We start from the raw sequence: 114,648 nt of genomic DNA, 5'->3' as shown, positions 1-114,648 counted from the left end.
TGATAATGGGACTGGTCGTTTGGGTGGAAACCGCTCAGAGGCAGATCCCGGTACAGTACGCCAAGAGAATGGTGGGCAACAAGATGTACGGCGGGAAAACGAGCTATCTTCCTTTGAAGATAGATCAGTCCGGCGTAATCGCGGTAATCTTCGCGATGTCGATACTTTCTATGCCGTTGACAATAGCTCAGTTTATGCCGGAATCGCGCTGGGCCCAAGTGGTAATGGACTGGATGGGCCGCGGCCATATCACATATATGGCTGTATATGTAGCTTTGATTATATTCTTCTGCTATTTCTATAATTCTATGACGTTTAATCCTAAGGATATGGCGGAGAATATGAAGAAATGGGGCGGTTTTATACCGGGCATACGTCCTGGCGAACCGACGCAGAAGTATATAGAATGGGTAATGAACAGGATAACGCTTTCGGGCGCGGTGTTTGTGTCTTTGATAGCGGTATTGCCCGATTTCTTGAGGGCGAAGTTTAATGTTCCCTTCTACTTCGGCGGCACGGCTTTGCTGATCGTAGTGGGCGTAGCATTGGATACGGTTGGGCAGGTACAGGCGCACTTGTTGGCGCATAACTATCAGCCGTTGATGAAAGGGCGCGGTATAAAAGGGCGCTGGTTTAACGTAGGCGAGTAAGCGAACGTTAAAGGATTTTAAATTGCTCGGCCTTTGAACGAAGGCCGAGCAATAAAGCAGTAAAGGAAGCAGGACGAAGGTGTGGCGATGAATATAGTTTTACTTGGTTTCCCGGGAGCGGGCAAAGGCACGCAGGCGGAGAAACTTGTAGGGAAATATAATTTCAGGCATATTTCTACGGGTGACCTTATCCGACACGAAATAGCTTTAGGCACACCTTTAGGCAAGGAAGTGGAAGCCACGATAGACAGCGGCAATTTAGCGTCCGACGAGATGATAATAAGCATACTGGTTAAAGCGATAAAGGACGAAAAACGCGGAGTAATATTTGACGGCTTCCCGAGAACGATAGCTCAGGCCGAGGCCTTGGACGATTATTTGGCGCAGCATGGCACCCAGGTGGACGCGGCGGTGCTGATAAGATTGAGCGAGGCGGAGGTATTAAAACGCATAACTTCTCGCAGAATATGCAAGGAGTGCGGTGCGGTATATAATATCAACGCCGAAGGTTACAGCGGCAAATGCGATAAATGCGGCGGCGCCTTATATATAAGACACGACGATGACGAACAAAGCGCGCGGCACAGGCTTGAGGTATTCCATAAGGAAACGCAGCCTCTTATAGAGTATTACGAAAGAGGCGGCAAATGCAAGGCAGTAGACGGAAGCAAGAGCATAGAAAAAGTCTTTGAAGAGATAGAAAACGTGTTGGGACTGTCAAAAGGCGAATAAAAATGATAGAATTAAAGAGCAGCGAAGAAATAGAAAAAATGCTTGCGTCAGGCAAAATTGTTTCCAAAGTTCTCAAAACGATGCAAGAAGAAGCAGTCGCGGGAGTATCAACGTGGCGGCTGGATCAGATTGCAGAGGAAATAATAAGGTCTGCCGGAGCGGTGCCGTCATTTCTCGGCTACGCTGGCTATCCTGCGAGCATATGCGCTTCGATAAACGAAGAGGTTGTTCACGGGATACCTTCGAAGGAGAGAATACTTAAAGAAGGCGACATAATCGGAATAGATGTAGGCGCCTATTTAAACGGCTTTCACGCTGATGCGGCTCTCACCGTACCCGTAGGGAAAGTTTCAGGCGAGGCTAAGAGGCTTCTTAGTACAACTAAGAAAGCCTTGCACAAAGCAATAGAGCTAATAAAGCCGGGTATACATCTTGGTGATGTATCACACACGGTGGAAACTTATGCTGCGGAAGGTAAGCTGGGTATAGTCAGGGACTACTGCGGCCATGGAGTAGGCCGTAGATTACACGAAGATCCATGCGTTCTCAATTTTGGAAGGAAGGGAACGGGGCCGATATTAAAGGCTGGAATGGTTCTTGCGATAGAGCCCATGCTTAATCTAGGTGGAGATGAAGTAGAAGTTTTAGACAATGACTGGACCGTAGTAACAAAGGACGGCAGCTTATCTGCCCATTTTGAGCATACGGTAGCGGTAACGGAAAACGGGCATCTTATACTGACGGCCTAATGCCGGCAAATAAGGCCCTATGCCAAAGGAAAGTAAAGGGAGGAAGAAGGCCCACGGGCAAGTATGAGCGACAAGATAGAAGTTGAAGGAAAGATATTGGAAGCTTTGCCGAACGCTATGTTTAAGGTAGAGATAGCGGGCGGGAAAGTGATATTGGGGCATATATCGGGAAAGATGAGGATGTTCCATATCAGAATATTGCCCGGGGACAAGGTAAAACTGGAGCTTTCCCCTTACGACTTAACCAAAGGCAGAATAATCTACCGGGAGAAATAAATGAAAGTCAGAGCAAGCGTAAAGAAGATATGTCAGAAGTGCAAAATCGTTAAAAGAAACGGTGTAGTGCGCGTAGTATGCCCAATAGCGAAGCATAAACAGCGCCAAGGTTAATAAACAGGAGTCTTAAAACAATATGGCAAGAATTGCAGGTATAGATTTACCAAAGAACAAGAGGATAGACATTGCTTTGCAATATGTCTACGGAATCGGCCCGAAAATCGCTAAAGAGATTTTAGGGAAAGTAGAAGGGCAGATAGAAGCCTCCACCAGAGTTAAAGACTTAACGGAGCAGCAGGCGGGTTTGCTTAACACCATTTTGCAGAAGGAATACAAAGTGGAAGGCGAACTTAGGCGCGAAGTGGCGCAGAACATTCACAGACTGATTGAGACCGGTTCTTACAGAGGCAACAGACACAGAAGGAACCTCCCCGCGCGCGGGCAGAGAACCAAGACCAACAGCAGAACCAGACGCGGCCGCAGAAAGACGGTGGGCGCAAAAGTAAAGGCAGCATAAAAATTTTTAAAAGTCAGGTAGAAACATGGCAGAAGAAATAAAGAAAGAAACAAACAGCACGACCGTACCGGCAGCGGCCGGTAAGGGCAAGAAAAAAGCAGCTAAAGCGCCTGCGCACGGAGTAGTGCACATAAGCTGCTCATTTAACAACACGATTGTAACCGTAACCGACGACAAAGGCGGGACTATTGTATGGTCCACCTCCGGCTCACACGGTTTTAAAGGCACCAAGAAAGGCACGCCGTTTGCCGCTCAGGTAACCTGCAACAAAGTAGGGGAAAAAGCGGTAGCGTTGGGCATGAGAGAAGTTGCCGTAAAGGTATGCGGGCCCGGCCAGGGCAGAGAAACCGCAGTTAGAGCTTTGCAGCAAGCAGGGCTTATCGTTACTTCCATCAAGGACGTAACGCCGATACCGCACAATGGTTGCAGACCACCGAAAGCCAGGAGAGTATAGTAATATGTCAAGATATACAGGACCGAGCTGCAAAAAATGCAGAAAATTAGGTTGTAAATTATTTTTAAAAGGAACGAAGTGCTACAGCAACTGCGTAATGGATAAGTTAGCCAGCGCCAAGAAAGGCAAAGGTATGCAGAGAAGGGCAAAATTATCGGAATACGCGGTACGTTTGCACGAGAAACAAAAAGCCAGATTTATTTCGGGCATGACGGAAGTTCCGTTTGCCAATTTGTTCGAGAAGGCGACGAAATCGGCCGGGCAGACCGGTGAGCAATTCCTTAAGTATTTGGAAACGAGACTTGACAATGTAGTAAAGAGAGCGGGTTTTGCTTCCTCATTGAGGAGCGCCAGGCAGATAGTATTGCACGGCCACATCAAAGTGAACGATAAAGTAATCAATGTTCCTTCTTATCAGGTAAAAGTGGGCGACAAGATAACCTTAGACGCCAAATTAGCCGCGAACGTAATGGTAAAGCAGGGCTTGGAAGACGCAGAGAAGAGAGCTTTAAGGCCGAGCTTTATCGAATTTGACGCGAGCAAGAATACAGCCACATTGCTGAGATTTCCGGACAGAAGCGAGAGCAGCTATCCGGTAAACGATCAGCTGATAGTAGAACACTATTCCAAATAATTTGGAGGAACAATGGCTTTTGAAAATTTAGTATTACCTAAGGAAATCAAAGTAGAGCAGGAAAGCGCGACGTACGGCAAATTCATAGCGGAACCCTATGAATCTGGCTTGGGACATACCGTAGGTAATTCTTTGAGGAGGATATTACTTTCCGGCTTGGAAGGCGCAGCGGTAACGGCCGTAAAAGTGGAAGGTACTACCCATGAGTACAGCACCATCCCAAATGTAAGGGAAGATGTTATACAAATACTTTTAAACTTAAAGAAGTTAAGAGTAAAGATGGAAAGCTCCCAAAAAGAATACTTGACGTTGGAAGCTGACAAGCCTGGCCTGGTGACTGCGGCTGCCATCAAGGAAACCAGCGGCGTAGAGATAGTAAACAAAGACTTGCCGATAGTTACCTTGGAAGCCGGCGGCGCAATCAAGATGGAGATAGAAATATCCAGAGGCAAAGGTTACGGCGAGGAAGACACTAAAGCAACTAGGCCGGCCGGTTTTATGCCGATAGATTCGATCTTTTCTCCTATTTTGAAAGTACACTATGACGTAGAGCCCGCACGCGTCGGGCAGAAGACGGACTACGACAGGCTTATCTTGGAGATAACGACCGACGGCACTTTGGAACCTAGAAAAGCGTTGCATAAAGCGGCGGTGCGCTTATCGCAGTCTTTGCACATCTTCACGATTGAGGGGGAGGAAATTCCCGCGGTGCAAGAGAGTGTAGAGGCGGAAGCGGCGGCGCCGACTGTTGGAAATGACAAGCTTGACGAAGTGTTGGATCAGCCGGTAGATTTGATAGAGCTTTCTTCCAGATCATTAAATTGCCTTAAATCGGAAGACATCAAAACGGTGCGCGATTTGGTGGCAAAGACGGAAGGCCAGCTAAAAATGGTAAAGAACTTCGGTGCGAGATCGCTTGACGAAGTGAAGGCAAAACTTGCCGATATGAACCTTCATCTTGGGATGAAGTTTTAAGAGATATTAAGGAGTAATTCAGGTATGATAAAGAATACGGGATACCGTAAATTGGGCAAGACGACCTCCCACAGGAAAGCGATGCTCAGCAATATGGCGGTAAGCATAGTATTACACGAAGAAGTTAAGACGACCTTACCCAAAGCCAAAGAAGTAAGACGCGAGGTTGAAGGTCTTATAACCTTAGCCAAGAACGGCGAGAAATTGGCGTTAAAGAATGCGGTAAACGACAAATTGGCATATAAAAAATTGGTGGAAGTTCTTTCCGAAAGATACGCCAAGAGAGACGGTGGTTACACCCGCATATACAGAGCAGGTATCAGAAAGGGTGATAACGCCGAAGTGGCGATAATCAAACTGGTGGACTAATATGCTGATAGACTATTTAGGCGGACTGCTTTCTAACGATATGGGAATGGACCTTGGCACGGCCAACTGTCTGATATACGTAAAAGACAAGGGAATAGTGCTTAGGGAACCTTCCGTAGTAGCGTTGGACAGGGACAGCGGTGAAGTAAAGGCTGTAGGCAGCAAAGCCAAGCAAATGCTTGGCAGAACGCCTGCCAATATAGTCGCAGTGCGCCCGATGAAGAACGGCGTCATCGCCGATTTCGAAGTAACGCAGGAGATGATAAGATACTTCATCAGGAGCGTACATACCAGGAAGAGCCTGCTTAGGCCGAGAATAGTTATAGGGATACCTTCGGATATAACCGGGGTAGAGCGCCGCGCGGTGGAAGACGCCGCGAAACAGGCTGGCGCCAGAGAGGTCTACTTGATAGAAGAGCCTATGGCTTCAGCGATGGGCGCCGATCTGCCTATAACGGAGCCGCACGCCAGCATGATAGTCGATATCGGCGGCGGCACGACGGAAATAGCGGTAATATCTTTGGGCGGTATGGTAGTGGCCAAATCCATTGATATAGCGGGCGATGAAATTACCGACTGCATTATCCAATATTTTAAGAAGAAATATAATCTTATCATCGGCGAAACTACGGCCGAGGATGTAAAGATAAATATCGGTTCGGTCTATCCTCTTGAGGAGGAAAAGACTATGGAAGTAAAGGGAAGGGACCAGACTCAGGGTTTGCCCAGAACGATGACGGTAACTTCCGAAGAGATAAGGCAGGCCTTGCTTGAGCCGGTCCGCGCGATAGTGGAACTGGTAAAAAGCACCTTGGAGGAGACTCCCCCCGAACTGGCTGCGGACTTGGTTGACCGCGGCTTGGTAGTGGCGGGCGGCGGATCTCTTTTGAGGGGAATAACCGAACTTATCCGCAAAGAGACCGATATCCCGGTGCACAGAGCGGCGGATCCGTTAAGCTGCGTAGCTTTGGGTACGGGAAAATATTTGGAATTTCTTGCAGAAGGGAAATTTAAAAAGTTCCTGTAATTGTTTTTAGTACTATAAAGCGGGAGCCGCCTTAGTTTAAGGAGGTTCCCGCTTTCGTTTTATGCGAGGCGAAGGATATATATTTGCCGTGATTTAGAAGGGATTTTATTCGGCCTTTGATTTATGCGCGGAGCGCAAAGCCATTAGTGCCAAACGGATTTTATTACGGTTAAGGTGTATTGGAATATATGGAAAAGAAAAAGAAGAATTTAACCGCTTATGAAAGGGGGTATTCAAAGATATTGCCCTGCGTGTTTGTGATAATATCTTTGCTGATAATACTTTTGCCTTTGCAGACGACGGTAAATTCCGTTAGAATGGTGCTTTCGTATATATTTATACCGCAGTTAAGGGCATCACACGGGGTGACGCAGTATCTGGACGGAGTGAACGAAACGGTAGGCAATTTGCTTAAAGTAGCGGAAGAAAACGCGATACTTAAAGAGGAGATAGCTTTTTTGAAGATACAGACGTCAAAAATGGAAACCTTGGAAAAGGAGAACGAACGTTTAACTTCGGCTTTAGCTCTAAGCAAACGGGAAAATTGGCGCGGAGTATGGGCTAAAGTAGCTTACAGGGAGCCTTCAAGGCGCGGCAGCGTGATAATAGACAAAGGTACGGACGACGGGGTGGAACTTCGTTCGCCGGTCATAGCGATACAGAACGGGGTGGCAGGTTTGGCCGGTAACGTGGTTGAAGTAACCGCTAAGACGGCGAAAGTTATGCTGCTTAACGATGAGGATTTTTCCGCCGCGGCCAGAGTAGAAGCAAAGGGCGTGGAAGGCTTGGCCTCAGGCAACGGGAGCAACGGCGTCAATTTAAAATACTTGCCTTTGGAAAGTGCGGTGGAGAAAGGCGATAAAGTGTATACTTCCTCCTCCGGAGCTTTGTTCCCCGACGGTATATTGATAGGAGAAATCCGCAAAACCGGCTATGAAAGCAAGCGTAGCTACGATACTTCCATTACCTCAAAACTTAGGCCGATTATTGACGGAGGCAGCGTTAAAGAGGTGTTTGTTATGCCGGCATTGAGGCGCGGCGGCGAGGGTAAAGATGCTTAAATTTTTAAACGCTTTTCTTATTTTCATAGCGGCGACTATACTAAACTGGACGGCGATAGAATTATTTGCGCCGCTGGATCTGAATATCGGGATAATGCTGATATTTTCTATTATAATGGCGGGGATATTAAGCGAAGGCGGCGGATATACTTTTGCTTTTATGAGCGGCCTGTTCTTGGATTTTTTCAGCGATACTTTATTTGGCGGATACGCTTTGGTTTTTACGCTGATAATGTTTATTTTTTACCGTATAGACGACAAAATAGACTTTAAGGATATGGGCCCGCAGATAGTTATAACCACGGCATTGAATTTGCTGTGCGTAATACTGTACGGATTAAGCGGGATAGTATTTACGGGCGGCTTTTTATGGCAGGGGCTTAAGAGCTTTATCGCCGGCTCGGTATTGACGGGCCTGTTTATGCCGTTTATATATCTTTTTGTAACGAAGTATTTGGTTTTTAAAGTTTTTAAAGACAATAATGAAAACAAAACCCTTTTTTAGTTTATCCAGGCTTAAGCATTTATTGATTTTAGCGTATTTGGCGGCGGCGGTAATCGCGATAAGACTGATAGACATACAATTTATCTCGCACGGGCGATATACGCAGGCGGCGGAGCAGAACCGCACGCAGATTTTGTATCGTACGGCTCCGCGCGGGCGTATATTGGCAAGCGGCGGGGAACTTTTGGCTGGCAGCCGTCCGGCGTTTAGCTTGTATTATCTGCCCGCGTTTGAACAGAACAGCCAAGACTATTTGGAAAGTTTGAGTTCCGACATCGCCAAATATTTGGGCGAGGATAAAGAAAAACTCCTTAAACTCCTAAAAAAAGCCGACAAGAGCGGTAAAGCGATAGCTTTGGCGCAGAATATATCGCCAAAGACGGCTTTTTCCTTCGCGGAACTTCAAAGTTACTATTCGGGTTTATATCTGCTTGAAGAGAGTAAGCGTTATTATCCATCGGGCGCATTTTTGGCGCATCTTTTGGGGTATATGGGAACGATGGACGATAAATTTTGGTCTTTGCGCGACGACAGTTTGGACTATCGTTTAAATTCTAAGATAGGCAAGAGCGGTATAGAAAAGCGCTATGAAAGCGACCTTAAAGGGCGCGATGGCGGGCTTTTGCTGGAAGTAGATTATATGGGCCGCGTAAAGAAGAAGATAAAGGACAATTACGGCCGCGCCGGAGCAGACGTATATACCACTATAAACTATGAAGTACAAAAGGCGGCGGAAGAAGGGATAAAGAACTCTATAACGGGGCGCGGCGCGGTAGTGGCTTTGGACCCGAGAAACGGGGCGGTGTTGGCGATGGTATCGGCGCCGGATTTCGATCCCAACATATTTGTGCCTTTTTCCGATGAGGAGCGTACGATACTAAAACGGTCGATACCGGAGTATAATTTAGCGATACAAGGTTTGTATCCGCCCGCTTCCACTTTTAAATCTATAACTGCGATAGCGGGTTTGGAAACGGGCCGCCTGAACGTGGAAGAAGAAACAACTTGCGACGGCAAAGTATATATGAACGGGCGGGAATTTAAATGTTGGAAGAAGCACGGCCCGCACATCGATTTTTGGGAAGGAATGGCGCAATCCTGCGACGTGTATTTTTATGAGCTGGGCAGCAAGGTCGGAGCTTCGCATATAGAGCGTATACAGAGATTGTTTAGATTCGGGCGGCAGACGGGTATAGATTTACCGGGCGAGAAATCGGGCAATATTTACGGGCCCAGTAAACGCGCGCGCAACAAGACATATTGGTTTGGCGGAGATACTTTAAACTTATCTATCGGGCAGGGCGAACTGCTTTTGACGCCTATACAAATGGCGGTATTTGCCGCCACTTTGGCCAATAAAGGCAATATATGGCGCCCGTATTATGTAGACAAGGTGGTAAGCGCGGATGGCGAAGTTCTTTTCAAGACGGAGCCGGACTTGTTAAGCCGCGTCGAATTAAAGCCGGGCGTATTTGATATTATCTCCAAGGCTTTAAAAGGCGTGGTTGATAATGCCACGGGGCGCGCGGCGAAGGTGGAAGGCATAGAGGTACACGGCAAGACGGGTACCGCGCAAAATCCGCACGGCGATGACCACGGCTGGTTTATGGCTTTTTCCAATCGCCCCGGCGAGGATCCCGATTTAGCGGTTGCGGTCTTTGTGGAATTCGGCAAAGGGGGCGCGGGCGCGGCGGCGCCGATAGCGCGTGAGATTATAAAAACATATTATGGGGCAGGGCTGAAGAATGTTAAGTAAATTGTACACGTCGGAGCAATCCATAAAGAGGCGTAAGCTTGATTATATAATACTGGCTTGCGTATCCTTGCTTACGGCGGTAGGATTTCTGATAGTGCTTTCCGCCGTAAGCGGCTTATCCTACGGGGCCAGCGTGATAAGGACACATTTGATAGCGCTGCCGGTGGCGGCTGTCGCGTTTTTATTCGGCTGGCTGTTCAATTATCAAATATACAACGAGCAATACAAAACGCTTTACGCTCTTATTATAGCTATGCTTATAGGGGTGCTTATATTCGGGGTGGTGTCGAGGGGCTCTAACTCCTGGTTCAGGCTGGGTTTTATCTCGCTGCAGCCGGCGGAGTTGTGCCGTATAGCGACGATACTTATAGCGGCGGCTTTTCTTACCAGGAACTATCAGAATATAAAAGAGGCTAAAACATTGATATTGCTTGCTTTGCTGATATTGCCTGTTTTCGCGCTTATAATGAAGCAGCCCGATTTTTCTTCTATCGTGGTAACGGCGCCGGCATTGTTGATATTGCTTTACGCGGCGGGCGTGAACACTTTCTATTTTGTTTTGCTTGTAGCTTTTGGCGTATCGGCGGCGCTGTTTCCGATAATATGGACTTTTATAACCTTGCACCCCGAGATAACGCAAGACAGCCTGTTGCTGTATACGATAGGACAAATGTCTTCGGACTGGGGCTACATTGCCGGTTTTTGCGGCGCGGTAATAGCGGCGGGTTTTGCGGTGATGTACATTTTAAGGCAGTTTAGGGTGTATATAGCCCCGATATTTGTATTGATAATGGCGGGCGTGATAATAGCGGGCTTTTTCTCCGGATTGTTTGTAAACAAGCAGATGAAGAACTATCAGCGCAAAAGGGTGGAAGCCTTTTTGGCACCCAATTCCGATCCCAAGGGCGCGGGTTATAACGTATTGCAGGCGCAGATAGCGATGGGCTCGGGCGGAGTATTGGGGAAAGGCTTTTTTTCCGGCACACAATCCAGGCTGGGCTTCGTGCCTGAGCGCCATACCGATTTTATTTTGGCGGTTCTTGGCGAAGAAACGGGGCTTATGGGGACATTGTTTGTTTTAGGGTTGTATATTATACTTTTATGGCGCACCGCGTATATAGCGACGCTTTCAAGCGACAGATACGGCTATTTGGTATGCTGTGGGATATTTGGGATATTTTTCGTGTATATGATATTTAACTTCGGCATGCTGATAGGGTTGGTGCCCGTGGCGGGGATACCTTTGCCGTTTATTTCCTACGGCGGTTCTAACCTGGTGGCGAGCATGTGGGCGTTCGGGATAGTGGAATCGGTATACAGGCGCAGATTATCGATAATTTAAAAATGGTATGATAGAAACAGAGAAGAATTTCAAATATAGAATAAGAATGAGCAAGAGCAGTGAATCTCTGCCCCGTTCGCAAGTCAGGGCTATGCTTGGCGAAGCGATAAAGCAAAGCGGCGTTAACTACGCTTTAGGCAAGAGCGGACCCAAAATAGCTTTGGGGCCGTGCAGCGGGGAAGGCGAGGCGAGCATCAGCGAATATGCCGACATCTGCCTTAAAGAGAGTATAGACGTTGAGGAATTAAAGTTAAAACTGTCGCCACATATAAGCGGCGGTTTTAAAATTGAAGAAATAAACGAAATCCCTTACGGCTTGTGCTCGCTGGAATCTTTATGCGAGTATGCGGGGTACATAATAAGCCCGATAGACGGGGCAAAGTTTAAAGCCATGGACAAATCCAAGGCGGAAATAGAAATTCCGCACGAAAACGGCATAAGGGAATTTAAATCGGTCAGGCGTTTAATTTACGATATGAAAGAGCTTGGCCGCGATGAAGTAGAAATAATAATAAAGCTTGCCACGCTAAGAAGTTTTGGCCTAGAGCGGATTTTAACGGCGTTGCTCGGCCTGGAAGGCGGCGTGAGCGGGCTAAATAAGCTGCGGCGCGAACTGTATTGGTTAAACGCGCAAGGTTCTTTGGAACCGCTGCGGCAGGAGAAAAATTAGAAAATGAAAAAACTTTCGGATAATCCAAAAATAGAAGTGCTGGTGAATACCTCCTTCGAGGAAACCAGAATAGCGATATTAGAAGACGGCGTTCTTTCGGAACTGATGTGGGAGAGGCGCGGCTCTTTAAATATAGTGGGCAATATCTATAAGGCGGTGGTGGAAAATGTATTGCCGGGGATATCAAGCGCGTTTTTAAATATCGGATACGAAAAGAACGCATATTTGTATATTTCCGACGTGATAGAAGGCGACAAGCGCCCGATAGACAAGATCCTCTACAAAGGCCAGGAGATAATGGTCCAGGTAGTCAAAGACGCCATCGGCACCAAAGGCATGAAGGTTACCATGGACGTTACTTTGCCCGGCAGATATTTGGTGCTTACGCCCAATCAGCGTTTTGTAGGCGTATCAAAGAATATCGAGGACGAAGCCCAGCGCGAGAGGCTTAACTCCATGGTGGAGAAACTCGCCGAGAAATATTTGGACGGCATGGGCTGTATAGTGCGTACCGAAGCCGAGGAAGCCAGCGAGGAAGAATTGGAGAAGGAAATAAAATACCTCTACCGCCAGTGGAAGACTATAATAACCAAATTCGAGCGGGCTCCTTCCCCGTCTATTTTACACGAGGATATGGACGGCGTGCTGCAGGTTTCCAGGGATATACTCTCCGAAGATGTGAAAGTGTATATGTTGGACAATAAAAAAGACTATGAGAAGGTAGTCGATTTCGTTTCCAAAATATCGCCCGAACTTAAAGACAGAATAAAACTTTATAAAGGCAAAACCCCGATATTCGAGGCTTTCAACATAGAGCAGGAAATAGAAAAACTGCGCCGCATAAAACTGCCTTTGGAAAACGGCGGCAGTATTATCATACAGGAGGCGGAATCCTTGTGCGCGATAGACGTCAATACAGGCAAATTTACGGGCAGCAAATCACAGGAAGAAACCGTAACCCAAACCAATATAGAAGCGGCCTACGCCATAGCGCATCAGCTTAGGCTTAGGAATATCGGCGGCATCATAGTTATAGACTTTATTGATATGAAGAAAGCCTCCAACCGTCACAAAGTGGTGGACGCTTTAAACGATGCCGTAAAGCGCGACAGGGCAAAGATAAGAATATTGCCGATCACGAGGCTGGGACTGGTGGAAATGACGCGCGAGCGCAAAAAAGAAAGCACCGGCAGCTTGATAACGGAAGAATGCCCCCAGTGTCACGGCAGCGGGCGCGTGCTTTCGGCTGAGAGTATGAGGATAAAAGTCCAGCGCGAGATATACGATCTTACGCAAGGCCGTCCAGGCGGTAACTTGAGGCTTGTTTTGCACCCGCTTTTGGCCGATTACATCAAGCAGAAGCAGAGCGTGATAGAGCAGAACATACACCGCAGTTTAAAGGTACAGTCGGACCCGCAAATAGCGTGGGAAGATTATAAAATAGTTCTTGAGTAGCGAAAACCCCGGCTTAAGCCGGGGTTTTATATTTATAAACATCTTGGCGGTGGCTTAATTCATTAAAGTTGCGTTGTGGCATCTCACATAAATATGGGGGCTGCAACATAGTTAATCTTTAGCTTTGATATCCCAGTAAATATTTTTTGCTGTATTGAATGGTTTTAAGTCTTTTTCACTTCCCGGTTAATTTTTATTATCCCCGCTATACGCGAACGCGTGTAATGATAAATATATTTTTATAGAATGTACTTATGGCTGATTTTGACATAGAAACGACAATAAGCGACGTTAAACTTTTTATAGAGAAACTGAAAAGCGATTTGCCGGAAGTTTTTAAAGACGATCCGCGCACGCCCGAAACGGAAGGCCGCACGGCGGATCCATCCGTCGCGCCCGTCTGCGGGAAGGTATTGTATGAAGGCAAATTGCTTAACTGCCAAGTATCTTTGGAGAGGAGCCTTAAGGAGCCGATTATCATACAGGAAGGGGAAGACCTTAAAATAACGATCAACGACGAAAACATTTCCCTGCCCGATCTGGCGGAGAATTGGATAAGAGAACAAGCCAAAAAGATATTGCCGGTCAAGGTGAAGGCCGCCGCTGAGAAGATGGGCGTAAGCTACAACAATATAGTAATTAAAGACCAAAAGACGATGTGGGCGAGTTGCTCCTCCAAGAACAATTTAAATTTCTCTTATCGTATTTTAAAAACGCCTTTGATAGTGCAGGATTATCTTATCGTGCACGAGTTGGCTCATTTGCTGCATTTTAACCACGGCGCGGAGTTTTGGGCGGAAGTGGAGAAATATATTCCTTCCTACAAAGAGCAGCGCAAATGGCTTAACGCTAACAGATATGCCGTTATGGCGCCCTTGGACATCAAATACGAACCCGCAAAAGAGGAAGGACAAACCAATGCTTAAAAAACTGTTTTTGCCTTTGTTTTTGCTTTTCTGTTTTTCTTTTTGTCAGGCGGCAACGGAAGTTCCCGTTGAGATGGTTGGCAAGAATAAAGGCGAGGTAAAAATAATAAACAAAGACGGTGTGGACTTTGTAGAGGCTTTGCGGCTGTCTAAAATATTGCAGCTTCAAACTTCCTGGTTTGGGCGTTCGGGACAGCTCAACTTAAAGGGAGGGGCGGGCTTTTTCTGCGTACTGAGGGAAGGTGATTCATACGCTTTGATAAAAGGGGAAAAGTATTCTTTGCAGGCCCCCGCCTTTATAGAGGACGGCACATTGTACGTTCCTTTAAGTTTTTTTAATTCCGACAAAATAAGATTTTATTCCACGTATCAGACGGAACTTTCAGGCGGGAAGATAATTATAGAGAAGCTCTACAACATAGAACTGTTGGAAGTTAAAAACAACGACAATAAAGCGGATATAATCTTCAAGACCAAAGGGCCGATGTCTTTTAACAAAGACAACAGGGGCAAATATTTTGCGGAAGTATTTTTCCCGAGGGCGGTGGTTAAGAGGGAAGACACCATCCGTCCGAAAAACGAATTTATAGACAGAATAAAAATCCGCCAAACCGATGAGGGTACCTCCTTGACGGTTCAGCTTAAAGGACGTGGCAACAATTGGGACGTTTTTCAGCAGGGTGATTATATAGCGCTGTCCTGCGGCGAGGGCGAGCCTGTTTCTCCGTTGGGTTTATATGCTTCAAATACGGCGGCGCCTTTAGAGCCTAGCGCCTCCGGCGTTTTAAACAAACCGTCTGTTTTGGACGAGGGTGATATTGCCCTATCCCCGAAAGACGATATTACGGAACTTGGCGATGAGTTTTTTGCGTCCTCCTCTTCCGCGGGATCTTCGTCCAAACCTTCCGCGACGAAAGTAACGGTAGTCAATAAACTTGTTACTGCCAGGGAATATGAGGAACGCAAAAATACCTCGGCCGGCGAGCGGAAGTTCAGGATACTTATTGATCCGGGCCACGGCGGCAAGGACCCGGGCGCGGTAAAGAGGGGCAGCTCCAAAGAGAAGGATATCAACTTGGAGGTGGCCAAAACTTTGTATAACCTTTTGAAGAAGGAACGCGGCTTTGAAGTAAAGATAACAAGGGATAAAGACGTATTTATCACTTTGGGCAACCGCGCGAAGATGGGTAATGATTTTAAGGCGGACGTATTCGTATCGATACATGCCAATGCGGCCAAACTCGTTTCGGCCAACGGGTTTGAAGTTTATTTTAGGTCGGATAAAGCATCCGACGCGGAAGCGGCGGAAACTGCGGCTTTGGAAAACGAGGCTTTGCAATATGAGGGCAAAGAGGGGGGCAAAGTTACGTTTGCCGATTTATTGCTTAAATCTCTTGCCAATAACGAGAATATCAATCAAAGCTCCAAGCTGGCGGGGCATATCCGCAACAGCGTCAGCAAAAAAAGCTCATCTTTGGGTATAAAAGTCCGCCAGGACAATGCCATAAGGCAAGCCAACTTTTACGTACTTAGAGGCGTACACGCGCCCGCCGTTTTGGTGGAGATGGGCTATTTGAGCAACGCAAACGACAGAAAACGCCTTAACACCAAAAGCGTTAGGCAGAAAATGGCGGAGAGCATCCGCGACGGGATAGTATCCTACGCCAAGGCGGAAGGCTGGCGGTAATATTATATAATGGTTTTGACCGAGGTCTATATGGAAAAAGAACTTAAAAAAACGGCTTTATACGACGCCTGCCTTGCGGCGGGCGGCAAGATGGTGGATTTCCACGGGTGGCTTTTGCCCGTGCAGTATGAAGGAATAATAGCGGAACACAAAGCCGTGCGCGAGGCGGCTGGAATGTTTGACGTTTCCCATATGGGGCAGATATATTTTACCGGCAAAGACGCTTATAAATTTTTGCAAAGTGTTGCGACCAACGATTATAAACTTGAGCCCGGCCGCGGCGCTTACGCACATATCCTTAACGAGCAAGGCGGCATTATAGACGATATTATCGCCTTCTGCCTTAACGGGGAAGAATTTTTGGTGGTAGTAAACTCCGCCGCGCGTGATAAAGATTATGCCTGGTTCAAGAAAAAGGCGGAAGGCTTTGACGTAACTGTAAGGGACGCCTCCGACGAATTTTCTATGCTTGCTCTGCAAGGGCCCAAGGCTTTGGACTATTTGGAAAAATTGGATCCTTCAATAAAGCAGTTAAAGCGGTTTTGGATAAAGAAGCTTTCGCTTTTCGGCGCGGATTGCTATATTACGCGCACGGGCTATACGGGCGAGGACGGCGTGGAGGTAATGGGCCCGCACGCAACCGTAAAAGAACTTTTCAGCTGGTGCCTCGCCAACGGCTTTAAGCCTTGCGGTCTTGGTGCGCGCGACGTATTAAGATTGGAGGCAGGCTATTTGCTCTCGGGCAGCGATATGGACGAAAGCAAAAACCCGTACGAGGCTTCCTGCGGGTGGGTAGTCAAGCTGAACAAAGAGCAGGATTTTACCGCCAAAGACATAATGGCGCGCGTGAAGGCCGAAGGCGTAAAACAAAAGCTTATGGGCTTTAAAGTTAAGGGCGCGGGCATAGCGCGCGAAGGCTGTGCAGTGTATAAAGACGGCAAGAAGATCGGCGCCTTGACCAGCGCCACTTATTCCCCGCTTTTCAAGGCGATAGGGGCGGGATACGTCCCAAGCGAGATACAAGACGGAGATGAAGTCGAGATAGAAATACGCGGCAGGCTGGTAGCGGCCCAAGCCGTAAAGATGCCTTTTTACAAAAACATTTAGGAGAGATTAAAATGTACGAACAAGAGAAATGCAAATTTGCCAAGACGCACGAATGGGCCTTCGTAGAAGGCGATACGGCGACGGTCGGGATAAGCGACCACGCCCAGCACGAGATAAGCGACATCGTTTTTGTGGAACTTCCGCAGAAAGGCGCGCAGGTAAAAGCGGGCGAAAGATGCTGCGTAATAGAGTCTGTTAAATCGGCCTCGGATATATTCAGCCCGGTCAGCGGTGAAGTTACTGAAGTTAATGAGGCGGTAACGGCGGATCCCTCTTTGGTTAACCGCGAGCCGCACGGCGCGGGCTGGCTGTTCAAGGTTAAAATGAGCGACGCCAAAGAAGCCGACGCCCTTTTGACTTTCGAAGATTATAAAGCCACTTTGTAATTTGTCTTTTTTTAGTTTACCCTTGCGCCCGTTACAGAGCGCAAGGGATAGCGATTTTGAGGGGAAGAAATGTTTATATCCAATACCGAAAAAGAAAAGCAGGAAATGCTGGAAGCGATAGGCGTCAAATCGATAGAAGATTTGTTTAAGGACATTGATAAAAGCCTTTTGGCGGATAATATAAATTTGCCCGCCGCTCTTACGGAAGGCGAACTTACCGCCGAAATCAAAAAGAAAGCGGCTTTAAATAAAGGGCTGGTTAATTTTGCTGGTGCGGGGATATACGAGCATTTCATACCCGCGGCGGTAAACGCGATAAGTTCGAGGGGCGAATTTCTTACCGCCTATACGCCATATCAGGCGGAAGCCAGCCAAGGTACTTTACAGGCTATTTATGAATATCAAAGCTGTATTTGCGCCTTGTTTGATATGGACGTGTCAAATGCTTCCCATTACGACGGCGCCACCGCCTTGGCCGAGGCATGCGGCGCGGCGGCGAGAATAAAAAATAAAAACAAAATTTTACTTTCTTCCGCCCTTAATCCAGAATACAAACAAGTATTGGATACTTACTTTAAAGCGGGTGAAGCACTTAAGTTTGAAAAAGCTCCTCTAAAAGACGGTACCATTGACCAGGCGGCGTTAAAAGAGCTTTTGGCAAGCGGGGGGTATGCCGCTTTCGTGCTTTCAAATCCGAATTTTTACGGCTGTCTGGAAGAAGCACAAGCCATATCCGATATTGTGCACGGCGCCGGCGCTCTTTTAATAGCGCAAGTTAACCCGATCAGTCTTGGCGTTTTGCAGACGCCCGGCTCTTATGGTGCGGATTTCGCCGTAGCGGAAGGGCAATGTTTGGGCAATGCGATGAACTTCGGCGGGCCGACTTTGGGTATTTTCACTTGCAAAAAAGAATACGTGAGATATGTGCCGGGACGTATTTGCGGTATGGCAAAAGACGCGGCGGGCAAAAGGGCTTTTGTGCTTACTTTGCAGGCCAGGGAGCAGCATATAAGGCGGGAGCGGGCCTCTTCAAATATATGCTCCAATCAGGCTTTATGCGCGCTTAACGCAGCTGTTTATCTTACGCTGATGGGTCCTTTGGGTATGCGCGATGTGGCCGAAGCGAATATAGAAAACGCCCATATCCTTAAAGATACGCTTTGCGCGGAGGGCAAGTACAAACTTAAATTTGACAAGCCGTTCTTTAATGAATTTGTTTTGGAATGCCCGATACCTGCCGCCAAGATAATTAAAGCGGCCGCCAAGAAGGGCTTTTTGGCGGGCTATGATTTGGGGCGCGTTGATAAGAATTTGAACAATTGCCTTTTAATTTGCGCGACGGAAACCAAGACCCGCAAAGAGTTGGAAGATTTCGCTTCCTTTATGAGGGGGATATAAATATGAACAATTATCCGCACAATTTACTTTCGATAGAAAAATCTTCCGCTTTAAGGCGCGGGGTTCAAATCAGGAAAGCGGGCAAACGCGCGGGCGAATATTTGGACGGTAAATTTTTGCGTTCCAAGCCGCCTTTGCTTCCTTCCATGAGCGAGTTTGATACCGTACGCCATTTTACAAATCTCTCCAGATTGAATTTTTGTTTGGATACGCATTTTTACCCGTTGGGCTCCTGCACGATGAAGTATAATCCCAAAGCCTATGACGTTTTAAGCGGCTTGGACGGTTTTTCCTCTTTGCACCCGTACTGCCCAGAAGATTGCGCGCAGGGCACTTTAAGCCTTATATACGGTTTGGAAGAGCAACTAAAGCAAATAACGGGTTTGGCGGCTTTTACGCTCCAGCCGGCGGCGGGCGCGCATGGCGAGTTTACCGGGGCATTGATAGCGCGGGCTTATCATAAGGACCGCAAAGATTTTGACCGCAGCGAGATTATCATACCCGATACCGCCCACGGCACCAACCCCGCTACGGCGGCTATGGCGGGTTGCAAGGTGGTAAACGTCAAGTCCGCCCCCGACGGCAGAGTGGACTTGGAAGAATTAAAGAAGGTTCTAGGCCCCAAAACCGCGCTCGTTATGCTTACCATACCCAATACGGTCGGCTTGTTTGAGAAGGATATAAAGGAAATCTCGCGCCTCACGCACGAGGCGGGCGCGCTTCTTTATATGGACGGCGCGAATTTGAACGCTTTAATAGGCCTGGTAAAGCCCGCGGATATGGGCGTGGACATTATGCATATCAATTTGCATAAGACGATAGCCACTCCGCACGGCGGCGGCGGTCCGGGCGCGGGTGCGGTGGGCGTTTGCGGCAGGCTGGCAGATTTCCTGCCCGTACCAAAGGTGATTTACGACGGTAAGAAATATAAACTTGAAAGCAAATCCAAAAAGAGTATCGGCAAGGTAAAAAGTTTTTACGGCAATATATCGGTGCTTATAAGGGCCTATTGCTATTTAAGGCAGTTTGACGGGGAAACTCTTAAGGAAATCGCGCGCGGCGCGGTGTTAAACGCCAATTACGTAAGGGTTAAATTGGCGAAATATTTCCCCGCCTATTTTGATGAAGTCTGTATGCACGAATGTGTTTTGACGATAGACAAAGGCGTCTTGCCAAATGCCAAAACGCTGGATGTGGCCAAAATGCTGCTTGATATGGGATTCCATGCGCCGACGATATACTTCCCGCTGATAGTGCCGGAAGCAATTATGGTGGAACCTACGGAAACGGAAAACAAGCAGACTTTGGATAAATTTATAAGCGCGATGACGAGTATCTTTTTGGAGGCGGGCACAAATCCCGATGTTTTGCACGAAGCACCCAAAAACTGCCCCGTAAAGAGGATAGACGAAGTCAGCGCCGCCAGAGAGCCTAATTTAAGATGGTAAAGGTTCTTTCTTCCGCTCCTTTGGACGTATACGCCCAAATGGCGCTTGACGATGTTTTGGTGCAGGAAGAAAGTTTAAAGACGGAAGATTTATGCCGTTTCTTTAATTGGCGCGGCGGGCCTTGCGCGACTTTCGGCTACGCCCAATTTTATCAATCGTGCAAGGCTCAGTTTGAGGCTTTGGGCATAACTGAATACACCAGACGTCCTACGGGCGGCGGGATAGTTCTGCATAGGGACGATTTGACTTTCAGCCTGATATTTAATTACGGCGGGGCGTTAAACGTTCGGCAGATATACGATAAGCTGCACGGCCTTATAAAAGAAGGCTTTGAGCGAAGCGGGATAAATTTTGATTCATACGGCGCGCAAAGCGATTATCGCCCTTCGCCTGGCGGGGTGAGTTCCAGCTGCTTTAACAATCCCGTAGGAGGGGATTTGATGGACGGCGGGCGCAAGATTTTGGGCGGTGCGATGCGCCGCTACGGCGGAAGGATACTGTATCAGGGCAGTTTGCAGTATAAAGGCGGGCGGGGCAACGGCGAGTTTGAAAGTATTATAGCGCGTGCTTTTGGGGATTTTTTGGGCCGCTCCGTTTTGTCGGGCGAAGCAATCCCGTCCGCCATTGTTAAAGAGGCCGGGCGTTTGGCTCGGGAAAGGTACGGCTCGCAGAGCTGGATAGGCAAATTTTGATGATATGAATCGTATAGCCAAATTGTTTCTGGGAGTAGTACTTTTGCCGCTGGCCTTTAGCATATTGCTTTCGGTTTTTGAGGTTTTGTGGTACATAGTTAAAGGCTATAAAGTAACGCTTTATTTTATGTTGGGTGCGGCGTTATATGTTTTGACGCATTTGTTCTTTTATAATTTTTCCAGATTTTACGTAATGGCGCACGAGTTCAGCCACGCAGCAGCCGCTTGGCTATGCGGGTATACGGTGAGCGGGCTGAGCGTAAAAAGCGACAGCGGGGAAGTAAAAGTAAGCGGCATAAACACATTTGTTTTGCTGGCGCCTTACTGCGTACCGCTTTACAGTTTGATTGTTACGTTTGTTTATCTGCTCCTTAATTTATTTGTCGATGGCGCGGAGCGTTACGGCGGTTTGTTTTTGGCGCTGTTCGGGTTTTGTACGGCTCTTCATTTAATGCATACATACAAGGCTTTGACGGAGACGGAACAGAGCGATATAAGCAGAGCGGGCGGCGGGGTATTTTCCTTTTCGCTGATAGTTTTAATAAATATGGCGATAATTTTGGGCTTGGCGGAGATATATTTCCCGAGCATTATTCCCATAGGTTCTTTAAGCGGCGGGATAATAAGGCGTACGATACAATTTTGGAAATGGTTTTTTGATAATTTATATTCGTTCAGCGTTAAGTTTTTTGCGGGAACGGGCGAAGCATGAAAAAGAAAATAAAGAATTTATTTGTAAACACGATAAAACTCACCCTAAAAAGTTTGGTGCGGGTAATGTTTTTGATTGTGACGTTGCTGTTGGTCTTGGCGGGCGCGGTATGGTTTACCGCGCTTAAATACGTCAGCGCGGAGCATATCGGGAAGGAGTTCGCCTCGGCCTTGCAGAGCGCGCTCAACCGCCCCGTTATAGTCGGCGATTTTGAACTTACCTCCTTAAACAGCATAACGATAAACAATTTCAGGATAGTGGATACGGAATTGGACGAATATAACGAATTTTTGTCGGTGGAAAAAGTAGTGATAAAATTTGATTTGCTTCCGCTTAGGGATAATATCATAGACATAAAAGAAGTTATGCTTTATAATCCTGTGGTAACGATAATCAAAGACGAATCTGGCAGAACCAATATCCCCAAAGCCAGCGTATCGAACACGCAAAGCGCATTGGGACAGCAGTTTAATATTACTTCGGGCGAGGGCCGCCATTGGCAGGTGGTGGTGGAAGACTGGGTGATAAGGAACGGCGTGTTTGCATATAGGGACATCGCCGCAAGAACAAGCCATTCTCTTAACGGAATATTTATACGCTTTTACAATTTAAAATTCCACGGTTTTACGGATTTCGCGCTAAACTTCGTGCTGAGAAATAAAATCAAAGACAAAATTATGGAAAACGAAATCGTCGCGGAGGGCAGCGTCGATTTGGCAGATTTCAAGTTAAACGAAATGAGCCTTAAAGACACATCTTTAGAAGTCCGCGGCGCACGCCAGCCGCTAAAACTTACGCTTAGCGCGAAAGATTTTCTTAATCCCGCGGTAAAATTCTCCTCCGTCTTGCCGGAGTTAAGCTACGACGACGTATCACTGTACGTATCAGAGCCGTTTGATTTTTCCCTCCCGTCTACTTCCGTAAACGCGGAAATATCTTTTGCGGAGAAATTTTCTAAATTAAAAGTCGTTTCCTTGGATTTGAGGAATAAGGATATTTCCTTGAATATTAAAGGTTCGGCCGATTTATCGGCCAAGCCGATAGCGGCGGAAGCGGAATTTTCCACTGCGCAATTCAATGCGGAAAACGCCGATTATTTGGGCATACTAAAACCGTATAGGGTAAAGGGCGCTTTAAAGGCGCGCGGCCAATTGATCTATAAAGACGGCAAGTTCAGCAGTCCGCAGCTAATTGCAGATTTAAACGGCGTATCGGCCTTTATCAGCAACTTTACCATAGAGGGTGTAAAGGGCACGTATAAGGCGGAAAATAATTTTAACGATATGAGTGCCGACGTCAAAGACGGAATATTCAAAGTCGGGCGCCAAACAATATCCAAAATAAAGGGTACCGCGGCCTATGAGCATAAGAAACAGAATTTCTACGCCAAAATAAAAGACACGATGTTTAACAACAATACCGTTACGATGAGCGTAGCAATCTCCAAAGTACGCCGCGCCGACAGGGTTATAAAAGCCAATATTTATCTTAATTTGCTGAAGCCGGTGGAAATTTTTGAAACGACGGAAGATTTCGTGCAGGCTTTGTCCAAACACAAATCCTCTGGGCGGGTGAAAGACGAAAGCAGCCTCGCGTGGCTTAGGAATTTCCGCACAGCGATACCCAAATTTATGCCTAATTTCAACGGATTTGTGTATGCCGAAAAATTCGAAACGCCTATAATATCGGGCTATGATTTTAATGCCGAATTTAATTTAAAGAATATGCTTCCCGGCATGGATAAGTTAAGCGGCAGCATAGACGCCAAACTCCAACAGGGTGTAATATACAAACTTCAAGAAGCCGCGGACAGGCAAAAGGCTTTGGGCATAGCCTTCCAGCCTTTTGTGATAATGAGCAAAATGGAGCGCGCGGGTTCTTTTAAAATGGGCAAGATATTAAAGGATACCCCTTTTGAGGTGATGACGGCCTCGGTGGACTTTAATAATGGTAAAATGGATATTAACAATTTTTACGTAGACGGCGAGGTAATCGCGGCGACTGTTGGCGGCGACGTCGATTGGGTAAAAGAGAATTTGGATTTGGATATAGTGACGATGTTTAAGAACACTTCCAAACGCGGGGCTCTTTCAGAGAATTTAACGGACGAAAGCGGGGAACCGGCCTTGGCCTTCAGGGTATACGGCGAGATGACAAAACCCGCCGTCCAAATGAAAAGCCCCAAAAAGACAAGCGCCACGATAAAGGCGGCGCGCGACAAAGGCCTGCGTACGGATTTTAGTGCGGGTCAGAAATTTATAAAGGAGAAATAAATGCTCAGAAAACCTAAGATAGACATAATCAGCGTTTTGGAAGAGAACGAGGCTTTTATAGACGGCCATTTCGAATTGCCCGGCGGCCTTCATATACAGAATTACGTAGATACGGCGGCGGTAATGCAGTACCCTAATTTGGCCGCGAAGATAGGTGCCGCGCTGGCCGATTTGTTTGAGGGCCCGGTAGATGCGGTATTTTCTCCCACGCCGGAAAACTCTATCTTGGCACAGGAAGTCGCGCGCGTAAAAAATGCGAGGGCCGTTTTCGCTACGGACGCGGACGGAACAATGCAGCTTAAAGGCGTTATGAAGATAAACCCGGGCGAGAATGTCCTTATAGTGGATAACGTTACTATGACTTGCCGCAAGGTCCGGGAGGCCGCCTCCCTAATAAAAATGCTTAAAGCCAATGTGGTGGGCGCGGCGGTAATCGTTGATAGATCCACTACGGGAGCGGTAGGCAATATGGCGCTTAGATCGCTTCTAAGCTATCCGCTGGACAGCTATAAGCCCGAAGATTGCCCCATGTGCAAAGCGGGCGTAAATTTAACCAAGAAAGGTACCAAGAAATGAAAGAGATAAGGATAAAAGCCAAAGAAGAACACAGAATAAACAAAGGACATTGCTGGATATTTTCAAACGAGCTTGAAAAGGTTGATACTACAATAACGCCGGGCAGCATTGTCAGAGTGCTCGACAGCAAGGGGCAGACGATAGGAACGGCTTTTTTTAATCCGCACAGCTTAATATCGGCCAGAATAATAGAAAGGGGGGAAGAACCCCTTGGCAAGGATTTTATTTTTGAGCGTATGGACAATGCCTATTCTTACAGGAAGCAATTCGGCGTAAGACGTTTTGGCAGAATGGTCTACGGCGAGGCTGACGGCCTGCCCGGTTTGGTGATTGACCGCTACGGTGATTATCTTGTTATAGATATCTTGACGGCCGGAATGGAAACGCTGAAAAACGAGATTAAAGCGGCGGCGAACAAAATCTTTAAACCTAAGGGAATGATATTTAAGAACGATTCTTCTTTCCGCGTTTTGGAGGGATTAAACGGCGGAACCGAAATTGAGGGCGAAGTCCCCCAGGAAACGCAAATAGAGGAAAACGGCGTAAAGTATTTAGTGGCTTTGCAAGGCGGGCAAAAGACGGGTTTTTATTTTGATCAGCGCGACAACCGCGAATTTATGAAACCTTACTTCAAAGACAAAATAGTAATGGATTTATATTCTTATACGGGTTCTTTCGGCATAACGGCGGCTTTAAACGGGGCCGCGGCGGTATGGGGTACGGATTCCTCTGCGCCCGCGGTGGAATACGCCAACAGAAACGCCGAACTTAACGGCGTGGCCGATATCTGCCAATACCGCAAAGACGATGCCGAAAGGCTTTTGTCGGCTATGAAAAAGGGCGAACTGCCGGAAAAACCCGATATAGTCCTTTTGGATCCGCCCGCTTTTGTAAAGAACAGGAAGGCTCTGGCGCAGGCGGTTAACCTGTATGTAAAACTCAACAAGATGGCGCTTGAAGGGTTGGAAAGCGGCGGTATGTTGGCGACGTCTACATGTTCGCACCATATCAGCAGGGAGATATTTGTCAATATATTAAAACAAGCGGCGGCCAAAGCGGGCAAGCGCGTGACGATGATAGCGCTTCGCGGGCAAGCCAAGGACCACCCGGTGCTTTTGGGTATGCCGGAAACGGAATATCTTCATTTCGCTTTATTGCAAGTTCGCTAAAACGGACTTGATTTTGACATAAAGAAATTTGCTAATATTTATGATATATTGGGATAATTTGGAGGGAGTATGAAAGTGTTTTTTAAATTTTTTGCGGTATTCTTCGCAGTTTTGGCGGCAGGTTGCTGCTGTCAGGACGACGGCGGCAATTTCTTGGAAGGAGTTGCCGTTGAAGAAAGGCCTGCCATAAAAGAAGTATGGGACAAGGCTTCATCGGGCGATACGAACGCTCAGACATATTTGGGCGTACTATTTTATACTGGTACCGTCGGCCGCAATAACGGGGCTGCTTTTACGTGGTTTAAGAAAGCATCGGAAAACGGCTCTGGCGAGGCCGATTATTTCCTTTATGAAATGTATGACAAAGGCATACACGTAAAACAAAATGCGGAAACGGCATTTAAGTATTTGCAGAGTTCGGCTTCAAAAGGTTTTACTTCGGCAAGAGTCAAATTGGCCGAGCTTTATTTGAACGGCGAAAGAACTGAAGGGCTGGATAAGGAAGAACTGCTTGAATGGCTGGGTACTTATACCGAGCAAGGCAATGAAAAGGCCAGAGATCTGCTTGCTAAATTCCAGAAGGATCCTTCCGCAGATAAAAGCGAAAAATAATCATAAGTGATTTCATTTAAATCCCTCGTTTAAAAAGCGGGGGATTTTTATTGTCTGCAAAAACGCGGCCGCTGTTATTGTACTAAGCGATGCATGGCATTGATAAGAGTTTGCATTAGTGGACCAAGGGGAAGACATTTATTTTAAATCTAATTGATTGCATAATGCAAAACGCCCCGTATAAAAACGGGGCGTTTGAAATGCAATCTTTGAAAGATTGTTTTATTCCGCCTTAAGTTTCGCGCCCGCTTCCAGTGCTTTTCTGTTGAGGGCGATCATTTCGGGCTTGGCGCGTTTGAAAACCTTTTTCATAGCGTTTTCAATAGCGTCTAGGCTTACCGCCCCAGTATTGCCCGCAAAAGCGCCAAGCGCGACCATAGTTGACGTGCGAAGAGAGCCGACCTCTTTCGCTATCTCATTGCACGGGACATAGATAACTTTAATGTCGGTTCTGGTCGGTTTGCTTTTGATAAGCGAGCTGTTAATAATCAATAGCCCGCCGCTTTTTAGCATAGGCTCAAACTTAGGCAGGGAAGGCTCGTTCATCACGATGGCGGTATCGGGCGCGCATACTACGGGCGTCGCCACTTCGGTATCGGAAATTACCACCGAGCAATTTGCCGTACCGCCCCTCATTTCGGGGCCGTAAGAGGGGAACCAGCTGACGGCTTTGCCCTCTACAAGCCCGGCCTGGGCCAATAATACACCGGCGGAAACAACACCCTGTCCGCCGAATCCGGCTATTCTTACACCTTGATACATATTATTTGCCCTCCTGTTTTTTGCCTTCGTCTTTAAATACGCCTAAAGGATACTGAGGCATCATTTTTTCCCTTAGGAATTCCAGCGCCTTAAGTGGTTCCACGCCCCAGTTTGTCGGGCAGATGGAAAGCACTTCCACAAAGGAGAAACCTACTCCGTCAATTTGGTTCTGGAAAGCCTTTTTGATGGCTTTTTTGGCGTTCATCACGTTTTGGGGAGTGTCGACGGAAACTCTCTCGATGTATTTAGCGCTTTTAAGCTGGCTTAGCATTTCCGATACGTTTATCGGGTTGCCTTGCAGTTTTTCGTTTCTGCCTTTGGGGGCCGTGGTGGCTACTTGCCCGACCAAAGTCGTCGGCGCCATTTGCCCACCCGTCATACCGTAAATGGTATTGTTTATGAAAATCACGGTAATATTTTCGCCTCTTGCGGCGGCGTGTACGATTTCTGCCATACCGATAGAGGCCAAATCGCCGTCGCCTTGATAGGAAAATACGATTGTATCGGGTTTGGAGCGTTTAATGCCGGTGGCTATCGCCGGGCCTCTTCCGTGCGGGCCTTGAATGGCGTCGCAGTTGAAGTATTTATCGGCGAATACCGCGCAGCCCACAGGCGCTATGCAGATAGTGCGTTTGCGGATATCGAGTTCGTCCATAACCTCGGCTACAAGGCGGTGCACGACGCTGTGTCCGCAGCCGGGGCAATAATGGGTGGGAATATCCACCAAAGATTCAGGCCTTTTGGTTACGGGTTTCATAATAAGGTGCCCTCCTTGCAGATTTTATTTTCCGGTTTATGGCAGGTATTATCCGCCTTTTCGGCCAAATCGGCCAGGTTGAAAAGGAAGTCTTTCTTGCCGTTGAGTACCGATTTTACCGCTACGGCGATTTCTTCCGCTACGGGGAAGAACGCGCCCGGCTTGGCGTAAAGATGTACGGGTATTTTGCCCGCTGTGGCCAGTTTTACGTCGATAATCATTTGGCCAAGGCTCATTTCGGCACAAAGCATCGCTTTGCAGCTTTGCGCCAGTTCCGCTATTCTTTTGCTTGGGAACGGCCAAAGCGTTATCGGCCTGAAGAGGCCCGCTTTTACGCCTTCGCTTCTTAAAGCATTCACCGCGGCCATGGCAGCGCGCGAGCTTATGCCGTAGGCGACGATGATAACATCGGCGTCTTCGGTAAAGCGTTCCTCGTAGCGGACTTCATCGCGTTCTATAAGAGCGTAGCGTTCCGCTCTTTTAAGTATCATTTTTTCCAGTTCGCCTTCGGCCAAACCGTAGGAAGAGACCATATTCTTTCCTCTGCTGCCGTCATTTATGCCCAGTGCCCAAGGTTTCGCGGGCAGAGTTTTGGGATCTATGGGGTCGAAATTGTAACTCATGCCCTCCATCATTTGGCCAAGTATGCCGTCGGCGAGTATCATCGCGGGGATTCTGTATTTTTCCGCCAGTTCAAAAGCCATTTTTGGGAAATTGCCCAACTCCTCTACGCTGTTGGGCGCCAATACGATAAGCCTGTAATCGCCGTTGCCGCCGCCGCGCGTGGCTTGAATATAATCGCCCTGCGCTCCGGCTATATTGCCAAGGCCCGGCCCTCCCCTCATTACGTTTACTATCAGGCAAGGCAGATCCGCACCCGCCATATAGGAAATACCTTCCTGTTTTAAGCTTACGCCCGGGCTGGAAGAGGACGTCATCGCCCTGGTGCCCGTAGAAGCCGCACCGTAAATCATATTGATGGCCGCCACTTCACTTTCGGCCTGCACGAACGCGCCGCCGACTTCTTCCTGCCGCCAGGACATATATTCCGGCACTTCGTTTTGCGGGGTTATCGGATAACCCGCGAAAAACCTGCATCCGGCCCTTATCGCGCCTTCGGCAAGAGCTTCATTGCCTTTCATTAAAACTTTTTCTGCCATTTTTTACCTCTTATCTATATACGGTTATAGCTAAATCCGGGCATACCATATAGCACATGCCGCAGCCTATGCAGGATTCGGGTTTAGCAAGTTTGGCGGGGTAATATCCCGTCTTGCTGAAAGTATCAGACATTTCAATGCACTGTTTGGGGCACGCCTTCGTGCACAGCTTGCACCCTTTGCAACGCATTTCGTTGACTTCTATTTTAGGCATAGTACCTCCTTGGGTTCCTCATATATTAGTATAAATTTTTTTAAAGGCTAAGCGCAATGTTTAACGAAACATTTTGAGGGTAAAACTTTGCGTTAATATTCCAAGATATTTGGAGACTGGATATTATGGCGGAAAATTTATTATAAATTTGATATGAACGGAAATAACTCTCAAATCGCCGAACAGGCGCGCGCTTTGCTTGGCGCGACTAAAGACTTTACGGCCAATATGGCTAATCTTTCCGCATTGATTTATCAAAATACGGCGGATATAAACTGGGCGGGTTTTTATATTTTTAAGAACGGCAAATTGGTGTTGGGGCCGTTTCAGGGCAAGCCCGCCTGCGTGGAAATAGAAAACGGCAAAGGCGTTTGCGGGCTGTGCGCCAAAAGCGCAAAGACAGTAATAGTGCCTGACGTACATAAATTCCCCGGGCATATCGCCTGCGATTGCGCCAGCAAAAGCGAAATAGTAATACCTCTGTTTAAAACCGACGGAACAATTTACGGGGTCATGGATATAGATTCGCCTAAAGAGGACCGCTTCTCTCAGCAAGAACGGGAGCTGTTTGAAAGTCTGGCCGATATCTTAACGCGTGCTTGCGGCGGGTTTAATTGATTGCAAAAGGAAAGCGGCCCTAAAGGCCGCTTTCGTATGTCTTTAAAAGAAATATGCCGAGGGACAGGATCGAACTGTCGACACCCGGTTTTTCAGACCGGTGCTCTACCACTGAGCTACCTCGGCATTTGTTTTGGCGGCTTTATCTGCCGTCAAATCAAGAAATCTGTTTATTGCTACCCTATTATAATATCAAATTAGGCGTTATATTTCAATGTTATTAAATAGACTTCTGCCCTTATGCTTTGTTTTGCGCGGTTTTATCGGCTTTGGCCGCGGCCAAACAGAACAGCGCCGCCGGAATTACAAACAGCATTGTGGAAAGCACCGCCGCCCTCAAACTAAACGAATCGGACACCGCCCCTACAAAAGCGGGCGAAATCGCGTCGCCCAGCGCGTGTATAATAAATATGTTCACCGCGAAAGCCATGGACCTTATTTTGATGTCCGTCAGATTTACTATCGCCGCGTTCAGCGGGCCCGTCTGCAAAAAAGCGAACATTATCGCTATGCCTAGAAAACTCAGCGCGATAAAGTAATTGTCAAACGAGAGCGCCGCCACCGCGAAGGGAAGCGCCGCTGTAAAACTTAAAGCGGAAACCAAATAATACGCTTTTTTCGTTTTCTTTAACATTTTGTCGGCCAAAAAGCCGCCCAAAAAAGTACCCGCCGCGCCCGCCAGTATCGTTAAGGCGCCGAAGACCGTCCCCGCCTGCGCTACGGAAAAATCATAATATCTGTGCATAAATGTGGGCATCCACGCCGCCAGGCCGCCCAAAGTAAAAGTGCCCATAGCCTGCGCCAAACAGACGAACAGAAACGGTTTGTTCTTCAGCAGGGCAAAATAATTTTTAAATTTCGGTTTTTCCGCTTTGAGTGTTTTTGTCCTGCCGTCTTTAAGTTTGAGCAATATAAAAGCCGCTATCAAAGCGCCGGGGAGCCCGACTAAAAAGAAGGCGCTCCTCCACCCGATGTGAAACCCCAGAAATCCGCCCAGCAAATACCCCAAGGCGCTGCCGGCGGGCAAGGCCATGCCGAATAAAGCCAAAACGCGGGCACGCTTGGCGGCGGGGAATTTCTCCGCCAGGAAAGAGGGCGATACGCTGGTAAAGCCCGCCTCGCCTATCCCTATAAAACTGCGCGCCGCGAATAAGTGAAAATAATTTTTAGCCGCGCCTGAAAGCATAGTCGCCCCGCTCCACAAAAAAGCGCAAATTGCCATAGCGTATTGGCGGGGCGTTCGGTCGGCGATGTATCCTATTACGGGCGCGGCGAACATATACACGAACATAAAGGCCGAGGCCAATATCCCCAGCTTAGCGTCGGATAAAAGCAGGTCCTCTTTTATCAGCGGAAAGACGGAAAACAGTATCTGCCTGTCGATGTAGTTTAACAGATTAAGTGAGAATAGCAACACAAATACCGTTTTTGAGTTCATTAAAAATCCTTTGTTTGGCGCAGCGCCTCATAGAGGCATATCGCCGCGGAAGTGGATAGATTTAAGGACCTTACCTCACCCGGCATCGGGATTTGGTAGAGAGAGTCTTTATATTCCTTATACAATGCTTTGGGCAGGCCGCAAGATTCGCTGCCGAAGGCCAGATAATCATTCTTTTGGAATTTGATGTCCCAGAGTGATTTTTCGCCTTTCGTGGAGAAAAAGAAAATTCTCGCGCCCTCGGGCAGGGAATTTTTGAAATCGGCGAAAGTATCGTATCTGGTGTATTTCAGTTTGGGCCAATAGTCCAAGCCGCTGCGCCTGATTTCTTTATCCTCTATTTTAAAGCCGAGTTTGCCCACCAAGTGCAAGTGCGCGTTTGTGGCGACGCAAGTCCTGCCGATATTGCCCGTATTGAAGGGGATTTCGGGGTTGATTAAAACTATGTTCATCATAGAATAATTTTATGAAACTTTTATTCTTCGGGCAAACCGCTGAGGGAAATTTCCTTTAAGGGGAAAAATATCCCGTAAAAGAAGATAAACGGGTTCGTTATAACGCGCGCCAAACGCGGCATAAAGTAGAGATTGTGCCTCAAGGCGAATTTGAATAAAGCGAGTTTCACTTTAAAAATAAAATTCCTTTCTTTAAACAGATCGCTCGGCAAGTTAAGATAAAAATTTTTGCTCTTTTCAAAAAACTCTTTTGTTTGCGTTTTGTCCGATTGTTTTAATGCGCCGTTGCCTATACATTCTCCGCCGATTATTTGTTTTAAAAGGATATATTCAAATTCTTCTTTTATTTCCGGGTATATGTTCAACCCGTTTAAATAATTACGTATATAAGAAAAATTCTCAAAGTTAATATTAGCGGAATTGTTTGAACTTCTTTTCCCCAAAGAATTAGTGGTGTCTCTAAAGTCTATTAGAGGTTCGTCAATAAAAATAAATTTATTGGCCAATGCAAATAAAGCGCCCATAAAGGGGACGTCTTCCGTGCCGCGGCCTTCAGGGAAGCGTAAATGGTTTTCTTCTATAATGCTCCTTTTTATAAGGCTGCCCCACGGCCTGCCTATTATGCCGGCGCCGATAAATAAGAAATTCGCGCGCGTAGCCGCCGGCTTTGAAAGTGTAGCGGGGATTCCTTTTAAATTGCACTTCGATAATTTTTTATCCGATTCGTCAATCCTATCACAAGAACAGGTTACTATATCGGATTTTTCCTCTTCCGCTTTTTTGTAAAGAATTTCGCAGGCGTCGCTTCGGAGGATATCGTCGCTGTCAAAGAATAAAACATATTTGCCCTTGGCGTGCTTGAGGCCCTCGTTCCTGGCGCCGCCTGCCATTCCGCCTTCTTTGTAAAGATAATGGAAGTTGGGATATTTGCCAGCAAATTCCTTTATTATTTCGGGCGAGCTGTCTTTTGAGGCATTGTCCACGCACAGGACTTCAATATCCTTGAAAGTTTGCTCCGCGGCCGATTGCAGGGCTTGGCGCAGGAACTTTTCTGAGTTGTATACGGGTATTATTATGCTTATTTGGGGAGACATTGTTTTTCCTCCGAGCAAGGCTGGTATTTATTGGTTGCTTCAATGCTTGTCAAAACAAAAATCCTATATTAAAAATCGACGTGAAACAATAGGATTGTTTCCAGGTTTGTTTCACGTCGATAAAGAGCCCTTTCCGGTTAAAACAGAAACACGGAATTTGCGTTTACATTTCCCACCTTACATATATAGGCGTAAACGGGTGCGGTATCGCGCTGTTAAACGGCAGAATTCGCATGGCGTAATCTTGCCGTCCGCTGGTTTCGGGGTGGATTTCCACCTCGTACAAATAAGCGTCGCCCTCTTTGCCGACCAAGTTCATGGCAAAGTCTTTTACGCTTTCAAAACCTCCGCCCAAACCGCGCAAGCCAAGCTGGGTTTGTACTACGACGTCTTCCGGCTTTAAATCGCCCAAAGTCACTTTGGCTTTAAATTTTAAGGCTTCGCCCACCAGCACAGTGCGCGATATATTGCCCGTAACGTCTACTATCGACACTCTTGGCCAGTTTGCCGCTATTCTGCCGCGCCAAGCCGCCAAAGCCGCTGTTTGGCCTTCGCTCCTTAAAATATTGCCGTAATAGTGGGCTTTGGTGTAGAATCTATCGTAATATTCTTGCACCATTCTGTTGGTGTTGAAGAACGGTACTATCGTTTTGATTGACGTCTTCATCTTGGATACCCACTGTTGGGGGATATTGTCCTGATCCCTATCGTAGAATACGGGCGCGATTTCATTTTCTATTAAATTGTAAAGAGCTTGGGATTCGACTTCGTCACGCTGCTCGTCGCTTTGATAAGACTGTGCCCCGATTATCGACCAGCTGAAGTCGCACGGCCCCACTTCGTCCCACCAACCGTCGAGTATCGATAAGGCCAAAGCGCCGTTGAGCGCGGCTTTCATACCGCTGGTGCCGGAGGCTTCCATAGGCCTTACCGGGTTATTGAGCCACACGTCTACGCCTTGCACCATATAGCGCGCCAAGTTCATATTATAATCTTCCGCGAAGACGATTTTGCCTCTGAATCTCGGGTCCAGCATAATATTGTATATCTGCTTAATAAACTCTTTGCCCGCGGTGTCCGCCGGATGGGCCTTGCCCGCAAAGACGAACTGTACCGGCCTTTGGGCATTGTTTACTATCGCAGAGAGTCTATCCAAATCTTTAAAGAGCAAAGTAGCCCTCTTGTAGGTGGCAAATCTTCTCGCGAAGCCGATGGTAAGGATTTTATCCTTCAAAACTTTTGACGCCTGATTGGCCAGCATTACATTCCCCGATAATCTGTTGGCCTGCAAAGCCATTTTGTTGCGGATATATTTTATGAGTTTGTTTTTTCTAAGTTCGTGCGTCTTCCAAAGCTCTTCGGAGGGGATATCTTCCACTTTGTTCCATACCGATTGGTTGAAGTTGTTTAAGCTGTCGTCGCCGTCAAAGAGATATTTGCGGTACAGTTCGCTGTATTCGTGGCTGACCCAGCTGGCGGGGTGTATACCGTTGGTTATGCTGGTTATTGGCACTTCGGAAGTATTAAGGCCGTTCCAAATATTCTTCCACATTTCCCTGGATACCACGCCGTGCAGTTTGGCCACGCCGTTGAGATAGGCCGAAAGTTTGAGCGCGAATACCGTCATGCAGAACATCGGCGATTGGGGAGTTTCTTTGCCCAAGTCGAGGAAAGCATCCCACCCTATGCCAAGCTGTGATACATAAGGCTCCATAAATTTTTTGACAAGATTAAAATCGAAATATTCATTGCCCGCGATTACCGGGGTATGCGTCGTAAATACCGAGGTCGCCCAGACAAGTTCTTTGGCTTCGTTGAAGGAAATCTTCTTTTCCTGCATAATTTCTATTATGCGTTCGCACAGCAGGAAGGCCGAATGCCCCTCGTTTATGTGGTATACCGTAGGGTTCATTCCCATCGCTTTCAAAGCCTTTACGCCGCCCACGCCCAAGACTATTTCCTGCTTGATTCTGTTTTCCCTGTCGCCGCCGTAGAGCTGCTCGGTTATCGTTCTGTGAGCGGGCGGGTTTTCGGGGAGGTTCGTATCTAAAAGGTAAAGCGAAGTTCTGCCCACCGGCACGCGCCATATCATTGCTTTTACAACTTCCCTGCCAAGCGGGATATCAACCGTAAGGTTGTTGCCTTTATCGTTGCGTACCGCTTCTACCGACATATGCGCCCAGTCGTTTTCCGGGTATTCCTCGCCTTGCCAGCCGTCCTTGTTAAGAACTTGCTTCACATACCCTTTTTGATAGAACAGCCCCACGCCTATTAAAGGCAGGCCCAAGTCGCTCGTGCTTTTGATATGGTCGCCCGCCAGCATACCTAGGCCGCCCGAATATATCGGCAAGCCTTCGCCTATGCCGTACTCCATGGAAAAATAAGCCGTAAGGAAATTTTCTTTCCCTTCGCCTTTTATTTTGTTATACCAAGTGTCTTTATTGGTTTGATAGTTTCTGTAAAGTTTCTCCACGAAGTTAAGGTGCGCTATAAAATCTTCGTCTTTGCTTAGTTCTTCCAGCCTTTTCTGAGATACCGTCGCCATAAGCCATTTGGGCATTCTTTGGGATTTTTCCCAAAGCTGTTCGTCTATTCTTAAAAAGAGCATTATCGCCGGCCAGTTCCAGGCAAACCACATATTGTTGGAAAGTTCCTCAAGAAATTTCATATTGTCCGGCAGGTTGGGTGTTACTTTGAAAGAATGAATTTTCATCTATTATTACTCCCTTTCTTTTGATAATCTTTATATTAGTATATAAATTGAAAAAGGGGCAAGGCAACAAAAATAAGAAATAGCTCCGTCTTCTTTGCCGTGCGGGCAGGGGGGAAAGATTTGCTTGCTCAAGCCCAAAAGGCGGCTATTTTATCGGACTAATTTGCGTTTGCGCAAAGGCTTTGCCCGTCTTGAAAATACTAAAGCGCGAAAAATATTGTAAAATATCAGTATATAAGAGGTTTATGTCTCGTTCGTCTAGCGGTTTAGGACGCCGCCCTCTCAAGGCGGAGATCACGGGTTCGAATCCCGTACGAGACGTACTCCCCCGTACGATTTATACTCCGCCGCAGTGCGGATATTTTTATTTTAAGGAGCTTTTTTATGGATATAGGAATAGTGGGTTTGCCCAATGTCGGCAAATCGTCCCTTTTCAACGCGCTTACCAATGCCGGCGCACAGGCTTCCAATTATCCTTTTACCACAATAGAGCCCAATGTCGGCGTTGTACCCATACCCGATAAGAGGCTTGACGCTTTATTTGATTTGTTCAAACCGCCAAAGAAAACGGCCGCTTTTATCAGATTTGTCGATATAGCGGGTATTGTTGAAGGCGCGAGCAAGGGCGAGGGCTTGGGCAATAAATTCCTGGCCAATATACGCGAAGTCGATGCCATAATACACGTAGTCCGTTTGTTCGAGGACGAGAACATCACGCACGTATCTGGCAGCGTGGACCCTTTAAGAGATATAGAAATTATAGAAACCGAACTTATGCTGGCCGATTTGGAAAGCGTTGAAAAGATGCTTCCCAAGGCACAAAGCAACGCCAAAAGCGGCAATAAGGAAGCCAAAGCCAGATTGGAAACTCTGCTTAAACTCCAGAAGGCTTTAAGCGAGGGCAAACCCGCCTCAAGCGTGGAGTTGGAAGAGGAGGAAAAAAAGGATCTTCAGCTTCTTACGCTTAAGCCGATGTTGTATGTTGGCAATAATTCCGAAAAGCCTAACGAAGAAAACTCCCGTAAATTGCGCGAGCACGCCCAAAAGACGGGCGCGGGCTTTGTGGAACTCTGCATAAAATTCGAGGCCGAAATAGCGGAACTTGATGAGGAGGAGAAACATCTTTTCTTGGCGGAAGTCGGCTCGGAATACACTGGCCTGGAAAAGATAGTAAGGGAAGGAATGAAGCTTTTAAATATGTGTACTTTCTTTACGGCGGGGCCTGAAGTTGAGGTGCGCTCCTGGCTGATACCCGTAGGCTGCCCCGCGCCCAAAGCGGCGGGCAAAATTCATTCCGACATAGAACGCGGCTTTATCTGCGCGGAAGTGTACAGCGTAGATGATATACTTGAACATAAATCGGAAAAGGTCCTAAAGGAAAAGGGCCTTATCCGCCAGGAAGGGCGCGACTATATAATCAAAGACGGCGACGTCTGCGTATTCAGGTTTAACGTATAATGGTTTGCAATAGTTTCGGCATTTGCGGGGGCTGTTCTTTAAAACAGGACGGCTACTCCGCCCAAATTAAACTGAAACAGGGCAAAGTAAAAGCCCTGCTGGAGCCTTTTTACAATGGGGAGATAGAAGTAACGCCTTCCCCAAATACCGAGTATTTCCGGAATAAGATAGAACTTAGTTTTTGCCGCCAGGTCGTTTGGAGCGAGCCTTACGGCAAAAAGAAGAAGGTCGTGCGCGATAAAACCAAACCCCTGGAATTTGAAAATACTTTCGGATTCCGCTTGAAAGGACGCTGGGACCGTTGCGTAAATATAGAAGACTGCCTTTTGTATGAGCCCAATCTCTCCGCTTACGCCAAGGCTTTGCGCCTGTGGGCGGAGGAAAAGAAACTTTCTTTCTACGATCAGCGCACGCACGAGGGGCTGCTGAGGAATTTGATTTTAAGGCGCGGCGTAAACACGGGGGAAGGTATGGCCGTGCTGATAACCGCCGCTCCTTTTGAACACGCCGAGGATTTTGCCAAACTGACGGAAACCTTTTATCCCTCTTATCATATCCTTACGGCGGTAAACGACGGGGTTTCTGACGGCGCCGGTATAAAGGACATAAGGATAGTAAAGGGCAAAGGCTTTATAAGGGAAAAGATTCTTGAAAGCGGACGGGAAATAATCTTTGAAATATCGCCGCAATCGTTTTTCCAAACTAACACGAAAGCCGCCAATTTGATTTATGAGAAAGTGGCCTCAAAAATGGCGGAGTTAAAACCCGCCGTTATGTACGATTTTTACGGCGGGGCGGGCAGTTTCAGCCTGTGCTGTGCGCCTTATGTCGGCAAGAGTCTGTGCGTGGAAAGCGTGCCAAGCGCGGTAAACGACGGCGTAAGAAATGCGAAAATCAATAAAATAGAAAATGTTAATTTTTTCTGCGCGACTACGGAAGATTTTTTGGCCAAGAACAAAATAGGCTCCCATAATTCCGTAATAGTGCTCGACCCGCCCAGAAGCGGCGTACACCCCGCGGCCTGCGCCAAGATATTAAACAGCGGCGCGCCGCAAATATTTTATGTATCCTGCAATCCCGTAACCTTGGCGGAAAATCTAAAAACGCTCAGCGCGAAGTATAAAGTAACCCACGTCGAGTGTTTTGACTTTTTCCCGCACAGCGAACATATAGAAACTTTAGCGGAACTTGAACTGAAATGAACAATATAGACGAAATTTTATCCACTTTAAATCCTCGCCAGCTTGAAGCGGTAAACTATAACGGCGGGCCGTGCCTTATAATAGCGGGCGCGGGTACGGGCAAGACGAAGACTCTTACCTGCAAAGTAGCCAAATTGATACACGACGGCGTTGCGCCCTCCAGAATTTTGGCCGTAACCTTTACCAATAAGGCGGCACAGGAAATGCGGGAGAGGATTGAAAGTCTTGTTCCGGGCAATTCCTCGCGCGTGTGGATACATACTTTCCACTCTTTTGCCGTAAGGGTTCTTAGGCAGAACGCGGCCGCGGCGAAGTTAAATAGAGATTTCGTAATTTACGACGAAAGCGAACAAAAAAAGATGATAACTTTGGTGTTGGAGGAGATGGGCGTAAAAGAAGGTAAAAAAGAAACGGGCTATTATGTTTCGGCCATATCCAGAGCCAAAGACGATATGCTCGACCCGGATTCTTTCCTTATCCACGCGCACGCTTCCAATAATCCCCGGCGCATTCAGACGGCGGAAGTATACAGGAGGTACCAGCGCAAGCTGGAGGCGGCGGGCGCTTTGGATTTCGGCGATTTGCTGATGAAGGTGGTGGCCCTTTTTAAGGAGAGCCCCCAAACGCTTGCTTATTATCAGGATTATTTCCGCTATGTGCTTGTGGACGAGTATCAGGATACAAACCACACCCAATACACTTTGACAAAAGCCTTGGCGGCCAAGCACCGCAATTTATGCGTGGTGGGCGATCCGGACCAATCGATATATTCCTGGCGCGGAGCCAATATCCGCAATATTATGGAATTTGAGCGCGATTTTAAGGACGCCAAAGTAATCACGCTGGAGCAGAATTACCGATCCACGCAGGTTATTTTGGACGCCTCAAATAAACTTATCCGCAAGAATATGAACAGGCGCGAAAAGAATTTATACAGCGAAGTACAAAGCGGGGAGCCTATCTGTGTGCGCGAACTTGCCAGCGAAGGCGAAGAAGCCCGCTGGGTCTGCAACCGCATACAGGCTATGGTGGAAGACGACGGAATAAATTTAAACGATGTGGCGGTATTTTACAGGACAAACGCGCAGTCAAGGAGTTTTGAAGACACTTTCCGCCGCTATCAAATGCCTTATAAACTTATCGGCGCGGTAAAATTTTACGACAGGAAGGAAATTAAGGATGTTCTTTCCTACGCGCGGCTTTTGGTCAATCCGAACGACACCGTAAGCCTGCTGCGCGTGATAAACACGCCAAAGCGCGGATTTGGGCAGAGCGCGCAGGACGCTTTGACGGCTTATGCGGGCGCGAAGAATATCTCCCTTTACGCGGCTTTAAAAGACAGGGAATTTACCGACACCTTAAAACCTACCGCTCGCCGCGCCGCCAAGGAATTTATGGATCTGTTTGAAAGTCTGGCCTTGGAAATGACTTTTAATGCGCCCAGCGCTATATTCGCCAAATTGCTGGAAGGCTCGGGCTATGAGCAGGCGCTTCAGGCTGAGCTGGAAAAAGACCCCGAAGCGGAAGGCCGCCTGCGCAATATCGGCGAGCTTGCCGGTGCCATTAAAGATTATGAGGAGCGCTGCGCAAAAGAGGGCAATGAGCCTTCGCTTTCGGGTTATTTGCAGGAAGTTTCCTTGATAAGCGGGGCGGAAGAAGTCAGCGGGTCTTTAAACGGAGCGGTAACCTTAATGACGGTGCACCTCGCCAAAGGGCTGGAGTTCCCCGTAGTATTCGTTACGGGTTTGGAAGAGGGCTTATTTCCACTGAGCGGCAAAGATGACGACGATATGGAAGAAGAACGCCGCCTGTGTTATGTGGCCATGACGAGGGCTAAGAAATATCTGTATATGACTTATGCCTCCACAAGAAGACTATTCGGCAAGACTTATCAGAATTTGGCCTCCAGATTTCTCTTTGACAGCGAACTGCTGGAGCCCGCCTCTTACAGCGGGCCTATGGAGCGTACGGAAATCAATCCGCGCTCCCGCTACTTAAACGGCGGCTATAACAGGTGGAGTTTAAACAACAGCACCTCTTACGATAATTCCGACAATTACCAAGATACTTTTAAACAGTTCGCGCCGGCTTTCGCCAAGCCCGAACCTGCCGCGCAAAGCGGGGGAGCAGCGCAGGAAGACGGCAAGGGCGGATCTTCGGTGCGGGTCGGCAGTATGGTAAAACACGGCGTTTTCGGCCAAGGGCGGGTAAGTGCGATAAGCGGATCGGGCGACAATACCAAAATAACGGTAATGTTCGCCAACGGCACAAAACGCGTATTCATTTTGCGATTTGCGCCTTTGGAAATACTTTAAACCTATATGTTTGGCGGGCGGTTTTAAACCGCCCGTTTTTTTGGCGGGGGGAAGTTATTGGGTGCGTGTGGGTTCCCCCATTTTAATTTTTTGATAAATACATTTTGGCGTCAGAGAGAAAAAGCCCCGCTTCTGGGCGGGGCTTATTTGAATATTCAATTTTTTAGCCAAAGAGGGCAGTCATCTTTATAAGGCCTAAGCCAGCAGGCAAACTTTCGGCTTATTGTTCCACATTTTTATTGAACTTTTGAAACAAAAACGCGACGGCTATCAAAACTGCGGCCATACCAAATACGCCGAAAATTCTGTATAAGGTGTCAAGCTTCCATAAATCCACCAGGGCGAGCTTTACTACGGCTACGCAGATAATCATTATCCCGCATTTGGCCAGTATTTTGCTCCTGTTAAAGAACAGGGAAAACAGATACGCGCCCGCTCCGTAAGCGGCCCAAGCAAGGGTATAAGTTACCGCTTCGGCTAGGTTGCCAGAGAAATCAAAACGCAAAGCTCCGCCGGAGGAGAAATAATCCGCTATTTCAATATTTAACAAAGCGAACAATAAAAACGCCCCGCCCGCTTTGAGTATGGCCTTAAAATTATCGTATTTTCCCTTACAGAAGAAAGCCCCCGCAAACATCGCTGCCGCGGAAATGCCAAATACCAACATATACCAGTTGAATATTTTTACCTCGCTCGCGCAGTATTGGGCAAGAGCCGGATTCAGTACCAGTCTTACAAATACTAGCGAGAATATTGCCCCCGCCAAAGGCATAATGATTTTGTTGCTTATTTTGCCGTCAAGCCAGCACAGCGCAGCGGCATATACTGCCAAAAATATCGTAAGCCATTTTTCGGTGAATTGTATCGGTAAAATAAGAGTGGTGAACACTATCGCCGCGGCTATAAATAGAGCCTTCGTTTTTTTAAGTTCTTCCTTATTTAGCAGATATAGTGCTGGGAAGAGATAACACAAAGCCAAGAACAGCGGTATAATACCCAAAATATCCTCAAAATAAACTTGACCGATATTTTGATACAACGGCAGAAAAACCGCCGCGCCGGCAGATGCCGCCGCTATCCATTGGGCGGAACAGTCTTTTATTTTTCCCTTAAATACCATTGGGAAAACGTAGTAAAGCGCAAATACTCCCAAAGCGCCTAGGCCTAGTTGCACGCCCTCACTGAATATAATGGCGTAAGCAATATAGAAAATTATCCAAGAACCTAATGCAAAAAAAGAATTTTTGTTGGTTTTGCAAACAAGGTCGAAAAGAAAGGAAAGGAGAGTAATCAATAAGGCGGAAGAGAAAATAATCGCTTTCGTTTCGCCGTTTAGGCATAGAGCCAAGGTAAATATCTGCAAAACGGCAAAGATGCCAAAGGGAGTAAAGAGTTCGCGGGCTATTTTCTCTTTCGGCAGCAGGGCCGTAGCCAAGGAAAGTAAGGCATAACAGCCAAAAATGATATGCAAATAAGGCGCGTTTACGCCGTGTATAAAATAAGAGATTTGACATAATAGCGTCAATGCCGGCGCGGACCAAGCAAGAGCTTTCCACCCTTTCTTAAAAGCAATTGCCGCGGCGGGGATATTGACTATCAGCAGATAAGAAAAGAAAAATACATATTTGTCTTGGCCGGAAGATAACAATATCGGCGTTAAAAACGCCGCGGCTACCGCGAGAAAAGCTATAAACTGTTTGTCTTTGACATAAGATACCGCGAAGGAAATTAAAGCCGTAGCCGCCATAAAAACAAAAGCCGAGGTAATATCCAAAATGTCAAAAAAGGCATAGGCCGAGTAGGCCGATACAAAGCATATGCTTATACCCGCCGCGCATAAAGAAGACGCCGCGATTTGCAGTTTTTCGTCTTTAATTGCCAAGCCTGCCGCGCACATCAAAGCGCCAAAAGCCGCCGCCAAGGATAAAATCATCGATATGGTTATCAAGCCTTTTTGCGCCATATAAGAGAAGGTAAACAAAGCGCCCAGGACTAGCAATACCCCCCCTATCCATGCAAACAGTTTGGCTATATTAAAGCCGTTTTGAGAAGTTTGTTCTTGTTCGTCCGAAGGCGCGGATAGATTTTGTTGAGGGGCTTCTTCCGATACGTGGGCCTCAAGCGGTTGTGCGGGCTGATGCGAAGGCTGTTGTTGTGCAGGTTGAATTTGAGCCTCGCACATTACGGTTTTATTTTCTGTGGGGGCGGATATATTTTCTTGGTGATTTTGTTCCGTAGCGGAGACTTGCGCAGGAGAAGTTTTTTCAGCTTCGGGTTTTTCCGCATGTTTTATTTTATCTTCCAGCATTTGTACACGCAAATCGGCGGAAGAGGCTTTTGCCAGTGCCACTATTGCCAAAATTAAAGCTATTATCGAAAATATGGTATCCATTTGTTATCCCCTCTCTCATACGTCCAAGTATGTGAATATATTTTATATTATAAAATTGGTAAAATGAATATATGAAAATAAGTTTAGAAGAGATAAAAAAGACCGCCAAATTGGCCAAGTTTAACATAACGTCCGAAGAGGCCGAACTCTATACCAAACAAATGTCGGCCGTATTGGATTGGGTCGCGCAGCTGCAAAAAGTGGAAACGAATGTTCCGCTCCGTGACGTGCGTATAGCCGGTAGCGCCCCGCTTAGGGAGGACAATCCGCATTGCGACGAGGCCTGCGCGCGAGAGATAAGGGCCGCTTTTAACGATAAAGACGGCGACAATTTGAAAGTTAAAAAGGTTTTATAATTATGAATGCCAGCCAAACGGCCGCCAAAGTACGCCTCGGCCAACTTAAGGCGGAAGATTTAACAAAAGATTGTATTAACAGAATAAAGGAAGGCAATGCCAAAATAAACGCTTTCCTGGAGATTTTCGAGCAGTCCGCTCTTGCGCAAGCCCGCGCCATAGACGCTAAGGACCCTTCACAAAGGGGAAAACTGGCGGGCGTGTGCGTTGCCATAAAGGACAATATCCTTTACAAAGGCCATACGGCCTCCTGCGCATCCAAAATGCTGGAAAATTACAAGGCGCCATATAACGCTTTTGTGGTGGAAAGGCTCCTTGCCGAAGACGCTATAATAATCGGCCGCACGAATATGGACGAATTTGCTATGGGGTCTTCCAACGAAAATTCAGCTTTCGGCCCCGTTAAAAATCCTTTGGATTTGGAAAGAGTGCCCGGCGGCAGCAGCGGCGGAAGTGCCGCGGCGGTGGCTGCGGGTATGATAACTATGGCGCTTGGCAGCGATACGGGCGGATCTATCCGCCAGCCGGCGGCTTTTTGCGGTATTTACGGCATGAAGCCCACTTACGGTTCCGTTTCCAGATACGGGCTTGTTGCTTTTGCTTCCAGCGCCGACCAAATCGGCCCCTTAACCGCCGATTTGCAGGATAATGCCCTGTTGCTTGAGGTTCTTTCCGGCCATGACCCTAAAGATTCCACAAGCGCGCAAAAAAACTCTTTTAAAATGGCGGAATTGGAAACCAAAGGTCTTACAGTGGGCATACCTTCAGATTTCCTTGAAAATCTTAATCCGGAAATACGCTCTTGCCTTGATAAGGCAAAGGAAGTTTTATCGGACAAAGGCATAAATTTCAAGGAGATTTCCCTGCCTTACGCCAAATATGCCTCGCCCTGCTATTATATCTTGACCAGCAGTGAGGCCAGCAGCAATTTGGCGCGTTTTGACGGGCTGAGATATGGCTATAAAGACGAAAGCGCCGGTGATTTGGAAGACTCTTATCTTAAAGACCGTGCCAAATTCGGCCCGGAAGTCAAACGCCGAATAATGCTCGGGACTTTCTCTTTGGGCAGCGCTCATGCGGAAGATTATTATCTTAAAGCGCAGAAGGTGCGGGCGCTTATCGCCAATGATTTTGCCGAGGCCTTTAAGCAGGTTGACGCGATACTTATGCCAACTACGCCCAATACGGCTTTTAAATTGGGCGAAAAAACGGAAGATTTGATTTCTTTGTATCTTTCGGATTTGTATACGGCGCCTGCCAATATAGCGGGCTTGCCCGCCTTAAGTTTCCCTTACGGCAAAGACGCAAAAGGCCTGCCCGTAGGCCTGCAGCTTTACGGCAATTATTTTGAAGAGGCCAAACTTTACGCTTTGGCCGCGCTCTTGGAGAAATAATTATGGTGGTACCGGAGTTTTCCTGCGGGGGGGTAATGCTTGAGGGCAGCAAGGTTTTGCTTGTTCAGGTAAAGAGCATGAAAGGCCGCAAAATATGGACATTTCCCAAAGGCCATATAGAGCCGGGGGAAACTCCGCGTCAAGCCGCTTTGCGCGAGGTGTTGGAAGAAACGGGTTATAAAGCCAGTATTTTAAAGCCGATGTTAAAAGTGCGTTACGCTTTTACTCTTAAGGGAAAATACGTTAAAAAAGTCGTTCAGTGGTATTTGATGAAAAAGCTTGGCCGCATCGGCAAGCATGACCCTTCGGAAATACTCGCCATTAATTGGGTATCGATAAGCAAAGCCAAAGAGATGGTTGAATACCCAAGCGATTTGCGGCTTTTGGATATTATAGAACGGGAATACGCCCTTGCTTTGCAAAGCCAAAAGCATTTGGGTGCCGTGGCGCAGGCCGCGGGTAATGACTGCGAAGATGAGGAAGTTTAAAATCCCGTATCTGCACGTTTAAACATTTTGCAAAGCCCCGCAATGCGGGGCTTTTTATTGCCGTTTTTTTGTTCATAGGGGAGCTTTGCCAGGCATATTTGCCTTCATTTCACATTGCAAGATTACCGTTTTTTGAAGGGCCCGATTTTTGGCGTTTGCGGTTTTTTGCGCGCCGCGTATTGGGATAAGTCTAGAGTATATAACCCAAGAACCTAAAATAAAAAAAGCCCGCTTCTAAGCGGGCTTTTTAAAGTTTGTTTGGTATTTATTTTACGCCGTGCATCCAATATTTTACCTTCTTTGTCATAATCCACATGATTATACCGAAGAGTATTGAAAGTACCGCAGGTATGGAGAACAGCGTGGTAAGGCTCCAGGACTCGTAAAAGCTCGCAAGCCAACCGGCAAGCAAGTTGCCGAAGAAGCTGGCCATAAGCCAAATGCCCATAAACAGGGACATAAATTTCAGCGGTGCGAGTTTCGTTACCATGGAAAGTCCTACCGGCGAGAGACACAACTCACCCATCGTGCAGAACAGATAGGTAAATACCAGCCACAACGCGCTTACCGGGCCCTGCGCAATAAACATACTTCCGACCGCCACTACGGTAAAGCCCAAGCCCTGCAGGAACAAACCCCAGCCGAACTTGCTCGGTATCGAGGGGTCTTTATCGCCCATTTTAATCCACAGTTTGGCGAACATAGGCGCCAAAAGTACCACGAATATCGGGTTAATGGCCTGGAAGTAAGAGGCTTTCAGCGGAACTTCGCCTATGAAAGGAAGCACAGGGTTAAGATTTGTGGATTCCTTTGCAAAGAAGTTAAGCGAGGTCCCGGCCTGCTCAAAGAAAGCGAAGAAGAAAACCGCAAAGAATACAAAGGTGAAAATCGCTTTGATTTTATCCCATTCTTCCTGGGTAAGAGGCTTTTCGGCCGCGGCGTTTTGCTCCGCGGACTCGTCTTTGTTCTTGCCAACGGGGTAAAGTCCGATATGGCCGAGATATTTATTCTGGGAAACCAGGTACCAAATCAAACCGATTATCATACCTACGCCCGCCGCCATAAAGCCGTATTTCCATTTATAAGCTTCAAGCGCGTTCATCGGGTCGTGGGGTTCGCCCAAGAATCCGCAGATGAACGGAGCGAAGAAAGCGCCCAAGTTAATACCCATATAGAAAATGGTAAAACCGCTGTCTCTTCTGGGGTCGCCGGGCTCGTAAAGTTCGCCGACTATAGTGGAAATATTCGGTTTGAAAAAACCGTTTCCCAAAATAATAAGCACTAAGCCCGTGGCAAGCGCTAAATGCGGATTGATAATTTCATAAGAAGCCAAAGTGAATTGGCCCAAAGCCATTAAAATAGCGCCGATGGTAATGGAATGCCTTTTACCTATGTATCTGTCCGCCAGATAACCGCCGAGTACCGGCGTAAGGTATACCATAGCCGTAAACATCCCGTATATTTTGCTGGACGTTTCCTTGGTGTATCCTATTACGGTGCTGATCATGAACAAAGAAAGCAAGGCCCTCATACCGTAGTAGTTGAATCTTTCCCACATTTCGACCATGAAAAGCATATATAAAGCTTTAGGTTGGCCGTGTTTGGTAAGATTATGCTTAACTTCGCTGTCTGTCATTAACATTCTCCTTAATACTTTAGATAAAGTTTTCCGCGGGAGGAGTAATCCCGTTTTAAATCAACTTAAATTATACAAAAAAACGGGCCTTATATTCTTGGCTTTACAACATTTTGGTAATAATGTTTAATAGTCTTAAGCCTATCACAGGAGAAATAAATGCAGGATAAACATCGTTTTATCGTAAGCAGTCCTACAGACGGCAAGATAGAAAATCTTTCCTCCGTGCCCGACGAGGCTTTTTCCCAAGGTTTTTTGGGGCCGGGCGCAGCTTTAAATTCAAGTTCCAATATAGTCAGGGCACCGTTTGACGGCAAAGTAAAAACTTTGCATAAGGCGCTTCACGCGGTAGTGCTGGAAAGCGACGGCGTGGAAATACTTATACATATAGGGGTGGAAACGGTCTCTTTGAACGGCAAGGGCTTTAAGGCTTTATGCTCGCAGGGCGACGAGGTTAAAAAGGGTGACGCTTTAATAGAGTTCGATAAAGAGTATATCGATAAACACGCGCCCAGCTCGTTGGTGATAGTGCTTGTGGCTTCGCCGCAGGACGTACAGATAAAATTAAGCGAGGAGTGCCGCGTAAAAGCGGGTGATACATTGTTTTCCGTTAATGTCGGCGCAGAGGGGGCGGATTGCGGGCTGGAGCCTTGCTCCCAAAGCGGCGCAAGCGAAGACGACTATATAGTTAGGGAACTTGCCATTACCGCCAAGAACGGGCTTCACGCCAGGCCCGCCGCGGCAATAGCGAAAGCGGCCAATGTCTTTACGGATACACATATTTTTATAAGGAAAGGCGATAAACGGGCCAATGCCAAGAGCATGGTGGAGATTTTGGGGCTTGGCATAAATTTTGGCGATAAGATAGAATTTTTAGCCAAAGGCGGTAAAGCGCAGCTTGCCTTAGAAGCCGTAATGCCGGCTTGCGGCGAAGGTCTGGAAGGCGAAGCGGCCGCACGGAGTTTAAACATAAACGGCGGAACTTTGCCCGACTTTAAAGACGAAGTTAAACTAAATGCGCAGGGTTTATATCCCGGCCTTGTGATAGGTACGGCGCGCCATCTTAAGAGGACTGAGCTTGAAATCCCTCATACCGCGGAGGATCCAAAGTCCGAAAACGAGAAACTTCTTAAAGCCATTGATACCGTAAAAGCTAAAATACGGGAGGAGATTTCCGCTTGTACAGAAAATTCAAACAGGAAAGAAATTCTTCAGGCTCACCTTATGATGATTGAGGACCCTTTCCTTTCTACCGTATCGGAAAATTATATTACGGAAGGCGCGGGCGCGGCTTATGCCTGGCAAAAGGCTATCGGCAAGAGCGTATCGATATTGGAAAGTTCTCAGAACGATTTGCTAAAAGAGCGTAAAGCCGATTATAAAGACATAGAAAAGAGAGTCGTTTTTGAGGTATTGGGGCTTAAGGAAGAATCTTTTTCTTTCCCGCCCGATACCATATTGGTAACCGACGAATTACTTTCCGGCGAGCTGCCGAAATTAAACGAGAACATCAAAGGCCTGATAATGGCCGGCGGCTCTCAGACTTCGCATATAGCGATTATGCTTAAAAACATCAGCTTGCCTTCGGTTATAGCGGCGGGCCCAGCGGCTATGGCGATACCTGAAGGCTGTACGATTATTTTGGATTCCCTTAAAGGTTCGGTTACGGTAAACCCGGTGAACATTGAGGCCGTAAAGCAAAAACAACGGGAGGAGGCCGCCTTTAAAGCCAAAGCGGCGGCGTGTGCGGCACAGCCGGCAATAAGCAAAGACGGCGTTTTGGTTAAGGTTAAGGGGAATATCGGCAATGTGGAGGAAGCGATAAAAGCGGGCGCGGCCGGATCCGACGGGCTGGGCTTGGTCAGAAGCGAGTTTTTGTTTTCCTCTTGGCGTACGGCTCCCACGGAAGAGGAACAGTATCAAATTTATCAGACGGTAGCCGACAGCCAAAAGGGCAAAGATGTAATTATCCGTACCTTTGACATTGGCGGCGATAAGCCTTTGCCTTTCCTCTCTTTGCCTAAAGAGCCAAACCCGATAGTAGGTTTGAGAGGGATAAGAAATTATGATTTGGCGCCGGAACTTTTCAGGAGCCAAGTACGCGCGATACTGAGGGTGAAACCTTACGGCTCGGCCAAGATAATGTTGCCGATGGTAACTTTTGTAGACGAAGTGGAAAAGTATAAGGCGATAATAAGGGAAGAGCAGGCGGCTTTAGGAATAAAAGAAGCAAGCATAGGAATAATGGTAGAAGTGCCTTCGGCGGCGGTAATGGCCAATATATTTGCGGGCTATGTGGATTTTATGTCTTTGGGTACGAACGATTTGACTCAATACGTACTTGCCATAGACAGGGGCAATACCGCTTTAAGCGCGAAGGCCGATCCTTTAAACCCCGCCGTTTTAAAAATGATATACATTACGGCGGAAGCGGGCAAAGCGGCGGGCATACCGGTGGGGGTATGCGGCGCGGTGGCCAGCGACGTGCAGGCCGTAGGGGTATTGCTGGGGCTTGGCGTAAGGGAATTAAGCGTACCCGGCGGTTTGATAGCGGAGATAAAATATCTTATCAGGGATTTGGATATAAATGTTTGCAGGGACATCGCTTTAAGAGCTTTGAATATGCAAAGCGCGCAGCAGGTGCGAGCTATGCTGAAGGAAAAGTTTAACTTCTAAGGAGAGTTTATGTTTAAGCGGGTATGTATGGATATAGGGTCGTTCTTTGTTAAACTCGGCAAGTCCTTAATGCTGCCGATAGCGGTTTTGCCGATAGCCGGCCTTTTGTTAAGGCTTGGTCAGCCGGATTTGCTTGATATAGCTTTTATGTCGGCGGCGGGCCAGGCGGTATTTAACAATTTGTCGGTTATATTCGCTTTGGGCGTGGCGGTAGGTTTCGCCAAAGAGTCGCACGGCGCGGCGGCGATTTCGGCCTTTGTAGGTTATATAGTTCTTACCGCTACCTTAAAAGAATTTGACGAAAATATCGATATGGGCGTGTTCGGCGGTATCATAATCGGCGTATTGGCCGGCGGGCTGTACAATAAGTATAAAGACATAAAACTGCCTTCTTATTTGGCGTTTTTCGGCGGGCGGCGTTTCGTGCCGATAGTTACCGGCTTTTCCGCTTTGCTTTTGGCGGTAGTATTCAGCTTTATATGGCCGCCGATACAAAGCGTGATAAAAGGCTTTGGCAACTGGATAATAGGTTCTGATAATATCGGCCTATTCGCTTACGGCACCGCAAACAGAATGCTTATCCCGCTGGGTTTGCATCACATTCTTAATACATTGGTATGGTTCCAATTCGGCGACTATCAGATAATAGAGGGCGGATTGCAGGTAATCAAACACGGCGATTTGACGAGGTTTTTCGCAGGCGATCCGACGGCGGGCGCTTTTATGGCGGGGTTCTTCCCTATAATGATGTTCGGTCTGCCCGCGGCCGCCGCGGCTATGATAGCGGAATCTTATAAAGCCAACAGGAAGGCGGCAAGCGGTATTTTGCTTTCTTTGGCTTTGACTTCTTTCCTGACGGGCATAACCGAGCCGATAGAATTCGCTTTTATGTTCCTGGCTTTCCCGCTTTACGTTCTTCACGCCCTGCTTACTGGCTTGAGCATGGTAATAATGAACGTGCTTGACGTTAAGTTGGGTTTTACTTTCTCCGCGGGCTTAATAGACTATCTTTTAAATTATGGCATAAGCACCAATCCGCTTATACTAATCCCCGTAGGCTTGGCTTACAGCGTGGTGTACTTCTTCCTGTTCCGTTTCGTTATAAGGAGATGGAATTTGGCCACGCCCGGCAGAGAAGAAAAAAAGGAAAACGAAACAGCTAAAGTGCAAAGCGCGCCTGCCGCCGCTAAAGAAGAAACAAATCCCGCCAAAGAAGAAGTGCAAGCCGAGCCTGCCCAAAACGAGGGAACTGAAAGGGCAAGACTCTATTTGCAAGGGCTTGGCGGCGCGGCAAATATAAAAGTTTTGGGCGCCTGCGCTACTAGGCTTAGGGTGGACATAAACGACAATTCGCTCGTAAAAGAAGATATTCTTAAACAGGCGGGTGCGCGCGGAGTGCTAAATAAGATGAGCGGACACGTGCAGGTTATAATAGGGCCGGAGGCGGATATTATATCCGACGAGATAAAGGCTTTAATCAAATAAGGGTTTTAAGGTGAGGGTATGAGGATTATAGAAAGCGAAAACGATATAGGCTTTATTACCGCCGCTTACGTAAAAAAACGCATTAACGAAGCTGGCGGGCGGATAGTTCTTGGTTTGCCTACGGGCGGAACTATGGAAAGCTTTTACAGACACCTGGTGGAATTTTGCGCCAAGGGCGAGTTGAGTTTTAAAGAAGTCGCTACTTTTAATCTGGACGAATATATAGGTTTGCGGCGCGGCGATAAGGAAAGCTACCGCAGCTATATGAACAGCCGCCTGTTCGATATGGTTGATATAGAGCCAGCCAATATACACTTCCCCGATGTTTACGCCGAGGACTTGGAAAAAGCGGGCCTGGAATACGATAAAAAGATAGAGAGCTACGGCGGCATAGACATTTTTTTGGGCGGCGTCGGGCGCAACGGGCATATAGCCTTTAACGAAGCGGGCACTCCTTTTGACGCACCGACTCATAAAGTGGAACTTAGCGAAAGCACCCGCAAAGCCAATTCCCGCTTTTTCAACAATGATATTAATGCCGTGCCCAAATACGCTTTTACGATGGGTATGGGCACGATATTGAAGTCTAGGGAAATAATAATATTAGCTAGTGGCGAAAAGAAGTCCGAAGCCCTTTACCGCGCTGTTGAAGGCCCCGTTTCCCCGCAATGGCCGATAAGTGCTTTAAGGCTGCATAATAACAGCTATATCGTGGCCGATCCCAAGGCTTTAAGCCAAGTAAGCACGGCCGGCAAGAAACGCTTTGCGGTATGCTCTTTTGGCGGGGAGTGCCAAGGCGGCTGTAAATAATTATGGATAAAATATATTCCAACGCTTTAATTTGCCAGGGCGGGAAGATTATTGAGGGTTCTTTGGCTGTGAAAGGCGGTTTCGTCGCCGATATAATACCCGCGGGCGGCGCTTTGCCCGAAGGGGAAATAAAAGACGTTAAAGGCAATTATATAATGCCCGTCTTTATAGACACGCATATACACGGCTTTGGCGGATACGGTACCGACTGTTTGGACGGGCGTGAACTTTTAAAAATGTCGGAGCTTTTGGCCAAAAACGGCGTGGGGGGATTTGCTCCTACGATATATCCCAATGAGCCCAAAGCCATGATAAAGAATATAGAGGCGATGGCGGAATATATAGGGCTGGAAAAGGGCGCTAAGATTATGGGGCTTCATATAGAGGGGCCTTTTATTTCACCCAAGAAGCTCGGCGTAATGAAGCCCGAGGCTGCTGCCAAACCTAATTTGGATTTGATGAAAGCCGTTTACGAAGCGGCGCGCGGCAAAATCTGCGCGATGACTTTGGCGCCAGAGCTTGACGGTATAGAAAAAATAATAGATTTCTGCCTTGAACGCGACATTATCCCGCAGGTCGGCCATACCGACGCGAGTTATAAGGAAGTTTTAGCCTCTGGCAAATTAAGCCACGCCACGCATCTGTTTAACGCTATGCGCGGGATAGGGCGCCGGGATCCCGGCGCGGCGGGCGCGGCGCTGCTTGAGGGAAACTTCAGCTTTGAGATTATAGCCGACGGCGTACACGTTTGCCCGGAAATAGTCAAAATGGCGCTTAGCCTAAAAGACAAGAGCAAAGTAATATTGGTTACCGACGCTTTAAGGCCTGCAGGTACGCAAGGCGGGCTGGCCAATAATGAGGAAGTTTCACTTGAAGGCGGAGTTTTCCGCCGCGTAAGCGACGGCGTGGTGGCCGGATCTGCATTGACTATGCTCAAGGGCGCGGCTAATTTAAGCAAATGGGGCATGGGCTTTGGCGGCGCGGCGATGGCCGCCGCGGAAAATCCGGCCCGTCTGCACAAACTGGATTTCGGCATATTGCAAAGCGGCAAGCGCGCATATTTTAATATAATAGATAGAGATTTCAACCTTTTGGAAACAGTAATGTAGTATGACGGAACTTTCTATTTGCATACCCACTTGCAACCGTGCGGAATATCTGCCGGTGATGTTGGATAGTATCTTTAAACAAGCCGTATTCGACGGGGTGGAAGTAATCGTAAGCGACAATAACTCCTACGACGATACCGCGCGCGTGGTAAAAGAATATCAGGCTTTGTATAAGAATTTGTTTTATTACAAGAACGACATTAACGTCGGATTTGACAGAAATGTCTTAAACTGCATAAGCCGCGCCAAAGGCAAATACTGCTGGATACTCGGCGACGACGACGCCCTATTGCCGGGCTCTATCGGGTTTGTTAAACATCATATAAAAAGCGGATACGATTTTTATACCTGTGGCCTTAATCTCTACGACAAAAAAATGAGGTTTTTGGATTATTGGGCTTTGACGCGCGGAGTAAAGGACGGTAAAATCGTACATATGGCCAGCGACGCTGAACTTGTACGCTATCTTAAGGCGGTGGTTAGCAATGGCGGGCTGTTCGGGTATATAGGCAGCTGCATTTTTAGCAGGTCTTTGGCTTTGAAGGTTAAGGGCAGTCAGAGAGTGAGCGGGCTTAATTGGATACACGTATATCTTATATGGTCTTTTAAGAATTTCAACGCCAAATTCAAAGTGCTTAAAAGGCCGCTGGTGAATTTAAGAACGCAAAACGATACTCTAATCAGGGAGCGCTCCCTGATTTACAGGCTTACGGCCGAACTTAAGGGACTGTATATCATAGCGGAAGAGCTGTTTAGAAATCAGCCTAAAGTAAAGAACGCTTTTTTGGGCGCGGTTAAGCGGTATATGGCGCCTTCTTCGATACCGCCTTTATTCGCGCTTAACAAGAACGAACGGAAAGACTGGCCCGAATTTTGCGGCTGGCTGTGTAAGTATCCCTACTCCAAGAGTTTTAAGAAACGTCTTAATTCGCGCTGGCGCATAAACCCGATGTATTTCGTCAGGCTGGTGGTAAATATGCCCGCGTTATCTTTTGTAAAAAGGCCGCTTAAAAAACTAAAGAACGCCGTTTTCGACGTTTAGATTTAAGGCCTGCGGAAAAGTTGTCGATTTGGCTAAAAAATAAAAACCCCGTCCGATAAGGACGGGGCTTTTTGTTGTCGCAAAAAACTCAATAGTATGGCGTCAGCAGCTTAAATACATTTCTGATAAGAAGCGGGCCGAAGGGGTATTTTTTCTCGCGCGCCAAAACGGATTTGCTTTTCTTTGATTTAATTATTTCGTTTAATTTCTCTGCGAGTTGTTTATCTATTATTTCCATATTGGCCTCGAAGTTCAGCTTAAAACTTCTCACGTCCCAATTGGAAGAACCTATAAAAGCCCAGGCATTGTCCGCGGTCATAATTTTACTGTGGTCAAAAGGCGGCTCTTGCTGATATATTTTGACGCCTTTTTTGATCAGACGGTTAAAATTAGCCTGCATAGCCCAATCCATACCGAAGATATTGCTCTTTTGCGGGAGTATTATTTCCGTATCTATGCCGCGCATGGCGGCGAGTTCCAGGGCGGTAAGGATATTTTCTTCCGGCAGGAAATAGGGCGTAACTATTTTGATATTCTTTGTCGCGCAGTTAATCGCGCCCAGCACCATAAGTTCCACTTTGCCGTAATCGCCGTCGGGCCCGTCGGGTATGGCGCGGCAGAGGCATTTGCCTGGCAGATAATGTTCGTCTTTTAACAGAACGGGTTTAAAAGGTTTTTTGCGCGAAAAAATCCAATCTTCCATAAATATTCTCACTATTTGCGATATTACGGGGCCCTCTATCTTGAAGGTTGTATCTTGAACGGGTTCTTTGGGGTTTGTTTTGAGCAAATTCTCTTTGGCGATGTTCATTCCGCCGAAGAATGCGGTATGCCCGTCTATCACCATTATTTTTCTGTGGCTTCTTAAATTGACGAAAGGCAAAGCGGCGGGCTTTCTTGAAGGCAGGAACACCGCAAATTCCGCCCCTTTTACTTTCTTTATTTCTTCCGTTATATTGGGGCGGCTGTAATTTAGGCCGACGCCGTCTATTATTATTTTGACGGCCGCGCCGTTTTGCGCGGCTTTTTGGGCGGCTTTCAAAATTGCCTGGCCCGCTTGGTCATTGTTAAATATGTAGCTTTCTATCAGGACCTCTTTTTCCGCTTTTTCTATGGCGGCGCACATTTGCGGATAGGCTTCGTCTCCGTTGATTAAGGGCGTTACCTTGTTGCCCAAAGCTAAAAACTGCGGGTGAATGCTGTGCCCTAGCCTTAACATTTGCAGCATGGCGGGCGGTATTTCTTTTTGTATCTCTTCAATATTTTTACCTGTTATTTTAAGAATGTCCTGGCGCGGATTTTTTAGTTTTATGGCTTTTCGTTTTATTCTGTTTATCCCGAACATAATATAAATTATGCTGCCCAACAGCGGCGTAAGCCAAACAAGGCCTATCCAGCCTATGGAACTTTTTACGTCGTCTTTAAAAAGCAGAATGTGTATGGTTACGCATAGTTGAAGCAGCAGATATAAAATACCCGCCGCGCTTAAAGAAAATATATCCATATTGATACCCCCGTATCTGTCGTTGAGTAAAGTATAGCTTAAAGAGAGCAAAAAAACATCGTTTTTTGCAAAGATGGAACGGTTGGCAAAACGGAACGCTAGCGCGCTCTTGTCAATACGACGTAAATTTACAATAATATATTATATGGTTCTATTGATAATCGTTATAATGTTGGCCTTAAACGCGTTGTTTGCCGCTTATGAAATGGCGCTGGCTTCAGTCTCAAAGACAAAACTTTCCGTACTCGCCGCCGATAAGAAAAAAGGTGCCAAATCCGCCCTTTTTATGAAGGAGCACATAGAAGGTTCCTTGGCGGTTGTTCAAATAGTCATAACGCTTGTAGGCGCCGTAGCCGCGGCTGTGGGCGGAGCGGGCGCGGACGAGAAAATGTCTCCGATTTTGCAAAATATATTGCCTATCTCTAAAAGCGTGGCCGATGCGCTTTCTGTGATATTGGTGGTTTTGCCGCTCAGTTTTATAACAATAGTGTTTGCGGAACTTACGCCTAAAACCTTTGCTATAAAAAATAACGAGTTCGTCGTCTTAACCTTTTCCCCCATAATAAGAGTACTTTATACGATATTATCACCCGTAGTGGCTATTATGGAAGCGATAGTGTGTTTCCTTACCAGAAAATCCGTTAAAAGCAACGATGATCCGAATGCCTCCAGAACGGCTGCATTGGAAGATCTTCGCGCGGCGGCTTCGGTTGCATCATCTTCAAGGTTGTTTGGCAAGACGGAAGAGAAAATAGTCCTTTCCAGTGCGATGTTTTGCAGCCGCAAAATAGGGGAAATACAAATCCCGCTTGACCACGTGTATATGCTTTTTGCCGAGGACAGCATCGGCGAAACTTTCATAAAAGCGCATTTGGATATGCATACGCGTTTCCCGGTATACGAGAAGAAAGAAGACCCGCAAAGCATAATAGGATATCTTAATTTTAAAGATATTTTTATGGCGACTAAAACCGCGCCCGAAAGCAAAGCAACCGCACGTTCAATATTGCGCCCGATAATGCGCCTTGAAGCCGATATGACGATATCGCAAGCTCTGGAAAAGATAATGAAAGGCCGCCAGCATATATGTCTGGTCTGCGCGGGCGGGAAAATTACGGGTATAGTAACCTTGGAAGATATTTTTGAGGAACTCGTAGGCGAGATAGAAGACGAATACGATTTCTTCCCGATGTATATCAGGACATTCGGCAACGGGCTTGTGGTAAGTTCAACCTCAAAGATGGCTGACGTTTTTAAGGCTTTGGCCTTAAGCGCGCCTCAGGATTTGCAGGCTGATATGACGATGGAAAAATGGGCAGAACTTAGAAACGGCGCCCCGATAGTCGGCAACGGCAAGATAAAAGGCGACGGCTTATATGTGGAGCCGCGCAAATTCAGGCGCAAAAAGGTAATGGAGTTTTTGGTTACCAAGGCCTAAGGCCGTGCGGAATAATTTGTTTAAAACATATAAAGCCCCGCTTTCCGATTAACGAAAGCGGGGTTTTAATTTATAGATCCTAATTTAGGAATAGCGTTATTTGTGTGCCGCGGCAGCCCTCTTTTGCAGTATTTCTCTTCTGTGTTTGCGGAAAACATCTATGCGGGAATTGTGTATCATAAGTATTATATCCGTAAGTACCATAAGGAAGTTAAGAACATAAAGCCAAAAGACCAAATCAAAACTATAAAGCACTTTATGTATCATACCGCAGATATAAGCCAGTTCTATGGTAATCATAAAGAGAAAACTCTTCCCTGCGGCCGTTTTCGTTTTTACGGAACGATAAATGTTAAAGGGCCAAGCGATACCGAAACCAAGCATCATTAAAGCTTCAAAAATACTCATATAAGAACTCCTTGTCTATATTTTACATCTTTATTTCGTGCTTGTTAAATGCTGAACAGAGGGTTTTATGGCCGGATTTTGAGAGAAATTTTTACAGGGCGGGGGGTGCCTCTCCGCGGAAATATAAAACAAAAACCCCGTCTTTTGACGGGGTCTTAAATGGTGCCCAGTACAGGGATTGAACCTGTGACCTTTCCCATGTCAAAGGCGCCTTGGCAATTAGAGAAGATCTTTCTCGACGAAGAAATGCCTTAGGGGTTGCCTTTTTGGGGCACTGCCAACATATTGCCAATAGGGGTTATTTGAGTGGTTCTTACGCAACAAGGGAAAGGTTTTTTTCAGAGACCTAAAGTGTCAAAATCCACTATCAGTATAGCAAAACTTAAGGAAGATTTTACACTTTATACTGCTACTTTGCTTTTAGTTGATAATGCGTGGTTCTGCCCGCGCCTATCTGCTCTAAAATACCGCGTTGTTGCAGGTCGGATATGTCGCGGGAGGCCGTATCATGGGAGCATTTGCAAATTTTAGCCCACTTGGTGCTGGTTAAATTGCCCTTAAACCCATCAAACAGCATATTAAGCATTTTGCTTTGGCGGTCATTAAATGCTTCCCCTTGGTGTTGCTTCCAAAAGGTTGCTTTCGCCAAAACATTTTTCAAAAGTTCATCAGAATCTTTAATAGCCTGCTCCAGGGTTTGCAAAAACCACTCTATCCATTCCGTGATGTCCAAATCGCCCTGTTGGGTAATTTCTAATTGTTTGTAATATTCTTTACGATTTTTGGCTATTTGGGATGACATGGAATAGAACCGGTTGGCAGAGGCTTCACTCCGGGCTAATAATAATTCACTTAAGGCACGGGCAATACGGCCGTTTCCGTCATCAAACGGGTGTAAAATAACAAACCACAAATGCGTGATAGCGGCTTTAAGGACGTTATCCATTTCATCCGTATTGATAAAGTGAAATAATTTTTCCATTTCGGTATTTAAAAGAGGCGCATCCGGGGCTTGATAGTGAACCTTTTCTTGCCCCATAGGGCCGGATACCACTTGCATAGGCCCTAAGGCGTCATCCCGGTAATTCCCCGTCTGAATGGTATAAAAACCGCTCTTGCCATCTGGGAACATATGTTTGTGCCACGCGCATAAACGTGCTTTATTAACGGGAGCGTTATAGTGTTGGATGGCATCTAACATCATTTCTACCGTGCCATCTACATTGCGATCCACGGGAATGTCTTCATTAGGCAACCCTAACCGCCGGGCAATAGAGGAGCGCACCTGTGCGATGTCTAATAGTTGGCCTTCAATTTGATTGGATTTTAAAATTTCTTCTGTAAGGGTTTGAAGCAAGGCGCTGTCTTGCATGGCAAATCCAATATTTTGCATTTTACCCAGCAACAGCCCTTGGGCCAGTTTGATCTGTGCAAGCTGGGCTAAAATCTTGGGTTTATCCCATGTGAAGTGTGGCCAATTTTCGTTTTGATAAATATACATAATAGTTCCTCTATGAACCTATTATAACATAAACTACGCATAAAATACGCAAAAAATGCGTAGTTTGTGCGTAGATTACAAATTCCCTCTTACAATATCTAATGGAATCATTCCATCCATTACCATCATTTTGCTGGCAATCTCTCCTGTTTTAAAGCGCAAATAACGTTGTGTAGTGGTTATTTTATTGTGTCCCAATAAGCGTTGTAAATGTTCTAGTGAGCCACCGCGGTTTAGAAAATTAACTGCAAAAGAATGCCTCATATCGTGCGGGCGAATATGCCCTACCCCAGATTTTTCAGCGGCTTGATTCAATTGATATTTTAATTTGTCTTCCGTTACTTGTGCAAAGACCAATCCTTGTTTTTGTGGGTGTAAGCCTTGCAAAATCTGTTCAAGGTCGCCTGTTAAACCTAACGTGCGCGAATTTTTTGTTTTCGTTTTAGGGATATAGATCGTCCGATGAACAAAGTCTATATTTTCCCAGCGGAGCCCTAATAATTCCTGGCGTCTAAGACCTGTATAAAACCCAATCGTTACACAAGGGCGGGTTTCGTTGCTTAGATAGGGCAAAAGCGTTTTAATCTCTTGTTCATTTATGGGATGGGGATTAAAAGGTTCTGGGTCGCTTTGTTTTTTAACCTTACGGCAGGGATTGGGGCCACTGTATTTATCCCAATCATTTAAGCAATTGAAAAATTTGCTAATAATGCCTAAGTAGCGATTCGCATTCGAGCAGGATGTTGCCATGGCTTTTTGGTTGTAGAAACTTTGTACTTCCAAGGGAGTAATTGCCTTTAGGGTATAACTGCCAAAATGGTTTAAAATCTGCTTAAACATAGCCAGATAGGTTTGTTTTGAAGGTAATAGTTCTATATGATGTTGAATAAACAAGGGTGCTAAATCTTTGAATAACTGGCTTTCCTGCATTAATTGAGGATTATTTTTTGCTTTATAGAAAGCATTCGTCCTTTTCGCTAATTCTTCTTTTGCGGCAGATTCGCTTGTGGCGACAATCTTCCGGTGTCTCTTTCCTGTTTCGTCATTATAATCAATTCCATACAATCCTTTTTTATTACGATAAATTTTCATATCAAATATTCTCCAATATTATATTATAATACTATATAATATTATTTTATATTGTCAAGTATTATGTTTTCATATCTAATCAAATGTGCTATTATCTATATATGTCTGAACAAGATAACAAGCAAAAAACAAAAACGGTAAGTTTTACGCTTCCTGCCGAACTTTTAGCCCAGGCGCAAGAGTATGCCCAGCGGGAAGACCGTAATTTGTCTTCGGTTATTCGGTTGGCTCTTAAAAGATTTTTGGAAGCAGAACAAACCAAATAACCAAGACGATTTTAATAGATCCCAAAGGAAGGTTCTATAGAGTCTTCCACCAGTTGTTCTATCTTTTCCCGCTTAAAAAGTAATTTCCCAAACAATTTCACGATACTGCCTTTTGGAAATTCCCCACGCGCTCTTTTAGAATAAACGGTTGAAGGGGAAAGATGTAAATATGCGGCTACTTCTTTTACATCCATTAAAGTTTTTGAATCATATTCCATAATTATTTTCCTTATTCACTATTGCTTTTAACCCTGGAAGGATATGCTAATCATAAGATTAATTCCTTCCCTATATCTCTAAATTGTCTTCTTATATCTTTCTAAACCCTATTTAAAGATTACCTTGTAATCTTGCCAAGTCTACTTTGTACCCTTGGCACTATACACCTATATCTTCTTTACTTATGTCTATTATTTATCTATATCTATTAACCTTACTTATTCTTACATAATATACACACCTCTTTATCCACCCTGCCCTCTGTGCTTACCAATTGCTCAATCTGATAAATTTGCAACTTTTGGGGGCGCGTATGCCCGTTAAGCCATTTGTTGATTGATACATAAGAAACCCCCAATAATTTGGCCAGTTCTGCCTGTGTAAGTCTGTTTTTTAGTCTATAGTCTTCCAACTGTTTAATTAAGTTATCCATTTTATTACTCCTTTGTATTCCCCTGTTAGTAATCAATTATTTCTTTGGTCCCCATATCCACCCGAATAGGCTTAAAATCATTGATCGTCCGTTTGATTTTTCTAATTGTCTGGTCCCGCTTAGTCTTAAAATATTCGGCTAATTTCTCTTGTTTATTCTTTGCGGCGCTGTACTGCATATATTGCTTTTTCCCTCCAGCGTATCTCTCTTCAATAGGATTAAACATTTCTTTAGCGGTATTGGCTCCCAACTTTTTTTCTAGATTTTCCAACCCTTTGTATAAGAGAATATCGCTAGTGGAGAATCCGCCCCGTATGGCTTCTTTTATCTGCCTTAGTTCTGCTTCTTTGGAACACCCAGCAGGGGGTAAATTGTTTAGCACCTCATTAGAGAAGCTTACCAGTAACTCCCTGGCTAATTTACTATCCCATACTTCCCGTAATGTAAATTTCCCTCTACATTGCTTAAACTTGGATAAATTTGCCTTTACGGAAGGGCTATTATAAAAAGTGACTTCATATCTAAGCACTTGCTTTCCTTGCTCTAGCAACTTGCAATAGATTTCTTTGTTTTCCTTGTTATATAGGCTCTTTCCCACTATTTCCTTGGTTGTTTTGTCATAAAAAGCGATGTCTCTGTTGTCCAGGCTTATACCCACTTTATACCCGTCTCTTCTATCTTTTCTATAGTGATGAAATTCGAGCGCATTATATCCTTTAGTTAAACCCTTCCCAAGCCGCTTGAACAAGGCGGTCATAGAAGTAGTTATAGGCAAAATAATGTTTTTCCCATACTCCAAATAATAAATCTGTGCGTTATATATTGCTTCTTTGGGCACATCTACGCCGTTTCTGGTAAATTCGCATTGAATAGCTGTCACTAACTCATCCAAGTCCGAATCCGTGGCTTCCGCCAGGTTATTGCCAAATAAACATCTTGGTGCGGCTACATCAAATACAACCTGTTGTTTTTTGCTGTGATAAGACACCACCGGTTTATTGTGGGGATTCTTAATTCGCTGGGCTTTCAAGGACTCTATCGCCCCAGGCCACATTTCTTTTACATTTTCTGGTTCAATACCACCTTTTATTCGATCTATCATATTTGTCGAATCTCCTCAGTTTAAATCCAAGATTTTTCAATCTGGGAACTCTTTCGGGTTCAACAAATGTATAAGTGTATACCTTCTTTAATCTCTCTTAATAAAAGTTATGGGCTTTCTGGGTGGCCTTATAAACTGCCATTAGAAGCTATAAATCCTGTTATAATTCTTTATCCTCCCTTACTACTTAATGTATAAGTGTATACCAAGTACAATTCCTATTTACATCAGGGCACTTCCAACCTATATATCTGGGGCATTTTAGGCAAAAATCTTCCTCCCTTCTATATAATGGGTAAGTGTATACCATGCTCAACTTTTGCTTAGAAATATAGCATCAGGTAAACATCCTAGGAGTGCTACGTGTGCTTGGCACAGAATTGCACAAGCCTTCTTATTTTCAGCATCTTATTATGAGAAATATGATTTTTATAGATGAGAGGGCCCAAAGACCTATTGGGCAGGGAGTAATGGACTTCTTTTGGGCAATCTAAGAAGAAACTCACAGCTTGTGGCATCAATATAGCGAGTGCCTGGGATTAGATACATCAAGCGCCCGAAATGTTCATAAATAACTATAAATCCTAAAAGTTGTAGCGGGCGGACCTCAAATGTCATTCTTATAGCGAAATTAAGGACGAAAGACATTTCGCAAGAAGTTATAAGAAGGACCTTTTTGACCGTTTTTAAGGGTTCGTTCTCGTCGGGAAAGCAAGATATGCCAATAAATGACATTGGTGGAGAAAAAGTTGTAAAAATATTCTAAAAGCAAACTCCGCCAAATTCAGTCTTTTATTTTTTTCTAGTAGCATAACTTCTATTGGTTAGAAATTCCTAAAATTTTTCTTGAAAAATCTTACTCAACTTTTTATTCTAAAAATCTAAATTTTGTTTTTATAATATTGCCTATTTCTCGAATATTATTCTTATTTGCGACACACGGGAAGGAACTCTCACTAGTTATAAATTATTATTACATACTATAGTGAATGAGTAGTGAAAATCGAAAAAACAATTTTTAAATTTTTCCCTTCTTATAGAAAAAGGTACTAAAATTTTAGTATCTAAGTAGAAAAACCAGGGGCTTCTCTTGAAAAACATCTTCTTTTTGATATAATTAAATATAATTGCTTTTTCAAGGAGACAGAGTAACCTGTTTTGTAAGGTATATCAGAAAGCTAAGACTTGTTTTTCAATGATGGGGTAATTTTTCTGCGTGATATATTCTCATTATACATATACTATATGAATTATACTTAACCCATTATGAAAAGCGCTGTCAACAATTCTTAGCCCATGGGACGGTTGCTATTCAAGTATCGCTCTTTTTATTATCTCAGTAACCGTGGCAAACTTTTATTTACGGAGGATTATATGACAACCTTTATTATAGCTTTGATTGCTGCGCTAGGTATTGGTGGTGGTATTGCCGTAGCGAGCAATAGCGGCGGGGGAGGAGACTCTTCTCCAGTGATCTCCGGCCCTGCTGTTCCTGGTGAAGAAGAACCAGGGGAACAAGAACCCGGTGGTGAAGAACCGGGTGGACAAGAACCCGGCGGTGAAGAACCGGGTGGACAAGAACCCGGTGGTGAAGAACCGGGCGGACAAGAACCCGGCGGCGAAGAACCGGGCGGACAAGATAAGCCTTTATCTCCAAACTATAGCCTAATTAGTGCTTTGGTAGATATAGACCAGTATAAACAGGTACGTTTTACACCGAGCGACGGGCCTGAGGAGTATGTTCGTATTAATGACGGTTCTTCCGTCCGTACAGACCGAGATATAAAAATAGGAGATGACGGCCAATCGTTTAAAGTAATTACCGGATCCCCAAGACTGCAGAATGGGCAATTTGAGCTTGGGGGTGTAGCAAGTTACAGATTATTGGAAGATAAAGTAGAGTTCTCTATGAATACCTCGAACAAACTGAGTGAAAATGAAAAGTTTGTGCGATATCAAAGATTGATGCCCAAAAGTGGTTATTTAAATGGTATATATACTACAGTAGAACATGATTATAATCTATATTTAGGAGGTAGCAAGGAAGAATTGTCGGCGGCCGATTTTGGATTTTCGTATGAAGTAATAAGACATCCTTATGGAACATTCAGCCGCTATAAGAATATAAATCTGTACGATGCAGACCGGTTATATACTGGCGAACGTATGGATGACACTCCCATAAACTTTTCTGGAAATGCTTTGATGTGGGCAGAGGACCTGAACCACGGGGGAAATCCTAACCCTGAGGTGTATGGGGGCTCATTTAAGATGAGTTTATATTTGCCTACGGCGACTGGAAACGGCAGCATTAGTATGGGTATGGATTCAAAGTATGATGCAAATTTTAACGTGCAGGTAAACGATATCAACCAACTAACTTTTAGCGATGGCGTTATTAGCGAGGCGAGTAAAGGTTATATCCTGAATGGGAAGGACGGATTAGAAGCGGTTGGTTTGATTCAAAAAGAATTGAATTCAAACGAAGCAGCCTCTTATAGCTTCGGTGCCAAAGAAGTAAAATAAAACACACAAAGGGGCCCTGCCGACTGGCAGGAGCCCTTTTTTTTATGAGAAGATTTTTTGCTATATTGGGTTTTCTATATTTGTTTTCCATTTCTTGGGCTGTTGATAATACGATTATAGAAAGGTTTTTAGTTGAGGGAAATATTGACGGCGCTCAAAGAGCCTTGCTAGAAGATTATCAAAAAAGCATAAATCAAGAAGAACAGGAGCAAATACAGTTCTTATTGGCCCAGTTATCTTTAAAACAAAATAAACCAGAAGAAGCTATTGCAATTTACCGGTATATGCTTGCCAAAAATCCTGCTCTTTCCCGGGTACGTTTAGAGCTTGGATATCTGTATTTTATGCAACATGAAGATGTGTTTGCCAGCTATCATCTTCGCTTGGTTTTGTCAGAAAAAGGATTACCGCCAAAACTTCGTCAAGAAATACAAGCCATATTAGAAACTATACGGAGACGCAAGACATGGCAGTTGTATGTCAGCCTAGGTATGACGCCTGATTCCAATGTAAACAGCATGTCTGGTCGACAGTTGGAATGTTTTAATTTTATGGGGGTTCCTTTTTGCAGGGAATTAGACAATATAGAAAGTGATGTAGGATTTCAGGGACTTGCATCGTTATCTTATATACAAAAATTATCCAATAATTGGGGTCTCAAAGGACGTATAATATTAGACGCTATTGACTACAGCAATGAACAGTATTCCTTTTGGGGAATTGGGACAGAGTTTGGAATGCGGTATTTAGCCGTTGATTCCGAGACTGAGATAGGGGTTTCTTACCGTCAGCAATGGAATGATGAACACCGATACAGCTATACTAAAGGAGTGTTTGGTAGTGCTTCCAAAGATATTTCCGACAGGATTTCTCTCTCTGCCAAACTGGCTTTTAATCAAGTCGATTATAATGACGTGATATATCAGGGATATAATTCTGATAATTATGGATCTTTTATACGACTTTTTTATGTCACAAACAGCCGAAGTTATATGACATTGTCTGCCTCTTTAATCTATGAAGACAGCCAAAGTGATTGGAATAGTAATATCCGTCAAAGGTATGCTTTGGGATATGGAAGAGAGCTTCCATGGGGGTTTAATATATATGCAGAACCCAATATTACTTTTTCTAATTACCAGACAGAGCGTTTTTTCATTGGGGAAAATAATAATTTGGAATCATTGAAAAGAAGAGATTTAACATATGGAGTTTATCTATCTTTAAGCAACAAATATCTTCAATTTTGGGATATTACTCCTACTGTAAATTTTATTTATAACAAGCGCCTTTCTAATGTATATAATTATGATTATGAACGTACCCGTTGGGAAATAGGACTTAGCAGGAGTTTCTAAGAATTAATTTTAACCCTATTTATAATATATTCCCTTACTTGTTCTTACATAACATAGGGCGCTTGGGATTAGGTATCTCAAGAGCCCTAAATATTCATAAATAGCCATAAATTCTACAAGTTGTAGCGGACGGACCTAAAATGCCCTTTTTAGGCCCAATTTAAGACCTCAAGACGCCTTGCACAAAGTTATAGGAAGGCCCTTTTTGACCATTTTTAAGGGTTCGTTCTCATCGGGAAAGCAAAATATGCCAATAAATGACATTGATGGAGAAAAAGTTGTAAAAGTATTCTAAAAGCGAACCCCATTTATTTTCCCGTCGAACCTTCAGCGGGAATTTTTAATTGTATTTTGGCGCATTTATCCCCGACTCTCGTCGGGGATTTTGTGTTTATCAGCTACTAGCACTCAAAAGATACACTTTAGAACGACCCCCAAAAGATAGAAAAAAGGGCTATTTTGAGCTTTTTGTATCTTTTTGCCCCAAAATTTAACTTTCAAAATTTAATTTTTGTTATTATTACTAATATGCAGATACTTCAATCTATCTTTTGTACTTGGCAAGGCTGGAGCGAGCTGATTATTCCCGCTATTGGTGCTATTGTTATTCCTCTCTTTATCGTATGGTTAACTTGGTATTTTAGTTCTTCTAGAGCAGAAAGCATTGCTGAAAAACAACAGAATGAAAGTAAATTAATCTATCTTCGCTCTCTGTTAATTTATGCGATAAAAGACTTCTTGATGTTCCGCAATAATATCATTGCAAAAAGAACATACCTTCATAATTATGCAGACCTCACGAGTGAAGGGAAAAAGCATCTTTTTGCCGTCGTTGCCTTTTATGATATTTATTCTCAGTTTGAACCACAAAACTACGCAATATTAAGTGAAAACCGTCAAGTTTTATTGTCAACATCTTGCAAGCAAAAACCTATATACTCCATGTTTATTCAAAACTTAATTTTTTCAACGAAAGTTTGAAAGAAGGCCCTAAAAATTTACAAGGCCTATTGGCGACTTTGCCCGATAACTTAAGAAACTTACAAATAGATATTGATGCCGCTATCAGAAGTATGCTGACAGTATTAGAAGATATTGAATTTTTAGAAAAATGTTTAAAATTAAACCTGATTCAACTAGAACTAGAAAATTTTGAAAAAGAAGAGCTAAAACAAGCACTGGAAGAATCAAAATCATTTTCTATTCCACCAGCTAAGATTGTTGAGAAGACTTCAAAGCAGCGTTAAAATCTGGCTCACTCTCGCACTGCTTAGCCCAAGGGCTTGCGCGCACTCCTTCTGGCTTAAGTTATTGACACGCATATATTCCCGTATCTGCAAGGCAAGCGCTTTATAATACGTCTTTTTGTCTATCTTGGATGCTTCGGGGTTGGCTTTAACCCGTTTGGTGCGCCGCACATAATTGGGTTTTACCGCCGCGTGGAATGCAAAACTTACCCCGTTCGGGAGCAAAACCTCTATATTTTCCCCTTGGTATGCGTAAGTAATCCGCCGCACCACTTGGGCCAGCGTTTCCGTTTGTTGCTCTAAGTTCTGCTGTTCCAGTTCCGCCCTATTGACTAACCCGCGTTCTGCCAGCCTTTCTTGTTTTTGGCAAGCGGGGAATGGCCACTTATAACGGCTAGATATGGCTCTTTTTCGCCATTTCCATATAATAATCTGTCTCGCGCCCGAGAATGGGTTGGCAAACTTTCAAAAATATTACTATTGTCCTGTTCTATGTTGGAAGGAGTCTCTCCTGTTGCATGACTAGGCGAATTATATATCCTAAATGAAATTTTGAAGGTAAAAGATGGCACTCCGTGCCTTTTCTACATAAAACCAAAGTGCCAGAAGGCCAAATTGAATTCGTAGGCGAGGCGGTAAAGATAGATAAAAGTCTCCTGACTTGATTTCGATATTCGGACATTAAATGTGTTAATGTATACTTCTTCGTTTTTATCCTTGGAGTTCAGTTGCAAGGCTATGGCCGATATTCTTGTCATCTGTCACATTTTTAAAAGAATAGAATCTGATTGAAGGCCTCGAACTAAACGCGTTGATAGAGGCGAGAACCCAAACACAGCGAGCTGTCTATTGATAGGTTTAATATCCGGGGCATGCTACAATGAGTATGAAATGCAGTCAATATGCTTTCTATTCGTCTTCAGGTTTTGTATTTTTTTTGCTTTTTCTTTGTTTTTTTGTCTCTAAATTAACCAACCAATTTTTTCTATTTTGCTTCAATTTTCTATTTTCATGTATAAATTTTATTTTTTTCATTTTTCAAAACTTGCGTTTTATTTTGTTTTTTGCTTTAATATATAAGCGCTATAAAAGTAGGTTGGCCAATAAAAAACGCTATTCAAAACTTGGTCACCTTATGTTATAAAATTTATTTTTTGTATTTATAATAAGATATATAAAAAAATAAAGATAGCAGAAAACAGGCGCTGGTGCTAGAAAATAAGTTGCAGATTGGAAAAAAATTTTATACAATGGGCAATATGGCTGATACAGAAAAAATTGGTTATCGCGAAAGTCTAGAAGGGCTTCCCCAAGAATTGCTGGATACACTGTCCATAGCAAAAATCAATCCACTGGACAAGGCTCTATTGGATATTATCAAAAGTTTTGGTGGCATAGCAACATTGGATGAAATCGCAATCAGACACTACCGCCAAACCAACACGATTACGAAACGGTCTATATTAAACAACCGCTTACTTGCTTTGGTAAAAAAGCAATATTTACTTAAGAAAGCGGGACAGAAAGGAGTGTATATACTCAAAGAGAGAGAAAAAGAAAAAGAGATGGAAAAAGATGATGTCCCTTTTAATTAATAAAGGGCACAACTATTGGCGTAGTTGTACCCCTTATTAATACAAAAGCTACTTGCAAAAGTGGCTTTTAGGTGGGCCAAGATCTACAAATAGCTCTATTCCTTATAGTTATTATAGCAGATTTTGGCCCTCCCGACAACCCCTAAAGTGGAAGGAGGGCTTTTTCATGCCCAAAAACAAAACAGAAATAATTAAAGAAATTGATGGATATATTCAAAAAGATAATTCTTCTTACTCAAATTGGTATGTCGGAATTGCCAAGGATCCACGCGACAGACTGTTCAATGACCATAAAGTGTCAGCGTATGGTGGTCGGTGGATTTATTGTGAGGCTTATTCCGACACCAGTGCCAGAGAAGTAGAATCTTTCTTCTTGGATTATAAAGGGACTCAAGGTGGGCCCGGCGGAGGAGATGAAGACTCTCGCTTTGTATATGCCTATCGGATCACGTCCGCCACGAAAGAATAATATCTAACCCCGGGTTTAGGCCCGGGGTATTTTATGTTATCTACGTTGAAATTTTTAGCGGATTAAAAGTCTATGCTTCATTATTCCTCTTGGACGCGCGCGAGATAACTGTCAATTTTAGAACGATATAGGTTAAATAAGAATTTCTTGTCGCCCTTCCCGCATACAAATCCGCCTTCCGTCGGAAAATAGTTGGCAAATTGCCCAAATAGGCCTTAGAAAGGGCCTGTTTGTATAGCTAATAATATTGCCAAAATCTTGCCAATAAAACTACAAAAACCTGCAAAAAATAGTAAAAAAACTCATTTGGAGCCTTTAGGCTACACAGCCTTAAAATAGGGAGAAAATAAAAAATCCTCGTCTGGGACGAGGATTTGAAATGGTGCCCAGTATAGGATTTGAACCTATGACCTTTCCCATGTCAAGGGAACGCGCTACCGCTGCGCCAACTGGGCTTAAATCTTAACTGGCATAATCTGCCGTACCTAAATATTATACCAAACTAAAAGTATATATCCAAGGCGTCTATTCTTTTATTGTCGTGGGTGAAAGTTCTTAAAGAGAGCTTCCTGTCGATAATGCTGATATACGCAAAATGAGGCAAGGCATAATATTTGTTGCTCCATTCATTGTTGTAGGAAGATTCTTCAAAGAACTTCCCGCTGCCGCCTACCGTTATGTATATCGGCCCGCTTTTGGCAGATTCTGCGCGGTATATGGGATCGGTCCTTTCATAGGCGCCCTGGTGGCCCTGTATTACCAAATTGACTTTTTGTGCTTCAAACAGAGGCGCAAGCACTTGGCTTAAACGGTCTTCCTCTTTACCGCTGGAATATACAGGGTGATGCATTACCACTATTTTCCATTTACCGCTGCCGGTTTTTGCCAAAGAATCGCGCAGCCATTTGTATTGGGCGGAATCCCTGTTGATTGAAGGCGCGTTTAAAGCGTCGTACATATTGTTTGTATCGATGAAAAGTATTCTGGCGTTGGCGGTGTCTATATAGTAATAGTTGGGTGTGGCTTTGCTCCAGGGCATGGAGTGTATTCTTTTGTAGTTTGCGGCCAAAAATCCTTTGCCTTCGGAATTGGATCGATTCTCGCCGTATTCCTCTTCGCCTAAAGCGACGAGCAAGGGTGCATCGGACAGAAGTTTCTTATAAGGGACAAAAAAGTCCTTATCGCTTGCCTGCGGCGTACCGCCCGCGGCTATATCGCCTGTATGAATTATGAAATCGGCCTGATATTCCGCCATGCTTTGCGCCATTCGCTTTTTGATTTCTTCGGAGTTGCCCTGCGGGTCCGCGCTGTTGCCCATCACTAGGAAGTTGACTATTTTTCTCTCCGGTGTGAACAGTGTTCTGAAAGTACCGGTTTTTGCCTCCTGTACGCCAGTGCCGGAATTATTCTCGACATAAACCTTATAGCAAAATTTGGTATTGGGTATAAGCCCGTGAAGAGTGAGAGAATGGTTTATTTTCCTTGAGGATATGGCCATAAGCTGGGAGCATTTCCCTTCCGGCCCGTATTCTATCCAGGCGGGGGAAGGGGTATCGGTAGCCCATTTGATAACCGCGGTGGTAAGGGCGGGATCTTCAACGTAGGGGCCTCTTTCTATTACGGCCGAGTTAAGCGCGCAAGCTAAAAACAAAAGGGGTATAAAAAAGAATTTTCTCATATAAATAATTCTACTAAATTTAGCCCCGCTTCGCTTTGTGCAAAAAAAGTAGTTTATATTGGCTTAAGATTTTTGTATTCTTTAGGTATGAAAAAAATCATTACAATTTTAACTCTTATGTTGTCTTTATCCCCGGCGTTTTCTTTCAGCGTGGCGGATAATTATACTCACAATTCCAAATTCTGGCGCAACAGTACGATGCTTTCTTTCGCTCCGGTATATCCTTTCATTGTCGGCGCGGAATTTGATATTACCGAACATAAATCGTTTGATAATCATATATACGAAGTGCGCCTGCCTTTGGGCTTGGACGGCAACAGCTTTTCTTTGCGGGCCGTTCCCTTTGCTCTGCCCGATAATGCCAACGGCGCTTCGGCCTACGGCGGAAAATTGATGTTTTCCACGGGCCTCAAGGTCAACGAAATTGACGGTACAGCCGCGGAAGGATATATGAGCGCGGGGATAGTATCCCAAAAAGCCGATGTGCTCAAGAACGGCATTCTTACGGAAAAGGATACTTTTGTACAGTCCGCCTATGAGCTTGGCATATTGGCCAATTTCTTTGGGGTATATGCCTTCAATATATCGGGCAACGTGTATCAGTATCTTTCGGGCTTGGACGGCGTGGAAGCCGTAAGAGGAATTTTTAATCAGGCGGAGTTGGCGGATTTGGGTACCATAGATTACGTGCTTGGCTTGCCCAGAGCTTCTGGCGGAGCAAAAGTGACATGGCGCTCGGAAGAAAGCCGGGCGGAGAGTTTTATATCGTATCGCTATATAGATATGCATGACGACGACTCCAGACATTCTCTGCTTATCAGCACGAATATGATGGTCAGCGCGCGCGCTACTATAAGATTGTCGTATAACCATATTTTTATACCTAATCAAACGGACTCGGATATTTATGGCATAGGATTAAGCGTAAGGTTGTAAGGGGGAATATATGCCTAAGGATTTGAATAAGGAGAAAAAGGTTGACCCGGCTTCCAGGGTATTATCGCTGGTGTCGCATAAACTTAAGACGCCGCTGTCGATTATCAACGGATATACTGAGGCGATACTGTCCCAGTTGAAGCCCGAGGAAAAAGAAACTTTTAACGCCAAAGCGCTTGGCGACATCAGCAAGCAGGGCGAAAAGCTTGCGATATTGATAGATAAGCTGGTCCGCTTCAGCAGTGTAAGCAATTTAACGCAGGAAGACATAAAAAAACAGGAAGTAAACGTAAAGGGTTTGTTTTCCTCAGCGGCGGCGGCCTGTGTGCTGAGGGACGATTCTTTAAGTATAATGTCTTCCGACGCGACAATAAGGCGCCAGGGCCCTTCCATAGATATCAAATGCCCGCCGGAGGCAACGATATATGCCGACAAGGCATTGGTATCGATAGCTTTGGAAGAGCTGTTGGATAATTCGATAAAATTCAACAACAACACGATAAAGAAGATAAAGCTTTTCTATTATGAGGAAGACGATAAGAATATTCTCGCCGTAGCCGATAACGGCGTGGGAATAAAGGAAGAGGATATAAGCCTTATTTTTGAGAAGTTTTATCAAGTCGACGATTTCTTTACCGGCCAAATAGAAGGTTGGGGTTTGGGCTTGGCTTTGGTTAAGATGATAATGAATATACACGAAGGTACCATTTCCGTAAGGTCCCAATACGGAATAGGTACAATAATATCGTTAAGGTTCCCTAAACAATGAGTTTAACGGCAGAGCAGCAGATAAAGAGAATGTCGGAAGAGATAGAACGCTCGGAAGACGCCCTTCGCGCGATTAACGCCAAACTGCGCGGATATTACGACAGATTGGAAATAATACACAATCAGTTTAGGCGCAGAACGCCGATAAAGGATACGGAATTTCAAAACGAATTTCGGGCGACGGTGCTGGAACTAAAAACTCTTGCCGACGAAAGTGGGGAATTTTGGCAGCAGACGCGCACGTATTTTAGGACTTTGGACGATAAAGCAGACGTCATAGAAAGCAATCGTATAAATATAAAGCAGATGAATATAACGGCTCTTGCGTTTAACAGGCAGGTAGACGAGCTTTATACTATTTTCAAAAATATTCAGACTTTGGCCAAAGAAGTGCCATTAAGGCTTAACTGGTGGCTTTTGGAGGAGGGCTGCGAGGATTTGAACAAGATAGTCACGAGGATATTGTTTCTTATAAGAGATATGGGGAAATATTTATGACAGAACAAAACAAGCCGATTTCCGCTCAGCACGAAGGCGGGGTAGACATTTACCGCAAGATAAATACCGCTTGTCTTATATTGATAGCGGTGGTAAGCCTTGTTACTGCGCTTATATATACAAGGAGTATATTGATACCGCTGGTGATATCAATTTTCATTTATACGATGATAACGCCGCTTATAAGATACCTGTGCTTCAGAATGAAGTTCCCGCGCTGGCTGGCGATAGTAATATCGGCTACGATAGTGTTGGTGCCGTTGGTTTTGGTGGTAATATTTATAAGTAACTCGATAAGCAATTTTGTTCAAACCTTCAGCATATATCAAGCCAAGCTGTTGGAGTCTTTTAACAAACTGGCGGATTTGATCAGGAGTTACAAAATACCTTTACCCGATGAAATGCTGGAGTTAAAGAGCCTTCAGGCTATGCTTACGGGGCCCAGTTCCGTCAATTTCCTGAAGGGTGTCGGCAGCAATGCTGTTAAAGTAATATCGTATTTTTCGATGGTTGTGATATTTGTATTCTTTATGCTTTTGGGCTCGGGCCGCACGAAGATAACCAATACGGTAATCAAGGAGATACAGAATAAAATTTCCGCTTATCTATACATACATATAATAGTTTCGATATTTACAGGTATATGTGTGGGGATAGTATACTTTTCGGTGGGGTTGGAATTGTCACTGATGTTTATAGTATGCACGATGGTTCTCAATTTTATACCGAATGTAGGTTCAATAATAGCGGTACTTTTGCCTATGCCTATCGCGCTGATGCAATTTGGTCCTACGGCTAGTTTTTGGATAGTATTGATAATACCGGCGTGTATGCAGTTTGTTATAGGTAGCATAATGGAGCCTAAACTTTTGGGCGGCGGTATGGATTTACATCCCGTAACGATAATAGGGTCATTGGTGTTTTGGACGCTTGTATGGGGCGTTCCCGGAGCGTTTTTGGCAGTACCGATGACTGCGGCGGTGCGGATAATACTAAGCAAGCTGGAGCCTACCCGCGCTTTTGCCGAAATCCTTTCCGGCCGCCTGCCGAAGTAGATCTGGGCAAAAAGTGTGGAACCGTTTCTGTGGTAAATCGGATTGACTATTAGGCCCCAAGTCTGATATTATTTATGTTATCAAAAAGAATTACGGTGAAAACCGAAAAGGTAAAAACCAAACAGGAGACAGCCATAATGAAGAACATGATTAAGTTTATGTTAGTTTTTGCTTTAGCCGCTGGTTTAACTGCGTGCAGCAAGAACGTAAAAGATGATGCCGCGGCCGATAATGTAGGCACGGTAGGTACGGTGGAGGAAATTTCCGCCGATGATACCATAATCATCGAAGAAGAAGATGCCGCAATTGTGGTAGAGGCCGAGGCCGTAAATTTAGCGCCTGTATACTTTGCTTTAAATCAGTATACTTTGTCCAAAGAAGCTAGAGCCGTACTTGAAGCCAATGCCGAAATTTTGAAGGTAAAAGGCGTAAAGACGATTACGGTGGAAGGCAACTGCGACGACAGAGGCACCATCGCTTACAACATAGCTTTGGGCGACAAGAGAGCCAAAGAAGTAAAAGATTACTATGTAAAACTCGGTTTTAATGCCGATGATATTTACACGATCTCTTACGGTAAAGAAAGACCGGTCTGCACGGAAAGCACCAATGCGTGCTGGGCCAAGAACCGCAGAGCCGATACAGTAATATAGTAGTTAATTTTGAGGGGAGCTTTCCCATGAGAATAAACAAGATAATAATATTGTCTGTTTTGGGGATCAGCTCCCCTTTAGTTATGAGCGGTTGTTTCGCGACGCAGGACGACGTAAGAATATTAAAGACGCAGGTTGCGGCGCTGAACAAAACGCTGGAGAATTTACAAAAGAATCAAGCCGGTTTGGATGTACAAATGGAAGAGCTTATGAGTCAGTTGATACGTTCTTCCGAGAATTTGAAAGATTTCGATTATAAACTTGACAATATCTCGACTAAGCTGGATAATATAACCTCTGCTTTGGACGGCGAAAAGACAGAATACAAGATGCCGCCCGGCGAGATATACGAGCAAGCCAAAACGCAGTTCAATTCAAAACAATATAATACGGCGGCGAAGGGTTTTGCCCTATACATACAAAATGCGCCGGACGGCCAAAACATAGAAGAGGCTTATTTGTATTTGGCGCAAGCGCTGTATAATTTGGAAGAATATCAAAAGGCGGCGGTATCTTCGGCGACCTTGCTAGATAAGTATCCCAAGAGCAAGCACACCGCTGCGGCGCGCATAGTATATGCTCGCAGTATAATACCTCTTGACAAGAAAGAGGAGGCCAAGAACTATCTTCAGTCGGTAGTCCAAGATTACAAAGGCAGCACCGAAGCTGCCGAGGCCAAGAAACTTATCGGGGAAATAAGATGAAATTTTTAAAGTATATGGCGGTGGTGACATTGTTGCTGCCGGTATTGTGTTTTGCCAGGGAAAGTGACGTATATATAGGCATATCGTCCAAATACGACCCTAACGCGCTGCCCAAAATAGGGATAGCGCATTTCTTCGCCAAGAACGAGAATAGTTCGGCGGAGAAGCAAACGGCCTCTCAGTTATCCTCTGTGGTCCGTTCGGATTTACTGCGTTCTCGTTACTTTGATGTGCAGGATAATTTGCCCAAACCGGATTTAAATAATTTGGGCGAAGTGTTTTCCAAATACCGCAAGGACGGTTTGGATTATTTTCTGTTTGCGGAAGTGGCGCAGAGCGGCGAAGGCCAATGGGACATAAAGGCATTTTTGTACGACACCGAATCGCAGAAGGCGATATTGGCCAAAAACTTAAAGAGCAGCAGCAAGAGCTTAAGACGCAGCGCGCATATACTTTCAGACCAAATAGTAAAACTTCTTATGGGCAAGCGCGGTATAGCAGATACGAGAATCGCTTTCGCTAACGATTCTACCGGCAAGAAAGAAATATACATGGTGGATTATGACGGTTATAATCTTACGAAACTTACCCGCGACAAATCTATTTCTTTGCTTCCCAGATGGAGTGCTGATTCCAGCAAGATATTTTACACTACGTACCGCAGGAAAAATCCCGACGTATATTATATTGATTTAAAAGAGGGTAAAATAAAACCTCTGATAAAGACCCGCGGTTTAAATCTTATAGGCGGGGTTTCGCCCGATGATAAGAGCTTGGTGCTGACGCTTTCGCGCGGCAGCAACCCGAATATATATATTAAAGATTTGGAAAGCGGTGCGCTTAGGCGCCTTACCGATAAATACGGCGTGGATGGTTCTCCGTCTTTTTCGCCAGACGGCAAGTATATAACTTTTGTGTCCAACCGTTCGGGTAATCCGCAGATATACATAATGAACTTGGCTACGCAGGAAACGCGCCGCATAACCAAGATGAACTGGACGGACAGCCCCCAGTGGTCGCCCAACGGGGATTGGATTGTCTTTGCGGGGCGGCAAGCCTCCAACCACCCGATAGACATCTTTATTACTGATATAACGGGTTCGCAGGTAAGGCAGCTTACGGCGGACGCGGGCTGGAACGAAGACCCCACCTGGTCGCCCGACGGCCGTTTCATCGCTTTTACCACGACGCGCGCCGGAAAAAGGCAGATATACGTAATGGATGCCGACGGCAGTGCGCCTCATTTGATAGCCAATATAAGGGGCAATGCTTTTACACCCAACTGGAGCAAATGAGGACGGAAAAATTCATAAAAGATAAAAAGGCGCCTTCGGGCGCTTTTTTATTGGGCGACTGAGTTTTGCCTTTGGGGAATATTTTACATTGTCTTTTAATCAGTTGTTTACAAGGGGAGGAATATACGCGATTTTTAACTAATTTCCCGTCTGCGGCAGAATTTGTGCGGCAAAAAGGGTATTTTGTCGGCATGTAGACTAAAGGGACGTTTAAAATATTTGCAAAAGGTACAAAATTTCCTAAAATGAGTATTATATATATAATATATATTGCTGGCAGTATCAAATTTTAGGATAGGAGTTTTAACAATGTCAAGAAAACCTTTTATAGCGGGCAACTGGAAGATGCACAATACGGTGGAAGAATCCGTAAATTTAATAGAGGGTTTAAAAGCGGCGAAGAATAAGAACAATGCCGACATAATGGTAGCGCCCAGCTTCACCAGCCTTAGCGCGGTAGTCAGGGCCAGTGCGGGCACGGGTTTTAAAGTGGCGGCGCAGGATTGCTACTATGAAGACAAAGGGGCATTCACCTCCCAGGTATCACCCGTCCAGGTTAAAGGTACGGGTGCTACGCACGTTATTTTGGGCCACAGCGAGAGGAGAAGCCTCTTCGGTGATACCAATGAGGTTTTAAACAAAAAAGTCGCGGCAGCTTTAAACCACGGATTAGTGATAGTATTTTGCGTTGGTGAAACTTTGGAACAGCGCGAAGGCGGCAAGACGGAAGAAGTGATAAAAGACCAGCTGGTAAACGGTTTAAAAGGTTTTAGCGCCGAGCAGCTTAAAGATCTTGTAATCGCTTATGAACCGGTATGGGCGATAGGCACCGGCAAAACTGCGACGCCGGAACAAGCGCAGGATACGCATAAGGCGATAAGGGCAATGCTGGCCGAGCAGCTGGGCAAAGAATTTGCCGACGGCGTAAGGATACTGTACGGCGGCAGCGTAAAGGCCGATAACGTAGACGCGATCATGGCTAAAGAGGACGTGGACGGCGTATTGGTCGGCGGCCAGTCTTTGATTGCCGAGAAATTTAACAGGATAATAGATTACAACTAATATGAACTTAGCAAAATATATAGATCATACGATACTTAAAGCTACGGCGACGAAGGGAGACATCGCGAAGCTGTGCGACGAAGCTGTGCGCTACGGTTTCGCTTCGGTATGCGTAAACCCGTTCTGGGTGGGCATGTGCAGCGATTTGCTAAAAGGCAGCGGAGTGAAAGTATGTACGGTGATAGGCTTTCCGCTTGGCGCCAATGAAAGCGCGGTAAAAGCGTTTGAGGCTAATTTGGCGATAAAGCAAGGCGCGGAAGAAGTTGATATGGTAATCAACATCGGAGCGTTAAAGAGCGGGATGTTGGACGTCGTTCGCAACGATATTTCGGCCGTACGCGAAGCAAGCGAGGGTACGGTCCTTAAAGTTATAATAGAAACCTCTTATCTTACGGACGAGGAAAAGGAAACGGTATGCAAAATCTGCGCCGAGTGCGGTGTTGATTTTGTAAAGACGTCTACCGGGTTTTCCGATGCGGGTGCCAAAGCCGAGGACGTAAAACTTATGGCTAAGGCCTCCGGCTTAAAAGTTAAGGCGTCGGGCGGAATAAGAAGCAAAGCCGACGCTTTGAAAATGATAGAGGCCGGCGCAAGCCGTTTGGGAACCAGCGCGGGCGTTAAAATCGTAACGGACTAGAATATGATAAAACGATGGGAAATAAGGGAGAATACCCTTACCGAAAATTCCGTATATATTTTATTGGTGCAAGGCGACGAAGACTCCGCACAGCGGATATCCAATCAGCTGTCGGCTTTTTGCCGTCTTATAGATGAGAATGTATCTCCCTTTACCCACGTTTTTGAGCTGTACAATATCACCGATGACAGTATGTTGGAAAAGATCCGCATAAAGATAGAGGAGATTTCCCAGCAGGTTGTTATCGAGGGCGATATAAACGAGCGGACTAAGCACGTAAATTTGGATGCTATTTCTCCTGCTACCGAGATATTGGGGCGGGTTGTGGAAGAGCCTGTAAAGGAGGAGCAGATAAACAGGGCTAAGGTTTTTGAAGAACCGGATTATCAGACAAACAGACCTGTCGTCAAGAAACCGGCTCCTTCCGTTCCAAGCAGGCCTGCGGTTGTGCCGCGGGCGCAGGTAGTTCGTCCGGGGCAGGGGGCTGTCGAAAGGAAGATCGTTGCAGAAAACGGCGCAGGGATTTTGGGGCGCGGAGTCGAGCGCTCGGCGGCGCTTCGCGGTGAGGTGCAGCGACCCGAGATAAGGGAAAATTCTCCGAGGACGGTGCAGGTGCCTCCTGTCGAGAAGAGAGCCGAACCTATAGAAATAAAGAAACCTAAAGAGGAAACTAAAGTTTCCGCGGAAGATATTTTCGGTTTGGAGCGCAGCGGAGAAGGAAAAGTCCATCTTTCCGAGGGTGATTTTTCCATAAAGCAAGATTTTGCCAGCGCCGATTCCTTGAGTATAGAACTTGACAATGACTGCGAGGTGGGGGACGGTACATTTATCAATTTAAGTTCCGCAGAGAGCACCCATATAAAGAATTACGACATAGAGGACGGAACCATCCCTCCCGAAAAAAGCACCAAAACCGCCACCATGGGCATCGCGACGCTTATCGGCGGGCAGTATCCGGAGGATACGGTAAAGACGCAGAAACAGCAATCTTTAAAACTTATGGGCGGCTTGGCCAATGAAGCTCGTCAAAGAGAGCCCTTGATAGAGGATCCATACAAAAAGAAGGCGCAGGCACAGCCTATGGAAGAGCCCCGCAAAGTGCAGGAACCCAGAAACAATTATATGCCTTCGGTAGGGGCAGACACCACCGCTTCAGTTGGGAGAGATCCCCATGCTGCGGAGAATAAAGCGCATGGCGGCGTTCAGGAAAAGATAGCAAAAGCGGGCGGGTTTTTGGGAAAACTTTTCGGCAAATTCGCTGCGGCGGCTGGGGAGCATTTAAAGAAGCAGGAAAAGCGGCAGGAAGCCCCCGTTTTGCCGCAACGCCGGGACGAGGTCGCCTTTAATACCGAGGAAGAACAAGCCGTTGTCAATCCGCCCCAAGAAACAGCCAAGCCAGAGCCGGCTAAAAAGGAAGAATATAATCCTTTTGCGAATTTGGGCAGTAAAAAAATAGAAGAAGATGCCGGTAAATCTCCCATAAAAAATACGGTAAGGACCGCCGTAAACAGAAGCACTTTCCACAGTATAGCGCCGGATGGCAAAGCGGCCGTCCCCATAGAGGAAATAATGGCGCCGGCTGTTGACGAGAATTTTTCTCCCAAGATACAGGTTGACGACATTTTCGCGGCCGAAACGATATGCGAATTTTATGCCGATCCGGAAGAAACCGGCGGGCAAAATAAAGTCGAGGATATGATACAAAGCGTGCCTGCAACCACGGGCAAAACCAAAGCCAATGCTACCGTCAATACGGCCAATATGGCTTCAATCGGGAAAAAGCCTTTGGGCAATTTCGACGATTTGTTGGATGTCCCGACGAATATTTTATCTTCCTCTGTGGAGGAACAACCAAAAGAGGCACCTCTTGAACAGTCGTCCGCGGCGCAAAGCGTACGCGCCGAAGATAAACAGATGCCCGCATCTGAGGAGAAGGGTTCTTATGAAACTTCAGGCGCGCAAAACGAAGAAATTAAAGCCGATATTGCCTTGAAACAAGAGCCTGCCGAACAAGAAACAGCCTCCGCAGTGTTTGAAGAACAATCCATTCCCACGGAGAAAAGCCATCAGCAAGAGCCTTTATCCGCCGCTAATGAGCACATAAAAACAGAAACGGGGGAAAAGCGGCATATACCCGCAGGTAAAATTTTAAGCGGCGCGGCGACGCAGGTAACTAAAACTCAGACGCCTTTAATATTTACTTCCCACAATAAAGCCGCGGCGGCGCAGGGGGAAGCGGAAGCCCATGCGGAAAGGCCAAAGCCTCAGTTTGTAAAAGCCAAACCTGCTTTTGTGCCGAAACAACAGAGTATAAGGCCGGTTCCACCCGCTCCGAACATAAATAAAGAAACGATATCTAATCCGCTGGAACAAGAGCAATATCCTGTGCAAGAGGAAATATCAGCCTCGGCGAATATTGTTAATGAACCTGCAGTTGAGGAACATGTTCTGCCGCAGAGTCAAACGCAAAAAGATACTGTTTTGCCTCAAGAAGGAGAAGTTATGCAAACGGAGGGTGCAGTTAAGGAATACGAAACTGCCCCAATAACCGCGGAAAAGCAAGTGCTTGATAAGGATTCGTCCATAGAGGAAAGCTCTTCGGTTTTGGAAGAAGAATATAGCGTTGAGGATAAAGGCAGATCCGCGGAGTACGAACCTTTGGAAGATAATATTCCGGCAGATCCTTCTAAGACGAGCAGTATAATAGATTTAAAGAAAGGCTATACCCACGTCACGGAAGTTAAGCCGAAGGCTTTTGATATGAGTGCGGCTTTTGAGGACGCAGCCGAATTCGCCGATGAAATCGAAACCAATATAACCGAATTGGCCGGCGAGGAGTATTTTGAAGGCGGCACGCAAAAAGAGTCGGCGGAGATTATACCTCCGGCCGAAGAAGAGGCGCAATCCGTCTTTGAAAAGCCCAATACCGGTGCGGAAGAAATTTTGGGCCATTCGTCAAATACGCCTGAGGCGGAGTATTCTGCCGCTGAAAGCGCCTATCCCGCTTATGAGGCGGGTATTCAGGAAGAGGAACAAGCGCCTGTCGTTAATAATACTGCCAAGCCTGCACCGGTAATGGAAGTGGCTAAGCCGGCGGCCCCTCGTCCGCCGATATTAAAACGGGCGGCGCCTAATGCGCCGTCAAGGCCGAAGCCCGTTGCGCCGGCGCCTCCGATAAACCGCCCGTCCGCGATTAAGGCGCCGCCGTCGATAAAGAAAGAAGGTCCGCAAAACAAAGATTTTAAAAAAATAATAGAACAAAAAATAGTAAAAGGGGAGATAAAAGCTGATATGACACAAGATCCGTATAATAATACAGAAAAACCCGCCATACCGGGGCAAAGAATTCCAAGTGCGCCGAAGGCGCCTTCAGCTCCGATTTCTCCTGCGGGCAGAGTAAATCCCGCGGCGCCCAGACCGACGGTTCCCAATGCTCAGCCCAGGCCTTCCGTCGCGCCTGCCGCCAACGGCGTGGCTAGACCAGCGGTCAATCCCGCACAGCGTCCTGGCGGAGCTCCTTCCGGGCAAAGGCCGGTGCAGAAACAGAGTCCCGCTCCGCGCGCGGCTACCGCGGTAGACCATACGATTTTGGTTTCGGCGGGGCAGGTTTATAAGAGGAACAACTGGCCCTTGGAAATACCTTTAAATCCTTTATTTACTTTTGACAAGATGGATATGGCGTCAAACCGTTTTGCACATGCCACGGCGATGAGCGTTATAGACAATATAGGCACGATGCATAATCCGTTTATGATATATGGCGAAAGCGGCACGGGCAAAACGCATTTCCTTAACGCGATGGGTTATGAGCTGGCGATGAGAATCGGCCAAGAAAAGATATTTTTTACCAATGGTGTACGCTTCTCCAGAGGGGTACAAAGATACGTCGAGGAAGGCAATATAAAGCATTTGGAGGATTTCTTCTCTTCGGTGGAAGTGCTGATAATAGATGATATCCATCTTACTGCGGTAAACGAGCATAACAGGGAGTTTATATCCAGGGTGCTCAACAGATTCTTGCAGGAAAAGAAACAGATTTTAATCTCTTCCAAATATCCTCCCGAGAGTTTGGCCAGATTTGAGGAATTGGTAAGATTCCGTTTGGATCAAGGGTGGGTATCGGAACTTAAACCGCCGCGTCAGCAGCATTTCAGCAAAATATACGGCAAGATGATAGAGGACGCGGAGCTTGGTTTGAACGACAATCAGTCCCAAGGCTTTTTAACTTTTGATAAAGCCAACTTGGGCGCGATAGCGCGCAATATCAAGAGGGCTAAGGTATTAAGCCGCAGAATAAACAACAGCGGATTGATACAAATGTCCTACGACCAAATTTTAAACGAGATGCTTGCGGTAAACGGGGAGAACGAAAGCAGCGAAATCGTTACAAAGGATTTTGCCGATATAGTGTCCATAAACAGGAGTGAAAATACCGAATGGGGCAGTTTTGGCTTCTTCTATCCGCAAGATCAGGCCGACAAGTTCAAATGGATAGCATTTGGCGTAATGCAAAAGGCCAAGGAGCTGGGGATAAAGGGCGGGTTTAACTTCGCGCTGAAGAGTTCTTATTCCACTGATCACATAATTTCCGCAGCCTTTAAGATAGCCAATATATGCGACAATAAGAACTTAAAGGGTGCAATAATATTGGGGCCTTCGCTGTCGGTGTGCCAAGAGTCGATAAGGGATAATTTCTATGACATTCTTACGCATATGCTTGAAGTTATGATGATACGCTGCGGCATAATAGACGCGGAGAATATTAAAAAACCCAGCGCCTATGTAAGAGTATTGGGCGACGTTTTGAAATAAGAGGTGGAGATGAAAAAGTTTTATATTTTGATATGCGTTTTAGCGCTTTTTACGGGCTGTCAGCGTTTTAATATAGGGCCTAAAGGCGCAGGGGAATATGTAATGGCATCGGCGACGGTTCCATACGAGGATATTTCCAAATCAGAACTTAAGAAGCGTGTGCTTAAGCAGGCGGAAATTAACGCTTTGGAGCGGGCGACGAGGGTGTTTTTATCCTCCAACAGCGCGGTTGCTTTCCCGCCGGAGATAAAGAGCCAGATATTGGATAATCCCGATGCTTATATAAGGAAATCTTATCTTACAGCCTCGTACAGAAAAGGGGAAGAGTTCTACGGCGAGGCGCGGGTAATGGTGCTGGTAAGCGATTTGTCGGCCAAAATCAAGGAGCTGCAAAGCGCGGATTACGTAAAGAAGACGAATATTTTTGTAGCGTCAAGGGAGCTTATCAACGAGGAGCTTTCCCTCCAGCAGTATTGCCGCCAAGGCATATATAAGGCTTTGAAGGATTATCCTTATGTCTTGATAGACGGCGGCAATTTAAGCCAAAACAATCTGGAAGATTATACGCAGATAGTAGATAAAGCGAAGAAGGAAGGCGCCAGATACGTTATCTTGGCCGAAGCGAGCGCGAGCGAGCTTGAAAGCGCGGCCCAGCTGACGACTTCTTTTAAACCGGTAAGAGCGAAAGCTAATATAAAAGTAATAGCGAGCAGCAACTATCAGGTAATAGCGGAAACGGCGGACAGCTTCAGCGGGCTTGACGGCGTATTGAGCATAGCCCAGCAAAAAGCTTTGACGGGCGCTTGCGAAAACGCGGCCGTTCAGACGGCGGATCCGATAAACAGGGCGGTAAATTCGGCCAAGACTTTCAAGTTTATAGTAAACGACGTCAACACGATAGAGCGTTTGGAAGAGATGCAGAACATAATGCGCCAGTTAAGCGAGGTGGAGGATTTTAATCTGATAAAGTACACCAATTCCAACGCTACGTTTGAGGTGCAGGCGAATATAAACAACGCGGAAGAATTTTCCGCCAAGATACTCAGGAAATATTATTCCAATTTTTCGATAGACAGGATAACTCCTGACGTGGTGGAGATGAGCTTCCTGTAAAAGATATGTTAGCCAGTATAGTATCGAGCTGTGTTCACGGTTTGGACGGTTTTTTGGTATCTGTAGAGGTGGATATAACGGCGGGTATGCCTTCTTTTTCTTTGGTGGGGCTGCCCGATCAGGAAGTTAAGGAAGCCAAAGACAGAGTCCTGGCCGCGATAAGAAACAGCGGATATGAAGTCCCTTTAAAAAAGATAACGGTAAATCTAGCGCCGGCCGAGCTGAAGAAGGCCGGCGCTCATTTTGATTTGCCGATAGCTTTGGGGATACTCGCCGCCAGCGGACAAATAAGCAAAGAGGCATATTCAAAAGCGGGCGGGATCGTGTTTATAGGTTCTTTGGGTTTAAACGGCAGAATTCACGCCTGCGGCGGCGTATTGCCGATGTTAATATCTTTAAAGAAGCTGGGTCGCGCCAAAGCGGTGATCCCTTTTGACAACGGGGCGGAAGCCTCTTACGCGGGCATAGCGGCTTTCGGCGTTAAGAATTTAAAGCAGACGGTTGACATGCTTGAGGGAAAAGAGCCTTTTGAAAGCGTATGCTCGGAAGAAGAAAACCCAGACGAATATATATGTAATTCGGGCGATTTTAACGAGGTTAAGGGGCAGGCTTTGGCCAAGCGCGCACTGGAGATAGCCGCGGCGGGCGGGCATAATGTTCTGTTGGTCGGCCCCCCGGGTACAGGCAAAAGTATGTTGGCCAAAAGATTTGCGGGCATACTTCCGCCTTTGACCAAGGAAGAAAGATTGGAAATTTTACAGATATATTCCGTCTGCAAACTTCTGGGCAAGAACGGGCGGATAGAAGGGCGGCCGTTTAGGGATCCGCATCATACTATTTCCAATATAGCTTTGATAGGCGGCGGGCAAAATCCGCGCCCCGGCGAAGTGAGCTTGGCGCACAATGGGGTATTGTTCCTTGACGAATTTGCGGAGTTTTCCAGGACTTCCCTTGAAGTGTTAAGAGAGCCCTTGGAAACTTTTAAAGTGACAATATCCAGAGCGAAGGATACTTTTACTTTCCCGGCCAAGTTCACCTTAATAGCGGCGATGAATCCCTGTCCGTGCGGATACCACGGGCATAATATCAAGACTTGCAACTGCACGCCTTTGCAGATAAGCCGCTACAAAGCAAAAGTATCGGGGCCTCTGCTAGACAGGATAGATTTAACGGTCAATCTAAACCCGGTGGACTATAAAGACTGGAACAAGAAAAGCGAAGGTGAAAGCAGTGCGGAAATAAGGGCCAGGGTAAGCGCGGCGCGCGAGATACAAAAAGAGCGTTTTAAAGGCAGCGGTGTTACGGCCAACGCTTTTATGAGCGCGGCCCAGATAAAGGAGTATTGCCCTTTGCCTGCGGGCGGCGGGGAAGTGCTTGAGCTTGCTATGAAAAAGCTGGGGCTTTCTGCCAGGAGTTTAGATAAAATTTTGAAGACGGCCCGCACGATAGCAGATTTGCAGGGCAGCAAGGATATCAAAAAAGAGCATATAATAGAGGTAATGCAATACCGCCCGTTCGACAGGAAGGGCGTGGGCGACATTTAGGCTGATTTATGGAATTCTCGTACGAAGAAAAATTGGCATTGTTAAAGATAAACGCCTTCAGCTTTTTAAGGGCGGATTGGCTTGGCAGGCTTTTGGATATTTTCGGCTCGCCGTGCGAGATATTGAAGCAAAGCGCTCATCGCCTTAGCGAGGAAGGCAAGATAAGCATAGAAACGGCGGGCAAGTTTTTGGATACCGCCGCCAGGCTTAACGCCGAGACCGAATTTGAAAAGACCGAAAAGGCAAACGGACGTATATATTTTAAAGGAGAGCCTGATTACCCGCAGGAACTTTTGGCGATAAAGGAGCCTCCTTTGGCCTTGTACGTGTGCGGAGTTTTGCCTTCGGACGGATCGGCCAATGTGGGAATGGTAGGAACCAGGAAGATAACTCCTTACGGCAGGCGCGCGGCGGCGAAGCTGGGCGAGGATTTGGCGCTTTCGGGTGCGGTTTTGGTCAGCGGTTTGGCAAGGGGTGTTGATACCGTTGTTCACGCCAGCGCAGTGCGAAACGGCAAGCCTACCCTGGCTTTGATAGGTACTGGAATAGGGCGCTGTTATCCCGCCGAGAACAGGGAGCTTGCGCGCGGTATATTGGATAGAGGCGGCGCTATAATATCGGAGCTCCCGTTTGACGCTCCGCCGTTGGCGCAGCATTTCCCGCGGCGCAACAGGCTTATAGCGGCGTTTTCGAAATTGGTGGTAGTGGTGGAAGGCGAAGTGAAATCGGGCGCTTTGATAACGGCCAAGATGGCGCTTGAGCAAGGCAAGGACGTCCTTGCGGTGCCCGGCCCGATAGACAGCCCGCAAAGCGCGGGGCCGAACAATCTTATAAGGGAAGGCGCGGCTATGGTATTGGACGCGCGCGATATAATAGATACTTTGCCTTTAAATTTAAAACTTGGCCTTAATACTAAAAAACTCTATAATGAAGAAAAGACTCCGCTTGAGGATTTGCCTCCGCTTGAACGGCAGGTTATCGAGGCGATAGGATCTTCCAGCGTCAGCACGGATGATTTGGCGATGTCTTTAGCCATGCCGATAAGCGAGCTTAGCGGCATATTATTTAATTTGGAAGTCGGCGGCGTGATCTGTTGTGAGGACGGCAAATACAGCAGACGCAAATTTTAGCTTTTTATACAGAGGAACGAAAATGGCAAGCAAGGAAAATAAAACGGCGGCGAACGTAAAACCCGGCGGTAAAGAATTGATAATAGTGGAGTCACCCACAAAGCAGAAGACTATAAGCAAGATATTGGGGCCTTCTTATATGGTAAGGAGCTCTTTCGGGCATGTGCGCGATTTGCCTTCAAAAGAGATCGGCGTCGATGAGAAACACGGTTTTAAGCCCACATACGTAATAAGCGGCAAGCCCAAAGTGATAAGCGAGCTTAAAGACGCGGTGAAGAAGGCTTCTACCGTATATCTCGCTACCGACCCTGACCGCGAAGGGGAAGCCATCGCTTGGCATTTGCAGGAACTGCTGCATCTAAAGCCGGAAAACACCAGAAGAATCTATTTCCACGAAATTACGCCCAGCGCGGTAAAAGAATCTTTTGATCACGCCCGCGGCATAGACCATAATTTGGTTGACGCCCAACAGGCCAGGCGTATTTTGGACAGATTGGTAGGCTATAAACTTTCCCCGCTTTTGTGGCGCAAAATAACAAGCGGATTAAGCGCGGGGCGCGTGCAGTCTGTGGCGGTACGTCTTTTGACTGAAAGAGCCAAAGAAATTGCCGAGTTTAAAGAGCAAGTTTACTGGACGATAAAAGCCTCTTTGGAGAAGGAAAACCAAAAACCTAGTTTTAGCGCGCGCGTGCTTAAATGGGAAGGTAAAAACGTGGAACGCACCGTAACGCATAAACTGTTCGCGGAAGACTATAAAGTAAAGAGCACCGTTTTTGACACCAATGAATCGCTCGCGCCTGTAAACGCCGTATTAAGGCAAGGCCCGATCGTGGTTGAGAAGGTGGAGAAGAAGGAAGTAAAGCAGAAAGCCCGTCCGCCTTTTATCACCAGTTCTATGCAGCAAGATGCCTATAATAAGATAGGCTTCGGTTCGCAAAAGACTATGCAGGTGGCGCAAACTTTGTACGAGGGTGTAGAGATCGGCGGGCAGACCGTAGGTCTGATAACGTATATGAGAACGGACTCTTTTAACGTTTCCAAACAGCTTCAGAGCCAGACCTCCAAATTCATTAAGGAAAAATACGGCGAGGAATACGCCCCCAAGAGTGCACCCGTATACAAAAGCAAAGTGAAAGGCGCGCAGGAAGCGCACGAGTCCATACACCCTACCGATGTATACAGAACGCCGCAAAGCATAAAGGCGTATCTGACGGCCGACCAATATAAACTTTACGAATTGATATGGCTGCGTTTTGTGGCTTCCCAAATGGCGGAAGCGGTATTTAACACCGTCGCCGTGGATATATCGGCCGGCGGAAAGGAAAAATGCCTGCTGAGGGCCAACGGCAGAACGATTAAATTTAAGGGTTATCTTTCCGTTTATCAGGAGGAAGCCGACGAGAGAGAAGGCGCGGACGACGATAATAAAGATGAATCTTCCGCTTTGCTCCCGCCTTTGGAACAAGGCGACGCTTTAAAATTATTGTCCATTGAAACCAAAGACCATAAGACTACGCCTCCGCCAAACTATAACGAAGCCAGCCTGATTAAAACTTTGGAAAAACACGGCATCGGCCGTCCGTCCACTTATGCTCCGACGATAAAAACCATTATGGACCGCAAGTATATAGAAAAACAGCCCAAGAGCAATAAGCTGGTGGCGACGGATTTGGGTATAACGGTAACGGAACAGCTTAAAGAGTTTTTTAAGGATATAATGGATTTATCCTATACGGCGGGCGTTGAGGAAACTTTGGACGATATAGCCGAAGGCTCCAAAAAGTGGGTGGACGTGATAGGCGGTTTTTACGATGGATTTACGCGCGATTTAAATAATGCCGCCCAGAATATGCGTAAGCCGGCGCCTTCGGTGGTGGAAGGGGAAAAGTGCCCGCTGTGCGGCTCTCCGATGGTACTTAGGAGAAGCAAATACGGGGAATATCTTACCTGCGTAAATTATCCCGATACCTGCCAAGGCAAGAAGAACGTAAGCGGCGCGGCGCCCGAACCCGAACAGACAAACGAGAAATGCGAAAAATGCGGCGCGCCTATGGTAATAAGAACGGGGCGCAAGGGCAGATTTATGGCTTGTTCGGCATACCCGAAATGCCGCAATACCTATTCGATAGACGCGCAGGGCAACAGGGTGGCGTCTTCGGGCCCGTTGGATTCGGGCAGAAAATGCGAAAAATGCGGCAAAGCGCTTGTGTTAAGGCACAGCGCAAAAGGGGCGTTTTTGGGCTGCAGCGGATACCCGAAATGCAAGAATATAGTAAATATTACGCCCGAAGAGGAAGAAGCCATAAAAAAGCTGAACGAAAAGAAAGAAAATGCTTAAGCAGATAGAAAACTTCACTTTAAGTTTAAAGGGGCGGAACCTTTCGGCGCATACTTTGCGCGCGTACGAAAGCGATTTGGAGGCTTTCGCGGCGTTTATGTCCCTAAGGAATTTTCTTTCGGTTAAAGATTTTACTTTAAAAAATATAAGGGCGTATTTGGCCTACGAGAATATAAAGGAAATCTCGCGCCCGACTATGCTTCGCAAGATAAGCGCGCTTAGGAGTTTTGCCAAGTTTCTGGCCAACAGGGGGCTGATAAAGGTAAATCCGTTTAGTTTGTTTTCTGCCCCTAGAAGAGAAAAGAAACTGCCCGCCTTTCTTACCGAGGGAGAGGCTTCAAACCTGATGGACGCGGAAATAAGCAGGCGTTTTCATTACAGGAACAAAGCGATATTGGAACTTTTGTATTCCAGCGGTTTAAGGCGGAGCGAGACGGTCGGGCTGAATATCGGCGACATAAACTTTGATGAAGGTTATGTAAGAGTATTGGGCAAAGGCTCAAAGGAAAGACTGGTGCCCGTAACCGATATAGCTTTGGAGGCCATAAGCAATTATTTGGATACCCGTCCGCAGGCCAAAGGCGAGGAGCCTTTGTTCTTGGGCAGCAAGGGCGGGCGGCTAAGCGGTGAAGGTTTGGCGCAGATAGTCAAAAAGAGCGCCATTGACAGCCGAGTGGCGCGCAAGGTTACGCCGCACAGTTTGCGGCATTCTTTCGCGACGCATCTTTTAAACAACGGCTGCGATTTGAAAAGTTTACAGGAAATGCTTGGACATAAAAGTTTGGCGGCTACTCAAGTATACACGCACGTATCGCTGGAGAGGCTTAAGAAAGTTTATAATGCCGCCCATCCCGAAAGCGAGGTGAAAAAATGATTTCAATAGGAATAGACATAGGCGGAACATTCGTAAAATTTTTCGCGGTGAACGACCGCAAGAAAATCCTTAAAACCGATAAAATTCCCACTTATACGACACTCAGCGGCAAGGCGTTTTTGGGGCAGCTCTCCAGAATAGTCAATGAATGGCGGGGCTCTTTTAAAGATAAGGACGTCGTTTTAGGCGTAGGGATAGCGGGCGATACCGACCCTGAAAAGGGCGTCTTGCGCTGGGCACCGAATATACCTTGGCATAATCTTAAAGTAGCAAAAGTGATGAAGGAAAACACCGGCTGCGATTGTTATGTGTCAAACGACGCCAATATGGCCGCTTGGGGCGTGTTCGACCGGGAATTTAAAGGCAAATACAAAAATATGATAATAGTAACCTTGGGCACCGGTATAGGCGGCGGTATAATTATGGACGGGAAACTTTATCAGGGGGCGGACGGATCCTCCGGCGAGTTGGGCCATATGAAAATAGATTATTCGCCCGATGCGCCTTTGTGCGGCTGCGGGCAGAGGGGCTGTATGGAATCTTATGCCGGCACCAAGGGAATACTGCGTATGGCGCAGGCCGTCAGCGCGGAAAACCCGAAATCGATATTAGCAAATTTGATAAATACGGAAGATTTTTCTGTGAGTTTGCTTTCCCAGGCGGCCGAGCAGGGTGATGAGGTCGCCTTGAATTTATGGAAAGAGATAGGATCTTATTTGGGCAGAGGTCTGGCCGATATGGTGCTGCTTTTTAACCCGCACGCGATAGTATTGGCGGGCGGAGTATCGCGCGGCGCCAAGTATTTCCTTCCCTCGATAAGGGAAGTGTTTGACAGACAGGCGGTAAAGACGCCGTTTAAAAACGTCAAGATTCTTTTGTCAAAAGAGGGCAATATAGGCGGCGTGGGAGCTGCGCTTTACGCCTTGCATAAAGCCAATGAAAAATAAATTGTTAGCGGCGTTTTGTCTGCTATTGGCGGGGGCCAATCTGCTTGCGGAAGATTTTGAACTGCCCGCACCAACCAAAGGCGAGTTTATTTATTATACCGCCGACGAAACCGTCTACGATAAAAACAATTCCGTCGTCGCCATAAAAGGCAACGCGGAAATATTCATAGAAGACGGCCAAACCACGCGCGTGATTAAAGGCGACGATATACAAGTACACCTTAAAGAACAGCTTTTGATTTCAAACGGGACCACGGTTATCGAGGATGAAAAGGGTGTGTTTACTTCCAACGGAATAAAATTCGATATGGCCTCAAAGGCGTTGTTGATGGAAGACATTAAAGCCGAGTATTCGCCGATAAGGGTCCTTTCCACCAAGAGTATGGAAGCCAAAGACGGCGAATATATATTGCGGGACGCAAATATCACCTGCTGTGATTTTGAAAAGCCGCACTATACCCTTTACGTCGGCAAGGCCGATTTGATACCCGGCGACAGAATTTGGGCCACCAACGCGGTGGTAAAATACGGCAAAGTGCCGGTATTTTATTTGCCTTTTGTGTACAGGTCTTTAAACGCGGATCGCCTATTTACCACTTATGTGGATTTTGACCAAAGTGACAATACGGGGTTTGGCTTTCTCACTTCTACCGTATACGCCAAAAATGACTTTGCGGTAAAGGGCAATTTGGATTATTATACCCGTTCTGGTATAGGCTACGGCGCGGAAATATCTTACGAGGACCCACAGCGCTTTAGAGGCTCGCTTCAGGCCTATACCATTTACGATAAAGTAAAGGAAGAACAACGCTGGGGCATAGACGGCGGATACTGGTGGGAAGTTGCCGATACTTCCGACAGCCTTAACAAAGGCAGCGGCGCGATTTACTTCAGCCAGTTTGAAACAAGAAACGTATCCGACGCCGATTTTAACGACGATTTTTTCCGTTCCAATCCTTATGTCGTATCGCCGGACCAGCTGACCCGTTTTTCCGTCGCCAGGCAAAGCGGCTGGGATACTTTTAGGATTGGCTATACCAGAAGGGAACAGCTTAACGAAAACGATAAAACCTATTCCAACGCCGAAGAATATGCCCCTAAAGTGGATTTGATTTTTAATCCTTTCGTAATAAACGGGACGGGCGGGATAGTAAATAATTTTTCCGTAGGGTTTAACAATGCGCAAATAGAAGATTATGACTTCGTGCAATATCTTAACGCGAGTTGGCGCAGCTCAAAGGACATAAAACTGCACCCGAATTTTACCCTTACGCCAAGCGGATATTATTATCAGGACGCGATACTAAAAGACCCTACAAACAATGATGAGGATACTTTCGTAGGCCGATACGGAGGGGAGCTAAACTTGAGATCCAATTTGATAACCGGCCTACTGGATATAGGTTATCGTTACACCAAGCGCAGCGCCAGCGGGTCGCTTACCAATATCGAATATCAAGGCTTGGACGAAGAGGAAAACCTGATTTATATCCAAAACTATTATATGCTTGGCCAGAATTTCTATTTCAGATTGGCCAGCGGATACGATTTGCGCAATTCCCAGGAGGGTTGGGACGCAAAATACAGGATAGAGCCGATAACCGCCGAGGCGGGATACTTCTCGCCGAAAACGGGCGCGCATTTCTACCTGCAGAATATCTACGACGTACACGAAGGCAATCAGGCCTTTGTGCTGGACAGCATCTTTAAAAGCATCGGCGACAGTTATGCCTCTTTCGGTATGACCAATTACAGCACCGACAGGAATAATTTCCTCTTTACCAGCAAGTTCCTGATCGCGCCTAAGAATATGACTTGGCGCGCCGATATGGGCATAGACGTAAGCGCCAACGATTCCAGTTTGTATGCCTATTCTAAGCATATAAAGATATATAAAGATTTCCACGATATAAGCGTGATGGTCGGGCTGCGGGACAGAAATCAGAACTTGTCTTTTTCGTTTAGGATAAACATACTTTGCGGCGCTGGCGAGAAAAACAAAGCGCTAAGGCAGGCCGACGAATATTGGTATCCGTGGCGCGACGACAGAATGATACGCGATAATTTCTAATTTGGAGATAAAAAATGACGGCTGATAAAAGAAAAAAATTTGGCAGTATAGAAGTAGTCTGCGGGTGTATGTTTTCTGGCAAAACTACGGAGCTGATAAGACGCATAGAAGTTTGCCGCCACGCGGGGCAGAAAGTGCAGGTATTTAATTCCAGCATAGACAAACGATACGCCGTCAGGGCGATAGCTACGCACGACTTAAAAACCATAGAGGCCGTCCACGTAAACAAGGCTGAGGAAATATTGGATTTGATAGAAAAGGACACCGAAGTGGTGGCTTTGGACGAAGTAAATTTTTTCTCCAGGGATATATCGGCCGTAGCTCTTAAAACAGCGGCGATGGGTAAGCGGGTGATTTGCTGCGGATTGGATTTGGATTATCAGGCTGTTCCTTTTGAAAGTACGGCGCGTCTTTTGGCAGTAGCTGACAGCGTTACAAAATTGGCCGCGCGCTGCACTAAATGCGGTAAACCAGCTACCAGGACGCAGAGGCTTGTAGACGTAAAATCCAGAATATACGTTGGCGGCGCCGATGACTATGAAGCGCGCTGCGCCGATTGTTTTAATCCGCAGGGCATAGACTGAAATTTGTTAAATCCGCAAATAAAAACTCCCGCGTTTTGTGCGCGGGAGTTCTTTTTGAAGTTCCATATATTTCAGTTCGCTTTTGTATAGGTAAGAATATTCTGGTCTATCTTAAGAGCCAGTTTGTTTTCTGAGAGTTCCTCTATCTGATAAGCCGCCGTGAAAACAGAACTCACGCCGTTTCCTATGCTCGTTCCCGCCAAAGTCAGTGATTTGCCGTCGGTTTCCCAAGATTTGTACAGCAAAGTGGCGGAGTTTACGCTTTCGGCCGAGCCGTCGGCATTGAGTTTAATCCCGTCCGTTTTGTCTTCTTGCCCCCCAATGGGTTTTAGACATTCGCCGATTAATATTGAATTTGTCGGCGCCTGCGTTTGTTCCTGAAGTGCCGGCGCAGAGTTTGCGTTGGCGTTATTGCCCGCTTGCGTCTGTAATACCCTGAAATAACCCCAAAAAGAAACAATAAATATTGTCCTTTAAAGGCTTTCCTTGTAATTTGCGGAGTTGTCTTTGGTAAAGCGGATTTGTTTGCCGTCTTTCTCAAGAGTCATAGCCCCGTTTTTAACTTCTTTTACTTTATATACTTCCGTAAAATCTTTAATTTCACCGTCGGAAGCGTCAATGCCTTTCAAAGTCAGCTCTTTGCCTTTAAGAGACCAAAATTTATACGCCCTGTTTTCGGCGTTGATTGAAGCCGCTTGTCCGTTCTCGCCGAAATATATTCCCTGTTTGGTTAGGGGCGGTTCGGGCTTTCTGTTGTCTATCCACGATCCCTTTATATCGGGCGCGGAAGCGCAGGCGCATAAGAACGCCGCGGCTAAAATCAGATACGGAGTTTTTATGCTCATTTATTTTTCTCCTTATTTTCTTTCGCGGGATAGCCGACAGGGTGGTTTAGTATCAAGAGTTGATTGTCCGTAAGTTTTAAATCTTTTATAATCTTTTCTTTCGGCATAGAGCCCTGCGGCACGGTAGCAAGCCCGAATCCCGACGCAAACAATGATATGTTTTGCGATACTATGCCGGTATCGATATAAGCCCAAGTATTGCCTTCCTGCGCTCTGGCGACCAAATAAAGCGTTAAGGGTGCGTCTCTTAAAAGACAATCGGCGTCGGATATGAATTTTAGCTCATTTTCTTGGGGATTAAAGAAATAAGCCCCGCTTTTAAGGCAGACATAAACGTCCACTTCTTGGCGGTTCATCGCGGAAGGCGCTGTTCTTTTTCCGTCAGGGCGATTGATGCCGTTGGCGGCCCAAAGCAAATTGGAAATAGTTTGAATATCCAGTTCTTTAGCGTCGAAAGTTCTTGTTGACTTACGATTGGAAAGAGCCTGCATAATTTTCGCGCCTTTATTTTTCTGCGGCGCTTTTAGTTTAATGTCCTTGCTTTCCTGCGCGCAAACAAACGTCGCGGCAAAGAGTAAAATAGGTATCAAAAATATTTTTTTCATAAGTTCTCCTTTTATTCGGCCTAAAAGTTATTGTATTAAATTATTTATAATATAATAAGCGGTATCGGCAAAGTTATGCGTAAATATTTGGGAATAGTTATTTTTTGTTTAATTTTCGCTCCGGCTTGTTTCGCGCAAGTCGGGCTGTTTGAGAACGAATCCTCGCTAAGGCCTATAATGCGCGGCGATATTTTGCTCGACGGCGGATTTTCCGCTTCCTACATAACGGAAGGCGCGGGCGATACGGCCAGCAAAAAACAGGTTTACGGCGGTTCCGTTCGTATGATGTACGCTTTAAGCTCAAGATTTTATTTGGGGCTTGAAGGCATATTTGACAGGGGGGAAATGGCTGGCTCTCCGGTCCCTTACGGGCCGGAATATGGCGGCACAATGGCGATAGTCAACGTAGACGAAAATATTTACAGCGTACGTTCGGGCTATTTGGTTTCCCGTTTTAATTTTAATCCCGCTTCCGATAAGCGGTTTTACTTGCCGCTCGGGGTGGGTTATATATACCGCAAGCAGACTACGACTTATAAAGTGGAGCCTGCGCCCGGTTCCGCCCCGCCTCATCTGCCCGGCCTTTATTACTCTTTTGACAAATCCGAGAAGGCGGGCGACGGTTTGTCCGTTTACGGCGGATTAGGTTTTGAATATGATTTCAGCAATCATATTCTGGGCGGTTTGGAAGCGCGCTATTTTATTTTTAAAAGCGGCGGGACTCTTATGCAAAGCGCCTCGCTGTTGCTGAAAGTGGGATTCCGCTCTTAACCTTTTATGCTTCGGCCCAAGTCTTTGGCGGCTTTAAGATATTCGCTTTGCAATATCGCGCCTTTTTGCCCGATATGGCCCGCCAAAATCATACCCAAATCTTTAAGATTTAAATAATCTATTATGCTTTTGTAAGTGGCTTTTAGGCCGTCATAGTCGCCGTCTTTTTCGCAGCCTTCTGCCGAGGCGAGCAGAACGCAGGCTTCAATTTTAAGTTTGTTTTTGGCTTCGGGCTTCATATAAGCGTAGAGCTTGTCTATCGCGGATTTTATTTGCGCGCTCATACTAAACCAATACAGAGGCGTGGCGAATACGAGTATTTCGGCCTGTTCGAGCAACGGTGCCAAATCGGTAAAGCCGTCTTTAAATACGCAGGGTTTGCCGCCGCTCCAGCATTTGTCGCAGGCTTTGCAGGGCGCTATGGGGTGAAAGGCGGTTTCAAAAACTTTTACGCGGTGGCCGTTTTCTTTGGCGCCTTCCATAAAGGCATTGGCCAAAAGCGCGCTGTTACCCAGTTCGCGCGGACTTCCGGTAAGTACTAAAATGTTTTTCATAAATAATGGTCCTCCTCGTAAATAGTATAATATTTGTGGGGCTTGCGCTTTTTTTATCTTTCTTAATTTTTGTGTTTGATATGCTGATAAAATTTATTTTTGCTTCTTTTTTGCTCTCGCTTTTGCCGGGGCCGGATATATTTTTCGTTATGACGCAGAGCATTACGCGCGGCTCGAAAGCGGCTTTTAGCGTTACGCTGGGGCTGTGTTCGGGGCTCTTTGTCCATACGGCGGCGGTGGCTTTGGGCTTGGCCGCTTTGATGGCAGCAAGCCCGCTATGTATGACTTTGGTTAAGATATTCGGCGGGTTATATCTTTTTTGGCTTGGAGTTTGCGTTCTGCGCGCCTATAAAAACGAGAAAGATACAAATCCCGACATAAAAACTCCCCTTGGCGGGGGCTCTTTTGCGCTTTATAAACAGGGGCTTATAATGAATATCCTTAATCCCAAAGTGATATTGTTTTTCCTTTCCTTTTTGCCCGCTTTTGTCCCAACGGATATTTCCGTGCCTTACGGCGTATATATAATATTTTTGGGTTTATGTTTTGCGCTTGTCGCGCTTTCAGTATTTGGCGCGGTATCTTTATTCGGCGGTTATATTAACGGCGTTTTACGGTTGGAGCGCCGCACCAAAAGCAAAACATTTGCCTGGATAAGCGCTTTAATATATTGGCTTATAGCCGTTTGGATTTTATCGGCCTAAAGGTTAAAATAAAAAGCCGCCTGTCAAAAGGCGGCTTTTAAATTTTACCAAATAGAAGATACATTACTCCCTAAATATATTACAGCTTCTATTGAAGCGGCATCTGTTATACAAGCTCTTAGAAAGCATTCCAAAATGACTAAACAACCTTTAATAACTATACAAAAATCCCTCTGTATGAAAGAATAAAATATTCTTCTAAAATAAATATAGTCAAAACACAGAAAATTTTTTATAATAAGATATATTTATTGCGAGGATTCTCTCTTAATCAAAAAGCCTTAAATGTGGCTTATATACAATTTGAATCTGTTTTTGGAACCGTATGAAGAATACGGTGCGCTGTTGGAAATACCAATGGCACATTCAGACTCCAAAAACAGTCGTTTTTAGGCACAGTATACCTGAGCTGATCCCTTGGGTGTACTGTGCCGAGTGTTTCCTGCCCATCGGGGCAGGAAACCACGGCTGTTTATATTTGGGTTAGTCTGAATGGCTCAAATATAACAGCCGTTTTTATTTGCCCGATTTTGCTTCTTGTTATACTTTGAGCCCGAAAAAATAAATCAAAAATAATAAGGAGAAATAATATGGCGTTGATTAAATGTCCGGAATGCGGAAAAGACTTTTCAGAAATGGCAGAAGCCTGTCCAAACTGTGGGTATAGCATAAAGAAAGCTAAAGAACAGACAATGCTCAAACCTGTAATGGAACGAAAAAGTAAATATAAAGCTGGTTTGTTGGCAATTTTCTTCTTTTTTGGAGCACATGAGTTTTATTTGGGACGTATTGGAAATGGAATTGCTTGGATACTGTTTTTCTTATTGTTTGGTTGGTGGCAACCTTATTTCCTGGCATCTATGGCAGGGATTGCTTTTATTGAGGGCTTATTTTTAATGTTCATGAACCAAGAAAAATTCGACTATACATTTAATCGTATAAAAAAGCAAAAAACATCAAAATAAAGGCAACTGTGTTACTCTTCATTTATGGAACCTAGAAGTTAAGGAGGAAGACTTTTGGGGGGCTTATCATAGAAAAAGGATAATTTTAGGAGATTGAATTATGAAAAATATGCTAATAATAGTCGGTTTATGTATTTTGATATCAGCTTGTAATCTTAAAACATCTGAGCCACTCTCTTGTGAAGAGCTGATTAAATTTGATTTAGCTGAGGCATCGGATATAACTAATCTTGAAAGCTTAAAAGAGAGTCTCCCTGTTTGTGAAGAAATAGAGCGGGAATATGCCAAACTGACAGAAGGGATAAGGAAAGAATACGCCTTTGAAGACTTGGAATTGCGTTATAAAGCCATTTTGGAAAAAATACATAATGTTGATTCTTCTCTTCAGCAAAAAACTTTGCATAAAGTAAATAGCGTAATTCCTCGTTTGGAAAAGCTCAAAAAAGCGCAAGGATTTAATGGATATCAAAATACACGTTTTGGTATGTCACAAGAGAACATCAAAAGTCATTTCGAGGGGGAACTGATCGGAGAAGATCCTGAATATTTGGTATATCACCGCAACGGAGCTAAAATTGTTTTTTGGTTTTTCAATAATAAATTGAATATGGTGGAAGTATCCCCTAACGAAAGAAGAGAACGTCTGAGCCACAGCGATGCATGGAAGGATTTGCAAAATACAATTAATGCTATGACACTAAAGTATGGTGCTGCCCAACAAGTTCCCGATATGGTTCGTACAATGGGATTTTTTACATTTCCTATCGTTTATTATAAATGGGTATATAATAACAAAGAAATTACGCTCTCTTTTCTAGATAATGGCTGGTTGACTCAAGATATTAGAAATAATGCTGCAGCCGATTGGGAAAGTTTAAAAATAAAATATAAAGACCTTGCTTTGTTGGGGGAAGAAGAAAAATATAAAGAACAAAAAAATCAGGAAAAGGCCTTGCTGGATGCTAAAAACAAAGCTGAGGATTTAGAAGGAGTGCTCTAAAGGGCATAAAATTTTTTGATATTTTCTTTATATATGGGGGATACTTTTACAGTATCTTTGACTTGAAGGTATCCTCTTTTTGTAAGCTACAAAGCATAAATTGCTCCCAACTAACAATAATGAATTAGCACCTAACATGGTTAAAATCAAAACTTTTTAAGCGGATTTTCTAAAAAACTCATTATTCTGTGTAAGTACAAAGAAGACAAAAGAGGAAAACTTCATTTTATATACAAAAAACCCTTTGAATTATTGGCCAAAGGGTCTAATTTTTTTAAATCTTACCGAGAGAGGGACTCGAACCCTCACGTCCTTGCGGACAATGGTTTTTGAGACCATCCTGTCTACCAATTCCAGCATCCCGGCGAAAATTGATTAAAATTGTAATCTCTCTAATACTACACTATAATTTTAGCAAATTTAAAGCGTTTTCCAAAATATTTTTATTTTTCTCGACGTTTTAATCCATAGGAGCGCTTGTTACGGAACTTCTTTTCTTAATATTCCAGGTTGGATTGACGAAGTTTATCACGCCTTCCGATATGGTTTTCCCCAAAATGTCTATAAAGCGATCCTGTTTTAGCAGTTCCTCTTGATAAGGTATCATCATATAAACGTTTTCTATCAGTATTGACGGAACTTGAGGGGAACTCCTCGTAACGGAAAAATCCGCCTGCAAAATACCCTCGGTAGGCAGGCCGACGTTTTTTATAAAACTGCTTTGCATCGCTTGGGCAAAGGGCAGGCTGTGCGGATAATAATAAAAGACAGAAGATCCCCTTTCCCGAGCGAAAGGATCTATATAATCTGGCAAGGCGTTATTGTGTATGCTGACGAAAAGATGCGCTTCGTTTTCTTTTAGTTTTTCCGTTCGTCTGTATAGCGGCATAGTTTCTTTTTCCGTTTTGGATAAAAACACTTTTGCGCCCAATTCCTCCAAATGTTTTTTTGCCGCGAGGGCTATATCGTAATTGGCTTCATATTCCAACAAGCCGCTTGGCCCGACTGCCCCATCGTAAGGTATGGTTCTTTTGGGGGAATGGCCCGGGTCAAGAACTATTTTAAGTCCGTTTAAGGGTTTTTCTTCGGTAAAATTGAATTTGGGTTGGTGGTAAAGTTCAAATACCAAGTTATTGTCCTGATACTTGTAAGTGTAACCCCAAAGGCGGGCGCCGTCTTTGTAGCGGGCTTTTATTTTCTTTGCGCCGTCGGAGAGGATTTCATAATCCAAACCGGCGAGCAATTCGTCCTCGGAGTCGCTCATTATGGTATTAAGGGCTTGGGTATAATACAAAATAACGTCGAAAGAATCGTGATTTTCTTCCACCTTGAAACTTACTCTTTCCGTATTCTTTATTGTGAGGACGGTTTTACCCTCTTCCGGCGCGGCGGATATTTCCCAGGCGATATTTCTCGGCCTTTTTAAGTCGTTGTCTGGCGTTAGGAAACGTCTTTCTATCCAGCCGATGGCATTTTCGTCCAATTTTACACGGTATAAATTGTTTATTCTGCCGGTAACCTCAACATTTCCGTATAGTTTTGTATCCAGAATGTGCCCGCTGGGCTGAGGCGTAGGCCTAAGGCGGGAATCTTCTTTTATTACTTTGGCTATTTTTGAGGATTGGTCGCGTGGCAGTATTTTTATTCGCCCCAAGGTGGAGGCTTTCGCCTTAAGTTTGCCGTTGTCGTCATACATATAGTAGGTTACTTTTGTCGATTTGCCGCTCGGATTTACATTGCTGAAGTTCACGGTCTTTTTATATATTCCGGGTTCACGTTGGGATGCTATCAACAATTCGTCCTGGAAGTAATCGCCCGCGCTCATTTTTACCACCATATTTGGTGTTCCCGCTACGGTAAAATCGAGGATATCGCTTTCGGAAAGTTCCACGTCGCTTGCCGGGAACAGGCTTGAAGAGTCGAACCTCGGTTTTTTAAGGTAATCTTTATAGTTAAAACCTCTTACAAATACGCTTCTTTTATATTTATGGGTTTTTTCGGAATCGGTAAACTCTATGATAAAATCCATATCGCCGGGATTTACCGGGAGATAAGTCAGCCAGGTGCCGGTGCGGTATATAGGCACGTCCACGCCGTTTATGGTGAGAAGTCCGCCCCCGGCATGTACTTTCCCAAACAGGAATATTCCTTTGGCGCCCTCGGCAATTCTGGTATTTTGATGGGGGTATTCCACTGTAACGGGCAATATTTTTTGGGGATTTTTGTCCCGCGTCATCAGGTTCGGGGCAGTGGGGATATAATCCTGCGGCAATGCGGCCGTGGCTAAAAACAGAAGGAAAGTGAAGATTGCCGTTTTTTTCATACTAATAAAATGATAACATAAAAATATGATACAGCGCGACACAATCCTAAAAGACGTAAACAAACTTCTTAACGTCGCTCTCACGCCCGAGCATAACGGCTTGCAGGTGGAGGGTAAACGCGAGATAAAGAAGATAGTTTTCGGCGTATCGGCCACTATGGAGCTTTTCAAGTGCGCCAAAGAGGCTGGCGCCGATATGGTTATGACGCATCACGGCCTTATCTGGAATAATGCCGAAACTATTACTGGCGTATTCGGCAGAAGGGTATCCTTTCTTATAAAGAACGATATTAATTTGGCCTCATATCATTTGCCGCTGGACAGACATCCTAAACTTGGCAACAATGCCCAGTTAGCGGCTAAGATGGGCCTTAAGAACATCAAGCCGTTCGGTACGTATCACGGCATAGACATCGGTTTTGTGGGGGAGGTAAAGCCCGCTCGCGACATAGAAAATTTTTGCGCTCTTTTAAACGGCGAATGCGTGGTATGCGGCCCCGAGAAGGTTAAGAAGGTTGCGGTAGTCAGCGGCGGCGCGCATGATATGCTGGGCCAAGCGATAGAAGCGGGGGCGGATTTATTCGTTACCGGCAGCCGCGACGAATACGTCCTTGAGCAATGCCGAGAGGCGTGTATCAATTTTATAGCCATGGGCCATTATAATTCCGAGGTATACGGAATAAAAGCGCTGATGGAATATATAAAGAAACATTATAAAGTGGAAGTGCAATTCATTGATGTGCCAAATCCCTTTTAAGGAGAATCTGTATGGAAAAAATATTTAAAACTATCGACGGACTTAGAGATTATGTTCTTGAGCTTCAGACCAATATGACAGCTCTTCCCGCGGTATCGCCCGAGCAAGGCGGCAAAGGCGAGTTGGCCAAATCCAAATATTTGGAGGCGGAACTCAAAAAGATGAAATTTGACGAAATTTTCCATATAGACGCGCCCGACGCCACCGCCGAAGGCGGCGTAAGGCCTAACATCATAGCCAGATATTACGGCAAAAACAGAGATGTAACTTTGTGGCTTCTTACACATATGGACGTGGTTCCGGAAGGCGACAGAGCCTTATGGAAAACCGATCCTTTTAAACTTACTTTGGATGCCGACGGCGATACTATATACGGCCGCGGCGTAGAGGATAACCAGCAAGCGGTCTCCGCGGCTTTGACGGCGGCCAAAGCGGTAATGGAAAGCGGCGCCGAGATACCGGTAAATTTGGGCATTATGCTTTTATCCGATGAGGAAACCGGCAATAAATACGGTATGGACTACGTGATAGCGCAGCGCCCTGATTTGTTTGGCAAGAATGACAGCTTCCTTGTGCAGGATTCCGGCGATCCGCAAGGCTGTGAAGTGGAAATAGCGGAAAAGAATGTTTTTTGGATTAAATTTACCACGGAAGGTAAACAGTGTCACGGTTCAATGCCGGCCAGCGGCAACAATGCTCTTTATGCCGGCTCCCAGTTGTTGATAAGGCTTAGAGACGGGCTTTACGCGAAGTTTGATAAGCGCGATTCTCTCTTCGCGCCGGACAACAGCACGTTTGAACCTACGAAGAAAGACGCCAATGTCCCCAACGTAAATACGATACCCGGTACGGACGTATTTTATATGGATTGCAGAGTTCTGCCCTCCTATGATCCGCAGGTTTTCAAGGATGAAATCGCCTCTATAATAAAGGGTGTGGAGAAAGATTTTAAAGTCAAAGTAACTTGGGAGATCCTTCACAGTGCGGTATCCAAAGCCACCTCGCCTGATGCCCCGATAGTAAAACTTTATTGCGAAGCTGTAAAAGAAGTAAATAAAGTCGAGCCTAAAGTTCTGGGCGTAGGCGGCGGCACCTTCGCCGCGGCGGTGAGGAATTTGGATTTGGCCGCGGTGGTAGGCTCCAAGATATACGGCGATCCGCATATCCCCAACGAGAAATCAAGCCTCAAATTCACTTTGGACGACGTGAAAGTAATCACTTATGTCCTTATGCATTTGAAATAAGATGAAGAAAAATATTTTTACCAGTGAAATAATACTGATAGTGCTAGTAATAGCGGTTTTCGGCTGGCTTTCCGCCCGTAAGATAGAAGTGATACGGGCGGAAGCCGCGGCCGCGGCTTCCAAAGAGAGCATTACAAGGCTGCAGGACGCGGTCAACGTATATCGCTGGGAGCACGAAAATCGCTGCCCCGAGAATTTGGATTTGCTTGTTCCGGAATATATAGAGAAAATACCGTCCGCGTACAAAACTCTTTCAAATTCTTCCTCAAGCGTGAAGTACGGGCCGTACAATCAAACGTTTGACGGCAGCGGCGGCTGGGTTTACGTCAATGACGAACAGTCCGAACATTACTGCGAAGTATTTTTGAATATTTAGGAGATTTCTTAATGCCCGATATTTTTATTCTCTGCGTTTCTTTTATTTTCGGTTTGGTTATAGGGAGTTTCCTAAACGTCTGCGTGTACAGGATCCCGGCCAAAATGTCGATAGTATGGCCGCCTTCTTCTTGCCCCAAATGCAAAAGCAGAATAAAATGGTACGACAATATCCCGATATTAAGCTATTTGGTTTTGGGCGGGAAATGCCGCTCTTGCAAAGAGAAAATTTCCTTGGAATACCCGATAGTGGAATTCCTTACCGCGTGCCTTACCCTGTTATTTGTGTGGAAGATAGGGCTGACTTTATGGCTGCCTTTCGCGCTTATAATACTTTACAGTCTTATAGTTCTTTCTGTAATCGATATTAAACTTATGATAATACCAGACAGGTTTTCCATAGGGCTGATAGTATTCGGTTTGGCGTGCGCGTTTGCCAATCCCGCTTTTAGCGGCGGGGTTTGGGATAGGGTAATATCTTCCTTAATCGGCGGCGCGGTGGGCTTCTTCGGTTTGTGGATTACGGCGATTATCGGGCAGTTGATTTTTAAGAAAGAGGCTATGGGCGGCGGCGACATTAAACTTATGGGCGCCATCGGTGCGATAAGCGGCTGGATAGGCGTTATAAACGCTTTGATAGTATCTTCTTTCGCGGGCGTTCTTTACTTTGGTGTTTTGATGTTGTTAAAGAAACCGGCGGAAAATAATGCCATACCTTTCGGGCCGTTCCTGAGCGTAGGGCTTATGGTAAATATGCTGTTACCCAATTTTACGCTGTATTAAACTCCGTAGATTTTGTTGAAAGGGGCCACGCTTAAAGCGCGGCCCCTTTCTTTTTGGCGGGAATATAAGGCAAAGAGCTCTCTTTATGGCAAGCAATTCGGGGCAAAATTTATCTCTGTAAGAAAGGGCCAGTAAAGGCGGCAAATTAAACTTTTGAAAGAAACTATTTTGTTTTAACACCGTTTTTGGGGCAGTAGGACGCCAAAGGGCATTGTTCGCATTTCGGGCCGCGCGCGTGACATATTCCGCGCCCGTGCCAAATTAGGGCGTGGCTTATCCAATGCCAATATTTTTTATCTAGCAGTTTCATCAAGTCGCGTTCTATTTTGAGCGGTTCGCTATTCTTGCTGAGTCCTATTCGATAGGAAAGCCTTTTGACGTGGGTATCCACCACAACGCCTTCGGCTATGCCGTAAAAATCCTGCAAAACGACATTGGCGGTTTTCCTGGCGACGCCGCGCAGTTTGAGCAGTTTTTGCATATCGGCGGGCACTTCTCCTTGATATTGCTCAAACAGGGCTTTTGATGTTTCGGAAAGGGATTTGGCTTTGGCGTGATAAAAACCCGTAGATTTTATTATCGTTTCTATTTCTTGCAAAGAGGCGTGGCTCATAGTTTTGGCGTCTGGGTATTTTGCAAACAGTTTGGGCGTTACCATATTGACTCTCGCGTCGGTGCATTGGGCGGAAAGTATTACCGCGCACAACAGCTGAAAGGCCGATCCGTAATTTAAAGCCGTTTTTGTTTTGGGATAAAGTTTTTTTAAATCTTTGATAAGTATGGGCAGTTCATCTTTTTTTAAAAGCATATTTCCTCAGCATTACCGCAATCATTAGAATTATAATATCTACGGCGATAATCATCGCGCCGCTTGGCATATTTAGCATAAAGGCGGAATATATCCCCAAAATAACCCCTAGGACCGAAAACGAAGCTGCTAAAATCAGCGCCTTTTTAAAAGTATTCGCCAGCTGCAGGGCCGCGGTCGGCGGGATTATTATCATCGCCGATACCAGCATTATGCCGACAACTTTCAAAGCTATTACCACCGCCGCCGCGGATATTAAAACGAGTATGATATTCATTCTTTCGGTATTGACGCCGGCGGTCTTGGCGAAGTTTTGGTCAAAGGTAATAACGATTAAATCATTGTAAAAGATATAGACTAGGCATAATATTATTACGGCCAAAACGAAAGCCAAAACAAGTTCGCTAGTGCTTACCGTCAAAATGCTTCCGAACAGAAAGGAGAGCAAGTCGACGTTAAATCCGCCCGCCAAAGCTGCCAGAATAAGCCCCAGCGATATGCCCGCGGCGGCTATTATGCCCAAAGCGCTGTCGGAATGAACTTTGGCGCTTGCGCTTATTTTATATATCCCCAAAGAGCTTAACATTACCACCGGTATTGCCATAAAGACGGGGCTTGTATTTGTAATTAAGCCCAAGGCTATGCCGCTTAAGGCAACATGGCTTAAACTATCGCCTATCAAAGATAATCTTTTAAGCACCAAAAATACGCCAAGTACGGCGGTAGTTACCGCTATCAGCGCGCCCGCGATTAAGGCCTTTTGTACAAAGGCGTAAGATAAAAACTCAATGATGTTCATGGCTCTCCTTAAACGGGCAGCTGTCCTCGCTGTGCAGATGATCCATAAGATGCGGCGTATAAGGGCCGAAGTAGTCGGTAACCTTTTTGGAACGGCAGAACTCGCGTTTATCTCCGCAAAAAATCAGCTCCTTATCCAAAATAATAAAATTGTTTACGTATTTGCCTATGTCTGCTATGTCGTGCGTTATTACCAAGACGGCGGTATCGGAACCTTTGTTTATTTCCGAAATCATTTCAAAGAGGTTTTCTCTTGAGGAACTGTCCAAAGCGGTAGAAGGCTCGTCCAGTATTATCAGCGAGGGTTTATTGATCAGCGTTCTGGCTAAAAGTACGCGCTGCTGCTGTCCGCCGGAAAGCTCGCTGAAAAGTTTGTCTTTGTAATCCAAGCATTTAGTCTGCGCCATAATTTTGTTGGTAAGGCGGTTATCTTCGGCGTTGAATATGCGCGGCATTTTCTTTGTGCTTAACAGGCCGAGGCGCGCGACGTCAAAAGCGGTAAGCGGCATAAGTTTGGGCGGGGTCGCTTTTTGCTCCAGGTATCCTATTTTGCTCCAGTCTTTAAAGCGGCTTATGTCCTGCCCGAACAGTTTTACGCTGCCATTTTCCGCTTTAAGCAAGCCCAAAACAAGTTTTATAAGAGTCGTTTTTCCGCTTCCGTTGGGGCCGAGCAGGCCGGTAAAATCGCCGCGCTTTACTCCGAAAGAAATATTTTTAAGCACTTCTTCCCCGTTATAAGCGAAAGACAAATCCTTAACCTCTATTATATTCATAACCCGTTATCACGCCTTACAGTTAAGCCCTTTTGCCAAGCTGTCCAAATTCTTCAGCATAAGCTGTCTGTAAGTCATCTTCTGTTCAAATTCCTGTTTAGTCACGTGTTCTATCGTGTGCAGATAGAGTACTTGCGCACCCGTTTCCCGCGCGATGGCCTGAGAAATGGCGGGGTTTAAAGTTTCCTCGGTAAAGATGTATTTGACCTTGTTTTCTTTAATGCTTTTTATCATTTCCGCCATATCTTTGGGGGTAGGTTCCGCGTCGGCTTTCGCTCCCGTAAGCGGCTTGAAGTTCAAACCGTATCGCTTGGCTATATAGCCGAAAGCCAAATGCCCGATATGATATATGTCTTTATGCTCACAGTTTGAAAGCATTTGCCCGTAAATCCTTTTTACCATATCGACTTCGTTATGGAAATTCAAAATGTTCTTAAGCAGTTGCTTTTCCGTATCGGGATATTGCGAAGATATATGATAGGCCATATTCTCGGCCATAACTTGTATATTATCAAAATCCATCCATACGTGCGGGTCGGCGGGGTCGACTTCCGGGAGGTTCCTTTCCAGCGGGAAGGCTTTATCTCCGCCGAGTTTCTTGGCCCAAGGCTCCAACCTGTCATTTATATAGAACAAAAACTGCGCTTTTTCTATTTCCGCTATGTCTTTGGGGAGCGGCTCAAAACCGTGCGGCTGGGAGCCGGGGGGAATAATCATTTTAATTTCAGCTATATCCTTAAGCACTTGTTCAGCCAAAGAATAGGCGACATAATCGGCCTCAGCCGTTTTTATGGTGTAGGAGGCCTGGGCGGTACCTTGTTGGCTTTGCGGTTCTTTCGCGCAGCCCGCCGCAAACATCAGCGTCAGGGCCGCGATGGCCCCGACGCTTAATATTTTCCTAAAGTTTTCCTTCATTAAATTATCCCTAAGGCCTTGCCGCATTTCTTGAAAGCGGCGGCGGCTTTTTCCAGCTGGTCAAACTCATGGCCGGCGGTTACTATCGTTCTAAGCCGCTCCTTTCCTTTGGCAACCGTAGGAAACCCGATAGCCAAGGCGAATACGCCTTCGTCAAAAAGCATTTTGCTTAAGGCGTGCGCTTTCTGCGTATCGCCAACCATTACGGGTGTTATCGGCGTTTGGGACGCGCCGGTGTCAAATCCGGCCTTTTTGAGTTCTTCTTTAAAGAATTTTGTATTGTCCCAAAGTTTTTGCAGACGCTCGGGCTCATTGTAAATTACGTCAAGCCCCGCCAGACAGGTGGCCACTACGGCTGGCGGATGCGAGCTGGAGAATAAAAACGGCCTCGCGACCGACTGCATATACTGCTTTAAATTATGGCTGCCCGCCACATATCCGCCTATTGTGGCAAACGCTTTGGAAAGCGTGCCGATTTGTATGTCCACCTTTCCTTTTAGCCCGTAATGCGCGACGGTGCCGCGTCCTTGCGGCCCGATTACGCCGCTGGCGTGCGCGTCGTCTACCATTGTAATAACGTCGTGCTTATTACATAGTTCCACTATCTCGGGCAGATTGGCGATGTCGCCGTCCATACTGAATACGCCGTCGGTAACGAGCAGTTTCCTCCTGGCGGAGCGGACTTCGGGCGTTTCCAAAATCTCCTTTAAATGCGCCATATCATTATGGCGGTAAATTTTCTTTTTGGCTTTCGCCAGCCTGCCGCCGTCTATTATGGAGGCGTGGTTAAGCTCGTCGGAGATAAGTACGTCGTCGGGGCTGGTCATCAAGCTTTGGCAGGTGGCTGTATTGGAAGTAAAACCGGATTGTATTACAATGGAATCTTCCGTCCCTTTAAATTCCGCCAGGCGCTTTTCCAGTTCCTCGTGCAAGGAGGTTGTTCCGATAATCGTGCGTACCGCGGCGGTGCCTATGCCGTATTTCTCCGTAGCGGACACCGCGGCCGCGATTACTTTGGGGTGCGTAGTCAAGCAGAGATAGTTGTTTGAGGTAAGATTTATCACTTCCTTGCCGTCTATTAGCGATATCGGCCCCTGCGCGCTTTGCAATACATTTGGCTGGATAAAGCGGTTTTCCGCTTTAAGTAGGGCTATTTCTTCTTCTAAAAATTTCATTTTGTCCATTTACAGTATCCTCCGATTACGGTATAAGCAGAATTTTGCCGCATTCTTTCTTGGGGTCCATTGCTATTTCGAACGCTTTGGCGAAGTCTTTCATTTTAAAGCTGTGCGTGATTACGGGGCGCGGATCGATGGCCTTGCTCTTTAACAGGCTTTCCATTTTGTACCAGCTGCGGAAGACCTCTCTGCCCGCTATGCCTTGCAGGCGCACAGCTTTGAATACGATCTTATTAGCGTAGTCTATTGTAATATTGTCTTTAGGCAGGCCGAAGCACACCATTCTGCCAGCGGGTTTTACGGCTTCCAACGCCAAATTGATGGCCGCGGGATTGCCGGACATCTCTATAACGATGTCTATGCCGGATTTTTCGCCGCCGGCATCGATAATTTTCTTAAGAATATCTGGGTCCATAGGGTTTAGTACGACGTCGGCGCCCATTTTCTCGGCCAGCTTTTGTCTGAAGGCGGAAGTCTCCAAAGAGATTACTTTCGCCGCGCCGCAGGCTTTTGCTATCTGCGTAGCGAACAGCCCTTGCGGTCCACAGCCCGAAACCACCACCGATTTGCCCACTATGTCTTCTGAAAGGGTGGCGAATACTGCATTGCCCAAAGGTTCCATTACGGAGCCGATGTCTTTACAGGAATCGTCGCTGTGTTTCCACGCGCAGCGCGCGGGTATAGCGGCATATTCCGCAAAACCGCCCTGCACGTCTATGCCTAAAATTTTCAAGTTTGAACATACATGCCGCTGATCGTTCCGGCATTGATAACATAATCCGCAGAAAATATGCGATTCCACCGATACGAAATCGCCTTTGTTAAAACCTTTTGCTTTATCGCCTATTTCCACCACTTCTCCGCATAGTTCGTGCCCGAAAATGAACGGGATCGGCATTCTCTTTGCCGACCAGGAGCTGTAAGCGTATATAGGCAAGTCGCTTCCGCAGATGGAAGCGGCGTGTATTTTTATAAGAAGTTCGTCGCTTTTAATTTGCGGTACTTCGGCGTCGATATATTCCGCGCCGGGCGCCGGTTTTGTTTTGCATATGGCTTTCATATTATCTCCTTGTTTGCTTCAAACTTGTTAAATGCGGGCAGGCACGCCGCATTGTTTTTTAATTCCGTCTTTCTTCAACCACTATATTGCCGTAAAAAGTTTTTAAGTCCAATTTGCTGGCTTCTTTATACTTTTCGTCTGCCTTTGGCAGCGATAATTTTATGTTGCCCGAAAATGAATGCGCCGATATGTTAAGCGCATTTTCCGGCAGGCTTTCCCACTTGGCGTTTAATCCTCCTTGTGAGGAATAGAACATCAAAGTATCGGCAAAGCCGGTAAGTTTGCTTTCCCCGCTGGTGTTAAGGAGGGAAATATTCTTCGCTTTGCCAGTAACGGTTATATTGCCGCTTGCAGTTTTAAGCGACAAATTGCCGCCGTTAAATTCTCTTATGTTTATTTTGTCCGTCAGGGTTTCCGCGGCGAAATCCCCGCCTGTGCTTAAAGTTTCCACTACGCCCTGCCCGCTATAAGCGCGGGCAAGCTTGGAATTTAAATAAAAAAATCTTATATCCCCGCTTTGTGAAGAAGCATATATATTCTTGCCCGCGCCGGCGCGCAATTCTACGGAGCATCTGGAATGGGGAATCATAAGCATCTTTTGAAAAAACGCATTTTGCTTTCTTGGCTCTATATCTATTTTCACCACGTCCTTGCTGGGGCGGCGAAAAGTCATAACGCAGAGCTTCGGGTTCCAAATTATGCCGCTGTCTTGCCCGCGGGCAGGGGTTACCGTTATATCTGCTTTTTGAGATGATATAAAAATATCGGTATAAGAATCCGTCTCAAAAAATCTTGCGCTTTGGGCCGCTTGAGCGTAATTGGCCGCAGATAAAAGGCTCAACAGTAGGAATAGAAATTTTTTTATCATATAATTACCTTATAGGCGTATACAGAAAGTATATATATTTAAATATCATTTGTAAAAGCCGAATATTTTAGGAGAGTGACTTATGAATGTATTCTATTTTTTCTTGCTGGCCTTTTTCTGGGGGACGGCTTATGTGGGCGTAAAATACACCGTAGATGTATTTGATCCGTATTTTTCGTCTTTTTTAAGGGCTTTTATAGGTTTTGTTTTCTTCGCGGGGTGGTTCCTGCTGACTAAACAATCTTTCTATCTGCCCAGGAAAGAGGCTTGGCGTCCTTGGCTTGCCGGCATGCTGATTATGGGTATACCATTCATTTTCTTATATTGGGGCCAGCAGTTCCTGCCGCCAGGCACCGGCGGAATATTTAACGGTACCGTACCGCTGTGGGTTTTTATTATCGCCGCGCTTACCCTTAAAGGGCAAGACGCTTTTACTTGGCGCAAAGCTATTGGAGTGGTTGTCGGTTTTATAGGTTTAATGTTCGTATTTCAGCCGGCTTTGGTCGCCTACACCTCGGCCTCGATGGACAAAATGGCGCTTTACGGCAGTATCTCTCTGCTGCTTATGGCAATCTGTTACGCCTGCGGAAACGTATTGATAAAATACATTATGATAAACAAAATAACTTGGCAGCAGAGCGTGTTCCATCAATATCTGTTCAGTATGGTGTTCTTGTTTATAGTTTCTTTGTTGGCTGGGCCGAAGCTCCCGTCGCTTGAGCAGGTCCTTTCGCCGAAGGTTATAATATCGGTTCTTTATGTGGCTTTATGTTCTTCGGCCGCGGCTTTGCTGCTCTTAATGAAACTGCTTAAAGAATGGGGCGCATTAAGGGCCAGTATGGCTACTTATTTAGTCCCTTTCATCGCAGTGGGAAGCGACTTCCTGATGAACGGCCGCATACCGGATAAATACGAAGTTATCGGTATGATTATAATTATCGTCAGTTTGGTTCTTATCCAGTTTGATAAGACATCGCTTAAACAGGACCAAGCCGATAAGCATTAACCGATTGGGATATGTAAAAAGCGCTCTTTTTTAAGAGCGCTTTTTTTGTTTTTGTTGATGGGAAAGATTGAGAAATTTCTAAAGCAGATTATTCTCTTTCAATATACCTTTTAGTATATCTGCCGATTTGTTTAGCTTTTCCACCTCTTCCTTATTTAAGGATATTGGGACATGCGTCTCGAAGCCGTTCCTGCCGACTATGGAGGGCATACTCAGCACTATGTCCTTTATGCCGTATTCGCCGTGCATCATCGCCGATATGGGCAAGATGGATTTTTCGTCGCGGACCAAAGCCTCGCATATCCTTTTTACCGACATTGCTATACCGTAGTTGGTGGCTTTCTTTCTGGATATAATCTCATAGGCGCTGTTCCTGACATCGGCGGCGATCTTTTCCGTCGCTCTCTTGTGGTCGAAGTGGCCCCTCATCTCGCAGAAGTCGTTTAAAGGTATGCCAGAGATATTTGCACTGCTCCAGGCCGCTATTTCGCTGTCGCCATGTTCGCCGATTATGTAGGCGTGTACGCTCCTGCTGTCTACATTGAGGTGATCGCCTATCTCGCATTTAAGGCGGGCGGTGTCAAGAACGGTGCCCGAGCCTATTACCCTGTTTTCCGGAAGACCGCTTAATTTTATAGCGGCGTAGGTAAGAATATCCACAGGATTTGCCACTATCAATAATATGCCGTTAAAGTTCCGTTTTGCGATTTCCGGGATTATTTTTTGGAAAATGGCAATATTCTTTTTTACCAGGTCAAGGCGCGTTTCGCCCGGTTGTTGGTTTGCGCCCGCCGTTATTATTATTATGCCCGCATCGGCTATATCGTCATAGTCGCCGGCGTAGATCTTCATCGGTCTGGCAAAGGGTATACCGTGGCTGATGTCCAAGGCTTCACCTTCCGCGCGCTCTTTGTTGGCGTCTATTAAAACAAGTTCCCTAAACATTGCGCTTTGCATCAGGCTGAATGCCGAGGCCGACCCTACAAATCCGCACCCTATAACCGCGGCTTTGCCGAAATTTATGCAGTTTGGACATTCTTCTTTCATATTTGTTTCTTCCCCCGTTATTTATAATTTTAAATCGTTTAAGCGGTGTTTTTTCATAAAAGTTTCAAAGGCGGAGTTAATTTCGTTTAACATGGGCTTCATCACACATGTGCGGCATTTTTTTGGCGCGGCGAAAAGGCAGGCCTTCTTCAAATATTTGCCCTCTACCGCTTCGTACACTTCCAGCAGGGTGGCCCTTTCTTTTCCTTTCTTTATTTGAAAGCCCCCGCTCGGCCCTTTTATGGAAACTAACAGCCCGCTCTTTACCAGCCTTTGCAATACCTTGGATAAATGGTTGGGCGATACTTTAAAAGCCTCGCTTATCTCTTTTAGGGAGTGCGCTTTTTGCCCGCGATTGGCCAAATATATCATGGAGTGTAAAGCTATTGAGGACGCCTCTGATATGTTAAGCATTGGGCCTCCTTAAAAACCGTTAAAACCTCTATATTAGTATTGTAATACTAAAATACTTATTTGTCAATCGCCTTCTCCGTAAATTATATAATGGATATATGGAACATAAGACTAATGTTATGCGCGTTCTAAACGCGGCAAAAATAAATTATAAAAGCTATTCTTACGACGCCAAAGAGGCTTTAAGCGGGCTGGAAGTCGCTCGTGCCTTAAATCAGAACGAGGCGCAAGTGTTCAAGACTCTTGTCACCGTCGGTAAAAGTAGGGCTCATTACGTTTTTGTGGTGCCCGTCGCCGAGGAGTTGGACCTAAAAAAAGCCGCCAAAGCCTGCGGAGAAAAGTCCGTGGAAATGGTGAAATCCAAGGAACTTCTGCCTCTTACGGGATATATACACGGCGGCTGTTCGCCCGTGGGAATGAAAAAATTTTTTAAAACTTTTATTGATTCTTCCGCGGGCGGCTTCAAAACTATTATATTCAGCGGGGGGAAAATCGGCTTTCAGGTGGAAGTATCCTTGGACGATTTGTCCAAAATGATACCCTTTTCTTTGGCGGATCTTACCTTGAAAAACTAAAAGCCTTTCTCTTGAGAGAAAGGCTTTCTTCTTTAAAAAGCAGCAATTATATCGCGGTTATGCAGATATTGTATTTATCGGCTAAGGCGATAACTTCTTCAATATCCAAAATTATCGTCTTTTGAGCTTCTATGGCAAGTACTTGCGCTTTGGCCTCTTTCATAGCCCTTATCGTACCCTTGCCTATTACGGGCAAGTCGTAGCGGTCGTCTTGCCTGGGACGGGCGACTTTCACCACCACTATGCTTCCGCCTTTGCCTATCGGCGCGGACGCGTATATCTCGCCTGCGCGCTTAATGCAGTTATCCGTGCCTTCCATCGCCTCAAGAGCGAGTACGGCCCTGTCGCACAGAACGCAGGTAAGGCCGACGTCCAGCCCGGCCATTGTTTTTGATATTTTTAAGCCCAGCTCTATACTGTCGTTTTCCTCTTGAGAGGGGGCGCGCTTGGTCAAAACGCCTTTTTGCGCCAAACATTTTTCCATAAAAGAAGAGGAGGATATAAACTCTATCCCCTCTTTCTTAAATTCCGCCACCGCCGCGCCCAATATGGTCTCTGCGCACATATCCTTTATTTTAGCCAATACTTTGGCCGTACGCAGATCTGGCATTACGCTGAAGATGTTTACGTGTTGGACTCTGCCCGCCATCACCGCTTTGCTTACGGCGTTTTCTTTAAAGAATTTTATGGC

General features: G+C 45.7%; 111 protein-coding genes and 4 tRNA genes (2 of these 115 running past the window's edge). 78 read left to right on the top strand and 37 right to left on the bottom strand.

The features are described from left to right. The 29 genes from secY to ACQY3M_RS05200 all read left to right on the top strand — a co-directional run. Nucleotides 1-650: the final stretch of a preprotein translocase subunit SecY gene (secY, locus tag ACQY3M_RS05340; protein WP_428066552.1), read on the top strand. Its footprint begins 685 nt before the window's first position; the window shows 650 of its 1,335 coding nt (coding positions 686-1,335); its start codon lies off the left edge, out of view; it ends in the stop codon at nt 648-650. Between the two features lie 87 nt (nt 651-737). Beyond that, the gene (locus ACQY3M_RS05335) at nt 738-1,382 is read left to right on the top strand and encodes an adenylate kinase (RefSeq protein WP_428066551.1); all 645 of its coding nucleotides are present in this window, start codon (nt 738-740) and stop codon (nt 1,380-1,382) included. A 2-nt stretch (nt 1,383-1,384) separates the two neighbouring features. Then, nucleotides 1,385-2,131 (top strand): type I methionyl aminopeptidase, encoded by a 747-nt coding sequence (gene map / locus ACQY3M_RS05330; protein WP_428066549.1) that lies wholly within the window; start codon nt 1,385-1,387, stop codon nt 2,129-2,131. A 63-nt stretch (nt 2,132-2,194) separates the two neighbouring features. Then, nucleotides 2,195-2,407 carry a translation initiation factor IF-1 gene (gene infA / locus ACQY3M_RS05325; protein WP_428047212.1) on the top strand — a complete coding sequence of 71 codons (213 nt, stop codon included), beginning with the start codon at nt 2,195-2,197 and terminating at the stop codon, nt 2,405-2,407. Next, on the top strand, nt 2,408-2,521 hold the full coding sequence (rpmJ, locus tag ACQY3M_RS05320) for a 50S ribosomal protein L36 (protein ID WP_428047213.1): 114 nt from the start codon (nt 2,408-2,410) through the stop codon (nt 2,519-2,521). Nucleotides 2,522-2,543: 22 nt separating this feature from the next. Next, nucleotides 2,544-2,924 (top strand): 30S ribosomal protein S13, encoded by a 381-nt coding sequence (rpsM, locus tag ACQY3M_RS05315; RefSeq protein WP_428066548.1) that lies wholly within the window; start codon nt 2,544-2,546, stop codon nt 2,922-2,924. Between the two features lie 25 nt (nt 2,925-2,949). Next, entirely contained in the window at nt 2,950-3,378 is a 429-nt protein-coding gene (gene rpsK / locus ACQY3M_RS05310; RefSeq protein ID WP_428066547.1) for a 30S ribosomal protein S11, read from the top strand. Next, complete coding sequence (gene rpsD / locus ACQY3M_RS05305) at nt 3,344-4,012, top strand: 30S ribosomal protein S4 (RefSeq protein WP_428066546.1); 669 nt, start codon at nt 3,344-3,346, stop codon at nt 4,010-4,012. The genes rpsK and rpsD overlap by 35 nt, the downstream gene beginning before the upstream one ends. A gap of 12 nt (nt 4,013-4,024) precedes the next feature. Next, nucleotides 4,025-4,987 carry a DNA-directed RNA polymerase subunit alpha gene (locus ACQY3M_RS05300; RefSeq protein WP_428066544.1) on the top strand — a complete coding sequence of 321 codons (963 nt, stop codon included), beginning with the start codon at nt 4,025-4,027 and terminating at the stop codon, nt 4,985-4,987. Between the two features lie 24 nt (nt 4,988-5,011). Next, nucleotides 5,012-5,356, top strand: coding sequence for a 50S ribosomal protein L17 (rplQ, locus tag ACQY3M_RS05295; protein ID WP_428066542.1), 345 nt, complete (start codon nt 5,012-5,014; stop codon nt 5,354-5,356). 1 nt (nt 5,357) lies between these two features. Further along, a complete protein-coding gene (locus ACQY3M_RS05290) occupies nt 5,358-6,383 on the top strand; it encodes a rod shape-determining protein (protein ID WP_428066540.1) in 1,026 nt (341 codons plus the stop codon). 188 nt (nt 6,384-6,571) lie between these two features. After that, nucleotides 6,572-7,444: a rod shape-determining protein MreC gene (mreC, locus tag ACQY3M_RS05285; RefSeq protein ID WP_428066539.1), complete on the top strand. Its 873-nt coding sequence runs from the start codon at nt 6,572-6,574 to the stop codon at nt 7,442-7,444. After that, nucleotides 7,437-7,949: a hypothetical protein gene (locus ACQY3M_RS05280; RefSeq protein ID WP_428066538.1), complete on the top strand. Its 513-nt coding sequence runs from the start codon at nt 7,437-7,439 to the stop codon at nt 7,947-7,949. Before mreC ends, ACQY3M_RS05280 begins: the two co-directional genes overlap by 8 nt. After that, a complete protein-coding gene (gene mrdA / locus ACQY3M_RS05275; RefSeq protein ID WP_428066537.1) occupies nt 7,927-9,705 on the top strand; it encodes a penicillin-binding protein 2 in 1,779 nt (592 codons plus the stop codon). The genes ACQY3M_RS05280 and mrdA overlap by 23 nt, the downstream gene beginning before the upstream one ends. Beyond that, nucleotides 9,695-11,047 carry an FtsW/RodA/SpoVE family cell cycle protein gene (locus ACQY3M_RS05270; RefSeq protein WP_428066535.1) on the top strand — a complete coding sequence of 451 codons (1,353 nt, stop codon included), beginning with the start codon at nt 9,695-9,697 and terminating at the stop codon, nt 11,045-11,047. The genes mrdA and ACQY3M_RS05270 overlap by 11 nt, the downstream gene beginning before the upstream one ends. Nucleotides 11,048-11,054: 7 nt before the next feature. Beyond that, nucleotides 11,055-11,717, top strand: a complete 663-nt coding sequence (locus ACQY3M_RS05265; RefSeq protein ID WP_428066534.1) for a DUF2344 domain-containing protein — start codon at nt 11,055-11,057, stop codon at nt 11,715-11,717. A gap of 3 nt (nt 11,718-11,720) precedes the next feature. Further along, on the top strand, nt 11,721-13,172 hold the full coding sequence (locus tag ACQY3M_RS05260; RefSeq protein ID WP_428066533.1) for an Rne/Rng family ribonuclease: 1,452 nt from the start codon (nt 11,721-11,723) through the stop codon (nt 13,170-13,172). 254 nt (nt 13,173-13,426) lie between these two features. Further along, the gene (locus tag ACQY3M_RS05255) at nt 13,427-14,098 is read left to right on the top strand and encodes a M48 family metallopeptidase (protein ID WP_428066532.1); all 672 of its coding nucleotides are present in this window, start codon (nt 13,427-13,429) and stop codon (nt 14,096-14,098) included. Beyond that, nucleotides 14,091-15,785, top strand: a complete 1,695-nt coding sequence (locus ACQY3M_RS05250) for an N-acetylmuramoyl-L-alanine amidase family protein (protein ID WP_428066530.1) — start codon at nt 14,091-14,093, stop codon at nt 15,783-15,785. Before ACQY3M_RS05255 ends, ACQY3M_RS05250 begins: the two co-directional genes overlap by 8 nt. A 30-nt stretch (nt 15,786-15,815) precedes the next feature. After that, nucleotides 15,816-16,892, top strand: coding sequence for a glycine cleavage system aminomethyltransferase GcvT (gene gcvT / locus ACQY3M_RS05245; protein ID WP_428066529.1), 1,077 nt, complete (start codon nt 15,816-15,818; stop codon nt 16,890-16,892). An 11-nt stretch (nt 16,893-16,903) separates the two neighbouring features. Continuing rightward, nucleotides 16,904-17,278 (top strand): glycine cleavage system protein GcvH, encoded by a 375-nt coding sequence (gene gcvH, locus ACQY3M_RS05240; RefSeq protein WP_428066527.1) that lies wholly within the window; start codon nt 16,904-16,906, stop codon nt 17,276-17,278. Between the two features lie 69 nt (nt 17,279-17,347). Continuing rightward, the gene (gcvPA, locus tag ACQY3M_RS05235) at nt 17,348-18,676 is read left to right on the top strand and encodes an aminomethyl-transferring glycine dehydrogenase subunit GcvPA (RefSeq protein WP_428066526.1); all 1,329 of its coding nucleotides are present in this window, start codon (nt 17,348-17,350) and stop codon (nt 18,674-18,676) included. A 2-nt stretch (nt 18,677-18,678) separates the two neighbouring features. Continuing rightward, nucleotides 18,679-20,124 carry an aminomethyl-transferring glycine dehydrogenase subunit GcvPB gene (gene gcvPB, locus ACQY3M_RS05230; RefSeq protein WP_428066524.1) on the top strand — a complete coding sequence of 482 codons (1,446 nt, stop codon included), beginning with the start codon at nt 18,679-18,681 and terminating at the stop codon, nt 20,122-20,124. Next, on the top strand, nt 20,118-20,816 hold the full coding sequence (locus ACQY3M_RS05225; RefSeq protein WP_428066522.1) for a lipoate--protein ligase family protein: 699 nt from the start codon (nt 20,118-20,120) through the stop codon (nt 20,814-20,816). The genes gcvPB and ACQY3M_RS05225 overlap by 7 nt, the downstream gene beginning before the upstream one ends. A gap of 4 nt (nt 20,817-20,820) precedes the next feature. Continuing rightward, nucleotides 20,821-21,528 carry a M50 family metallopeptidase gene (locus ACQY3M_RS05220; RefSeq protein ID WP_428066521.1) on the top strand — a complete coding sequence of 236 codons (708 nt, stop codon included), beginning with the start codon at nt 20,821-20,823 and terminating at the stop codon, nt 21,526-21,528. Next, nucleotides 21,525-23,801, top strand: coding sequence for an AsmA-like C-terminal region-containing protein (locus tag ACQY3M_RS05215; protein WP_428066519.1), 2,277 nt, complete (start codon nt 21,525-21,527; stop codon nt 23,799-23,801). The genes ACQY3M_RS05220 and ACQY3M_RS05215 overlap by 4 nt, the downstream gene beginning before the upstream one ends. After that, nucleotides 23,802-24,377, top strand: coding sequence for a hypothetical protein (locus ACQY3M_RS05210; protein WP_428066517.1), 576 nt, complete (start codon nt 23,802-23,804; stop codon nt 24,375-24,377). Next, on the top strand, nt 24,374-25,546 hold the full coding sequence (locus ACQY3M_RS05205) for a class I SAM-dependent rRNA methyltransferase (RefSeq protein WP_428066516.1): 1,173 nt from the start codon (nt 24,374-24,376) through the stop codon (nt 25,544-25,546). Before ACQY3M_RS05210 ends, ACQY3M_RS05205 begins: the two co-directional genes overlap by 4 nt. A gap of 69 nt (nt 25,547-25,615) precedes the next feature. Next, nucleotides 25,616-26,158 carry a tetratricopeptide repeat protein gene (locus ACQY3M_RS05200; RefSeq protein WP_428066514.1) on the top strand — a complete coding sequence of 181 codons (543 nt, stop codon included), beginning with the start codon at nt 25,616-25,618 and terminating at the stop codon, nt 26,156-26,158. A gap of 222 nt (nt 26,159-26,380) precedes the next feature. Here the strand turns inward: ACQY3M_RS05200 and ACQY3M_RS05195 are convergent, their stop codons facing one another. The 4 genes from ACQY3M_RS05195 to ACQY3M_RS05180 are packed head-to-tail and all read right to left on the bottom strand — an operon-like array spanning nt 26,381 to nt 29,051. Beyond that, the gene (locus ACQY3M_RS05195) at nt 26,381-26,920 is read right to left on the bottom strand and encodes a 2-oxoacid:acceptor oxidoreductase family protein (RefSeq protein ID WP_428066513.1); all 540 of its coding nucleotides are present in this window, start codon (nt 26,918-26,920) and stop codon (nt 26,381-26,383) included. Nucleotide 26,921: 1 nt separating this feature from the next. Next, nucleotides 26,922-27,677, bottom strand: coding sequence for a thiamine pyrophosphate-dependent enzyme (locus ACQY3M_RS05190; RefSeq protein WP_428066511.1), 756 nt, complete (start codon nt 27,675-27,677; stop codon nt 26,922-26,924). After that, nucleotides 27,674-28,837, bottom strand: coding sequence for a 3-methyl-2-oxobutanoate dehydrogenase subunit VorB (vorB, locus tag ACQY3M_RS05185; protein WP_428066510.1), 1,164 nt, complete (start codon nt 28,835-28,837; stop codon nt 27,674-27,676). Before vorB ends, ACQY3M_RS05190 begins: the two co-directional genes overlap by 4 nt. A 10-nt stretch (nt 28,838-28,847) precedes the next feature. After that, nucleotides 28,848-29,051, bottom strand: coding sequence for a 4Fe-4S dicluster domain-containing protein (locus ACQY3M_RS05180; protein ID WP_428066509.1), 204 nt, complete (start codon nt 29,049-29,051; stop codon nt 28,848-28,850). 153 nt (nt 29,052-29,204) lie between these two features. Between ACQY3M_RS05180 and ACQY3M_RS05175 the strand changes: the two genes are divergently transcribed. Beyond that, complete coding sequence (locus ACQY3M_RS05175) at nt 29,205-29,669, top strand: GAF domain-containing protein (protein WP_428066507.1); 465 nt, start codon at nt 29,205-29,207, stop codon at nt 29,667-29,669. Between the two features lie 54 nt (nt 29,670-29,723). On the opposite strand, the gene ACQY3M_RS05170 is transcribed toward ACQY3M_RS05175, so the two are convergent. The 5 genes from ACQY3M_RS05170 to glgP form a co-directional block, all read right to left on the bottom strand. After that, nucleotides 29,724-29,795 (bottom strand) — tRNA-Phe (locus ACQY3M_RS05170). Nucleotides 29,796-29,907: 112 nt separating this feature from the next. Continuing rightward, entirely contained in the window at nt 29,908-31,107 is a 1,200-nt protein-coding gene (locus tag ACQY3M_RS05165; RefSeq protein ID WP_428066505.1) for a spinster family MFS transporter, read from the bottom strand. After that, a complete protein-coding gene (locus ACQY3M_RS05160; protein WP_428066503.1) occupies nt 31,107-31,562 on the bottom strand; it encodes a tRNA (cytidine(34)-2'-O)-methyltransferase in 456 nt (151 codons plus the stop codon). The genes ACQY3M_RS05165 and ACQY3M_RS05160 overlap by 1 nt, the downstream gene beginning before the upstream one ends. Nucleotides 31,563-31,582: 20 nt before the next feature. Next, nucleotides 31,583-32,656, bottom strand: a complete 1,074-nt coding sequence (locus ACQY3M_RS05155; RefSeq protein WP_428066501.1) for a glycosyltransferase family 2 protein — start codon at nt 32,654-32,656, stop codon at nt 31,583-31,585. 163 nt (nt 32,657-32,819) lie between these two features. After that, on the bottom strand, nt 32,820-35,369 hold the full coding sequence (gene glgP / locus ACQY3M_RS05150) for an alpha-glucan family phosphorylase (RefSeq protein WP_428066500.1): 2,550 nt from the start codon (nt 35,367-35,369) through the stop codon (nt 32,820-32,822). Between the two features lie 247 nt (nt 35,370-35,616). Between glgP and ACQY3M_RS05145 the strand changes: the two genes are divergently transcribed. The 4 genes from ACQY3M_RS05145 to ACQY3M_RS05130 all read left to right on the top strand — a co-directional run bounded on the left by ACQY3M_RS05145 (nt 35,617) and on the right by ACQY3M_RS05130 (nt 40,344). After that, nucleotides 35,617-35,690 (top strand) — tRNA-Glu (locus ACQY3M_RS05145). Between the two features lie 63 nt (nt 35,691-35,753). Further along, the gene (gene ychF, locus ACQY3M_RS05140) at nt 35,754-36,827 is read left to right on the top strand and encodes a redox-regulated ATPase YchF (RefSeq protein ID WP_428066499.1); all 1,074 of its coding nucleotides are present in this window, start codon (nt 35,754-35,756) and stop codon (nt 36,825-36,827) included. Beyond that, nucleotides 36,827-38,029: a 23S rRNA (uracil(1939)-C(5))-methyltransferase RlmD gene (gene rlmD / locus ACQY3M_RS05135; protein WP_428066497.1), complete on the top strand. Its 1,203-nt coding sequence runs from the start codon at nt 36,827-36,829 to the stop codon at nt 38,027-38,029. Before ychF ends, rlmD begins: the two co-directional genes overlap by 1 nt. After that, nucleotides 38,026-40,344 (top strand): ATP-dependent helicase, encoded by a 2,319-nt coding sequence (locus tag ACQY3M_RS05130; protein ID WP_428066496.1) that lies wholly within the window; start codon nt 38,026-38,028, stop codon nt 40,342-40,344. Before rlmD ends, ACQY3M_RS05130 begins: the two co-directional genes overlap by 4 nt. A 220-nt stretch (nt 40,345-40,564) precedes the next feature. On the opposite strand, the gene ACQY3M_RS05125 is transcribed toward ACQY3M_RS05130, so the two are convergent. Beyond that, entirely contained in the window at nt 40,565-42,736 is a 2,172-nt protein-coding gene (locus ACQY3M_RS05125; protein ID WP_428066494.1) for a DUF2339 domain-containing protein, read from the bottom strand. Nucleotides 42,737-42,807: 71 nt separating this feature from the next. Here ACQY3M_RS05125 and ACQY3M_RS05120 point away from each other — a divergent pair, with 71 nt between their 5' ends. The 3 genes from ACQY3M_RS05120 to ACQY3M_RS05110 are packed head-to-tail and all read left to right on the top strand — an operon-like array spanning nt 42,808 to nt 44,974. Further along, nucleotides 42,808-43,092, top strand: coding sequence for an Asp-tRNA(Asn)/Glu-tRNA(Gln) amidotransferase subunit GatC (locus ACQY3M_RS05120; protein ID WP_428066493.1), 285 nt, complete (start codon nt 42,808-42,810; stop codon nt 43,090-43,092). Between the two features lie 2 nt (nt 43,093-43,094). Next, entirely contained in the window at nt 43,095-44,486 is a 1,392-nt protein-coding gene (gatA, locus tag ACQY3M_RS05115; protein WP_428066492.1) for an Asp-tRNA(Asn)/Glu-tRNA(Gln) amidotransferase subunit GatA, read from the top strand. Nucleotides 44,487-44,488: 2 nt separating this feature from the next. Then, nucleotides 44,489-44,974, top strand: coding sequence for an NUDIX hydrolase (locus ACQY3M_RS05110; protein ID WP_428066490.1), 486 nt, complete (start codon nt 44,489-44,491; stop codon nt 44,972-44,974). Between the two features lie 265 nt (nt 44,975-45,239). Here the strand turns inward: ACQY3M_RS05110 and ACQY3M_RS05105 are convergent, their stop codons facing one another. Continuing rightward, the gene (locus ACQY3M_RS05105; protein ID WP_428066489.1) at nt 45,240-46,610 is read right to left on the bottom strand and encodes a peptide MFS transporter; all 1,371 of its coding nucleotides are present in this window, start codon (nt 46,608-46,610) and stop codon (nt 45,240-45,242) included. A gap of 159 nt (nt 46,611-46,769) precedes the next feature. On the opposite strand from ACQY3M_RS05105, the gene ptsP reads away from it, so the two are divergent. The 5 genes from ptsP to ACQY3M_RS05080 are packed head-to-tail and all read left to right on the top strand — an operon-like array spanning nt 46,770 to nt 53,732. Further along, the gene (ptsP, locus tag ACQY3M_RS05100; protein ID WP_428066488.1) at nt 46,770-49,286 is read left to right on the top strand and encodes a phosphoenolpyruvate--protein phosphotransferase; all 2,517 of its coding nucleotides are present in this window, start codon (nt 46,770-46,772) and stop codon (nt 49,284-49,286) included. 9 nt (nt 49,287-49,295) lie between these two features. Further along, a complete protein-coding gene (gene nagE, locus ACQY3M_RS05095; RefSeq protein ID WP_428066487.1) occupies nt 49,296-50,771 on the top strand; it encodes an N-acetylglucosamine-specific PTS transporter subunit IIBC in 1,476 nt (491 codons plus the stop codon). Between the two features lie 18 nt (nt 50,772-50,789). Further along, entirely contained in the window at nt 50,790-51,581 is a 792-nt protein-coding gene (gene nagB, locus ACQY3M_RS05090; protein WP_428066486.1) for a glucosamine-6-phosphate deaminase, read from the top strand. 2 nt (nt 51,582-51,583) lie between these two features. Then, nucleotides 51,584-52,690, top strand: coding sequence for an N-acetylglucosamine-6-phosphate deacetylase (gene nagA / locus ACQY3M_RS05085; protein ID WP_428066485.1), 1,107 nt, complete (start codon nt 51,584-51,586; stop codon nt 52,688-52,690). 1 nt (nt 52,691) lies between these two features. Next, nucleotides 52,692-53,732, top strand: coding sequence for a glycosyltransferase family 2 protein (locus tag ACQY3M_RS05080; protein ID WP_428066483.1), 1,041 nt, complete (start codon nt 52,692-52,694; stop codon nt 53,730-53,732). An 88-nt stretch (nt 53,733-53,820) separates the two neighbouring features. On the opposite strand, the gene ACQY3M_RS05075 is transcribed toward ACQY3M_RS05080, so the two are convergent. After that, nucleotides 53,821-55,236: a phospholipase D-like domain-containing protein gene (locus ACQY3M_RS05075; protein WP_428066481.1), complete on the bottom strand. Its 1,416-nt coding sequence runs from the start codon at nt 55,234-55,236 to the stop codon at nt 53,821-53,823. Between the two features lie 145 nt (nt 55,237-55,381). On the opposite strand from ACQY3M_RS05075, the gene ACQY3M_RS05070 reads away from it, so the two are divergent. Continuing rightward, complete coding sequence (locus ACQY3M_RS05070) at nt 55,382-56,674, top strand: hemolysin family protein (protein ID WP_428066479.1); 1,293 nt, start codon at nt 55,382-55,384, stop codon at nt 56,672-56,674. Between the two features lie 96 nt (nt 56,675-56,770). On the opposite strand, the gene ACQY3M_RS05065 is transcribed toward ACQY3M_RS05070, so the two are convergent. The 3 genes from ACQY3M_RS05065 to ACQY3M_RS05055 all read right to left on the bottom strand — a co-directional run bounded on the left by ACQY3M_RS05065 (nt 56,771) and on the right by ACQY3M_RS05055 (nt 59,675). Beyond that, nucleotides 56,771-57,082: a hypothetical protein gene (locus tag ACQY3M_RS05065; protein ID WP_428066477.1), complete on the bottom strand. Its 312-nt coding sequence runs from the start codon at nt 57,080-57,082 to the stop codon at nt 56,771-56,773. Nucleotides 57,083-57,491: 409 nt separating this feature from the next. Then, a complete protein-coding gene (locus ACQY3M_RS05060; RefSeq protein ID WP_428066476.1) occupies nt 57,492-58,583 on the bottom strand; it encodes a Fic family protein in 1,092 nt (363 codons plus the stop codon). A gap of 75 nt (nt 58,584-58,658) precedes the next feature. Beyond that, nucleotides 58,659-59,675 carry a tyrosine-type recombinase/integrase gene (locus ACQY3M_RS05055; protein ID WP_428066474.1) on the bottom strand — a complete coding sequence of 339 codons (1,017 nt, stop codon included), beginning with the start codon at nt 59,673-59,675 and terminating at the stop codon, nt 58,659-58,661. A gap of 101 nt (nt 59,676-59,776) precedes the next feature. On the opposite strand from ACQY3M_RS05055, the gene ACQY3M_RS05050 reads away from it, so the two are divergent. After that, nucleotides 59,777-59,941, top strand: a complete 165-nt coding sequence (locus ACQY3M_RS05050) for a ribbon-helix-helix protein, CopG family (protein ID WP_428066472.1) — start codon at nt 59,777-59,779, stop codon at nt 59,939-59,941. 11 nt (nt 59,942-59,952) lie between these two features. Here the strand turns inward: ACQY3M_RS05050 and ACQY3M_RS05045 are convergent, their stop codons facing one another. The 3 genes from ACQY3M_RS05045 to ACQY3M_RS05035 all read right to left on the bottom strand — a co-directional run bounded on the left by ACQY3M_RS05045 (nt 59,953) and on the right by ACQY3M_RS05035 (nt 61,695). Beyond that, entirely contained in the window at nt 59,953-60,159 is a 207-nt protein-coding gene (locus ACQY3M_RS05045; RefSeq protein WP_428066470.1) for a helix-turn-helix transcriptional regulator, read from the bottom strand. Between the two features lie 215 nt (nt 60,160-60,374). Next, nucleotides 60,375-60,593, bottom strand: coding sequence for a helix-turn-helix transcriptional regulator (locus ACQY3M_RS05040; protein ID WP_428066469.1), 219 nt, complete (start codon nt 60,591-60,593; stop codon nt 60,375-60,377). A gap of 25 nt (nt 60,594-60,618) precedes the next feature. Next, on the bottom strand, nt 60,619-61,695 hold the full coding sequence (locus tag ACQY3M_RS05035; RefSeq protein ID WP_428066467.1) for a hypothetical protein: 1,077 nt from the start codon (nt 61,693-61,695) through the stop codon (nt 60,619-60,621). A gap of 1,374 nt (nt 61,696-63,069) precedes the next feature. On the opposite strand from ACQY3M_RS05035, the gene ACQY3M_RS05030 reads away from it, so the two are divergent. The 4 genes from ACQY3M_RS05030 to ACQY3M_RS05015 all read left to right on the top strand — a co-directional run bounded on the left by ACQY3M_RS05030 (nt 63,070) and on the right by ACQY3M_RS05015 (nt 66,826). Then, a complete protein-coding gene (locus ACQY3M_RS05030) occupies nt 63,070-64,221 on the top strand; it encodes a hypothetical protein (protein ID WP_428066465.1) in 1,152 nt (383 codons plus the stop codon). A 44-nt stretch (nt 64,222-64,265) separates the two neighbouring features. Continuing rightward, on the top strand, nt 64,266-65,579 hold the full coding sequence (locus ACQY3M_RS05025; protein ID WP_428066463.1) for a surface lipoprotein assembly modifier: 1,314 nt from the start codon (nt 64,266-64,268) through the stop codon (nt 65,577-65,579). Nucleotides 65,580-66,107: 528 nt separating this feature from the next. Then, nucleotides 66,108-66,560, top strand: coding sequence for a hypothetical protein (locus ACQY3M_RS05020; RefSeq protein WP_428066461.1), 453 nt, complete (start codon nt 66,108-66,110; stop codon nt 66,558-66,560). Further along, the gene (locus ACQY3M_RS05015) at nt 66,557-66,826 is read left to right on the top strand and encodes a hypothetical protein (protein ID WP_428066460.1); all 270 of its coding nucleotides are present in this window, start codon (nt 66,557-66,559) and stop codon (nt 66,824-66,826) included. The genes ACQY3M_RS05020 and ACQY3M_RS05015 overlap by 4 nt, the downstream gene beginning before the upstream one ends. Here ACQY3M_RS05015 and ACQY3M_RS05010 read toward each other — a convergent pair. After that, the gene (locus ACQY3M_RS05010; protein ID WP_428066459.1) at nt 66,812-67,099 is read right to left on the bottom strand and encodes a hypothetical protein; all 288 of its coding nucleotides are present in this window, start codon (nt 67,097-67,099) and stop codon (nt 66,812-66,814) included. The genes ACQY3M_RS05015 and ACQY3M_RS05010 overlap by 15 nt on opposite strands. Before the next feature lie 986 nt (nt 67,100-68,085). Between ACQY3M_RS05010 and ACQY3M_RS05005 the strand changes: the two genes are divergently transcribed. Together ACQY3M_RS05005 and ACQY3M_RS05000 are read left to right on the top strand one after the other, a co-directional pair. Further along, complete coding sequence (locus ACQY3M_RS05005; protein WP_428066458.1) at nt 68,086-68,421, top strand: hypothetical protein; 336 nt, start codon at nt 68,086-68,088, stop codon at nt 68,419-68,421. A 166-nt stretch (nt 68,422-68,587) separates the two neighbouring features. Next, nucleotides 68,588-68,890, top strand: coding sequence for a hypothetical protein (locus ACQY3M_RS05000; RefSeq protein ID WP_428066457.1), 303 nt, complete (start codon nt 68,588-68,590; stop codon nt 68,888-68,890). A gap of 380 nt (nt 68,891-69,270) precedes the next feature. Here the strand turns inward: ACQY3M_RS05000 and ACQY3M_RS04995 are convergent. After that, a tRNA-Val gene (locus ACQY3M_RS04995) sits at nt 69,271-69,345 on the bottom strand. 47 nt (nt 69,346-69,392) lie between these two features. After that, a complete protein-coding gene (locus ACQY3M_RS04990; protein ID WP_428066456.1) occupies nt 69,393-70,568 on the bottom strand; it encodes a metallophosphoesterase in 1,176 nt (391 codons plus the stop codon). A gap of 87 nt (nt 70,569-70,655) precedes the next feature. Here ACQY3M_RS04990 and ACQY3M_RS04985 point away from each other — a divergent pair, with 87 nt between their 5' ends. From ACQY3M_RS04985 to ACQY3M_RS04900, 18 genes are all read left to right on the top strand, one after another. Then, entirely contained in the window at nt 70,656-71,504 is an 849-nt protein-coding gene (locus ACQY3M_RS04985; RefSeq protein WP_428066454.1) for a hypothetical protein, read from the top strand. Nucleotides 71,505-71,514: 10 nt separating this feature from the next. After that, complete coding sequence (locus tag ACQY3M_RS04980; protein ID WP_428066453.1) at nt 71,515-72,273, top strand: sensor histidine kinase; 759 nt, start codon at nt 71,515-71,517, stop codon at nt 72,271-72,273. Further along, the gene (locus tag ACQY3M_RS04975; RefSeq protein WP_428066452.1) at nt 72,270-72,770 is read left to right on the top strand and encodes a hypothetical protein; all 501 of its coding nucleotides are present in this window, start codon (nt 72,270-72,272) and stop codon (nt 72,768-72,770) included. Before ACQY3M_RS04980 ends, ACQY3M_RS04975 begins: the two co-directional genes overlap by 4 nt. Beyond that, nucleotides 72,767-73,825, top strand: coding sequence for an AI-2E family transporter (locus tag ACQY3M_RS04970; protein WP_428066450.1), 1,059 nt, complete (start codon nt 72,767-72,769; stop codon nt 73,823-73,825). The genes ACQY3M_RS04975 and ACQY3M_RS04970 overlap by 4 nt, the downstream gene beginning before the upstream one ends. Nucleotides 73,826-73,962: 137 nt before the next feature. Continuing rightward, nucleotides 73,963-74,478 carry an OmpA family protein gene (locus tag ACQY3M_RS04965; protein WP_428066449.1) on the top strand — a complete coding sequence of 172 codons (516 nt, stop codon included), beginning with the start codon at nt 73,963-73,965 and terminating at the stop codon, nt 74,476-74,478. A gap of 26 nt (nt 74,479-74,504) precedes the next feature. Beyond that, nucleotides 74,505-75,182 carry a tetratricopeptide repeat protein gene (locus ACQY3M_RS04960; RefSeq protein ID WP_428066447.1) on the top strand — a complete coding sequence of 226 codons (678 nt, stop codon included), beginning with the start codon at nt 74,505-74,507 and terminating at the stop codon, nt 75,180-75,182. Further along, a complete protein-coding gene (locus ACQY3M_RS04955; RefSeq protein WP_428066445.1) occupies nt 75,179-76,477 on the top strand; it encodes a hypothetical protein in 1,299 nt (432 codons plus the stop codon). The genes ACQY3M_RS04960 and ACQY3M_RS04955 overlap by 4 nt, the downstream gene beginning before the upstream one ends. 309 nt (nt 76,478-76,786) lie before the next feature. Beyond that, nucleotides 76,787-77,539 (top strand): triose-phosphate isomerase, encoded by a 753-nt coding sequence (gene tpiA / locus ACQY3M_RS04950; protein WP_428066444.1) that lies wholly within the window; start codon nt 76,787-76,789, stop codon nt 77,537-77,539. 1 nt (nt 77,540) lies between these two features. Further along, nucleotides 77,541-78,176 carry a deoxyribose-phosphate aldolase gene (gene deoC, locus ACQY3M_RS04945; protein ID WP_428066443.1) on the top strand — a complete coding sequence of 212 codons (636 nt, stop codon included), beginning with the start codon at nt 77,541-77,543 and terminating at the stop codon, nt 78,174-78,176. Nucleotides 78,177-78,179: 3 nt separating this feature from the next. Then, a complete protein-coding gene (locus ACQY3M_RS04940) occupies nt 78,180-82,988 on the top strand; it encodes a DnaA ATPase domain-containing protein (protein ID WP_428066442.1) in 4,809 nt (1,602 codons plus the stop codon). A 9-nt stretch (nt 82,989-82,997) separates the two neighbouring features. Next, nucleotides 82,998-84,101 carry a hypothetical protein gene (locus tag ACQY3M_RS04935; protein WP_428066440.1) on the top strand — a complete coding sequence of 368 codons (1,104 nt, stop codon included), beginning with the start codon at nt 82,998-83,000 and terminating at the stop codon, nt 84,099-84,101. Between the two features lie 5 nt (nt 84,102-84,106). Then, nucleotides 84,107-85,645 (top strand): YifB family Mg chelatase-like AAA ATPase, encoded by a 1,539-nt coding sequence (locus tag ACQY3M_RS04930; RefSeq protein WP_428066438.1) that lies wholly within the window; start codon nt 84,107-84,109, stop codon nt 85,643-85,645. Nucleotides 85,646-85,653: 8 nt separating this feature from the next. Next, nucleotides 85,654-86,775, top strand: a complete 1,122-nt coding sequence (dprA, locus tag ACQY3M_RS04925; RefSeq protein ID WP_428066436.1) for a DNA-processing protein DprA — start codon at nt 85,654-85,656, stop codon at nt 86,773-86,775. 22 nt (nt 86,776-86,797) lie between these two features. Further along, nucleotides 86,798-89,113, top strand: a complete 2,316-nt coding sequence (gene topA, locus ACQY3M_RS04920) for a type I DNA topoisomerase (protein ID WP_428066434.1) — start codon at nt 86,798-86,800, stop codon at nt 89,111-89,113. Continuing rightward, nucleotides 89,106-89,987: a site-specific tyrosine recombinase/integron integrase gene (gene xerA / locus ACQY3M_RS04915; protein WP_428066433.1), complete on the top strand. Its 882-nt coding sequence runs from the start codon at nt 89,106-89,108 to the stop codon at nt 89,985-89,987. Before topA ends, xerA begins: the two co-directional genes overlap by 8 nt. Next, nucleotides 89,984-90,934 (top strand): ROK family protein, encoded by a 951-nt coding sequence (locus tag ACQY3M_RS04910; RefSeq protein ID WP_428066432.1) that lies wholly within the window; start codon nt 89,984-89,986, stop codon nt 90,932-90,934. Before xerA ends, ACQY3M_RS04910 begins: the two co-directional genes overlap by 4 nt. After that, nucleotides 90,924-93,005: a hypothetical protein gene (locus tag ACQY3M_RS04905; protein WP_428066431.1), complete on the top strand. Its 2,082-nt coding sequence runs from the start codon at nt 90,924-90,926 to the stop codon at nt 93,003-93,005. The genes ACQY3M_RS04910 and ACQY3M_RS04905 overlap by 11 nt, the downstream gene beginning before the upstream one ends. A 14-nt stretch (nt 93,006-93,019) precedes the next feature. Further along, nucleotides 93,020-93,589: a thymidine kinase gene (locus ACQY3M_RS04900; RefSeq protein ID WP_428066429.1), complete on the top strand. Its 570-nt coding sequence runs from the start codon at nt 93,020-93,022 to the stop codon at nt 93,587-93,589. Between the two features lie 71 nt (nt 93,590-93,660). On the opposite strand, the gene ACQY3M_RS04895 is transcribed toward ACQY3M_RS04900, so the two are convergent. The 3 genes from ACQY3M_RS04895 to ACQY3M_RS04885 form a co-directional block, all read right to left on the bottom strand. After that, nucleotides 93,661-93,933, bottom strand: a complete 273-nt coding sequence (locus ACQY3M_RS04895; protein WP_428066575.1) for a lipocalin family protein — start codon at nt 93,931-93,933, stop codon at nt 93,661-93,663. A 129-nt stretch (nt 93,934-94,062) separates the two neighbouring features. Further along, on the bottom strand, nt 94,063-94,434 hold the full coding sequence (locus ACQY3M_RS04890) for a lipocalin family protein (protein WP_428066428.1): 372 nt from the start codon (nt 94,432-94,434) through the stop codon (nt 94,063-94,065). Further along, on the bottom strand, nt 94,431-95,039 hold the full coding sequence (locus tag ACQY3M_RS04885; RefSeq protein ID WP_428066427.1) for a SagB/ThcOx family dehydrogenase: 609 nt from the start codon (nt 95,037-95,039) through the stop codon (nt 94,431-94,433). Before ACQY3M_RS04885 ends, ACQY3M_RS04890 begins: the two co-directional genes overlap by 4 nt. A gap of 75 nt (nt 95,040-95,114) precedes the next feature. On the opposite strand from ACQY3M_RS04885, the gene ACQY3M_RS04880 reads away from it, so the two are divergent. Beyond that, a complete protein-coding gene (locus ACQY3M_RS04880) occupies nt 95,115-95,810 on the top strand; it encodes an outer membrane beta-barrel protein (RefSeq protein ID WP_428066426.1) in 696 nt (231 codons plus the stop codon). Here ACQY3M_RS04880 and ACQY3M_RS04875 read toward each other — a convergent pair. Continuing rightward, nucleotides 95,807-96,364, bottom strand: coding sequence for a flavodoxin family protein (locus ACQY3M_RS04875; protein ID WP_428066425.1), 558 nt, complete (start codon nt 96,362-96,364; stop codon nt 95,807-95,809). The two genes, ACQY3M_RS04880 and ACQY3M_RS04875, sit on opposite strands and share 4 nt — an antisense overlap. Nucleotides 96,365-96,369: 5 nt before the next feature. Here ACQY3M_RS04875 and ACQY3M_RS04870 point away from each other — a divergent pair, with 5 nt between their 5' ends. From ACQY3M_RS04870 to ACQY3M_RS04860, 3 genes are all read left to right on the top strand, one after another. Next, nucleotides 96,370-97,068: a LysE family translocator gene (locus ACQY3M_RS04870; protein WP_428066424.1), complete on the top strand. Its 699-nt coding sequence runs from the start codon at nt 96,370-96,372 to the stop codon at nt 97,066-97,068. 590 nt (nt 97,069-97,658) lie between these two features. Next, nucleotides 97,659-98,033: an NINE protein gene (locus ACQY3M_RS04865; protein ID WP_428066423.1), complete on the top strand. Its 375-nt coding sequence runs from the start codon at nt 97,659-97,661 to the stop codon at nt 98,031-98,033. A gap of 100 nt (nt 98,034-98,133) precedes the next feature. Beyond that, a complete protein-coding gene (locus ACQY3M_RS04860; RefSeq protein WP_428066422.1) occupies nt 98,134-99,033 on the top strand; it encodes a hypothetical protein in 900 nt (299 codons plus the stop codon). Between the two features lie 282 nt (nt 99,034-99,315). Here the strand turns inward: ACQY3M_RS04860 and ACQY3M_RS04855 are convergent. Then, nucleotides 99,316-99,399 (bottom strand) — tRNA-Leu (locus tag ACQY3M_RS04855). Nucleotides 99,400-99,493: 94 nt separating this feature from the next. After that, complete coding sequence (locus ACQY3M_RS04850) at nt 99,494-101,356, bottom strand: N-acetylmuramoyl-L-alanine amidase (protein WP_428066421.1); 1,863 nt, start codon at nt 101,354-101,356, stop codon at nt 99,494-99,496. Between the two features lie 25 nt (nt 101,357-101,381). On the opposite strand from ACQY3M_RS04850, the gene ACQY3M_RS04845 reads away from it, so the two are divergent. Genes ACQY3M_RS04845 through ACQY3M_RS04830 form a run of 4 tightly spaced genes read left to right on the top strand, consistent with a single transcriptional unit; the run spans nt 101,382 to nt 104,515 of the window. Beyond that, nucleotides 101,382-102,113 (top strand): Nif3-like dinuclear metal center hexameric protein, encoded by a 732-nt coding sequence (locus tag ACQY3M_RS04845; RefSeq protein WP_428066420.1) that lies wholly within the window; start codon nt 101,382-101,384, stop codon nt 102,111-102,113. 11 nt (nt 102,114-102,124) lie between these two features. Beyond that, nucleotides 102,125-103,357 (top strand): M20 family metallo-hydrolase, encoded by a 1,233-nt coding sequence (locus ACQY3M_RS04840; RefSeq protein ID WP_428066419.1) that lies wholly within the window; start codon nt 102,125-102,127, stop codon nt 103,355-103,357. Nucleotide 103,358: 1 nt separating this feature from the next. Next, entirely contained in the window at nt 103,359-103,733 is a 375-nt protein-coding gene (locus ACQY3M_RS04835; RefSeq protein WP_428066417.1) for a hypothetical protein, read from the top strand. An 11-nt stretch (nt 103,734-103,744) separates the two neighbouring features. Further along, a complete protein-coding gene (locus ACQY3M_RS04830; protein ID WP_428066416.1) occupies nt 103,745-104,515 on the top strand; it encodes a prepilin peptidase in 771 nt (256 codons plus the stop codon). Between the two features lie 163 nt (nt 104,516-104,678). Here ACQY3M_RS04830 and nth read toward each other — a convergent pair whose 3' ends face one another. From nth to ACQY3M_RS04795, 7 genes are read right to left on the bottom strand one after another with little or no spacing between them, the layout of a single operon-like run. Beyond that, nucleotides 104,679-105,323, bottom strand: coding sequence for an endonuclease III (gene nth, locus ACQY3M_RS04825; RefSeq protein WP_428066414.1), 645 nt, complete (start codon nt 105,321-105,323; stop codon nt 104,679-104,681). Continuing rightward, a complete protein-coding gene (locus ACQY3M_RS04820; RefSeq protein WP_428066412.1) occupies nt 105,304-106,122 on the bottom strand; it encodes a metal ABC transporter permease in 819 nt (272 codons plus the stop codon). Before ACQY3M_RS04820 ends, nth begins: the two co-directional genes overlap by 20 nt. Further along, nucleotides 106,109-106,894: a metal ABC transporter ATP-binding protein gene (locus ACQY3M_RS04815; RefSeq protein WP_428066410.1), complete on the bottom strand. Its 786-nt coding sequence runs from the start codon at nt 106,892-106,894 to the stop codon at nt 106,109-106,111. The genes ACQY3M_RS04820 and ACQY3M_RS04815 overlap by 14 nt, the downstream gene beginning before the upstream one ends. Before the next feature lie 9 nt (nt 106,895-106,903). After that, on the bottom strand, nt 106,904-107,809 hold the full coding sequence (locus ACQY3M_RS04810) for a metal ABC transporter solute-binding protein, Zn/Mn family (RefSeq protein WP_428066408.1): 906 nt from the start codon (nt 107,807-107,809) through the stop codon (nt 106,904-106,906). Beyond that, a complete protein-coding gene (locus ACQY3M_RS04805; protein ID WP_428066407.1) occupies nt 107,809-108,984 on the bottom strand; it encodes a glycine C-acetyltransferase in 1,176 nt (391 codons plus the stop codon). The genes ACQY3M_RS04810 and ACQY3M_RS04805 overlap by 1 nt, the downstream gene beginning before the upstream one ends. Before the next feature lie 25 nt (nt 108,985-109,009). Continuing rightward, on the bottom strand, nt 109,010-110,047 hold the full coding sequence (tdh, locus tag ACQY3M_RS04800; RefSeq protein ID WP_428066405.1) for an L-threonine 3-dehydrogenase: 1,038 nt from the start codon (nt 110,045-110,047) through the stop codon (nt 109,010-109,012). Between the two features lie 58 nt (nt 110,048-110,105). Continuing rightward, nucleotides 110,106-110,915, bottom strand: coding sequence for a DUF4097 family beta strand repeat-containing protein (locus tag ACQY3M_RS04795; RefSeq protein WP_428066403.1), 810 nt, complete (start codon nt 110,913-110,915; stop codon nt 110,106-110,108). Between the two features lie 82 nt (nt 110,916-110,997). Here ACQY3M_RS04795 and ACQY3M_RS04790 point away from each other — a divergent pair, with 82 nt between their 5' ends. Further along, nucleotides 110,998-111,921: a DMT family transporter gene (locus ACQY3M_RS04790; protein ID WP_428066402.1), complete on the top strand. Its 924-nt coding sequence runs from the start codon at nt 110,998-111,000 to the stop codon at nt 111,919-111,921. 78 nt (nt 111,922-111,999) lie between these two features. On the opposite strand, the gene ACQY3M_RS04785 is transcribed toward ACQY3M_RS04790, so the two are convergent. Then, entirely contained in the window at nt 112,000-112,968 is a 969-nt protein-coding gene (locus tag ACQY3M_RS04785) for an L-lactate dehydrogenase (RefSeq protein WP_428066401.1), read from the bottom strand. A gap of 21 nt (nt 112,969-112,989) precedes the next feature. Next, nucleotides 112,990-113,382: an RrF2 family transcriptional regulator gene (locus tag ACQY3M_RS04780; RefSeq protein ID WP_428066400.1), complete on the bottom strand. Its 393-nt coding sequence runs from the start codon at nt 113,380-113,382 to the stop codon at nt 112,990-112,992. A 98-nt stretch (nt 113,383-113,480) separates the two neighbouring features. Here ACQY3M_RS04780 and ybaK point away from each other — a divergent pair, with 98 nt between their 5' ends. Continuing rightward, nucleotides 113,481-113,957: a Cys-tRNA(Pro) deacylase gene (gene ybaK / locus ACQY3M_RS04775; protein ID WP_428066398.1), complete on the top strand. Its 477-nt coding sequence runs from the start codon at nt 113,481-113,483 to the stop codon at nt 113,955-113,957. Nucleotides 113,958-114,003: 46 nt separating this feature from the next. Here the strand turns inward: ybaK and ACQY3M_RS04770 are convergent, their stop codons facing one another. Next, on the bottom strand, nt 114,004-114,648 hold the 3' portion of the coding sequence (locus ACQY3M_RS04770) for an LpxI family protein (RefSeq protein WP_428066397.1). The gene runs 186 nt beyond the window's last position; only the last 645 of its 831 coding nucleotides appear in the window; its start codon lies off the right edge, out of view — the gene reads right to left on this strand; the stop codon is at nt 114,004-114,006.

It is taken from the genome of Candidatus Proelusimicrobium volucris (genome assembly GCF_959605025.1).
GTDB lineage: Bacteria > Elusimicrobiota > Elusimicrobia > Elusimicrobiales > Elusimicrobiaceae > Proelusimicrobium > Proelusimicrobium volucris.
Note: the sequence above shows the minus strand (reverse complement) of the source record. Positions and strands in the feature narration are given on the sequence as shown.

Coding starts and splice junctions, on each gene's coding strand:
- ACQY3M_RS05190 (WP_428066511.1), bottom strand. CDS start 27,677: ATGAAACCCGTAACCAAAAGGCCTGAATCTTTGGTGGATATTCCCACC.
- ACQY3M_RS05025 (WP_428066463.1), top strand. CDS start 64,266: ATGAGAAGATTTTTTGCTATATTGGGTTTTCTATATTTGTTTTCCATT.
- ACQY3M_RS05250 (WP_428066530.1), top strand. CDS start 14,091: ATGCTTAAAAAACTGTTTTTGCCTTTGTTTTTGCTTTTCTGTTTTTCT.
- ACQY3M_RS04790 (WP_428066402.1), top strand. CDS start 110,998: ATGAATGTATTCTATTTTTTCTTGCTGGCCTTTTTCTGGGGGACGGCT.
- ACQY3M_RS05065 (WP_428066477.1), bottom strand. CDS start 57,082: ATGAGTATTTTTGAAGCTTTAATGATGCTTGGTTTCGGTATCGCTTGG.
- ACQY3M_RS04935 (WP_428066440.1), top strand. CDS start 82,998: ATGAAAAAGTTTTATATTTTGATATGCGTTTTAGCGCTTTTTACGGGC.
- ACQY3M_RS04850 (WP_428066421.1), bottom strand. CDS start 101,356: ATGAAAAAAACGGCAATCTTCACTTTCCTTCTGTTTTTAGCCACGGCC.
- nagA (WP_428066485.1), top strand. CDS start 51,584: ATGGATAAAATATATTCCAACGCTTTAATTTGCCAGGGCGGGAAGATT.
- ACQY3M_RS04860 (WP_428066422.1), top strand. CDS start 98,134: ATGAAAAATATGCTAATAATAGTCGGTTTATGTATTTTGATATCAGCT.
- ACQY3M_RS05300 (WP_428066544.1), top strand. CDS start 4,025: ATGGCTTTTGAAAATTTAGTATTACCTAAGGAAATCAAAGTAGAGCAG.
- ACQY3M_RS04965 (WP_428066449.1), top strand. CDS start 73,963: ATGAAGAACATGATTAAGTTTATGTTAGTTTTTGCTTTAGCCGCTGGT.
- tpiA (WP_428066444.1), top strand. CDS start 76,787: ATGTCAAGAAAACCTTTTATAGCGGGCAACTGGAAGATGCACAATACG.
- ACQY3M_RS05175 (WP_428066507.1), top strand. CDS start 29,205: ATGAACGGAAATAACTCTCAAATCGCCGAACAGGCGCGCGCTTTGCTT.
- ACQY3M_RS04910 (WP_428066432.1), top strand. CDS start 89,984: ATGATTTCAATAGGAATAGACATAGGCGGAACATTCGTAAAATTTTTC.
- ACQY3M_RS04975 (WP_428066452.1), top strand. CDS start 72,270: ATGAGTTTAACGGCAGAGCAGCAGATAAAGAGAATGTCGGAAGAGATA.
- ACQY3M_RS04815 (WP_428066410.1), bottom strand. CDS start 106,894: ATGAATATAATAGAGGTTAAGGATTTGTCTTTCGCTTATAACGGGGAA.
- ACQY3M_RS04960 (WP_428066447.1), top strand. CDS start 74,505: ATGAGAATAAACAAGATAATAATATTGTCTGTTTTGGGGATCAGCTCC.
- ACQY3M_RS05035 (WP_428066467.1), bottom strand. CDS start 61,695: ATGATAGATCGAATAAAAGGTGGTATTGAACCAGAAAATGTAAAAGAA.
- map (WP_428066549.1), top strand. CDS start 1,385: ATGATAGAATTAAAGAGCAGCGAAGAAATAGAAAAAATGCTTGCGTCA.
- mreC (WP_428066539.1), top strand. CDS start 6,572: ATGGAAAAGAAAAAGAAGAATTTAACCGCTTATGAAAGGGGGTATTCA.
- ACQY3M_RS04810 (WP_428066408.1), bottom strand. CDS start 107,809: ATGAAGGAAAACTTTAGGAAAATATTAAGCGTCGGGGCCATCGCGGCC.
- ACQY3M_RS05130 (WP_428066496.1), top strand. CDS start 38,026: ATGAACAATATAGACGAAATTTTATCCACTTTAAATCCTCGCCAGCTT.
- gcvT (WP_428066529.1), top strand. CDS start 15,816: ATGGAAAAAGAACTTAAAAAAACGGCTTTATACGACGCCTGCCTTGCG.
- rpsK (WP_428066547.1), top strand. CDS start 2,950: ATGGCAGAAGAAATAAAGAAAGAAACAAACAGCACGACCGTACCGGCA.
- ACQY3M_RS05165 (WP_428066505.1), bottom strand. CDS start 31,107: ATGAACTCAAAAACGGTATTTGTGTTGCTATTCTCACTTAATCTGTTA.
- ACQY3M_RS05200 (WP_428066514.1), top strand. CDS start 25,616: ATGAAAGTGTTTTTTAAATTTTTTGCGGTATTCTTCGCAGTTTTGGCG.
- ACQY3M_RS05125 (WP_428066494.1), bottom strand. CDS start 42,736: ATGGATACCATATTTTCGATAATAGCTTTAATTTTGGCAATAGTGGCA.
- ybaK (WP_428066398.1), top strand. CDS start 113,481: ATGGAACATAAGACTAATGTTATGCGCGTTCTAAACGCGGCAAAAATA.
- rlmD (WP_428066497.1), top strand. CDS start 36,827: ATGGTTTGCAATAGTTTCGGCATTTGCGGGGGCTGTTCTTTAAAACAG.
- rpsM (WP_428066548.1), top strand. CDS start 2,544: ATGGCAAGAATTGCAGGTATAGATTTACCAAAGAACAAGAGGATAGAC.
- vorB (WP_428066510.1), bottom strand. CDS start 28,837: ATGGCAGAAAAAGTTTTAATGAAAGGCAATGAAGCTCTTGCCGAAGGC.
- ACQY3M_RS05120 (WP_428066493.1), top strand. CDS start 42,808: ATGAAAATAAGTTTAGAAGAGATAAAAAAGACCGCCAAATTGGCCAAG.
- ptsP (WP_428066488.1), top strand. CDS start 46,770: ATGCAGGATAAACATCGTTTTATCGTAAGCAGTCCTACAGACGGCAAG.
- ACQY3M_RS04805 (WP_428066407.1), bottom strand. CDS start 108,984: ATGAAATTTTTAGAAGAAGAAATAGCCCTACTTAAAGCGGAAAACCGC.
- ACQY3M_RS04985 (WP_428066454.1), top strand. CDS start 70,656: ATGAAAAAAATCATTACAATTTTAACTCTTATGTTGTCTTTATCCCCG.
- ACQY3M_RS05335 (WP_428066551.1), top strand. CDS start 738: ATGAATATAGTTTTACTTGGTTTCCCGGGAGCGGGCAAAGGCACGCAG.
- ACQY3M_RS05205 (WP_428066516.1), top strand. CDS start 24,374: ATGAAAGAGATAAGGATAAAAGCCAAAGAAGAACACAGAATAAACAAA.
- ACQY3M_RS04880 (WP_428066426.1), top strand. CDS start 95,115: ATGCGTAAATATTTGGGAATAGTTATTTTTTGTTTAATTTTCGCTCCG.
- nagE (WP_428066487.1), top strand. CDS start 49,296: ATGTTTAAGCGGGTATGTATGGATATAGGGTCGTTCTTTGTTAAACTC.
- ACQY3M_RS05270 (WP_428066535.1), top strand. CDS start 9,695: ATGTTAAGTAAATTGTACACGTCGGAGCAATCCATAAAGAGGCGTAAG.
- ACQY3M_RS04840 (WP_428066419.1), top strand. CDS start 102,125: ATGGAAAAAATATTTAAAACTATCGACGGACTTAGAGATTATGTTCTT.
- tdh (WP_428066405.1), bottom strand. CDS start 110,047: ATGAAAGCCATATGCAAAACAAAACCGGCGCCCGGCGCGGAATATATC.
- ACQY3M_RS04780 (WP_428066400.1), bottom strand. CDS start 113,382: ATGCTTAACATATCAGAGGCGTCCTCAATAGCTTTACACTCCATGATA.
- glgP (WP_428066500.1), bottom strand. CDS start 35,369: ATGAAAATTCATTCTTTCAAAGTAACACCCAACCTGCCGGACAATATG.
- gcvPB (WP_428066524.1), top strand. CDS start 18,679: ATGAACAATTATCCGCACAATTTACTTTCGATAGAAAAATCTTCCGCT.
- ACQY3M_RS05215 (WP_428066519.1), top strand. CDS start 21,525: ATGAAAAAGAAAATAAAGAATTTATTTGTAAACACGATAAAACTCACC.
- deoC (WP_428066443.1), top strand. CDS start 77,541: ATGAACTTAGCAAAATATATAGATCATACGATACTTAAAGCTACGGCG.
- ACQY3M_RS04990 (WP_428066456.1), bottom strand. CDS start 70,568: ATGAGAAAATTCTTTTTTATACCCCTTTTGTTTTTAGCTTGCGCGCTT.
- ACQY3M_RS05000 (WP_428066457.1), top strand. CDS start 68,588: ATGCCCAAAAACAAAACAGAAATAATTAAAGAAATTGATGGATATATT.
- ACQY3M_RS04930 (WP_428066438.1), top strand. CDS start 84,107: ATGTTAGCCAGTATAGTATCGAGCTGTGTTCACGGTTTGGACGGTTTT.
- nagB (WP_428066486.1), top strand. CDS start 50,790: ATGAGGATTATAGAAAGCGAAAACGATATAGGCTTTATTACCGCCGCT.
- ACQY3M_RS04900 (WP_428066429.1), top strand. CDS start 93,020: ATGACGGCTGATAAAAGAAAAAAATTTGGCAGTATAGAAGTAGTCTGC.
- ACQY3M_RS04795 (WP_428066403.1), bottom strand. CDS start 110,915: ATGATAAAAAAATTTCTATTCCTACTGTTGAGCCTTTTATCTGCGGCC.
- ACQY3M_RS05080 (WP_428066483.1), top strand. CDS start 52,692: ATGACGGAACTTTCTATTTGCATACCCACTTGCAACCGTGCGGAATAT.
- ACQY3M_RS04865 (WP_428066423.1), top strand. CDS start 97,659: ATGGCGTTGATTAAATGTCCGGAATGCGGAAAAGACTTTTCAGAAATG.
- ACQY3M_RS05105 (WP_428066489.1), bottom strand. CDS start 46,610: ATGACAGACAGCGAAGTTAAGCATAATCTTACCAAACACGGCCAACCT.
- ACQY3M_RS05050 (WP_428066472.1), top strand. CDS start 59,777: ATGTCTGAACAAGATAACAAGCAAAAAACAAAAACGGTAAGTTTTACG.
- ACQY3M_RS05255 (WP_428066532.1), top strand. CDS start 13,427: ATGGCTGATTTTGACATAGAAACGACAATAAGCGACGTTAAACTTTTT.
- ACQY3M_RS04905 (WP_428066431.1), top strand. CDS start 90,924: ATGAAAAATAAATTGTTAGCGGCGTTTTGTCTGCTATTGGCGGGGGCC.
- ACQY3M_RS05020 (WP_428066461.1), top strand. CDS start 66,108: ATGCAGATACTTCAATCTATCTTTTGTACTTGGCAAGGCTGGAGCGAG.
- ACQY3M_RS04845 (WP_428066420.1), top strand. CDS start 101,382: ATGATACAGCGCGACACAATCCTAAAAGACGTAAACAAACTTCTTAAC.
- ACQY3M_RS05220 (WP_428066521.1), top strand. CDS start 20,821: ATGAATCGTATAGCCAAATTGTTTCTGGGAGTAGTACTTTTGCCGCTG.
- ACQY3M_RS04940 (WP_428066442.1), top strand. CDS start 78,180: ATGATAAAACGATGGGAAATAAGGGAGAATACCCTTACCGAAAATTCC.
- ACQY3M_RS04830 (WP_428066416.1), top strand. CDS start 103,745: ATGCCCGATATTTTTATTCTCTGCGTTTCTTTTATTTTCGGTTTGGTT.
- ACQY3M_RS05055 (WP_428066474.1), bottom strand. CDS start 59,675: ATGAAAATTTATCGTAATAAAAAAGGATTGTATGGAATTGATTATAAT.
- ACQY3M_RS05260 (WP_428066533.1), top strand. CDS start 11,721: ATGAAAAAACTTTCGGATAATCCAAAAATAGAAGTGCTGGTGAATACC.
- ACQY3M_RS05195 (WP_428066513.1), bottom strand. CDS start 26,920: ATGTATCAAGGTGTAAGAATAGCCGGATTCGGCGGACAGGGTGTTGTT.
- ACQY3M_RS05060 (WP_428066476.1), bottom strand. CDS start 58,583: ATGTATATTTATCAAAACGAAAATTGGCCACACTTCACATGGGATAAA.
- ACQY3M_RS04890 (WP_428066428.1), bottom strand. CDS start 94,434: ATGAGCATAAAAACTCCGTATCTGATTTTAGCCGCGGCGTTCTTATGC.
- ACQY3M_RS05005 (WP_428066458.1), top strand. CDS start 68,086: ATGGCTGATACAGAAAAAATTGGTTATCGCGAAAGTCTAGAAGGGCTT.
- ACQY3M_RS05265 (WP_428066534.1), top strand. CDS start 11,055: ATGATAGAAACAGAGAAGAATTTCAAATATAGAATAAGAATGAGCAAG.
- gcvPA (WP_428066526.1), top strand. CDS start 17,348: ATGTTTATATCCAATACCGAAAAAGAAAAGCAGGAAATGCTGGAAGCG.
- ACQY3M_RS04980 (WP_428066453.1), top strand. CDS start 71,515: ATGCCTAAGGATTTGAATAAGGAGAAAAAGGTTGACCCGGCTTCCAGG.
- xerA (WP_428066433.1), top strand. CDS start 89,106: ATGCTTAAGCAGATAGAAAACTTCACTTTAAGTTTAAAGGGGCGGAAC.
- ACQY3M_RS05155 (WP_428066501.1), bottom strand. CDS start 32,656: ATGTCTCCCCAAATAAGCATAATAATACCCGTATACAACTCAGAAAAG.
- rplQ (WP_428066542.1), top strand. CDS start 5,012: ATGATAAAGAATACGGGATACCGTAAATTGGGCAAGACGACCTCCCAC.
- ACQY3M_RS04955 (WP_428066445.1), top strand. CDS start 75,179: ATGAAATTTTTAAAGTATATGGCGGTGGTGACATTGTTGCTGCCGGTA.
- ACQY3M_RS05225 (WP_428066522.1), top strand. CDS start 20,118: ATGGTAAAGGTTCTTTCTTCCGCTCCTTTGGACGTATACGCCCAAATG.
- gcvH (WP_428066527.1), top strand. CDS start 16,904: ATGTACGAACAAGAGAAATGCAAATTTGCCAAGACGCACGAATGGGCC.
- nth (WP_428066414.1), bottom strand. CDS start 105,323: ATGCTTTTAAAAAAAGATGAACTGCCCATACTTATCAAAGATTTAAAA.
- ACQY3M_RS05075 (WP_428066481.1), bottom strand. CDS start 55,236: ATGGATATATTTTCTTTAAGCGCGGCGGGTATTTTATATCTGCTGCTT.
- ychF (WP_428066499.1), top strand. CDS start 35,754: ATGGATATAGGAATAGTGGGTTTGCCCAATGTCGGCAAATCGTCCCTT.
- dprA (WP_428066436.1), top strand. CDS start 85,654: ATGGAATTCTCGTACGAAGAAAAATTGGCATTGTTAAAGATAAACGCC.
- ACQY3M_RS04820 (WP_428066412.1), bottom strand. CDS start 106,122: ATGAACATCATTGAGTTTTTATCTTACGCCTTTGTACAAAAGGCCTTA.
- ACQY3M_RS04970 (WP_428066450.1), top strand. CDS start 72,767: ATGACAGAACAAAACAAGCCGATTTCCGCTCAGCACGAAGGCGGGGTA.
- ACQY3M_RS04785 (WP_428066401.1), bottom strand. CDS start 112,968: ATGAAAGAAGAATGTCCAAACTGCATAAATTTCGGCAAAGCCGCGGTT.
- ACQY3M_RS05040 (WP_428066469.1), bottom strand. CDS start 60,593: ATGGATAACTTAATTAAACAGTTGGAAGACTATAGACTAAAAAACAGA.
- ACQY3M_RS05160 (WP_428066503.1), bottom strand. CDS start 31,562: ATGATGAACATAGTTTTAATCAACCCCGAAATCCCCTTCAATACGGGC.
- ACQY3M_RS04875 (WP_428066425.1), bottom strand. CDS start 96,364: ATGAAAAACATTTTAGTACTTACCGGAAGTCCGCGCGAACTGGGTAAC.
- rpmJ (WP_428047213.1), top strand. CDS start 2,408: ATGAAAGTCAGAGCAAGCGTAAAGAAGATATGTCAGAAGTGCAAAATC.
- ACQY3M_RS05290 (WP_428066540.1), top strand. CDS start 5,358: ATGCTGATAGACTATTTAGGCGGACTGCTTTCTAACGATATGGGAATG.
- ACQY3M_RS05070 (WP_428066479.1), top strand. CDS start 55,382: ATGGTTCTATTGATAATCGTTATAATGTTGGCCTTAAACGCGTTGTTT.
- ACQY3M_RS05110 (WP_428066490.1), top strand. CDS start 44,489: ATGGTGGTACCGGAGTTTTCCTGCGGGGGGGTAATGCTTGAGGGCAGC.
- ACQY3M_RS05210 (WP_428066517.1), top strand. CDS start 23,802: ATGCTCAGAAAACCTAAGATAGACATAATCAGCGTTTTGGAAGAGAAC.
- infA (WP_428047212.1), top strand. CDS start 2,195: ATGAGCGACAAGATAGAAGTTGAAGGAAAGATATTGGAAGCTTTGCCG.
- mrdA (WP_428066537.1), top strand. CDS start 7,927: ATGAAAACAAAACCCTTTTTTAGTTTATCCAGGCTTAAGCATTTATTG.
- ACQY3M_RS04835 (WP_428066417.1), top strand. CDS start 103,359: ATGAAGAAAAATATTTTTACCAGTGAAATAATACTGATAGTGCTAGTA.
- ACQY3M_RS04885 (WP_428066427.1), bottom strand. CDS start 95,039: ATGAAAAAAATATTTTTGATACCTATTTTACTCTTTGCCGCGACGTTT.
- rpsD (WP_428066546.1), top strand. CDS start 3,344: ATGGTTGCAGACCACCGAAAGCCAGGAGAGTATAGTAATATGTCAAGA.
- gatA (WP_428066492.1), top strand. CDS start 43,095: ATGAATGCCAGCCAAACGGCCGCCAAAGTACGCCTCGGCCAACTTAAG.
- ACQY3M_RS04870 (WP_428066424.1), top strand. CDS start 96,370: ATGGTCCTCCTCGTAAATAGTATAATATTTGTGGGGCTTGCGCTTTTT.
- topA (WP_428066434.1), top strand. CDS start 86,798: ATGGCAAGCAAGGAAAATAAAACGGCGGCGAACGTAAAACCCGGCGGT.
- ACQY3M_RS05045 (WP_428066470.1), bottom strand. CDS start 60,159: ATGGAATATGATTCAAAAACTTTAATGGATGTAAAAGAAGTAGCCGCA.
- ACQY3M_RS05030 (WP_428066465.1), top strand. CDS start 63,070: ATGACAACCTTTATTATAGCTTTGATTGCTGCGCTAGGTATTGGTGGT.
- ACQY3M_RS05180 (WP_428066509.1), bottom strand. CDS start 29,051: ATGCCTAAAATAGAAGTCAACGAAATGCGTTGCAAAGGGTGCAAGCTG.
- ACQY3M_RS05280 (WP_428066538.1), top strand. CDS start 7,437: ATGCTTAAATTTTTAAACGCTTTTCTTATTTTCATAGCGGCGACTATA.